The following is a 110,026-nucleotide window of genomic DNA, read 5'->3' on the forward strand; positions in this document are numbered from 1 at the left end:
ACACCGTACGGGCTCCGCCTTCGGGGGGCGGGCCCGTCCGGCCCTCTTCCCGTCACGCGCCGGTGTCGCACGGCCGGATCGCGCGGCACACACCGGCAGGGCTTCGCCCCGGACCCGTCGCGGATCCGGGGCGAAGCCCTGCCGGTGCGGGGCCGGAGTTCAGGCGGCGTCCTCGCCGGAACGGCGGCGCGAGAGGTGGTACGCCGCCCCGACCGAGCCCGCGATGAGCGCGAGGCCGAGCCCGATCTCCTTCACGTCGAATCCGGCGACGCTGCCGCCCTCGCCCGCGTGCACGCCCTTGTCGGGGTGGTGGGGTTCGGGACTCGGACGGTGGGAGCCACCGCCCGCGATGGTCAGCTTCACGGTCCCGGTCCTCCCGTCGCAGGCGAACCTCACCCGATGGACCGACCCGCGGGTGGCATCCCGGTGGACGCGGGCCGTCGCCGACGACTTGTGCCGCGGGATGGTGACCGTGTCGAACACCGGCGACGACACCGTGACGCGTCCCTGGCAGCCGTCGGAGCCGCGGCCCACCCCCAGGGTGACCTCGCCGCCCGGCGCGACGGTGGCGGGGTGGACGAGGAAGCCGAACGTCGAGCCGGAGCCGGTGGCCGCCCCGGCCGGTACGCAGGCGGAGAGGGCGGCGACGCCCAGCAGTGCGACCGAGGCGACGGGTATCGCGCGCATGGTGAATCCTCCGGGTCCCCGAGGAGCGGCGACGGACCTGTTCCGCTCGCGCCAGAAACGCACCTCGATGCCCGAAACGCTAGGAAGCCGCGCACGCCGGCGCGATCGCAGTAGCGCGAATGGGGCAAGTCCGTGGGCCGCTCAGGCGACGGTGACGGTGTGTCGCACGCCCCGGGCGCGCCCCCGGCGGGTCGTCGGTGCGGGGACCGCCCCGGCCCGGGGGCCCGCCGGGGGACGCGCGCGGGTGCCTCAGCCCTCCGCTCCCGGGAAGAGACTCAGGAACGGATCCGTCGACGCCGCCACGCCGCGACTGAACGGTGCGTCGAAGTCCCAGATCAGGAAGAGCAGGAAGGCGATCAGCGCCGAGAACAGTCCGGCCAGGACCATTTCGCGTGTCGTGCGCCTGATCTGCAGGGCGAAGATCATTCCCACGGTGATGACGCCCCCCGCGAGGAGCCCGAACCACACCACGCCCGGCATGGTCGCCCCGGTCGACTCCGACCGGGCGATGCGGGCCTGGTCCGCCGCGGTCACCTGGTCGACGAGCGGCTGGTAGGCCTGGGCCTCGAAGTCCGACCTCGGCTCGTAGTCGGTGACGTCCGCGCGGACGCGGTCGAGGAGCTCGGTGCCGCGTTCGGTCACCTCGCCGCGGTCGGCCATGACCTTCCACTCGGTGGTGACGACGTGTCCGACATAGGCGTTGACATCCTCCCGGATGCGCTCACGGACGTCGGTCGGGTAGACCCGGACGCGTTCCGAGATCTCGTGCAGCGCGACCGCCTCCGCCTGGACGTGGTCCTGCGCGGCGCTGCGCGCCTCCCAGACACCGGCGATGGCCAGGCCCAGGACGATGGCGTACACCACGCCGATCCACATCGTCATGTACTCGATGACGTCCGGGGTCTCGGTGATGTCCTCGTCGTCGGACGCCCTGCGGTGCCGTACGAGGGTGATGATGACGACCACGACGCAGGCGGCCAGCATCGCGAGGGTGAGAACAAGCCATTCCGGCACGGGGGGCTCCAGGAGATCAGCGCGCACGGAGCGCGGCGACGGCGACCACCGCGGGCACCGTGATGAGCAGGACGAAGACGAGCGGCGACGTGGCCCCGCGCGAGGGCCGCTGCTGTTGCCGGGCGGCGCGGTAACGCGGGTAGTTCACCGGGCTGAGTGACGGGCGGGGCGTGGGCGTGGCCGACGGGGCGGGCGCGGGAGCCGCGGGACGGACCGGCACCGGGGTGGGGCTGGGCGTCGGCGTCGGCGTGGGCCGGGCCGGTGCCGGCCGGGGGGCGGGCGGAGGCTCGGGTTCCGGGGTGGGCGGCGCCGGTGGCTCGGGCCTCGGCGCGGGCGGCGGGGGAGTGGGCTTCGGAGACGGAGACGGAGACGGAGGCGGTGGTGGGGGTGGGGGTGGGGGTGGAGGCGTGGGAGTAGGGGCGGGAGGCGGCGTCGGGGAGGGCTCGGGGCACGGCGGGAAGGTGGGCCAGGAGGCGCTCCCGGCGACCGCCACCGCGTCGGTGCCGCCCGGTCCGGTCGACACATACGCACAGGCGTCGGCCTGCGCCGTGCCGATCGGGACGCCGACGAGCGTGAAGGTCAGCGTCACGAGGGCCAACACCCGCCCGGCGGAGGCGGGTCGGATCGGTTCGGGTCCATGCACGACGCAGATCATCGAGCCTGGCGCACCGGATCACGCCCGATTACCGGATGATTACCCCGAAGGGGGGACAGGGGGCGACCGGCGGTTTGACCAGCGCACACCCGCCCGCGCCTCGGCTCGCACCCGCGTACGGACGGGTACCCCGCGTGGCGACGGGCGGAGCCGGGGCCCGGAAAGAAGTCCGCGCCCCGTTGAACACAACCCGCTTCCCCGCGCGTACCCAGTGTCGTGCGGCGGCGCGGCGGCCGTTCCAACACCTTCGTGACGATCGGGGATTGACGATGAAGACCTCCTGGCGGAGCGCCTCACTCGTGGCGAGCGCCGCGGTGGTGCTGGCTCTGACGACGGCGTGCGGCCAGGACGGCGGCAGCGCCCCCGGCAGCCAGAACGTGGGCGCCACGGCCGCGCCCGGGGACGTCGGCGACATCAGTACCGGCGCAGGCGCCGGACTCGGGACCGGCGCGGACGGCGCGCGGGCGACGGCGAGCCCGCTGGAGTCCGCCGGCAAGCTGTCCGTCTCCACCGACGCCGAGATCGGCGAGTTGGTGACCGACGGAGCGGGCCGCACCCTCTACCGCTTCGACGCGGACACCGCCAAGCCGCCCAGGACGACGTGCGAGAACGACTGCGCCACCGCCTGGCCCCCCGTGGCCGCCGACGACGCCCTCGCCGGTGAGGGCATCGACAAGGCACTGCTCGGCGAGGTCGCCCGGCCCGACGGCAGCAAGCAGCTGACCATCGGGGGCTGGCCGGCGTACCGCTACGCCAAGGACACCGCCGCCGGCGACGTCTTGGGCCAGGGCGTCGGGGGCAAGTGGTACGCGCTGGCCGCGGACGGCAGGAAGGCCGAGGCGAAGGAGGCGGCCGGGCTGTCCACCCGTGACGATCCGAAGCTCGGTGAGATCGTCGTCGACAAGAACGGCATGACCGTCTACCGCTTCATGAAGGACGAGGCCTGGCCGGAGCCGGTGTCGGCGTGCACCGGCGCCTGTCTGGAGAAATGGCCGGTTGTGGCGCCGGTGGAGCCCGATGACACCGAGGGCGTCGTGAAGAAGGACCTGATGACCTTCACCCGGCCCGACGGCGCCGAGCAGCAGACGGTCGACTGCTGGCCGATCTACACCTTCGCCGGCGACAAGGAGGCCGGCGACACCAACGGTCAGGGCGTCGGCGGCACCTGGTACGCCGTCTCGCCCGACGGAAAGCCGGTCGGCGCGCCGAAGAAGTAGCGACCCTCCCGCCCGCCTGCCTTCAGCGCGCGACCAGCGGACCGTCCCCTTCGCACCCAGGCGGAGGGGACGGCCCTGTTCGCGTGCTTTGGTATGCCTTGGCGTACGGCACGTGCCCCGGGCAGTGACCGGTAACGGATGGTCAATTTCCGTTTGGACTCGCTCGTTTGGCGGGCGATCAGTAGCCTCGGCTCGAACACCGGATCGCCTATGCCCCTGGAGAGCTAGATGGAGCGTCCCGCCTGGGCCCCCCGCAGCATCGACATCTCGGTGCCCAGCGTGTCCCGGATCTACGACTTCTACCTGGGCGGTTCGCACAACTTCGAGGTCGACCGGGAAGCGGCCCGCAAGGCCATGGAGTTCATGCCGGGACTCCCCAAGATCATGCAGGCCAACCGGGCGTTCATGCGCCGCGCCGTGCGTTTCGCGGCCGACGAGGGCATCGACCAGTTCCTCGACATCGGCTCCGGCATCCCCACCTTCGGCAGCGTCCACGAGGTGGCCGGACGCGGCCGCCCCGGTGCCCGCGTCGTCTACGTCGACCACGACCCGGTGGCGGTCGCGCACAGCGAGGCCGTCCTGGCGGGCGACGACGACGCGGACGTCGTGGCCGCCGACCTGCTCAAACCGCGGGAGATCCTCTCCAGCCCCCAGGTGGAGCGGCTGATCGACCTGAATCGGCCGGTGGCCCTGCTGTTGGTTGCCATACTGCACTTCGTGGAAGACGCGGACGACCCGTACACGGCGGTGGCCGAGCTGAGCGAAGCGCTCGCCCCCGGCAGCCTGCTCGTCCTCACGCACGCCTCGTACGAGGGGATCCCACTGCCCGCCGAGCGGGCCACAGGCGCGGTGGACGTGTACAAGGACATCCGCAACCCGCTGATCATGCGTTCGCGCGAGGAGATCGCGCGGTTCTTCGAGGGGTACGACATGGTGGAACCCGGACTGGTTCCGATGCCGCGCTGGCGGCCCGAAGAGGCGCCGGAGGAAGCGGACCCGTACGCGTTCTCGGGGTTCGCCGGCGTGGGGCGTACGGCGTGACGGCGGAGCCGGACGGGGCGGAGGACAGACTCCGCCGGTTCGCGACGATCTGGAGCCGGGCGGTGTTCCCGGTGACCTCCACGTCGTCGACCCGGCCGGAGTTCGAGAAGCGACTGGTGCCGCTGGCCCGCCGGCTGAGCGAGGTGCTGCGGGCGCGGAGCTTCGACGCGCCGGAGGCCAGGGCCGTCGGCGCGGCGCTCGTCGACTCGCACTGCACCGACCCCGAGGCGCTGGCCCGGACGCTGGACTGCGTCGACGCCTACCTCGTCCTCTACTGCGGTGACGGCGGCGATCCGGAGGACCTGCGAGCCCGCTCGGCGCGGCTCCAGCACGCGATGGCGGCCGGGTTCGCCGCGGCGCTGCGCGCACGGACCCTGGCCGAACAGGAGGCCATCGCGCAGGCCGCCCTGAAGGCCCAGGGTGTGGTGGCCGAGGCACTGCACGCCAGCGAGGCCCGCTTCCGCGCGGTCTTCGAGGGCGCCGCCATAGGCATCGGCATCGCCGACCTGGAGGGCAACGTGCTCCAGGTCAACGAGGCGCTGATGCGGATGTTCGGCGTCGCCGGCCCGACGCTGGGCGGCCGCAGGACGACGGAGTGGACGCACCCCGACGATGCTCCGCAGACCTGGCGGCTCTACGACGAGCTGGTGCGCGGCGAGCGCGAGCACTACCACGTCGAGAAGGCCTTCTACCGGCCCGACGGAACGGTCCTGTGGACCAACCTCACCGTCTCCCTGCTGCGTGACGCCGACGGCATCCCGCAGTATCAGCTCGCGCTGATGGAGGACACCACCGAGCGCCGGCTGCTCAATCTGCGACTGCGCTACGAGGCCACGCACGACGCGCTCACCGGCCTGCCCAACCGCAGCTTCTTCTTCGAACGCCTGGAGAAGGCCCTGAACGCGGGGCCCGGCCAGCGCTTCGGCCTGTGCTACCTCGACCTCGACGGTTTCAAGACCGTCAACGACAGCCTCGGCCACGCGGCCGGCGACCGGCTGCTCGTGGAGGTCGCCGACCGTCTGCAGGCCTGCGCCACCGCGCCCGGCGAGATGGTCGCACGCCTCGGCGGCGACGAGTTCGTCGCGCTCACCACCGGCCCCGGCACCCGGCACGAGGCCGACGAGCTGGCCGGGCGCATCATGAACGCGCTGCTCGCCCCGATCAGCATCGACGGCCGCGAACTGACCGTGCGCGGCAGCATAGGCGTCGTCGAGGGACCGGCGGGCGAGCGCAGCCCGGCGGAGGTGCTGCGCAGCGCCGACATCACCATGTACCGGGCCAAGTCGGCGGGCGGCAACCGCTTCGAGCTGGCCGACCCGGAGGCCGACGCCCGGGTGATCACCCGGCACGGCCTGACCACCGCGCTGCCCGCGGCCCTGGAACGGGGCGAGTTCTTCATCGAGTACCAGCCGTTGGTGCACCTCGGTGACGGCAGCGTGCGCGGCGCCGAGGCACTGGTGCGCTGGCTGCACCCGCAGCACGGGGTGCTCGGCCCCGACCGGTTCATCCCGCTCGCCGAACACACGGGCCTGATCGTGCCGCTGGGCCGCTGGGTACTGGAGCAGTCGGTGCGGCAGGCCCGTGCCTGGCGGGAGCGGTACGGCGAGACGACCGCCGCGGGCCCGCTGCGGATCAACGTCAACCTCTCGCCCTGCCAGCTCACCCATCCCGGCCTGGTCCAGGACACCGTCGACATCCTGGAGCGGACCGGCGTCACGCCCGACGCGCTGTGCCTGGAGGTGACGGAGTCGGCACTCATCGGAGCCGACGACGACCTGCTGAAGCCGTTGCGCCGGCTCGCCGAGATGGGCGTCGACATCGCCCTGGACGACTTCGGTACCGGCTACTCCAACCTCGCCAACCTGCGCAGGCTGCCGGTGAGCGTCCTCAAGCTGGACCGCTCCTTCACCCAGAGCATGCAGCAGTTCCCGGCGGACCCCGTCGATCTCAAGATCGTCGAGGGCATCGTCGCCCTGGCCCACAGCCTGGACCTCGCGGTCACCGTGGAGGGCGTGGAGACCGGCGCCCAGGCCGAACAGCTGCGCATACTCGGCTGCGACACGGCCCAGGGCTGGTACTACGCCCGCCCGGGCCCACCGGAGCGACTGCACGAACTGGCCCTGGTGGACGCGACGGCCTGAATCCCCGGGCGCCTTGTCACGGGCGTCGGGGGAGCGCCCGTTCAGGGGCGCGGGACTGTTCCCATGCGCGGCTCCGCCGCGTGGGCGTGAGCAGCCACGACGAGCCCGTAGCCCCGGACGGCGCCGAACGGCAACGGCGCCTCCGGGCAACCCCGCGCGGCCGAACCGTCACCGCTCGAGCAACATCCGCTGCAACTCCCGGGCCGCCCGGGGCGGAGCCACATCGCTGCGGTGGGCGAGCGCGATCGTCCGGTGCAACCCCGGCCGAGCCAGCGGAGTGACCCGCAGCCCCCGCCCCGACCGTGCCGCCACCATCCGGGGCACCACGGCCATCCCCAGCCCCGCCCGTACGAACCCCAGCACGGCGTCCATCTCCCCGCCCTCCACCGCGAAGTCCGGCTCGAACCCCTCGGCACGGCACGCGGCCACGGTCAGTTCCCGCAGGTCGTATCCGTGCCGGAACATCACCAGGCGCTCACCCTCCAGGTCGGCGACGCGCACCGCGCGCCGTCCGCCGCCCGGCCGGGGCGACTCCGGGGACGACACCACCACCAGGTCCTCCCGCAGCAGCTCCACCGTGGTCAGCGCCGGCGACGCGGTGGGCAGCGGGAGCACGACCAGCGCCAGGTCGAGGGCGCCGCGCGCCAGCTCCCGCACCAGGTCGTGCGAGCCCCCCTCCTCGATCATCAGCTGGATGCCGGGATACCGGTCGTGGAACGCGCGCAGCACGTCCGGCAGCAGTCCGGTGCACAGGCTCGGGGTGGCGCCCAGCCTGACCCGGCCCCGGCGCAGCTGCGCCAGCTCCAGCACCTCGTGGCGGGCCGTGTCCGCGTCGGCCAGGATGCGCCGGGCCAGTGGCAGCAGCGCCTCCCCGGCGTCGGTGAGCGTGATGTTGCCCCGCGCCCGCAGGAACAGGTCGGCGCCCAGCTCCCGCTCCAGCGCCTTGATCTGCTGGGACAGCGACGGCTGGGCCACGTGGACCGTCTCCGCGGCCCGGGTGAAGTGCCGGGTCTCGGCGACCGCCACGAAGTACTGGAGTTGTTGCAACTGCATACTCCGAGCATACGTCCCGGATAGGAGCAGCCTATGGAAACAAGGCGCTCCATGTCTTGGACCGATGAGGGCCCGGCCCCGTAGCGTCCTGTGCCATGGCTCTGGCAACGCGGACGGACCGACGGCCGTCCCTGGCGCGCACCGTGTGGGACTCGACCGTCGGCAAGAAGACAGTGATGGCGGTCAGTGGTCTCGTCATGCTGCTCTACCTGGTCGCCCACATGATCGGGAACCTGAAGATCTTCTTCGGGACCAGCGAGTTCAACCACTACGCCCACTGGCTGCGCACGGTCGGTGAACCGTTCATGCACTACGAGTGGACGCTGTGGCTTGTCCGCGTGGTGCTGGTCGTCGCCGTCGTCGCCCACGCCGTCTCCGCGTACCAGCTCAGCCGCCGCGACATCAAGGCGCGGCCCAGCAAGTACGTGCACAGCAAGCCGCGCTCCAGTTACGCGACGCGCACCATGCGGTGGGGCGGGATCATCCTCGCCCTGTTCATCGTCTGGCACATCCTGGACCTGACCACCGGCACCGTGCACTCCGGCGGCTTCGAGACCGGCAAGCCCTACCAGAACGTCGTGGACACCTTCTCCACCTGGTACGGCAACGTCATCTACATCGTGGCGGTCCTCGCCGTCGGCATGCACGTCCGGCACGGCTTCTGGAGCGCCGCCCAGACCCTCGGCGCCGGCAGCCGCACCCGCGACCGAGCCCTGAAGACCATCGCGAACGTCCTCGCGCTGCTGCTCACGGCCGGCTTCGTCGCCGTCCCCGTGGGCGTCATGACCGGAGTGGTGAGCTGACCATGACTTCCTACGCCGACTACACGACCGGAGAGCCGGTCGCCGACACCAAGGCCCCCGCCGGGCCGGTCAACGAGCGCTGGGACACGCGCCGTTTCGAGGCGAAGCTGGTCAACCCCGCCAACCGGCGCAAGCAGACCGTCATCGTCGTCGGCACCGGCCTCGCGGGCGGCTCCGCCGGCGCGACCCTCGCCGAACAGGGCTACCGCGTCGTCCAGTTCTGCTACCAGGACTCCCCGCGCCGGGCCCACTCCATCGCCGCGCAGGGCGGCATCAACGCCGCGAAGAACTACCGCAACGACGGCGACTCCGTCCACCGCCTGTTCTACGACACCGTCAAGGGCGGCGACTTCCGCTCCCGCGAGTCCAACGTGCACCGGCTCGCGCAGATCTCGGTCGAGATCATCGACCAGTGCGTGGCCCAGGGCGTGCCCTTCGCCCGCGAGTACGGCGGCCTGCTCGACACCCGCTCCTTCGGCGGCGTCCAGGTCTCCCGTACGTTCTACGCCCGGGGGCAGACGGGCCAGCAGCTGCTCCTCGGCGCCTACCAGGCCCTCAGCAGGCAGATCGCGGCCGGGAACATCGAGATGCACCCGCGCACCGAGATGCTCGACCTGATCGTCGTGGACGGCCGGGCGCGCGGCATCGTCGCCCGTGACCTGATCACCGGGAAGATCGACACGTACTTCGCGGACGCCGTGGTCCTGGCCAGCGGCGGCTACGGCAACGTCTTCTACCTCTCCACCAACGCCATGAACTCCAACGCGACCGCCGTGTGGCGGGCGCACCGGCGCGGTGCCTACTTCGCCAACCCCTGCTTCACGCAGATCCACCCCACCTGCATCCCGCGCACCGGCGACCACCAGTCCAAGCTGACGCTGATGAGCGAGTCGCTGCGCAACGACGGCCGGATCTGGGTGCCGAGGGCCAAGGGCGACGACCGCCCGCCGAACAAGATCCCCGAGGACGAGCGCGACTACTACCTGGAGCGCGTCTACCCGTCCTTCGGCAACCTGGTGCCCCGTGACATCGCCTCCCGCGCCGCGAAGAACGTCTGCGACGAGGGCCGGGGCGTGGGCCCGGGCGGCCAGGGCGTCTACCTGGACTTCGCCGACGCCATCAAGCGCATGGGCCGCAAGGCGGTCGAGGCCAAGTACGGCAACCTCTTCGACATGTACCAGCGGATCACCGACGAGGACCCGTACCGGGTGCCCATGCGGATCTACCCCGCCGTGCACTACACGATGGGCGGGCTGTGGGTCGACTACGACCTCCAGACCACCGTCCCCGGCCTGTTCGCCGTCGGCGAGGCCAACTTCTCCGACCACGGTGCCAACCGGCTCGGCGCCTCCGCGCTGATGCAGGGCCTGGCCGACGGCTACTTCGTCCTGCCGGCCACCATCAACGACTACCTGGCCCGCAACCCCCACAAGGACGAGGTCGACGACGGCCACCCGGTGGTGCAGGAGGTGCTGGCCGAGACCGAGGACCGGCTCAACCTGCTGCTCTCCGTGGACGGCGACCGCACCCCGGACTCCTTCCACCGCGAACTCGGCGAGCTGATGTGGGAGCTGTGCGGCATGGCCCGCACCGACACCGGCCTGCGCAAGGCCCTGGAGCGCGTTCCGCAGATCCGCGAGGAGTTCTGGCGGCGCGTCAAGGTGCCCGGCACCGGCGAGGAGTTCAACCAGTCGCTGGAGAAGGCCAACCGCGTCGTCGACTACCTGGAGCTCGCCGAGCTGATGTGCCTCGACGCGCTGCACCGGGCCGAGTCCTGCGGCGGGCACTTCCGCGAGGAGTCCCAGACCCCGGACGGCGAGGCGGCCCGCAGGGACGACGAGTTCGGGTACGCCGCCGCCTGGGAGTTCGCGGGCACCGGCGAGGCCCCCACCCTGCACAAGGAAGACCTGGTCTTCGAGTACGTCCACCCCACCCAGCGGAGCTACGCATGAAGCTCACCCTGCGCGTCTGGCGGCAGAAGAACGCCGACGCCGACGGCGCCATGTCCACGTACGAGGTGGACGGCATCTCCCGGGACATGTCCTTCCTGGAGATGCTCGACACCCTCAACGAGGAACTCATCCTCAAGGGCGAGGACCCCGTCGCCTTCGACCACGACTGCCGCGAGGGCATCTGCGGTGCCTGCTCGCTGGTCATCAACGGCGACGCCCACGGCCCCGAGCGCACCACCACCTGCCAGCTGCACATGCGGTCCTTCCAGGACGGCGACACCATCGACATCGAGCCGTGGCGGGCCTCCGCCTTCCCGGTCGTGAAGGACCTGGTCGTCGACCGTTCGGCCTTCGACCGGATCATCCAGGCCGGCGGCTACATCACCGCGCCCACGGGCGCCGCGCCGGAGGCCCACGCCGCCCCGGTGCCGAAGCCGGACGCCGACTTCGCCTTCGAGCACGCCGAGTGCATCGGCTGCGGTGCCTGCGTGGCGGCCTGCCCGAACGGGGCGGCGATGCTCTTCACCTCCGCGAAGGTCAACCACCTCGGCGTCCTGCCGCAGGGCGCGCCCGAGCGGGAGACCCGGGTGCTGGACATGGTGGCGCAGATGGACGACGAGGGCTTCGGTGGCTGCACCCTCGCCGGCGAGTGCGCGACGGCCTGCCCGAAGGGCATCCCGCTGTTCTCCATCACCAGCATGAACAAGGAGTGGCTGCGGGCCACGCGCAAGGTGGCCAAGCGCTAGCCGCTCGGAACGTTCGCCGAAAGGTGCGGACGGACGGGGCCGGGGGAGGTGCTCCTCCCGGCCCCGTCTCGCTTCTCGCCCCTGGCATTCAGCAGCCGCACATCCACTCTCCCGGCCCAGGTCACGCACCGGCCAACCGGCAGCGGAAGAACAGGTGCGGCGGACCGTACCGTCGTTCCGCCGTCCCCGCCCCGGCCCGTGACCAGGAGAGTGCCATGACCGGCGTACTGACCGCAGACCGTCCCCAAAGGCCCGCCGCACCCCGCCGCTACACCGTCGCCCTCGCCCGCGACGAGGACGACGTGCGGGCCGCGCAGCGGCTGCGGCACGATGTCTTCGCCGGGGAGATGGGCGCGCTGCCGGCGAGCCCGCGGCCCGGGTACGACGTCGACCCCTTCGACGCGTACTGCGACCACCTGCTGGTGCGGGAGGAGACGACCGGGCAGGTCGTCGGCACCTACCGGCTGCTGCCGCCGGAGCGCGCGGCGGCCGCCGGCCGGCTGTACGCGCAGAGCGAGTTCGACCTCGCGGCGCTGGACGCGATACGGCCCGGTCTGGTCGAGGTCGGCCGTTCCTGCGTGCACCCCGGCCACCGCGACGGCGCCGTCATCGGGCTCATCTGGGCCGGTATAGCCCGCTACATGACCGAACGGGGCCACGAGTGGCTGGCGGGCTGCTGCTCGATCCCGCTCACCGACGGCGGCGCCCTCGCCGCCGGCACCTGGGACCGGGTGCGGGCCAGGCACCTGGCACCCGAGGAGTACCGGGTACGGCCGCTGCTCCCGTGGATTGCGGACACGGCGGGGCCGGCGGCCCGGACCGAACTGCCGGCCCTGCTGCGCGGCTACCTGCGCCTCGGGGCCTGGGTCTGCGGGGAACCCGCGCACGACGTGGACTTCGGCGTCGCCGACCTGTACGTGCTGCTGCCGATGAGCCGGGTCGACCCGCGCTATCTGCGGCACTTCCTCTCCCTCGTCCCGGCCTGATGAGTGCCTGGCTGCCCGCCGCGCCCTGCACCCCGGGGCAGTGCGTGGAGCGGTCCCGGGCCGCGGCGGCCGTGCCACTCGCCGTGCTGCGGCTCACCGCGGTCGCGGTACTGCTGTTCGCCGGTGTCGCCGTCGTGCTGACGTCGCTCGGGCGGGGGCGCCCCCGGCGGTGGGGGACGGTCCCCGCCGTGGTGGTGCGGTGCTGGTGCCGGTGGATCGTGCGGGCCGCCGGCGTCCGGGTCCGCGTCACGGGCGCCGCCCCGCCCGGTGGCGGGCTGCTTCTCGTCGCCAACCACGTCTCCTGGCTCGACGTCCCCCTGCTCGCCGCCGTGCGCCCGGCCAGGATGCTGGCCAAGAGCGACATCAGGCGCTGGCCGGTGGCGGGCCCTATCGCCGCCCGCGGGGGCGTGCTCTTCATCGAACGGGACCGGTTGCGGGCCCTGCCGGACACGGTCGCCACGATCGCGGAGACCCTGCGCGAGGGTGCCGCGGTCGCCGTCTTCCCCGAGGGCAGCACCTGGTGCGGGCGCGCCCAGGGCCGCTTCAGCCGGGCCGTCTTCCAGGCCGCGCTGGACGCCGGGGTGCCGGTCCAGCCGGTCCGCATCCGGTACCGGAGCGGAGAGCGGGCGGTGAGCACGGTGCCCGCGTTCGTCGGCGAGGATACCCTGCTCGCCTCCTTGTGGCGGGTGGCGTCGGCGCGCGGGCTGACCGCGGAGGTGGAGGTACGGCCGGTGATCGCGCCGGACCGCCATCCCGACCGCCGTACGCTCGCCCACGCTGCCCAAGGGGAAGCACCTTCGAAAAGTATGTGCGCTTTGTGACGTATGTGCCGTTTCCGTACTGCTGATGAGGACATCCGGAAGGCAGGCACTCCGGAAGGAGGGTGATGCCAGATGATCACCCGTGAAGAGATCGCCAACGTCCTGGACCATCCGGTCTACGACGGGGACGGCAACAAGATCGGCGACGCCAAGCACGTCTTCTTCGACGACATGACCGGGCGTCCCGAGTGGGTGAGCGTCAAGACGGGCATGTTCGGCTCCAACGAGTCCTTCGTGCCCATCCGTGACGCCTCGCTGGTGCAGGACCACCTCGAGGTCCCCTACCGCAAGGACCAGGTCAAGGACGCGCCCAATGTCGACGTCGACGCGGGCGGCCATCTGTCGGAGACCGAGGAGCACCGGCTCTACGACTACTACGGCATCAACTGGGACAGCGTGCTCTCCGAGGCCGAGCGCACCGACGACGGCCGCTGGGCCGCGGGTACCGGCACCGCGGGAGCCGCGGGAGCCGCCGGCACGGCCGGCACGCCGGCCGGTACCACCGGCTACCAGGACGCCCAGGACCGCACGGGCACGCGCGACGACGCCATGACCCGCTCCGAGGAGCAGATGCACGTGGGCGTCGAACGGCGTGAGTCCGGCCGGGCCAGGCTGCGCAAGTACGTGGTCACCGAGGAGGTCCAGCAGACCGTCCCGGTGAGTCACGAGGAGGTGCGGGTGGAGCGCGAGCCGATCACGGACGCCAACCGTGACCAGGCGCTCTCCGGGCCGGAGATCAGCGAGGACGAACACGAGGTCACGCTGCACGAGGAGCGACCCGTCGTCGAGACCGAGACGGTGCCGGTGGAGCGTGTGCGGATGACCACGGAGGAGCGGACCGACGAAGAGACGGTACGCGGCCAGGTCCGCAAGGAGCGGATCGAGGCCGAGACCGAGGCCATCACCGACGACGACACCCGGCGGGGACGCCAGTAACCGCACTCCGCCGTCATCGCGGAGGCGTGGGGGGGGGGGGGGGCGGGGGCCGCCCCCCCCCCCCCCCCCCCCCACGCCCCCGTTCAGGGCCTCGGCCAGATAGGGCGCGGTGGCGCTCGCGCTCACCCGGGCCACCTCGGCCGGCGGCCCCGCGGCGACGATCCGCCCACCCGCCTCGCCGCCGCCCGGCCCCAGATCGATCACCCGGTCGGCAACCGCCACCACGGTCATGTCGTGCTCGACGACGACCACCGTGTGCCCGGCGTCGACCAGCCCGTGCAACTGACGCGTCAGCACCTCGACATCGGCCGGATGCAGCCCCGTCGTCGGCTCGTCGAGGAGGTACAGGGTGTGACCGCGGCGCCCCCGCTGCAGCTCGCTCGCCAGCTTGATGCGCTGCGCCTCCCCGCCGGACAGCTCGGTCGCCGGCTGGCCGAGCCGCAGATGGCCGAGCCCGACGTCGAGCAGCGCGGCCAGGCTGCGCGCCACCGCCGGTGTGTCCGTGTCCGCGAAGAAGTCCGCCGCCTCCTCCACGGTCAGGTCCAGCACCTCGGCGATGTTCCGCCCCCGGTACGTCACCTCGAGCGTTCCGGGGTTGTAGCGCGCCCCGGCGCACTCCGGACACGGTGCGTAGGTACTGGGCAGGAACAGCAGCTCCACGCTGACGAAACCCTCGCCCTGACAGGTCTCGCAGCGGCCCCCCGGCACGTTGAAGGAGAACCGGCCCACACCGTAACCCCTCTCCCGCGCCTGGTCAGTGGCCGCGAAGACCTTGCGCACGACGTCGAAGAGGCCCGTGTACGTGGCCAGGTTGGAGCGCGGGGTGCGCCCGATCGGCCGCTGGTCGACGGAGACCAGCCGGCCCACCCCCGGCAGGTCCTGGGTGATCTCGCCGACGAGCGTCGACTTCCCGGAGCCGGACACCCCCGTCACCGCGGTGAGCGCGCCGAGCGGGAACTCGGCGGTCACCCCGCGCAGGTTGTGCCGGGTGACCGGACCGACCGTCACCGTCCCGCGCGGGACGCGCGCCTCACGGACGGGTGCGGGGGAGCGGTCGAAGAGGTGGCGGGCGGTCGCCGACTCCCCGACACCGGCCAGCCCGGCGACCGGACCGCTGTACAGCACCCGCCCGCCGTGCTCGCCGGCCCGCGGGCCGACGTCCACGATCCAGTCGGCGCCGCGCATCACGCCGAGGTGGTGCTCCACCACGAACACCGAGTTGCCGGCCGCCTTCAGCCGCTCCAGCACCGTCAGCAGTGCCTCGGTGTCCGCCGGGTGCAGTCCCGCGGACGGCTCGTCCAGCACGTACACGACCCCGAACAGCCCGGAGCGCAGCTGCGTCGCCAGCCGCAGCCGCTGCAGCTCGCCCGCCGACAGGGTGGGTGTCGCACGGTCGAGGCTCAGATAGCCGAGCCCCAGCTCGACGACGGGCGCGATGCGGGAGACCAGGTCCCCGGTGACCACCCGGGCCGTCTCGCCTTCCGTCGGCAGCGCCTTCGCCAGTTCCGTGAGCGGCAGCGCGGCCAGCTCGGCGATGGAACGGCCGCCGACCGTCACCGCCAGGGCCTCGGGCCGCAGCCTGCCGCCGCCGCAGACCGGGCAGGGCGCGCTGGTGAGGAAGCGCTCCGCCCTCGCCCGCAGCGTGGCGCTCTTCGAGTCCGAGAACGTCTTCATCACATACCGGCGGGCGCTCATGTACGTGCCCTGGTAAGGCCGCTGGACGCGGCCCGCGTCCCGCACCGGGTGCACCGTGACCACCGGCTGCTCGTCCGTGAACAGGATCCACTCCCGCTCCCCGGCGGGCAGCTCGCGCCACGGCCGGTCGACGTCGTGACCGAGCGCGTCCAGGACGTCCCGCAGGTTCTTGCCCTGCCAGGCGCCCGGCCACGCGGCGATCGCGCCGTCCCGGATGGACAGCGACGCGTCCGGGACCAGCAGCTCCTCCGTCGTACGGTGCACCCGCCCGAGCCCGTGGCACTCCGGGCAGGCCCCCGCGGCCGTGTTCGGCGAGAAGGCGTCGGAGTCGAGCCGCGCCGCGCCCGGCGGGTAGTCGCCGGCGCGGGAGAACAGCATCCGCAGGGAGTTGGAGAGGCTGGTGACCGTGCCGACCGAGGAACGGGACGTCGGCGCCGCGCGGCGCTGCTGCAGTGACACGGCGGGCGGCAGCCCGGTGATCTCACCGACCTTCGGGGCGCCGACCTGGTGGATCAGCCTGCGGGCGTACGGCGCGACCGACTCGAAGTAGCGCCTTTGCGCCTCCGCGTAGACGGTCCCGAACGCGAGCGACGACTTCCCCGAACCGGACACACCGGTGAACACGGCCACCACGTCCCGGGGGACGTCCACGTCCACACCCCTGAGATTGTGCTCACGGGCATCGCGCACCCGGACGTACGGGTCGTGGGGGCTGTGCATGGCGGGGAACTCCGTACGGTGGAAACAGTGGGACAAACCAGGTGATTCTACGCCGGTTCGGCTCGGGTCCCCGAGCCGGTGACGCGGGCGAGCCGCCGGTAGGAGTCCAGCAGCGCCTCGCGGTCGTACGTGCTCGTGGTCACCAGGACCTCCTGCGCGCCCGTGTCCTCGAGGAGCGACTCGAGCGCGTCGGCGACCTGTTCCTCGGTGCCGGCGATGTGTCCGGTCAGTCCGGCGTCGTACAGGTCGCGCTCCTTGGCGGTCATCGTCCTCGCCTCGACCTCCTCGGCCGGGGGCAGGGGAGGGAAGGAGCCGCGGGTGCGGGCGTGGGCCATGGACCAGGCCTCGGGGAGCAGGAGCCGCCGCGCGGCCGTGAGGGTGCCGGCCACGGCGATCGTGCCCGAGACGACGACGTACGGCTCCGGGCTCCACGCGGAGGGGCGGAATCCGGCGCGGTAGCGGTCGATGCCGCGGCGCATCCGGTCGCGGTCCCGCAGGTCCCCGATGACCATCGGCAGGCCCGCCCGGGCGGCGACGGCCGCGCCCTCGCCCATGGCCAGCACGAAAGGCGGCACGGTCAGCCCCTCCGCGGGGCGGGCGTGCACGCCCGTGGGGGAGGTGCCCCGGAACCAGCCGAGCAGCTCCGCCAGTTGCGCCTCGAAGTCGTCGGCGTCGTCCTTCTCCCGGCCCAGCGCCCTGCGCACGCCGTCGGTGAAGCCCACCGATCGGCCGAGTCCCATGTCGATTCGGCCAGGGAAGAGCGACTCCAGCACGCCGAACTGCTCGGCGACGACCAGCGGCCGGTGGTTGGGCAGCATCACCCCGCCGGTGCCGACCCGGATGCTCCGTGTGGCACCGGCGACGGCCGCGGCCAGCACGGTCGGCGCCGAGCCGGCCACCCCGGGCACGCCGTGGTGCTCGGCCACCCAGAACCGGTGGTAGCCGAGCCGCTCGGCCTCCCGCGCCAGTTCCACGGTGTCGCGCAGCGCCTGTGCGCCGGTGTGGCCCTCCCGGATGCGGGAGCGGTCGAGGACGGAGAAGCGGGTGGTCGCGATCACTGAGCTCACACGGTGTTCAACGTCCGCGCGGCGCCAGGATTCCCGGCAGGGCGTTCTAGGGTGGGCGGGTGACCGACCGCAGCAGGCCCCCGCTGGCCGTGTTCGACCTGGACAACACCCTCGCCGACACCGCGCACCGGCAGCGGTTCCTGGAGCGCCGGCCCCGCGACTGGGACGCCTTCTTCGCCGCCGCTCCGCACGATCCGCCGCTCGCGGAGGGCGTCGCGCTGGTGCGGGAGAGCGCCGAGGAGTGCGGGATCGTCTATCTGACCGGGCGGCCCGAGCGCTGCCGGCGCGACACGCTCGACTGGCTCGCCGCGCACGGTCTGCCCGAGGGGCCCGTGCACATGCGGGGCAACGCCGACCGCCGGCCCGCCCGGCGCACCAAGCTGGAGATCCTTCGGCGGCTCGCCCGCACCCGCGAGATCAAGGTCCTCGTGGACGACGACGAGCTGGTGTGCGACGACGCCGAGCGGGCCGGCTTCACCGTCGTCCGGGCGCGCTGGGCGGCCCGGTCGGCCGAGCTGCGCGTGGCACAGGAGCGCGAGGGCCGCACCTGACCGGCCGGGCGGACCCGGGGGCGGGGTACGCCCGGGGCGGTCAGTCCGACTCCTCCAGGCGGAAACCGAGCTTCAGGCCGACCTGCCAGTGCGCGACCTCCCCCTCCTCGATCTGACCGCGTACCTGGGTCACCTCGAACCAGTCCAGATTGCGCAGGGTCCGCGAGGCCCGGGTGATGCCGTTGCGGACGGCCTGGTCGACGCCGTCGGGCGAGGTGCCGACGATCTCGGTGACCCGGTAGGTGTGGTTCGACATACGGGTGCTCCCTTCGCGGGGCGGCGGTGTGTCGTCCGTCACTCCACCGTGCCTCAAGCGGCGACGGAGCGCGAGGCGTCGGGGGAGTCCGGCGGGACGACCGCTCGTCCCCCTTGACCTCCGCATTGGTCCATACCAAAATCCCAGACACCCGTTCGAGCCTCGGGCTCGTCCCCCACATCGGGTCTCCCTTTGCGTGCGCCGGACACCCCTGTCCGCCTCCGCCCCTGTCCGTCAGACAGAAGGACCCCTTGTGAGACGTCGCCTACTCGCCCTTGTCTGTGTGTCCGCATCCCTGCTCAGCGGCTGCGGCCTGATGTCGCAGGACGGCGGGAGCGAGCGGCGCACCGTCACCGTGTGGCTGATGAAGGACAGCGCCTCACAGGACTTCCTGGAGCGGTTCACCGAGGAGTTCGAGCGGAAGAACCCCGGCCTCGACCTCGACCTCCGGATCCAGAAGTGGACCGGGATCGGCGACAAGGTGCAGACCGCGCTGAAGGCCGACGGCACGGACGGGCCCGATGTCATCGAGGTCGGCAACACCCAGGTCCCGCAGTACGCGGAGGGCGGCCGGCTGATGGACCTGACGCTGGAGTCGATGAGGGACTGGGGCAGCGACGACTGGCTGCCGGGCCTCGCCCAACCGGGACAGTGGCTGTCCCAGCAGTACGGCATCCCCTGGTACGCGGCCAACCGCGTGGTCATCTACCGCAAGGACCTCTTCGAGCAGGCCGGCATCACCGCGCCGCCCCGCACCCGCGAGGAATGGCTCACCGCCACCGAGACGCTCGACTCGGGCGGTGACCAGGGCATCTACCTGGCCGGACAGGACTGGTACACCCTCTCCGGCTTCATCTGGGACGAGGGCGGCGAGCTGGCCGTGGAGGCGGGCGGTGCCTGGACGGGCGCCCTGGACTCCGAGGAAGCGCTGCGCGGCATGGACTTCTACCGCGAATTGCAGGCCCTGGGCGACGGCCCGCTCGACGCCGACGAGGAACACCCGCCGCAGGCCGGCGTGTTCGCCCAGGGGCAGGTCGCGCAGATCGTCGCGGTGCCCGGACTCGCCCAGTCCATCGTGCGCGAGAACCCCGAACTCAAGGGCAAACTGGGCTTCTTCCCCGTGCCCGGCAAGAAGGCGGACAAGCCCGGTGCCGTCTTCACCGGCGGCTCCGACCTCGTCGTCCCCAAGAACACCGACGAACGCGACGGCGCCCTCGCCGTGGTCGAGGCGCTCGTGGACACCAAGTGGAACACCGACCTGGCCCGCACCATGAACTACGTCCCGAACAAGAAGGCGCTCGCCAAGGCCGTCGCGGACGAGGAGGGGGTCGCCGCCATGGCGGCCGGCGCCGCGCAGGGCCGGGCGACCCCCGGTACGCCCCGGTGGGGCGCCGTCGAGGCGGACAACCCGATCAAGGAGTACATGACGAAGGTGCTCACCGGTGGCGACGCGGAGTCGGAGGCCGGCGAGGCCTCCGACCGCATCACCGAACTGCTCGACCTCGACGCGCGCTGACGCGTCGCCGGGTCAGCGCGCCAGGCTCAGCGACAGCGCGAAACGGTCCTCGCCGTCCGTCCACCAGTGGGCCAGTTCCAGGCCGGCCGAGGCCAGTTCGGCCCGCACGCCCTCCTGCCGGAACTTCGCGGACACCTCGGTACGCAGCTCCTCCCCGTCCGCGAAGTCCACCGCCAGGTCCAGCGCCTTGATCTTGACCGTCTGCGCGGTGCGCGAGCGCAGCCGCATCTCGATCCACTCCTGTTCGGCGTTCCACAGCGCCACGTGCTCGAAGGCCGCGGGCGCGAAGTCGGCGTCCAGTTCCCGGTTGACGACGGACAGCACGTTCTTGTTGAAGGCGGCCGTCACCCCGGCCGCGTCGTCGTACGCCCGGACCAGTACCCCCTCGTCCTTGACCAGGTCGGTGCCCAGCAGCAGGGCGTCGCCCGGGGAGAGCAGCGCGCGGACGACGGACAGGAACGCGGCGCGTTCGCCGGGCAGCAGGTTGCCGAGCGTGCCGCCGAGGAACGCCACCAGCCGGGGGCCAGGTGTCCCGGGCAGCGCCAGCCCTCCCGTGAAGTCGGCGATCAGCGCGTGCACCTGGAGGTCCGGCCGCTCGGCGACGAGCGCCTCGCCGGCCTGGGTGAGGGCGCTCTCGCTGACGTCGACCGGTACGTAGCCGCGCAGACCGGTCAGCGCGTCGAGCAGGATCCGCGTCTTCTCCGAGGAACCGGAACCCAGCTCCACCAGGGTGCGCGCCCCGGTCGCCGCGGCGATCTCGCCGGCCCGGTCGACGAGGATCTCCCGCTCGGCCCGGGTCGGGTAGTACTCCGGCAGCGCGGTGATCTCCTCGAACAGCTCGCTGCCCCGCGCGTCGTAGAACCACTTGGGCGGAAGCCACTTCGGCGTGCTCGTCAGGCCCGCCAGGACGTCGGCGCGCAGGGCGGCGTCCGTGGCGTCCTCGGGCAGCGTGCGGGTGAGACGGAACGGGCTCACGTACGGGGCTCCTTCGAAGAGACGAAAGCGTCTGCGAGGGCGGTGTCGTCGCCCGGGTCCTTGAGCGGAGTGAGCAGCACCTCCGTGCGGCTCGCCGCGAGCAGGGTGCGGTCGGGGACCACCTGCCAGGCCGGGTCGTCGTCGTACGGCTCCGAGGCGACGACCGTGCCACCGCCGGGGCGGGCCAGGTACCACAGGGTGTCGCCCCAGGTGGTGGCGGTGATGGTGGCACCGTCGGTGAGCAGCAGGTTGAGCCGGGAGCCGGGGGCCGCCGCGGCGACCTCCAGCACCGTCTCGCCGAGCGCCCGGCCCGCGTCGTCCCCGGCGCGCAGCCGGGCCAGCACCAGCGCCCACACGAGCGCCGAGTCGTTGCGGGCCTCCAGTGCCAGCAGGTCCCCGGGTGGCAGCGTCCCTGCCGCCCGCGCCAGCGAGCCGGGCCAGCCCGCCACGGCACCGTTGTGGCTGAACAGCCAGGTCTCCGCGGCGAACGGCGCCGCCGCGGCCTCCGCGTCGGCGCCCGAGAGCGTCGCGTCCCGTACGGCGGCGAGCAGCGCGCCGGTCCGCACCACCCGGGCCAGATCGGCGAAGGACCGGTCCGCCCAGATCGGCCCGGCCCGGCGGTACCGCGCCGGCACCGGGTCACCGCCGGCGTACCAGCCGACCCCGAAACCGTCGGCGTTGACCGTGCCGTACCGCTGGTGCCGGGGCGCCCAGGACTGGCGGTACAGGGCGTGCGGCGGAGCCACGAGGAGCCGGCCGAGGGCCTCCTCGCGGCCCACGTAGGCGAGGTGGCGGCACATCAGGACCCCTCCGCAGTGCGGGCGGTGCGGAACCCGGAGAAGATCTGCCGCCGGACCGGATGGTCCCAGTTGCGGAACGTGCCCCGGCAGGCCACCGCGTCCACGGCGAAGGAACCGCCGCGCAGCACCTTGTACTCGGGCCCGAAGAACACCTCCGAGTACTCCTTGTACGGGAACGCCCGGAAGCCCGGGTACGGGGTGAAGTCGCTCGACGTCCACTCCCAGACGTCGCCGATCAACTGCCGTACGCCGAGCGGTGACTCGCCGGCCGGGTAGCTGCCCGCGGGCGCCGGGCGCAGATGGCGCTGGCCGAGGTTGGCATGGGCCGGGCCCGGGTCGGCGTCGCCCCACGGATAGCGGGCCGAGCGGTCGCCGGCCGGGTCGTACCGGGCCGCCTTCTCCCACTCGGCCTCGGTGGGCAGCCGCCGCCCGGCCCAGCGGGCGTACGCGTCCGCCTCGTACCAGCACACGTGCACCACCGGTTCGTCGGCCGGCACCACCTCGGTGACCCCGAAGCGGCGCCGCAGCCACTGCCCGCCGTCCCGGCGCCAGAACAGCGGGGCGGTGACGGAGTACCGGCGGATGTGGTCCCAGCCCCGGGGGGCCCACCAACGCGGGTCGTCGTAGCCGCCGTCGTCGATGAACGCCTGGTAGGCGCCGTTGGTCACCGGCGTGGTGTCGAGGTAGTACGGCGCCACCTCGCGCCGGTGTGCGGGGCGTTCGTTGTCCAGGGCCCACGGCTCGGTCGACGTGCCCATGGTGAACGGGCCGCCGGGCACCAGGACCTCGGCCGGACCGGTGAACAGCGGCGCGGGTTCCGGGTCCGGGGCGGTCAGGGCCCGCGGGCCCCTGCGGAGCTGATGGGTGATCAGCATGGTCTCGTCGTGCTGCTGCTCGTGCTGGGCGATCATCCCGAAGGCGAAGCCCGCCTGCGTCAGCCGCGTCCCGTGGAACGCGGTGCTCTCCAGCACCTCCAGCGCCCGTCCGCGCACGTCGGACGCGTACCGGCGGGCCTCGGCGGGCGACAGCAGCGGCAGCTTCGGCCGCTCGGCGCGCGGATGCTCGAAGGCGTCGTAGAGGCTGTCTATCTCGGGCCGTATCGCCTCCTGCCCGGCGACGGCGCGCAGCAGCCACTGCTCCTCCTGGTTGCCTATGTGCGCCAGGTCCCACACCAGCGGGGACATCAGCGGCGACACCTGGGCGGTCAGGTCGGGGCCCTCCACGCAACTGGTCAGCAGCGTGGTGCGGTCGCGGGCCGTGACGAGCGTGGCCAGGGCCCGCTCGCGCAGGGCCTCGGCGTCGACGGCCGCTTCGGCGCCGGTGCCGGAAGCGGTGCCGGAGTCGGTGGTGGTGACGGGGTCGGTCATGGGCGGGTCTCCCTCCCGTGCGGGCCACGGCTCGCGCCGTCCGGCGTGTCCAGCAGATCGTCCGCGGGGCAGCGGCCCCTGAGCACGTAGCGCTCCAGGTAGGCCGCGACGGCGTCCCTCACCTGGGTGGTGGCGCCGAGCCGGGGCAGGGCGGCGAGCGCCGCCGTGAAACACACGACGGCCGCCTCGCGCAGCTCCGGATCGGTGAGGGCGAGGCGGGCCGCGTCCCGGTAGAGCGGGTTGTGCGGGGCGGGCAGGCCCAGCGTGCGCTCGGCGAGGGGCTTCACGGCCCGGTAGGCGGTCTCGGTGGCCTCCGCGTCGTCGAACAGCGCCGCCGTCACGGCGAGCGGCACCATCCACCCGTCGTCCCCGGGCTGTGCGTCGATCATGCGCAGCTCCAGGTGGCCGCGCGGCCGGACCGGTGGGAACAGGGTGGTGAGGTGGTAGTCGAGGTCCTCGCGGGTCGGCGCGCCGGGCGCCCCGCTCCTGATCCACTCCCGGAAGGTCAGACCCTCGGGTACGTCCCACGGACCGTCGTCCCGGCGTACGCACATCACCGGCGCCTGAAGGACGTGCCGGGTCCAGGCGCCGCGCGGGTCGGAGTCCAGCGGGGGGCCGCCCGCCCGGCCGGTGCCGATCTGCGTCCACCGCAGCTGCCGGGTGGACCGCCAGCCGGTGGGCCGGCCGTCGGCCAGCGGGGAGTTGGCGAACGCGGCCACGAGGACCGCGCCCAGCTGATGGGCCAGCCACCAGCGGCGTACGTGACCGAGCGGGCCGGGTTCCTCGTGCCCGGCGTCCACGCACACCTGCACGGACGCCGAGGCGCGCATCATGAAACGGCCGCCGGGGCCGGTGCGGTCGAGGCAGGCCTCCATGGCGTCGTAACGCGGTTGCCGCAGGTAGCGGCGGGGCGTGTGCCAGGGGGCGTGGCCGAGACCGACGAGGGCGAGACCGTCCTGGCGCAGGACCGCCCGGACGGCGTCGAGGTCGGCGGAGACGGAACCGACGCACTCCATCAGGGAGGCGGCGGGGAGCGAGCTCAACTCCAGCTGGCCGCCGGGTTCGACGGTCAGCGCCGACCTCAGGGGCACGGCGCGCAGTGCGGCGTACATCGCGCGCAGTCGTTCGGGTGACACGGGGAGCCGGGGCGCGCGCGGCTCGTGGACGAGCCATTCCACTTCGACACCGAGGCGTGTCGGTGGACCGGTCTTGAAGCAGATGCCGTGGACCAGCGCCTCGACCTCGGCTTCGGTGACAGTGGTGCGTGGCCGGGTGCAGCCACTTACCGCATCGGACATGTCGGGATCCTCCTGAGATTCCATCCATGCCGCCGACCCTTTTGCAGTGGGCCGGGTCGGCACACTCGTCCCACCCAAGACCCTCATGCGGCTCCGCACAAGGGTGCATACCGGGACGTACCGGCTCGGTAATCTCCGCCACCCGTGTGTTTCCGGGGGCTTTCCCCGTCGTTTCCGGGCCGGGAAACTCCGTTGCACCGCCTCCCCAGCATCGCTCAGGATTCCCGCATGAGCACGACGGGGGAGGCCGCGCGGTGCGCGGTCATGGCGTCCACGGGGGTGGCGCCATGAGCGCGCGCCTGCGGGGCGTCGCACAGCAGACCGAGCAGATCGTGATGGCGGGGTCCTACCGCGCGTCCGACGGGCGCGAGGTGCCGATCGCCGCGGCGGTCGAGGAGGCACGCGAGCGCACGCGGGTGTTCGGTCCGGGGCCCGTGGAGCCGGCTCCCTGCGCTGCGGTGCGGACGGTCCGGGAGGTCACCGGCGAGAGCAGTCTGGAGGCCGCCCGCCGCCTCGGCGGGGAGGTCGCCGTGCTGAACTTCGCCTCCGCCCGCAATCCCGGCGGCGGCTATCTGAACGGCGCCCAGGCCCAGGAGGAGGCCATGTGCCGGGCCTCCGCCCTGTACACCTGCCTGCTGCGGGCGCGCGAGTTCTACGACCACCACCGGGCCCACCGCGACCCGTTCTACACGGACCGTGTCATCCACTCGCCCGGCGTGCCCGTCTTCCGTGACGACCGCGGCCGGCTGCTGGACGAGCCGTACACCGCGGGCTTCCTCACCTCCGCCGCACCCAACGCGGGCGTGGTGCTGCGTACGGCACCGGAACGCGCCGCCGAGCTGCCCGCCGCCCTGGCCGCGCGCGCCGAGCGGGTGCTGGAGACGGCCGCCGCCCACGGGTACCGTCGGCTGGTGCTCGGTGCCTGGGGCTGCGGGGTGTTCCGCAACGACCCCGCGCAGGTCGCGGGAGCCTTCCGGACGCTGCTCGGGCCCGGCGGACGGTTCGCGGCCACCTTCGAGCGGGTGACGTTCGGCATCCTGGACCGCACGCCGGGCGGCACGGTACGGGACGCCTTCGCGCGCGCCTTCCCGGAAGGCGCGGACGGCCCCGGTCGGCTCCAGCCGTAGCGCTCCCGCAGCCGCTGCAGTACGAGGCCGAACCGCATCCGGTCCGGGGCGCACGCCTCGCGGCGCGTACCGGCGTCGGGCAGCCTGAGCACCCGGTCCACGTCGGCCCACGAGTCCCGCCCGGCGCGGTCCCACGGTCCGCTCCCGATCGGAACCCGGCCCCGGTGCCCGTCATGCCGCCGGCCGGACAACCGCACGGCCAGGACCGTGCCGCCCGCCGTTCTCCTCGCAGAGCACCCACGTCCGGACGATCTCGCCGGGATCGGGGTCCCCGTCGTGCGCGGGGGAGTACCCGGTACGCACCGGGCCCGCGTCCCGGGCGTCGGCCTCGGTGGTGGCGGGGCCGTAACGGCCGGGGGCGGGGCGGTCGGTGTCGTCGGTGCGGGCGCTCACGGCCGTACCGTACGGGACAGCCACGCGCACGGGTGGCAGGCTGATCACCGGGGCCCGCGACCCCGGGTCCCGACCGTACGAGGACAGAAGGCCGACGTCATGACCGACCAGCTCACCGTGAGTGTCCTGGGCACCGGCATCATGGGTGCCGCGATGGCCCGCAACCTCGCCCGTGCCGGACACACCGTGCGGGCCTGGAACCGCAGCCGGGACAAGGCCGAGCCGCTGGCCGCCGACGGCGTGCACGTCGCCGCCCGTCCCGAGGAGGCGGTGCGGGGCGCCGATGCCGTCCTCACCATGCTGTACGACGGCCCGGCCACCCTCGACGTCATGCGGCAGGCCGCCCCGGGCCTGCGCCCCGGCACCGCGTGGGCGCAGTCGACCACCGCCGGCGTCGACGCGGTCGCCGACCTGGCCGCCTTCGCCCACGAACACGGCCTCGTCTTCTTCGACGCCCCCGTCCTCGGCACCCGCGCGCCCGCCGAGGCCGGTCAGCTCCTGGTCCTTGCCGCCGGCCCGTCCCACGCACGGGAGGCGGTGACGCCCGTGTTCGACGCCGTCGGCTCCCGTACGGTGTGGACCGGCGAGGACGGCGCGGCCGGCAGCGCCACCCGGCTGAAGCTGGTGGCCAACAGCTGGGTCCTCGCCGCCACCAACGCGGCCGGCGAGGTCCTGGCACTCGCCAAGGCGCTGGGCGTGGATCCCGACGGGTTCTTCGACGCCATCGCCGGAGGACCGCTCGACATGGGCTACCTGCGCGCCAAGGCCGGCCTGATCCGGGAGGGCGCGCTGACGCCGGCCCAGTTCGCCGTCACCACCGCCGTCAAGGACGCCCGGCTGATCGTCGAGGCCGGCGAGGCGAACGGCGTCCGGCTGGACGTGGCCGCCGCCGGCGCCGAACGCCTGGCGCGCGCCGCGGCGCAGGGTCACGGTGACGAGGACATGGCGGCGGCGTACTTCGCCAGCTTCGAAGAGAGGCTGCCCGACGAGTTGTCCGACAAGCCGTCCTGCGAGCCGTCCGACAAGGCGACGGCGAAGCTGTCCGACTGAGCTCACCCGGGGTACCGGGTGAGCGCGACGACCGCGACGACCAGAACGCCGACGCGGTCTCGGCACACATCCAGATCGAAGGAGTCCGCATGTCCAAGCCGCCACTGCCGCCCGAGGCCGTCGAACTGCTGCGCCGCCCCAATCCCTGTGTCATGGCCACCCTCCGCTCGGACGGCGCCCCCGTCTCCACGCCCACCTGGTACCTGTGGGAGGACGACGGCCGGGTCCTGATCAACTTCGACGAGGGCCGGGTACGTCTCAAGCACGTGCGCCGGGACCCCCGCGTGACCCTCACCGTCCTCGCCGGCGACGACTGGTACACGCACGTCACCCTCATCGGCCGCGTCACCGAGACCCGCGACGACGAGGGCCTCACCGGCATCGACCGCCTGTCCAGGCACTACACGGGCAACCCCTACCCGGACCGGGTCCGTGCCCGGGTCAGCGCCTGGGTCGAGGTCGAGCGCTGGCACGGCTGGGGCGCGATGAAGGACAGCGACCAGGCGTCCACCTGAGAAACGACCGTCCGGCTCACCCGTCGGAGTGAACCCGGGCGGCCGGGTGTCGCCGTCCTCGCCGGACGCGCGGCCACGGAGGAACTCAGATCTGGTTCAGACCGCCGTCGACGTACAGGCTCGAACCGGTGATGAAGCTGCTCTGTCCGGAGGCGAGGAAGGCCACGGCGGCGGCGATCTCCTCCGGGTGCCCGAGCCGGCCCGGCGGCACCTGCGTCGCCAGGTGCCGCCGGAGGCCGGCGGCCTGCTCCGGGCCGGGGGCGAGCCCGGACAGGCCGGGGGTGTCGGTCGGGCCGGGCGTGACGGTGTTGACCCGGATACCGCGTCCCTTGAGCTCGTTGGCCCAGGTACGGGCGAACGACCGGGTGGCGGCCTTGGTCGCCGCGTACACCCCGAAGGCCTCCGCGCCGGCATCCACGTTGGTGGAGCCGTTCAGGATCACCGAGGCGCCGGCGTTGAGCAGGGGCAGCGCCTTCCGAACGGTGAACAGGGTGCCGCGGGCGTTGACACCGAAGAGGGTGTCGAAGTGCTCCTCGGTGACCTGCTCGAGCGGCACGAACTCGGCGACGGAGGCGTTCGCGAACAGGACGTCCAGGCCCCGCCCCCAGGCGAACGCAGCACTTCCGCAGTGATCGATGCGGAAGGGGCAGGGCGCGGGGGTGGGAACGAAACAGAGCGCCTCCATCGGCCGGCCGCGCGGATTCGACGCCGACGAGGCCGTCGAGCGCGCCATGCTGGTCTTCTGGGAGCACGGTTACGAAGGGGCCGGTCTGACCGGACTGACCGACGCGATGGGCATCTCCACCACCAGCATGTACGCGGCCTTCGGCAACAAGGAGGCGCTGTTCCGCAAGGCCCTGGAGCGGTACACCGAAGGCCCGGGCGGCTACCTGACCCGGGCCCTCGAGGAGCCCACCGCGCACGACGTCGCCACCGCGATCCTGGCCGGCACCGTCCGGACCACCACCCGCCCGGCCCGCCCGCGGGGATGCCCGGGCGTCCAGGGCGCCCTGGCCACCAGCGACCCCGGGCGCGGTGTCCGTGGCCTTCTCGCCGCCTGGCGCAACAACGGCTGCTCCTGCGTGCGGGAACGGTTCCAGCGAGCCGTCGACGAAGGCGAACTGCCTCCCGGGACCGATCCGGGGCTACTGGCCCGATACGTCACCACCTTGGCGTTCGGCATCGCCGTGCAGGCCGCGAGCGGTCTCGCCCGCGACGAACTCCAGGAGATGGCCGACGCCGCCCTGCGCAACCGGCCGCCCGCCTGAGAGGAGACGGCCGGCTGCGAGGCGACTGTCAGACGTCCTTCCTGTCGCCCCATCAGTACCCGCGGCATCGCTCCCGCACGGTCAACGGCCCCTCGCCCAGGTTCCGGCAGGCAAATCTCCCCGGGTGTCGACACCTCGGTTCGCCTCGTCTAGGATCCACGGCGCGGCATCGCGTGCCGGTCACCGTCCGGGTGAGGCATGGAGGCGCCGCGGAGATGCCCGTGGAGGCATTCACCCGTGTCAGTCGAGTTCAACCACACCATCGTTCTCTCCCAGGACCGGGAGAAGTCCGCTCGTTTCCTCGCCGGAATCCTGGGGCTGGAGGTCGGTGAACCGGCCGGCGTCTTCCTGCCCGTGACGACCGCCAACGGCGTCACCCTCGATTTCGCCACCGTCGACATCGACATCCCGGCCCAGCACTACGCGTTCCTCGTCTCCGAGGACGAGTTCGACACGATCCTCGCCCGGCTCGTCGAGGACGGGATCCCCATCCACGCCGACCCGCACGGTCGGCACCCGCGCCGGATCAACCGCGGCGACGGCGGACGGGGCGTGTACTTCGCCGACCCGTCCGGGCACGGCATGGAGGCCTTCACCCGCCCCTACGGCAGCGATCCTGCCTCCCCGCTGAACGGCGTCACGGAGGACGTTCCAGGGGCACGCTGACCGTCGTCGGCGCACCGTTGTCAGACCCCCTCCGCATACTGGTGGCCTCAGGGAGCCGGACGTGAGGAGGGGGTCGACGGTGCGGACGGTGTACAGCGGTGAACTGCGCGTCAGCCACGGGCGGTTCTACGTGGACAGCCGAAGCCGACGGGACGGGGACGACTCGGGCCCCTCGCCGGCCTGCACCGGGCAGACCAACGGTCTGTGCGGCGCGGCCGTCCCCGGGCACCTCTTCCTCGTCACGGGCCTGCACACCGGCCGCGTCGGTCTGACCGTCGAGGTGCACGGTGCGCCGCCGCCGCTCGACGACGGCTGGGAAGACGTGGTGGAGGCGTCCTTCCGGCCGGCTTCCGCCTCGACGGTCGTCCTGCCGTGGGGCGACGGTCCCCTGTGCGCGCTGGACCTGCTCCCGGTCGACCACCGGGTGCGCTACTGCGGGCGCGGCATGGACCGGGGGCGTCGGGAGGAGCTCGCCGTGCTCGAAGGCGGCGCGCCGGTCGACCACTACCTGCTGCAGTTCTGGCCGGCCCCGCCCGCCGCGGACCTCGTCGTCCGGCAGACCTCGCACAGTGCCGACCGCCGGCACCGGCACGCCCGCGGGCTGCCGCCGCCCCCCACCTCCGAGGAGCGGGCCGCGGCCGGACGCCGCCGTCGGGAGGAGCGGCGGGCGGCGGAGCAGGCCGCACGGGAGCGTGCCGAGGCCCTGTCATGGGGCGGGCGGCTGCCCAGCCGGCGCCTGCGCGAGGCCGGCTGCAACGCCCGGGGGCTCGTGCCGCTGGACCGCGACCTGCTCGACGCCGTCGACGCGGCGTGCCCGGCGACGCAACGCGGTCTCGCCCGGTGGGCCGCCCACCGCGCCCTCACCGCGGCGGGGCTGGACGACGTCGACTGGATCACGCCCGCGCTGGCCGCGCTGGACCGCGGAGAGAGCCTGCCGGCGCCGTTCGACGACCCCCAGCGGCTCTGGGACCGGTTCTTCGCCGACGACCGCGGCCCCCACACCGTGGTGGACTCGCCGGCCGGGTGCCACGACAACCTGATGCGACAGGCGATGGCGATGCCCGCACTGCTCGCCGCGGCCGAACCGGACCCGTTGTGCGCGGCCCTCGACGCCCTCTTCGCCGCCGCGGTCACCTACGGCACCGACTATCCCACCCTGTTCGCGCAGGCCCGCCGCCAGTTCCCCGCGCTGGGACCGGACGGACCGGCTCTCTAGGAACGCCCTCCAGTGGCCCGCGCGCGGTCCTGCCGGGGCAGCGGCAGCGGGGTCGCCGGGAGGAGTACGCCCGCGATCGCGATCGCCGGCGGGGTCAGCTGGAGCCGGCGTGTGGCGAACACCGGGTCGAAGACGCCCAGGGAGGTGATCGGCGCGAACTCGACGGCCATCACGAGGGCGAGCCCAGAACCGCCGGGGCGGACGAAGGCCAGACCGTGAGGCCGGCAATCACGCGAGTGCGCGGACGGTGGGCGGGCCTCCTACCGCGTCAGCAGCTTCCGCAGCGCCCCGGCGACCTCGCCGGGCGCCTCCTCCGCCATGAAGTGGCCGCAGTCGACGGTGTCGTGCCGCAGGTCCGGGGCCCAGGCCCGCCACAGCGCCGCGGCGTCGTAGCCGAGGGCGGCGCCCCAGTCCTGCTGGAGGACGGACACCGGCATCCTCAGCCGGTTGCCGCTGTCGCGGTCGGCCCGGTCGTGGGCGACGTCGACGCCGGCCGAGGCCCGGTAGTCGGCCACGATGGACGGCACCGCCTCGCGGGACGCCTTCAGATAGGCGGCGCGGACGTCGGCGGGCAGGGCGTCCGGGTCCCGCGTCCAGATGTCGAGGAAGTGACCGAAGAACGCGTCCGGCGCGGCGCCGATCAACTGCTCCGGCAGCCCGGGCGGCTGCGCCATCAGGTACAGGTGGAAGCCCACGGCCGCCGTCGTGCCGTGCAGGACGTCCCACATGTCCAGGGTCGGCAGTACGTCCAGCGCGGCCAGGTGCGTCACCGCGTCCGGATGGTCGAGCCCGGCCCGCACCGCGACGAGCGCGCCCCGGTCGTGCCCGGCCAGCGCGAACCGCTCGTGCCCGAGCGCCCGGGCGAGGGCGACGACGTCGGCGGCCATGGTCCGCTTGGCGTAGGCGGTGCCGTCCCGGTCGGCCGGCTTGTCGCTGGCGCCGTAACCGCGCAGGTCGGGACAGATGACCGTGTGGTCGGCCGCGAGGTCGGCGGCGACGTGCCGCCACATCAGATGGGTCTGCGGGAAGCCGTGCAGCAGTACGACGGGGCTGCCGGAGCCGCCGACGGCCACGTGCAGGGCGACGCCGTCGGCGACCCTGACCCGGTCGTGGGTGAAGTCGGGGATGGTCGGTGTCATGGCGGGTCCGTACCTCTCTGCTCCACGCGGTGTCCGGTCAACGCCGTGTCCGTTCACGTCGTCTCCGTCCACATCGTGTTCCATGTCGTGCTGGTGACGCCTTCGAGCCTCCCGCGCGTGAATCAGCAACCGATCAGCACGCGTACCGTGGTGACCGGCGAGCAGCGGTGCGGATCGGAGCGGGCGGAACATGGAAGCGGTCACGTTCGGTGTGCTCGGACCGGTCACCGCCGAGCGCGACGGCGACGTGCTCGCCCTCAGAGGCCCCCGGCACCGCGCCGTGCTGGCCCGGCTGCTCCTGGCCCGGCGGCGGGTCGTGCCACTCGCCCGACTGGTCGAGGACCTGTGGGACGCGCCACCGCCGCGGGCCGTGGGCGCGGTGCGCACTTTCGTCGGCGATCTGCGCCGCGCCCTGGAACCCGACCGCCCGCCCCGCGCACCGGCCCGGCTGCTGGTCACCGAAGGCCCCGGCTACGTCCTGCGCGCGGCACCGGACGCCGTGGACGCCTGGCGCTTCGAGGCGGCCGTCGCCAAGGCCGACCGGCTGCCGGCCGTGCGGGCCCCGGAACTGCTCCGGGCGGCGCTGGGGGAGTGGCGGGGTCCCGCCTACGCCGAGTTCGACGAGGCGGACTGGGCCCGCGGCGAGCGCTCCCGGCTCACCGAACTGCGCCTGAGCGCGGTCGAACGCCGGGCGGAACTCCTCGTGGACCTGGGCCGGGCCGCCGAGGCCGTCCCCGACCTGGACGCGCACCTCACCGAGCACCCCTGGCGCGAGGAGGCCTGGCGCCTGCTCGCCCTGGCCCTCTACCGGACCGGGCGCCAGGCGGACGCCCTCGCGGTACTGCGCCGGGCCCGCGCCCTGCTGGCCGGAGACCTGGGCGTCGACCCGGGGCCCCGGCTGCGCCGGCTGGAAGCCGGCATCCTCGCCCAGGACCCGGACCTGGACCCGCCCGCCGAACCCGCGGAGGCGGCGGCCCGGCTCTGGAACCGCGCGACCGAGGCGTACGACCGCACGGTCGCCGCCGGTGCCCCCGCCCGCCTGGAGTCGACCGTCGGCCTGCTGCGCAACCTGGCGGTCACCGGCGGCGGCGGACTGGAGGCGGCCCGGGAGCACCGCATGGCCGCGGTCGCGGCGGCGGAGGAGACGGGCGACGCGGAACTGACGGCCCGGGTGATCGGCGCCTACGACGTCCCCGCCAACTGGACCCGCAGCGACGACCCCGAAGGGGCCCGGCGGATCGTCGCGGCGGCCGAACGCGCCCTCACCGCCCTGCCCGACGACACCACCGCCGACGCGGCGCGCTGCCGGCTGCTCGCCACCGTCGCCCTGGAGTCCCGGGGCGTACGGTCCCCGCGCGGACCCCGCGCGGCGGACGAGGCCGTGCGGATCGCCCGCGGTCTGGACGACCCCGCGCTGCTCGCCTTCGCCCTCAACGGCGCCTTCATGCAGTCCTGCACCACCGCCGGGCTGGCCCCGCGCCGCGACGCGATCGGCGCCGAACTCGTCGCGCTCGCCGCCCGGCACGGCCTGGTCAACCACGCGGTCGTCGGCCACCTGATCCGCGTCCAGGCACGCTCGGCCCTCGGAGACTTCACCTCCGCCGAGGAGCACGCCACCGCCGTCGACCGCCTGGCCGAACGGCACGAACGGCCGCTCGTGTCCGTCTTCACCCAGTGGTACCGGGCGCTGCGCGAGGCCGCCACCGGCGGTTCGTACGAGAGCGCCGAGACCGCCTACCGGTCCGCGGCCGCGCGGCTGGACGGCGCGGGGATGCCGGGCCTGGAACGCGGCCTGCTCCCCCTCGCCCAGCTCGGCCTGCGCCTGGCCCACGGGCGCCCGGCGGAGGTGGACCCGGGCGCGGAGTGGGGGCCGTACCGTCCCTGGGCCGAACCGTTCGCCCTCCTGGCCGACGGCCGCGACGCCGAGGCCCGGACGGCACTGCGGGCCCTCCCACAGCCGCCGCCCGACCTCCTGTACGAGGCTTTGTGCTGCGCCGAGGCCGCGCTCGCCCTCGAACTCGGCGACCGGGCCGCACTGGAGCGGACGTACGAACGGCTGCTGCCCGCGGCCGGGGAACTCGCGGGCGCGGGCAGCGGGTTGCTCACCTTCGGGCCGGTCGATGGCTGGCTCGCCGCGATCCGCCGGGCACTCGGTCCCACCGGTCCCTGAGGTCGCTCCGGTTCCTCCGGTCCGTTCAGTCCCTGAAAGGCACCGCCAGCCGCTCCCGCAGTTGCCGGTGAGCGGGTAGGCGCACGCCGGGACCAGCTTGGGCGAACCGGCGCGGGCGACAGGCTCATCATCACTTGAAGTGCCTTTCCGGCTGAAGGCCGGGAGATTCCTGCTTACCTCGCGGTAGCGGGCTTGACGCGCTGCGGACCGTGCTGGAGCGTGTCGGCCGCAGCGGCTTCGCCGTCGAGCAAGGAGCGTTCCGAGCGGGTCCTGGTGGCGGTGGGCTTCCCGGTGCGTGGCGAGGACGGCCGGGCCGTGGCGGGTCCGTCGGTGTCGATGCCGAGCGTGCGCCACGACCCGCGCGGCCTCCGCTCCCTGGTCGCGACGCTCAACGCGGCGGCCCGGGCACTGGAGGCGGACCTGGCGGCGGGACGCTGAACCCGGCGGCCGGGCATGTCCGGCGCGGTGGTTGCCCCGGCCCGCGCCGGGTACCCGACCGCGCATGAAGTGGCAACAGGTGCAGGACGGTCCGTCCGCGGTGTACGTGGTGGTCCTCGACCCCGGTGAGGACGCGCTCGCCGAACTCACCGCCTTCGCCCGTGACCGGTCGCTCGGGGCGTCCCAGGTGACCGCCGTGGGCGCCTTGTCGGAGGCGGCCGTCGGCTGGTTCGACCGGCAGGCCAGGGACTACCGGCACATCCCGGTGGAGGAGCAGTGCGAGGTGCTGTCGCTGATCGGGGACATCGCCGTCGCCGACGACGGGCCGACCCCGCACCTGCACGCCGTACTGGGCCTGTCGGACGGCTCCACCCGCGGCGGCCACCTCCTGTCCGGCCGGGTCTGGCCGACGCTGGAGGTCGTCGTCCGGGACAGCCCGGCCGAACTGGCCAAGACCCACCGCCCCGACATCGGCCTGGCCCTGATCGACCTCGGCTGACTCCGCACCCACCCCGGGAGGCGTGACCATGACACAGCGGATCCGAGACGTGATGTCACCCGCCGCGGTGGCCGTCGAGCCCATGACCACGGTCGCGCGGGCGGCCCGGCTGATGCGCGAGGAGGACATCGGCGACGTCCTGGTGACCTACGACCGGGATCTGTTCGGTGTGCTCACCGACCGTGACATCGTGCTCCGTAGTGTCGCCGACGGCCGCGACCCCGACGACACGACGGTCGGCTCGGTGTGCACACCACCGCCCGTCGTCACCCTCGGACCGGACGACACCACCGACCACGCGGCCGAGTTGATGCGACGCCATGCCGTCCGGCGGCTTCCGGTCGTCGAGCACGGCGGCGTCCCGGTCGGCGTGGTCACCCTCGGCGACCTGGCCGCCACCGACGACCCGCACTCCGCCCTGGCGGACATCAACGAGGCCCCGCCCGACCACTGACCCCCGGCCACTGACACCTTCGACCGTCACGCCCCCGACCGTCACGGAGGAACGGCATGAGCGACCGACGCCGCCCCCACGGGGCCACGGAACCCGCTTCGCGTGCGCGGTCCGGCATGATCGGCCGCCGCTCCCCGCGCACCGGGACCGAACCGGTCACCGCACAGAGCCCGCTGCGGCTGCGACTGCTGCTGTCGGCCGTCTTCCTGCCGCTCTTCGTCGCCGGGGCCGCGTTCTTCGGCGTGTGGGCCGCGGACACCGGCTCCGGTGACAGTCCCGGACGCGGCAGCCTGGTGGCCCTCGCCGCCGTGTGCGCGGCGCTCGCCCTGCTGGCGGCGGCGGACCTGGTGGTCGTGATCGGCCGGCTGCGGCGCGAACGGGGCACCGCCGTTCCGCACTGACCCGAGAACCCGAGGGGGGACGGAGGAGGAAGCGACATGGCTCCCCTGGCACGAGCACCCGCGACGGGCCCTCGGGAGGACCGCCGCGCCACCACCCGCACCGCGCGGCTGCGCAGCCGGATCCCCGAACCCGACGAGGAACCCGACCTGCTCGGCCAGTACCTGACCCAGATCGGCGCCACCCCACTGCTGACCGCCGAGGACGAGGTGCGGCTGGCCACGCGCATCGAGGCCGGTGTCCGGGCGATGGAGGAACTGGAGTCGGCCGACACCGGCGAGCCCGCCCCCACGCCCGGACGGCGCCGCGCGCTGGAGGAGGCCGTCCACGACGGCCAGGCCGCCAAGGACCACATGGTGCGGGCCAATCTGCGGCTCGTGGTGTCGATGGCCAAGCGCCACGCCCACCGCGGCCTGCCCCTCCTGGACGTCATCCAGGAGGGCAACCTCGGACTGATCCGGGCCGTGGAGAAGTTCGACCACACCAAGGGATTCAAGTTCTCCACGTACGCCACCTGGTGGATCCGCCAGGCCATCGAGCGCGGTCTGGCGACGCACGCGCGCACCGTACGGCTGCCGGTGCACGTGGTGGAGCGGTTGCAGAAGCTCGCCAAGGTCGAACGGAAGCTCCGCGGGAGCCTCGACCGCGAGCCGACCGCCGGCGAGGTGGCCGCCGAGAGCGGCATCGACGAGGAGAAGGTCGTCTGGCTGCGCCGCGTCGGACGGAACGCCGTCAGCCTGGACACCCCGGTCGACGAGACCGGCGAAACCGTCGTCGGCGACCTCATCCCCGACACCGAGGTGCTCCAGGCACCCGAGGTCGCCGAGTTCCAGGCGCTCGCGGCGGAACTGCGGGAGGCCGTCGGGACCCTCGCGCCCCGCGAGGCCCTCATCCTCAGCCTGCGCTACGGCCTGCACGACGGCCGCCCCCGCACCCTGCACCAGGTGGCACAGCACGTCGGCCTGACCCGGGAACGCGTCCGGCAGCTGGAGAAGGCGTCCCTGGAGCACCTCCGTGCCCCCGGGACCCGGGACCGGCTCCTGGACTGGGCGAGCTGACCCCGGCGCCCGTCCACCCGTCAGCGGCCGTCCATCCGCAGCCGGGCGCCCTGCCGCAGCAGCTCGCGCTGGACCAGGCGGTAGGGCAGGCCGCGCGGACCGCGTCCGTGCCGCACGGTCAGCGCCGCGCACACCCCGGCCGCCTGGCCGGTCGCCATGGCGATGGGCATGACCCGGTACGACGAGTGCGCGACGTGCGTCCCGGAGATGCAGCGCCCGGCCACCAGCAGCCGCTCGGTGTCCCGGGGCACCAGACACCGCAGCGGGATGTCGTAGAAGCTGCCCTGCGGGACTCGCTTGAGGATGGTGCCGGAGCCGCGCGGGTTGTGGATGTCGACCGGGTAGGCGCCGTGCGCGACCACGTCCGGGAAGGTGCGCGCGGCCAGGATGTCGTGGCCGGTCAGCTGGTAGTCGCCGAGTACGCGACGGCTCTCCCGTACACCGATGTGCGTGCCGCTCTGCACCACGTACGACTCCTCGAAACCGGGCACGCGGGTGCGCAGGAAACGGTCGATCTGGGAGAGCTGGCGCCGGGCCGTGTACTCGGCGCGGGTCAGGTCCCACACGTTGGTCCCGAGCACACGGTTGACCCGGGTGCTGTTGACGGCGACCTCACGCGGGTGCGGGGTGGCGAAGAAGAGGATGTCCTCGCGCGGCAGCCGGAGCTCGCCGTTGGCCCTGGCCTCCTCGATCAGGTCCCACAGGCCGTGCACACCACGCCACTGGTCGGGGTGCGCGCGTACGTAGTCGGCGAAGTCCGGCCGCGCGAAGTCCGCGACGCGGAACATCAGCGTCATGGGCTGCACCAGCCCGTCCTCGGGCCGTCCGATCTCGTACGGTGCCCCGCAGGAGGTGGCCACGTCACCGTCGCCCGTGCCGTCCACGACCACCCCGGCGTCGATCACCACCGGCCCCGACTTCGTCTCGAACACCACCCGCCAGCCGGAACCGTCGTCGAGCGGCAGCGCGCCGGACGCGAAGGAGTGGAACAGCATCCGCACCCCCGACTCGTCCATCATCTCGAGCAGCGAGAGCTTGAAGAGCTCCGGGTCGAAGGGGACCGTGTAGCCGGTCTTCGGGGAGGGCGGGAGACAGCCTCCGCGTCCCGTGAGCCGGTCGAGCAGCTGCCACAGCACGCCCGCGACCACCGGTTCGCCCTCGCCGTGGTCGGTGGGCAGCAGCCGTGAGGTGTCCCCGGCCTCGGTGAACGCGGCCTGCTTGTGCTCGTTGTGGAACGACATCAGCGGCATCACCAGCGCCACGGTCGCGTTGCCGCCGAGAAACCCGTACCGCTCCACCAGCACGACGTCGGCCCCGGCGTCGGCCGCGCCGACCGCGGCGGCGAACCCCGCGGGACCACCGCCCACCACCAGGACGTCACACCGGCCCCCGTGCCGGGCGGGCCGCGGCGGCAGGGTGACCGTGCGGGGCTCGCGGGGCTCTTCCAGGATCGGCATCGCTCTCCTCAGGGGCTCCTCGGCGGTCGGGCGTCGAGCGGTCGGACGATCAGGCGATCAGGCGGTCAGGCGTGCAACGGCCGCGGCTCGGAGACGTACGGCTCGTGTCCGGCCGCCCGCCCCCGCTCCCGCCCCCGCGTCCCGTCGCCGCTCCTGCCGGCCCCACCGTCCTCGCCGTTCTCAGCGGCCCCGCCGGCCTCACCGATCTCGTCCAGCAGCGAACCGCAGCGCACGCAGGTCTCCCGGGCCGCCACGGACAGCTCCCGCATCCGGGACCGGAGGTCCTCCCGGCGCTGCGGATACTCGTCCCACAGCCGGTCCACCTCCGCGAGCAGCAGCCCGGCCTGCTCCCGCGCCACGCCCACCAGCGCCGGGGCACCCAGCCGGCGCGCGAAGTCGAAGACCTTGCCGGAGTACGGCAGCGGCAGCACCGGCACGCCGGTGAGCGCCGCGAAGATCACGAAGTGCAGCCGCATGCCGACGGCCACGTCCAGATGGCGCATGAAGCCGAGTACCTGCCCGGGGCTGTAGTCGCCGTGCAGGATCCGGCCCTTGTCCGGCGCCGTCATGTGGGACAGCACGGCGTGCGCGTGCCGTACGTCGTGCCGCTCCATCGGCAGGAACACGACGTGCGCGTCCAGCCGCCGTACGAGGAAGTCCGCGACGTCGGCGAGCAGCGCGTGGTAGTCGCCCTCGTCGAGCTTCTCGGCGGCCCGGCCCGGTTCGCGCACCGACATCCCCACCAGCCGGGCGCCGCAGGGGATGCCCTCGTCGCGCATCATGGCCTCGGTGAAGGGCTCGGGGCCCAGCAGCAGGGCCGGGTCGGCGGTGACCGCGACCTCGCGTTCCAGACCGACCTCCTCCAGCACCAGCCGGGACTCCTCGTCCCGCACCACGACGTCGTCCATGTCGGCCAGCACGGTGCGCACCGCGTCCCGGTCCTCGGCGTCCGTCAGCGGCCCCGCCCCGACGGCGTAGGCGAAGGTGGGCACGTTCCGGGTCTGCGCGGCGCGCACCAGCCGGAGATAGCGCCGGGCCTCGCCGTCGTAGAGGATGCCGCCGCCGCCCAACACCAGGAGGTCCAGGCCGGGCAGCACGTCGAGGACGTGGTTGCGGCTGACGCCCTCCCAGGGCACCACCTCGTCCGCGTCGGGGTGATGGGCACGGGTGTGCTCCGCGTTCCGGCTCAGGACGACCAGGTGCGCGTCGGGCCGCTGGGCGCGCAGGCAGCTCAGCACACACGTCAGGATCGCCTCGTCGCCGATGTTGAAACCGCCGTAGGAACCGAGCACGCCGATGCGCGGGCCCGGCCGGGCGGGGGGCGGATGCGAGGGGGCAGTGGTCATCCGGGGCTCCCGTCACGTCGGAGTCGGCCGGCCCGCCGGCCTGGGTGCGCGGACAGCGCACGCTGCCGGGTTGCCTGCGCCGCTCCGTGGAAACACCCTGACCAAGAACTCGTACGCGGTCCCGCCCCTCCACCGCCCCCAGGAGCACCGGTGAACGTCTCCCTCAGCGTCTGGCTGCTGACCGTCGCGGGCCTGTGCCTCCTGGTCGCCGCAGACTTCTTCATCGGCCGCAAGCCGCACGACGTGTCGATCAGGGAAGCCGGGATCTGGACGGCCGTCTGGGTGGTTCTGGCCTGCCTGTTCGGTGTGGGGCTCCTGGTGTTCGCGGGCGGCGCGCCCGCCGGCGAGTTCTTCGCCGGCTACATCACCGAGAAGTCGCTCAGCGTCGACAACCTCTTCGTCTTCGTCCTGATCATGGCCAAGTTCGCGGTGCCCTCGCAGTACCAGCAGCGGGTGCTCATGGTCGGCGTCATCATCGCCCTGGTGCTGCGCGCCGGGTTCATCGCGGCCGGCGCGGCGATCATCTCCGCCTTCTCCTGGGTCTTCTACATCTTCGGCGCCTTCCTGATCTGGACCGCCTGGAAGCTCATCCAGGACGCCCGCAAGGGCGGGCACGACGAGGAGTACGAGGAGAACAAGCTGCTGAAGACGATCGAGCGCCGCTTCGGCGTAGCCGACCGGTACCACGGCACCAAGCTGTGGATCGAGGAGAACGGCAGGCGGGTCATGACCCCGATGCTGGTCGTGATGCTCGCGATCGGCTCCACCGACGTCCTGTTCGCCCTGGACTCGATCCCCGCCATCTACGGCCTGACGCAGGACCCGTACATCGTGTTCACGGCCAACGCGTTCGCGCTGATGGGCCTGCGCCAGCTGTACTTCCTCATCGGCGGTCTGCTGAGGAAGCTGGTGCACCTCTCGTACGGCCTGTCGGTGATCCTGGGCTTCATCGGCGTCAAGCTGGTGCTGCACGCCCTGCACGAGTCCGGGGTCCACGTCCCGGAGATCGGGATCCCCTTCTCCCTCGGCTTCATCGTGCTCGTCCTCGCGGTCACCACGGCGACGAGCCTGTGGGCCGCGAGGAAGCAGGAGCAGCGGCGGGAGGAGTCCCGGGACGGCTGACCCGGGGCTACTGGATGGTCCAGCCCACGCGGCCGACCCCCGAGCTGTAGAAGGCGCAGACGCCCGAGGACTCGCCGTACTGTCCGGGTGCCAGCGTCACCCACTGGCCCGAGACGTCCGGTGCCCGGCCGCAGACGATCTCGGCGCGGAAGGTGATGGTGCGACCGCTGTCGTTGCTGCAGCCGGCGATGCCGTGGTCGGGGTTGTTGTTGTGCACCCAGCCGTCGCAGTCCACACCGGCCGCTGCCGCTGCCGCTGCCGCTGCCGTTTCGGAAGGCGTGGCCTGCGCCGGAGCGGCGAAGCCGGCCGCCGTGAGGGCCAGGGCGGAGACAGTGGCGGTCAGCGCGGCCGTGACGATGTTCTTCCCGCGGTTCATCGGTACTCCCATGGAGGTCGGGCGTCTTTCGGTTGCGCGACCAGTCAAGGAGACGACGGCTCCGGCGTGAACCTCACAGGTGTGAGGGTGCCGCCGCGCCACGTTCGGTCCGCCGCCCCCTCAGCAGCCCGCCGGGGAGGGCTTGCCGCGCGAGACGACGCGGGTGCCGTGGTCGTCGACGACACGGGCCTGAAGCGAACCGCAGGCGCACCGGGTCCACAGGGTGCCGCCCGCCGCCGTGGGGTGCGCGGACAGTACCTCGTAGGGCTCGGCACCGTCGGGCCACCCGCAGTGCGGGCAGACGACACCGGTCGTGCTGGGCATGGCGACTCCTCGTGCGTCGTGGTGTGTCGGTGGTGCGCCGGAAGGCCGGCGCGTCGGAGGGCCGATGCGTGGCGCTCGATCGGACCGTCGCGACACGGACAGGGTGCGGCCACACCTGCGTGGACGTCCAGATCGACTTCTCGGACCACCCCGGCACACACGTCGGGACCGGAGCTCGGCGGAGCTCCGGTCCCGTACGCGCCGCGGTGGGGTCAGGCGGCGACGGCCTCGTCGGCGTGGCCGTGCAGCCGGGCGACGACCTCGGTCAGCTGGGCGGCGACCTCGGCGTCGTCGGCCGGGTGGGTCTCGGCGAAACGGGTGACCGAACCAGGGATGGACAGCTTGAGGTCCTCGATCACCTTGCCGCCGGCGATGCCCACGGCCTTACGGGTGTCGTCCTGCGCCCACACGCCGCCGTACTGGCCGAAGGCGGTGCCGACCACGGCGGCGGGCTTGCCGGTGAGGGCGCCCGCGCCGAACGGACGGGACAGCCAGTCGATGGCGTTCTTCAGGACGGCGGGCATGGTGCCGTTGTACTCCGGCGAGAAGAACAGGAAGGCGTCGGAGGCCTGGGCGGCCTCGCGGAGCTTCGCGGCGGCGGCCGGGACGCCGCCCTCCACGTCGATGTCCTCGTTGTAGAAGGGGATGTCGGCCAGCCCCTCGAACAGCTGCACCTCGGCGCCCTCCGGCGCGAACTTGGCGGCCGCCTCGGCGAGCTGGCGGTTGTGCGAACCGGCGCGAAGGCTGCCGACGAGCGCAAGGATGCGGACAGACATGAGTACTCCCACTGATGGAGCAGACGCTGCCGGGGCAGACGCTGCTGAAACACTGCCGTAAAGGATCCGGACCGGGGTCCGTTTAATTTCTAACATCCCAAACGGACCGCGGTCCAGTTTTCTTCCCGATGCTTTACGCTGGCTTCATGCCCGCCGCCCTGCCGCCCTTCCCGAAGCCCCAGGAGACCGCCGCCTCGCCCGAGTTGCTGCAACTCGGCACCGGGCCGGACGGCACGGGGGCGGACGTGGACGAGCCCTGCCTGCGCGCCGACGCCGCGCGCAACCGGGCCCGGCTGCTGGAGGCCGCCGCCCGGCTGGTCGCCGAGCACGGCGCGGCCGGCGTCACGATGGAGGCGGTGGCCGCGGCGGCCTCGGTGGGCAAGGGCACGGTCTTCCGCCGCTTCGGCGACCGCACCGGCCTGCTCATGGCGCTCCTCGACCACTCCGAGAAGAAGTTCCAGGCCGCGCTCCTGACCGGCCCGCCGCCTCTGGGGCCCGGGGCGCCGCCCGTCGAGCGGCTGCGCGCCTTCGGCTGCGCGATGCTGCGCCGTTCCATCGACGAACTGGAGCTGCAACTGGCCGCCGAGCCGAGCGCGGAACGCCGCTACACCTCCGCACCGCGCCGCTTCCTGCGCGGCCACGTCGCCCTGCTGCTGCGCCAGGCGGCCCCGGACGGGGACAGCGAGCTCCTCTCCCACACGCTGATGGCGTACCTCGACGCCGCCCTGGTCCACCACCTCACCGAGCAGTGCGGGGTGCCTCCGGAGCGGCTGCGGGCGGGCTGGATGGACCTGGTCGCACGCGTGACCCGCACCGAACACCCGGCCTGACCCGCGGCCACCGTGCCCACGTGCCCACAGGCCGGACTTCGTCCGGTCCGGACGGCGTCGCCCCGCCCGCCGCACCGCACCCGGCTTCTGCCAGGATGCCGTACGTCATGGTGCAGATACCGAAACCGCCCGCTCCCGCGGCCCTCGCACCGCGCTCCGTGCCCACGAGTGCCGATGTGGCCCGCCTGGCCGGCGTCTCGCGCGCGACCGTCTCCTACGTCCTCAACAACGCCGGTGCCGTCCGGATCAGCGAGCCCACCCGCCGCCGCGTCCACGAGGCCGCCAGGGAACTCGGATACGTCCCGCACGCCGCGGCCCGCTCCCTGCGCGCCGGACACAGCCGCACGGTCCTGATGCCCGCGCCGTCCTTCCCCGCCGGGCCGCTCTACCGCCGGTTCCTCGACGAACTCCACCGGGCCCTCGGCCGCCTCGACTACACCGTCGTCCAGTACGGCACCGCCGGCCTGTACGACGACGAGGCCGCCCGCGCCTGGGCCGAACTGCGCCCGGTCGCCGTCCTCGTCCCCGGAGCGGGTCTCGGCCCGTGCGGCGTGGAGGTCCTCAAACGCTCGGGCGCCCGTGCGGTCGTCACCCTCGGCCCCGAGGCCGTCGAGGGAGCGCACGCCCTGCTCATGGACCACGAGACCGTCGGCCACAGCGCCACCCGTCACCTCTACGACCGCGGGCGCCGCCGGATCGGCGTCGTGATGCCCGCGGAGGGCGGGCTGGAGGTCTTCTCCGCGCCGCGCCTGGCCGGCGCCCGACGCGCCGTGCGCGACACCGACGCCACCGTCACCGAACTGCCCCTCGCCTACGAGGAGCGGGACGCCGCCCGGCTGGCCGCCCGCTGGCGCTCGCTCGGTCTGGACGCCGTGTACGCGTACAACGACGAGTACGCGATGCTGCTGATGCGGGCCCTCCGGGACGAGGGCCTCGGCATCCCCGGCGACGCCGCCGTGATCGGCGCCGACGACCTGATGCTGGGACGCCTGCTGCGGCCCCGGCTGAGCACCGTCCACCTGGAACTGCCCTCCGGCCGCGACCTGGCCGCCCTCGTCGACCGCGCGGTCCACGACCCCGCCGCCGCGCCCGAGCGCCACAGTGTGCTGGGCGCGGCGGTGGTGCACCGCGAGTCGAGCTGACCGGCGGCCGGCTCCGCTCCGCCGCTACCGGCCGCTACCGGCCGTCCTGCCCGGCCTGGCCCTCGGCCTGCGCCTGCTGCTCGGCGACCGACTTGCGAACCTCGTCCATGTCGAGCTTCCGGGCCTGGTCGATGACGTCCGTCAGGGCCTCCTCGGGCAGCGCGCCCGGCTGGGCGAACACGGCCACCTGGTCCCGGACGATCATCAGCGTCGGAATCGACTGGATACCGAAGGCCTGCGCGAGCTCCTGCTGCGCCTCGGTGTCCACCTTGCCGAACACGAGGTCGGGGTTGGCCTCGGCCGCCTTCTCGTAGACCGGGGCGAACTGACGGCACGGACCGCACCACGACGCCCAGAAGTCGATCAGTACGAACTCGTTGTCCGTGACCGTCTGGTCGAAGTTCTCCTTGGTGAGTTCCACGGTGCTGGTCATGAGGTGATCACTCTTCCTGGTTACGGGTGCGAGGCCGTCGGCACAACACTGCCGGCCTGGTGGGTATTCCGCGCACGTACCCATGTGGCCACGTCGCACACCACCCACCAGACTGGCCCCATGACGCAATCGGATTCCATCGCGTACGACGTCGTCGTGATCGGCGCGGGCCCCGTGGGGGAGAACGTCGCCGACCGCACCCGCGCGGCCGGGCTGTCCACCGCGATCGTGGAGAGCGAACTGGTCGGCGGTGAGTGCTCCTACTGGGCGTGCATGCCCAGCAAGGCACTGCTGCGCCCGGTCCTCGCCCGCGCGGACGCCCGGCGCCTGCCCGGTCTGAGCCAGTCGGCGGGGGACCCGCTCGACGCGGCGGCGGTCCTCGCCCGCCGCGACGAGTTCACCTCCCACTGGAAGGACGACGGCCAGGTCCAGTGGGTGGAGGGCATCGAGGTCGGCCTGTACCGCGGGCAGGGACGGCTCGCCGGGCCGCGCACGGTCGAGGTGGCCGCGCCCGACGGCACCCGCCGGGTGCTGACCGCCCGGCACGCCGTCGCCGTCTGCACCGGCAGCGGCGCCGCCCTGCCCGGCCTGCCCGGACTCGCCGAGGTACGCCCCTGGACCAGTCGCGAGGCCACCAGCGCCAAGAGCGCGCCCGGCCGGCTGATCGTGGTCGGCGGCGGAGTCGTCGCCGTCGAGATGGCCACCGCCTGGCAGGCCCTCGGCTCCCGGGTGACCCTCCTGGTGCGCGGTGACGGGGGCCTGCTCACCCGTATGGAGCCGTTCGCCGGCGAACTGGTCGCCGAGGCGCTCACCGACGCCGGCGTCGACCTGCGCACCGGCACCTCCGTCGAGTCCGTGACCCGGGAGGGCGGCACGGTCGTCGCCGTCACCGACACCGGCGACCGCGTCGAGGCCGACGAGATCCTCTTCGCCACCGGCCGCGTTCCCCGTACCGACGACATCGGTCTGGACACCGTGGGACTGGAACCTGGCTCCTGGCTCACCGTCGACGACAGCCTCCGGGTCGAGGGCCACGACTGGCTCTACGCCGTCGGCGACGTCAACCACCGTGCCCTCCTCACCCACCAGGGCAAGTACCAGGCACGCGTCGCGGGCGCCGCCATCGCCGCCCGCGCCTGTGGCGTGCCGGAGCTGGACTCCGGCCCGTGGGGCGCGCACGCCGCGACCGCCGACCACGACGCCGTCCCCCAGGTGGTGTTCACCGATCCCGAGGCGGCGTCCGTCGGCCTGACCCTGGCCGAGGCCGAGCAGGCCGGCCACCGCGTCCGCGCCGTCGACGTCGACCTCGCGACGGTGGCCGGCGCGAGCCTGTACGGCGACGGTTACAAGGGGCGCGCCCGCATGGTCGTCGACCTGGAGGACGAGATCGTCCGCGGTGTCACCTTCGTCGGCCCCGGCGTCGGCGAGATGATCCACTCCGCGACCGTCGCCGTCGCCGGCCAGGTCCCGATCAGCCGCCTGTGGCACGCGGTCCCGTCGTACCCGACGATCAGCGAGGTATGGCTGCGGCTGCTGGAGGCGTACCGGGACAACTGACGGTCCACACGGCACAGTTGGTCATGCCGCTGCCGCTGCGGGCGGTCGTGTCGCAGGGGCGGCACGGGTGACCGCGGCGGCACCCCGCGACGCCGGGCTGCGCTCACGGGCCCCCGCGGCCGATCAGGCCGCCGATCCCGCCGATCCCGCCGCCCCGGCCGATCCCGGCAGCCCGAACCCCAGCGCCGCCGCCGCCCGCTCCGGCGTCGCCTGCCCCCACAACTCCACCATCGCCCGGTTCGACGCCAGCGACCGCGGCTCGGCCCGGTCCAGATACAGCATGCCGTCGAGATGATCCGTCTCGTGCTGCACGATCCGGGCCGGCCAGCCCGTGAACACCTCGTCCACCGCCCGCCCGTGCTCGTCCCGCGCCAGCAGCCGCACCTCGGCGTGCCGCGCCACCACCGCCTGCCAGCCCGGCACGCTCAGACAGCCCTCGTAGAACGCGGCGCGGGCGGTGCCGACGGGCTCGTACGACGGATTGACCAGCACGCGGAACGGCTGTGGCACCCGCCCCCGCGCCATCCGCACCTCCTCCGGTACCGGCGCCGGGTCCTCGATGACCGCGATCCTGAGCCCGATACCCACCTGCGGCGCGGCCAGTCCGACACCCGGCGCCGCGTGCATGGTGAGACGCAGCGCCTCGGTGAACCGCGCCAGCAGCGATGGCTCCAACTGCCCGTCGAAGGGCTCGGCCACGCGCCGCAGCACCGGCTCACCGGCCGCGACGATCGGCAACGGGCCGCCGACGGCGAGCAGTTCCTCGACCCGTTCGGCAAGAGGCGTGCGATCACTCGGAGTTCCCATCGCGCCAGGATGCCACGGCACACGCCACCCACCACACCGCCGCTGTGACGCACGCCACTGTGAAGGCCGGGAACCCGGCGCGCCTCCGCCCCGACCACTGGGAGCACCCGCCCCCACGACGCCCCCGGAGCGCCCACCGATGACCACCACCTCCGCAGCCCCCACGGACGGGGCCCCAGGACCGTCCACCCCGCCGCCCCCATCCCGCAGATGGTCCACGCTGCGCCCGCTCGTCCTGCGCCTGCACTTCTACGCCGGGCTGTTCGTGGCCCCCTTCCTGCTGGTCGCGGCGGCCACCGGCTTCCTCTACGCCGCCTCGTTCCAGGCAGAGAAGATGGTCTACGCCCACGAACTGACCGTTCCCGACGTGGGCGAGAGCAAGCTGCCGGTCTCCGAGCAGGTCGCGGCCGCCCGGCAGGCCCACCCCGAGGGCACGGTGTCGGCCGTACGCCCCTCGCCCGAGGCGGACGCGACCACCAGGGTGATGCTGTCCGGCGTCGAGGGCGTCGACCAGGGCCACACGCTGGCGGTCTTCGTCGACCCGTACACCGCGAAGGTGCGCGGCGCCCTCGAACAGTACGGCTCGTCCGGCGCACTGCCGCTGCGCACCTGGATCGACGAGTTCCACCGCGACCTGCACCTCGGTGACCCGGGTCGCCTGTACAGCGAGTTCGCCGCCAGCTGGCTGTGGGTGATCGCGGGCGGCGGCCTGGTGCTGTGGTTCTCCCGCCGCAGGGCGAGGCGCAAGCTGCGCGGCACCAAGGGCCGACGCCGCACCCTTGGCCTGCACGGCACGGTCGGTGCCTGGGCCGCGGCCGGATTCGTCTTCCTCTCGGCCACCGGACTGACCTGGTCCACGTACGCCGGGGCGAACATCGAGGACCTGCGCGTCTCGCTCGGCCAGACCACCCCGTCGGTGTCGGCGTCCGCGGCGGGCGGTGAGCACGCCGGTCACGGCGCGGCGGCCGGCGCCGGCGGGGACGCCGGGCACGGGGTCGGCCTCGACAAGGTCCTGTCCGCCGCGCGCGCCGAGGGCCTGGGCGACCCCGTGGAGATCGTCCCGCCCGCCGACGCGTCCTCCGCCTACGTTGTCCAGCAGGTACAGCGCAGCTGGCCCGAGAAGCAGGACTCGGTCGCCGTGGACCCGGCCACCGGCGAGGTGACCGACGTGCTCCGCTTCGCCGACTACCCGGTGCTCGCCAAGCTCAGCCGCTGGGGGATCGACCTGCACACCGGCAGCCTGTTCGGCCTGCCCAACCAGATCGCCCTGATGCTGCTGGCGGCCTCCCTGATCCTGCTCATCGTCTGGGGCTACCGCATGTGGTGGCAGCGCGGCCGGGACTCCGCCTTCGGCCGCCCGATCCCACGCGGCGCCTGGCAGCAGGTGCCGCCGGTGCTCCTCGTCCCGCTCGCGGCGGCCGTCGCCGTCCTCGGCTACTTCGTGCCGCTGCTCGGCATCCCCCTGGCCGTGTTCGTCGCGGTCGACGTCGCGCTCGGTGAGATCGCCCACCGGCGGGGCCGGCGGACGTACGCGGGCGGGACGACGGCGGGACGGTGAGTCGTACCGGCGGAGCGGTGAGTACGGCATCGCACCCACCGCTCCGCCGGACTCGCCGCTCCTTCGCATCCTTCGCACGTCGCCGGTCAGCGGTCGGCGAAGTCCCCCGCCAACGCGGCGGCGATCCGCAGCTGCGCGTCGGCCTCCTCCTGCCGCCCCTGCCGTTCGAGCGTGCGTCCCAGCATCAGCCGGGCGTACTGCTCGACGGGGTCGCGCTCGACGACGACCCGCAGCTCGGCCTCCGCACGCCGCAGTTGGGCCGAGTGGTAGTAGGCGCGCGCCAGCAGCAGCCGCGGTCCGGTCTGCTCGGGCACCTCCCCGACCAGCCCGCTCAGGACCCGAGCCGCGGCGGCGTAGTCCTTGGCGTCGAAGAACATCCGCGCGCGCTCCCAGCGCTCCGCCGGCGTTCCGTGGTCGTAGTACGTCGTGTTCACTCGTGACCTCCTTCGGCGTACTGCAACCACCCGGCATGGTTGAACATTCCACCACCTGGACTCCGCCACCGGGGGATGTTTCCGCCCGGGCCGCGGTGACGGCCGCAGGACGGTCTGACGCGGAGGGCCGACCGGCGTTAGGTTGGGCGGCATGAGCAACCTTGACCGCGACGCGGTTCCCAGCCTGTGCGGCGGCCGCGGCTTCGTGGTGGCGGAGCCGGTGCGGGAACTCCTCAGCCCTCGTCACGTCAAGCTCGGCGAGTCCACAGAGGTCCGCCGGCTGCTGCCCAACCTGGGCCGGCGCATGATCGGCGCGTGGTGCTTCGTCGACCACTACGGTCCCGACGACATCGCGGACGAGCCCGGCATGCAGGTCCCGCCGCATCCGCACATGGGCCTGCAGACGGTCAGCTGGCTGCACGAGGGCGAGGTACTGCACCGCGACTCCACCGGCAGTCTGCAGACCATCCGCCCACGCCAGCTGGGCCTGATGACCTCCGGCCACGCGATCAGCCACTCCGAGGAGAGCCCGCGCTCGCACGCCCGCCACCTGCACGGCGCGCAGCTGTGGGTCGCTCTCCCGGACGCCCACCGCCACACCGACCCGCACTTCGAGTTCCACGCCGAACCGCCTCGTGTCACGGCGCCCGGCCTGACGGCCACCCTGCTCCTCGGCACCCTCGACGGCACCACCTCGCCCGGCACGACGTACACACCCATCGTCGGAGCCGACCTGACCCTCGCGGACGGCACGGACGTACGCCTCCCGCTGGAGCGGGACTTCGAGTACGCCGTCCTGTCCATGGCCGGCGAGGCCCACGTCGACGGTGTGCCGCTGGTACCGGGTTCGATGCTCTACCTCGGCTGCGGCCGCGACGAACTCCCCCTGCGCGCCGACTCGGCCGCGAGCCTGATGCTCCTGGGCGGCGAGCCGTTCGAGGAGGAGCTGCTCATGTTCTGGAACTGGATCGGGCGCTCCCAGGAGGAGATCGTCCAGGCCCGCCAAGACTGGATGGAAGGAACACGGTTCGGGGAGGTGAAGGGGTACGACGGTGTGCCGTTGCCTGCCCCCATGCTGCCTCCTGTGCCGCTGAAGCCGCGCGGAAGGGTTCGCTGACCAGGCTGACCAGGGGGAATGGCTCACGGGCCGGTGACGGCCGGTCAGTCGGCCCTGGGACTGGTCGGGCTCGGTGTGGCGGCTTTCCCCGACGTGCCCGCCGCGCCACTGGCCGGGAAGACGGTCATCGACACGTGCAACTACGGCCCCGAGCGTGACGGGCACATCGCCGAGCTCGACAGCGAGTCGCTCACCTCGAGCGAGCTGCTGCTGCGTCACCTACCGGACGCCGTGCTCGTGAAAGCGTTCAACAACATCTTCTTCAAGCATCTGCTGTCCCTCGGCCGCCCCGCGGGGGCGGCCGACCGTTCCTGCCCGCCGATCGCCGGGGACTTCGCGCGGGCGAAGGCGGCGGTGACCGAATTCCTCGAGTCCGTCGGATACGGCGTGGTGGACGCGGGACCGCTGGCCGACAGCTGGCGGCAGGCGACGGACACGCCGGTGTGGGGGACCCCTACGGCCGACCTCGAACGAGAAGGGCCGGCCGGCCGGCGAGGATGCCATCCGCGCGGCACTCGCCACCGCGACGCGGTAACCGCCGGCTCGTGGTGCGCCGCCGCTTCGCCGCCGGCTCAGCTCCGCCGGCTCGTCGCGCCGCAGCCGCTTCGTCACCCTCGTTCACATGCCGGGCTTCTTCCGCGATCCCGGCAGTCCGTGGCAGCGCGGGTCGAACGAGAACACCAACTGCCTGCTACGGCAGTACTGAACAGCCGACCACGAAAGGCGCTCGGCCGGGAAACCCGGCCGAGCGCCTCGCTGAGCTCCTGGCCGCAGCCAGTTGGCCCACTTGTGTTGCGACGACGCCGGAACTCGTGTGCGCGTGGACCTTGTCACCAGCCGAGGGCGAGGCCCGCCTCGACGCCTTCCGATGGCTCCACCGCTACGGCATACGAACCGGCAACGGCTCGTCGGCGCCCTGCCCAGCCGCTGCCGGCAGTTCGATGACGCTTCGCCGCGATGACCGCGCTGGCGAGTCCTTCCGGTGATCCGTCAACCGATCGCGTGGACGGGAAGTTCGGTGATGCCGAGGGCGAAGTCCCAGTTCCCCACCCCGTGGTTGGCGAGGCCCACCGTGACCACGCCCGCTCCTTCCAGCCAGTGCGCCATTCTCAGGCCGCCGACGTCCAGCGGCCGCAGCCCGAGGCTCTCGATGAACGCCTCCACACTCGCCTTGGCCCGCGCGTCATCGCCGGCGACGAAGACGTCGGGCCGGCCCTTCTCCAGGACATGACGGAAGACGGTGTTGAACGCCTTCACCACGCTCGCGCCGGCCGGGGCCGCCTTGGCCACTTCCTGCGCGATCGACGTCTCCTCGCGGTGGGTCAGCCCGTCGAACGTGGAATTGAAGGGATTGCTGATGTCGACGATGACCTTGCCCGCGAGAGCGTCTCCGTACTGGGCGATCGCGGGCACGACACCGTCGTGCAACAGGGCCACGATGACGATGTCCCCGGCCGGGGCGGTACCCCATTCTCCCGTCGTGGCGCCGCCGCCGAGAGCCTTGGCCAGGTCGGCGGCCTTGGACTGGTCGCGGCCCATGACCTCGACGGTGTTGCCGCCCGCCGTCGCCCGCGCGCCGATGGTGCGGGCCATGTTCCCGGTGCCGATGATGCTGATGCCGCTCATGAGAGGTCCTGTCCTGGTCGTGTGTCGTCCGGTTCAGATGGCGGTGGTGCCGCCGTCGGTGACGAGTTCCATGCCGTTGACGTAGCTGGAGTCGTCGGAGGCGAGGAAGAGGGCGGCGGTGGCGATCTCGTCGGGGCGGCCCATCCGGCCGCGCGGGATGAGGGACTCGAACTGCCGCTTGGTGGCCTCGTCGAAGAGTTCTTCCTGCTTGGCGGTGGCGACCTGTCCGGGGGTCAGGACGTTGACGCGGATGCGGCGGTCCTTGAGCTCGTTGAGCCAGACGCGGGCCCATGCCTGCTGGACGGCCTTGCTGCCGGCGTAGACGCTCCAGCCGGGGAAGGCGCCGAGGGAGGCGTTGGAGCCGGTCATGAGGATGGAGCCGCCGTCGTTGAAGAGCGGGAGTGCCTTCTGGACGGTGAACAGGGTGCCGCGGGCGTTGAGGTGGAACGCGGCGTCGAAGTGGGCCTCGGTGATCTCGCCGAGCGGGGCGGGCTCGCCCCCTCCGGCGCTGGCCCACAGCACGTCGAGGCTGCCCTTCTCCCGCTTGACGGTGTCGTACAGGCGGTCCAGGTCGTCCAGGTCGGCGGCGTCGCCCTGGACGCCGGTGACGTTGCGGCCGATCTGCTTCACGGCCTCGTCCAGGGCGTCCTGGCGGCGGCCGGTGAGGAAGACGTGCGCTCCCTCGTCGACGAACAGCTTGGCACCGGCCAGCGCCATGCCGGTGGTGCCGCCGGTGATGACCGCGACCTTGCCGTCGAGCTTTCCCATAGTCATTCCCTTGGGTCGTGGTGCCGTGTGCACCTGGTGCGACAGCATTAAGTACACCGTTCTGTGTGCTTACCGTACGGGGCGGGTGGCCGGGGCGCAAGCTATGTACACCGGTCGTTACCTGGCTGCGGTACGATGGCCTCATGACGGAGTTGGAGAAAGGCCCCACGGGTCGCCGCCGCGGCCGGGGCGCACGTGAGCGCATCCTCGGCGCGTCCCAGCAGCTGTTCCGCGAGCAGGGCATCAACGGCACCGGCATGGACCAGCTCTGCGCGGCGGCCCAGGTGTCCAAGCGCACCGCCTACCAGCACTTCACCGGCAAGGACGAACTCGTCGCCGAGTACCTGCGCCGGTTCGACCCCGCAGTTCTGTCCGGCGTGTTCGACCGCACCGACCTCACACCCCGTGAACGGCTCCTCGCCGCCTTCGACATCCCCCCCACCACCCCCCTGTGCCCCTACATCGCCGCCGCCGTCGAACTCCACGACCCCGAGCACCCCGCATCGCAGTACGCGCGCGACTACAAGAAGGCCGTCGCCGCCCGGCTCGCCGACACCGCCCGCGAAGCCGGCGCCGCCGACCCCGAACGGCTCGGCGAGCAGCTCGCGCTGCTCATCGACGGCGCCGCGGCACGCACCCGGGTCCTCAACGCCGACGCCTTCCCCACCGCCGCCGCCATCGCCGCCGTCCTCATCGACAACGCCATCCCCGCCACGGCCGGCGATGACCGGCGACGGGAGGAAGTGCCGAGTTGACCCGGCACTGAGCGGCCGGGCTGGTGGCGCGGCCGCGCCCGCCGGTACGCCACACCAGCCGCCCGGCGGCCGGCCCGGACCGCCGGTTTCCACAGGGAAGAGAGCGGGTCCGCGTGGTGAAGTGCGGGCCGCTCCGACGACTCCGACACCAGGGAGAGCTGCTTCCGATGACCGCACAGCCCGCACGCCCGGAGCGCGGTGGTCCCGAGACCGCCTCGGTCACGGATGTCTCGCCGTTCAAGCCCTCTCTCGTCAAAGCGGTCTTCAGGGACGTGACCCCGATGCACGTCTCCCGGTCGGCCGCGTGGGCCGCCGCGTCGGTGACGCGGACAGTGCTGACGGAGATCATCGACGGCGCGAGGAGAGCGGCGGCGGAGGAGGCCCGGAGGAAGCTGGTTCCCGGGGACCTTCTCTCGGCGATCGACCGGAACGTCGAGCTGGAGGTGGGGGACAAGTGGTACGTCCACAGCCCGACGTTTCGAGGCCTGACCGGTGTCGCGTGCGACGCCGAGGGTGCCGGTGTGCCTTCTCGCAGGCGCGGCAGGTCGCGCAAACCGAGTGCCGTGGTCGGCGCCCACAGGTTCGAGGCCGGGGTCAGGAAGCTGCTGCGGAGCCAGGGGGCGACGGCCGTCCCGACGCTGGTCCGCGATCTGGACGGAATCGCGAGCGTGTTCCTGACGGACCTCGCCCGGGACGCGGCCATGGTCGTCCGAGAGGGCGGGGTCCGGCGTTTCGGTACGGTCACCCTGGTGATGCCGGGCGAACCGGCCCCGCCCCCGCCCCCGTTCCTCGAGGATTCCCTGCGGGACCCGTCCGCCCGCACGGGGGACGGGCGGACCATCGGCCGGGATGACATCCTGGCCGCCACCACGATCCAGTTGTTCGGCGGCGACCTCAGGCAGCGAGCCCTCACCGAAGCACGCGAGGCGACACGGAACACCTCGGCCGGCTGAGCGGGTGCGGCCGGCATCGCCGCCTGCGCCCTCGTCTGCCATCGCGGACTTGATCCTTGTCGCTGTCGTCGAGCACAAGCCGCTTCTCGTTCACGAGGACATCCGGGTCCGCCTGGAACGGGACTGCGTAAAGCGTGAACTCCGTCCGTCGCTGCCCGTGTGGGCCCCTGACAGCGTCACGCCCGTCACGCCCGTCACGCCCGTCATGCCCATCACCTGTCCCACGTGCGACCCGCGCACGATGGTCCGGGAGGGGCAGCGGGTGGGCGGCCGGATGCCGGTACTATCAGCGCTTTCAACGGGGGCGGGATGCGAACGGCAGGGCGGGGCGGCGTGGGGCAGAAGTGCGCGCTGACCTCGGACGGGGACGACAGCGACTTCTGGGGCTTCGCTCACGAGGCCCAGGGGTTGTTCACGCCGTCGAATGAGGAAGGCGTGCGCCGAGTACGCCTCGCGGGTTGCCTCCCGCGAGGAAGCCTGCTGAAGAGCGTGGACCACGTCGGCAGTCGTCGTGCCGTGGCGGGAAACGCCTGGTTCGAGCTCCTCGACCGTGACGGTGCCACCATGGGGTCCTACTTCGTCAACGATGTCACCGTCGTCGACGTCGAGTCCTCCGCCCACACCGCCGGCCTCCTCGACCTCACGGTGACGCTGTGGTGTGAGGACGCCCTGGCCGGAGCGGAGCAGATGTGGGACCTGATCCGTACGGGACAGCTGAACCGCACCGGCATGTGGCGCGAACTCGCACCCGGGGACAGACGAGCATGGCTGTCGGTGGCGCTGTGGTCCCAGAAGTACCGACGTCAGGGCAAGCCCGACGCTCCGACAGGCCAGGTGTTCACCTTGGACGGCCGACACATCGTTGACAGGGACACCTTCTACTGCGCGATCGGTGAGGCCGTCAACGGGCCCGGCGGATACTTCGGCTGGAACCTCGATGCTCTGGACGACTGCCTGCGCGGCGGCTGGGGCGCCACCACGCCGTTCACCGTGCACTGGCTTGCCTCGACCGGGACCAGGGCGGGACCGGTCGAGCCCGTGCACGTCGGTGACGGCGAGATCGCGCTGTTCGACCTGCTCCTGGAGATCTTCGAGGAACGGGGCGTGAGCGTCATCCTTCGGTGACGGCTCGTCGCTCGTAGGCGTCGGTCCGGGAGAAGCGTGCCGTTCAGTGGCGTTCGTGACGACTGATCGGCATCAGCTGCCCTGCCGGTCGCCGGGGCGGAAGGCGGCAGGCCGTTGAGCGGACGAGCGTTTCATGAGCGAACATCTGTGAAACGCCGCCCCGTCGGCGTTCGGCGGGCCCGTGGCGGATCAACGCCCGGGGTGCCGCATCGCCTGCTCGCGAAGGGCGTGAACGAGCGTCGTGACATGGGGCCGGTCACGGCCGCTGATGGTGGCGACGCCGATGTGCCGGACCGGCCCCGGCGACGTGACCGGGACGGTGCTCAGACCCGGGATCTCGGGTGCGAGTGCGATGGAGGGGATCAGGGAGATTCCCATGCCCGCGGCGACGAGGGAGCGGGCGAAGAAGTAGTCGGTGGTGGTCCCGCGGATCGCCGGATCGAAGCCGGCCCGCTCGGCGAAGCGGCGCAGGTACGCCTCGGTCTTCAGGCAGCCGAGCACCCACGGCTCGGCTGCCAGCTCGGTGAGGTCGAGCGCGTCGTGGTCGGCGAGCCGGTGCCCCCGCGGCAGGACGACGTGCAGGGGGTCTTCCAGGAGCGGCGTCCACTCCAGGCCGGAGCCGGCGCCCGGCCCGACGGGGAGCGGGCCGTCGAAGTGGTAGGCGAGGGCGAGGTCCACGGCGCCTTGACGGACGAGTGGAAGGGTGTCCTCGGGCTCGCCCTCCCTGACGTGGAGAACCGTGCGGGGATGGGCTGCCATGAGCTGGGCGAGAGCGGCGGGCAGCAGGAGCCTGCCGCCGCTGGTGAACGTGGCGGCGGTGAGCTGGGTGCGGCCGGTCCTGAGCTCGGCGACCCGCTGTTGTGCGTGCTCGAGCTCCGCGGCGACGGATTCGGCGGCGCCGACCATGATGCGGCCGGCCTGCGTGAGTGTGACGCCTCGGGTGCTGCGTGCGACGACCTGGGCACCGAGGCCGCGTTCCAGGGCCGCCACCTGCTGGGAGACGGCCGAGGGGGTGAGGCGGAGAGCCGAGGCCGCCCGGTTGAAGCTGCCGTGCTCCGCCACCGCCCGCAGGACGCGGAGCCGCTGCACATCGATCAACAGTTTTCCTTAATGCGTACCCAGTAGGTCAGGACTTCTGCTGTTGACGATAGGTCTCCACGATGGGGGCATGCAAAGGATCTGCGTCATCGGCGGAAGCCGGTACTTCGGAAAGCTACTGGTGCGGCGCCTGCGGGCCGCGGGACACCAGGTCACTGTGATCAACCGCGGCTCCACCCCGCCGCCCGACGGCGTCGAGCACCTCGTCGTCGACCGCGACGACGAGGCCGCCCTGACGGCCGCGCTCGGCGTCCGCACCTTCGACGTCGTGGTGGACCAGGTCTGCTACACCCCGGTACAGGCCGCTGTCGCCGCCCGCGCCTTCGCCGGCCGCACCCGGCGCTACGTCATGACCTCCACGATCGAGGTCTACGACCCCGCGACCGCCGCCCTGCCGGCCGTGCCCTCGGGGACGCCCGTGTCGGAGGAGAGCGTGGACCCGGCCACCTGGCAGGTGGCCATGGACCTGCCCTGGCACGAGGACGCCTACCTGGAGGCGCACTACGCCGAGGGCAAGCGGCAGGCCGAGGCCGTCTTCGCCCAGGCCGGCAGTTTCGCCTTCGTCACCGTGCGCAGCGCCCATGTGCTCGGCGGCGGCGCGCGGGAATTCACCGGCAGGCTGGCGCACTACGCCGGGCGCGTCGCCCGGGGCGAGGAGATCACGGTGCACGCGAAGGCGCTGCCCACGGTCTTCATCCACTACGAGGAACTGGCGGACCTGCTGTCGTGGGCGACCGCAGCCGACTTCACCGGCCCGGTCAACGCCTGCTCCGACGGCCCGCTCGACGTGCACGGCCTCGCCGACATCGTCGCCGCGCAGGCCGGCCGGGCGGCCGTCTACCGGACCGTCCCAGAGCGCGTCGCAGCGGGCGACGAGGTTTCGCCGTTCTCCTTCGACCGCCACTACGCCATGAGCAACGCCCGTGCGAAGGCACTGGGTTTCTCCTTCTCCCGCACCACCGACTGGCTGCCCGGCGCCGCAGCCGAAGCCCTCGCCGTAGCCGCCGCCCCCACCGACTGAGGAACAAGGCCACCATGGAGTACCGCACCATCGCCCGCACCGCCGTCAGCGCCATCGGCCTGGGCGCCATGCCGCTGTCCATCGAGCACCGCCCGGACGAGACGCGGGCCATCGCCACCGTCCACGCCGCCCTCGACGCCGGTGTCACCCTGGTCGACACCGCCGACAGCTACCACTGGCACGCCGACGAGGCGGGCCACAACGAGCTGTTGATCGCCCGCGCCCTGGCCCGCTACGGCGGCGACACCTCCCATGTCCTGGTGGCCACCAAGGGCGGCCGCGGCCGCCCCGGCGACGGCAGCTGGACCGTCACCGCCACCCCCGCCCACCTCAAGCAAGCCGCTGAAGCCTCCGCCAAGCGCCTGGGCGTCGACGCGATCGGCGAGTCACACGCACAGCCATGCGCAGACGTATGCCATCGACCTGAAGTACGTGCCCGGGGTGGGCGGTGGCTACGAAGAAGCCACGCCGCAGGCTCCGCCCTTCCGCTGGCTCTGGCCGGTCGCCCGGAGCCCTCGGCTCCACCCCACCCACGGGCGGCCGGTGCTCGCCCCCGCCGACGGTGTCGTGGTCGCGGTGGGACGACGACAGCGGGACCATCTCTCGCGTATGTCGTTGCCCGCCTTCCTCTTCCTCTACCCGGAGGGTTTCGTCCGCGGTCTCGGCCGGCCGAGCCACCTGTCGGGCAACCACGTCGTCCTGGACCTCGGCGACGGCGGGCCAGGAGATCGCAGAGTGCGGCAACTCCGGCAACTCGTCCGAGCCGCACCTGCACTTCCAGCTCATGGACGGCCCCGACGTGATGACGGCCCGAGGTGTGCCGTTCGCGTGGCGCTACCGCGACGACGACGGCGTCGAACACGTGGGGGTGCCCGAGGACACCAGGCACTGCGTTCCCGTCGCGCCCCTGCCGGACCGTTCCGTGCGACCGGCGCGGGTCACGCGGAACGGTGTCCGCGGCCGGCTTGCCACCGAGTCTTCGGAGCCGGCTTCACTCAGCGGCGCCGCCGCCCGAGTACGAACGCGACCGGGACGAGCACGGCGGCTACGGTGATCAGGGCGAGCGGAGCGATGTCGGTCAGGGCAGTGAGCGCGAGGCCGGCTGACGCCGCTCTGTCGCCCAGGTCGCCGGCGCTCTCGGGAGTGACCGCGAAGGTGAAGGCGGACACCGGCATGAGCGGGGTCTGGGCACCGGCCACGGAGGTGGTCGCCACGACCTTCCTGCTCACGGTCTGGTCGATGGCGATGCCGGTCCGCTGGTCGACGTAGGCGACCAGGGTGGACTGACCCAGGTAACCGAGCGGCACGGGATCGGGCAGGGCGGACAGCGCCGCGGGCGTGAAGCGGGCTTCGGCCGTGGGGTCGAGCCCGGGCACCAGGCTCGCGACGAGCTTCTTCGGCAGGGCGGACGGGAGCGGTTCGAGCGTCTCCGGGTCCTTGACGGGCGCGGAGACCTTGATCTCGTAGACGTTCACCGCACGGCCCTCCCGCTGGCCGGTCCCGGTGTAGCGGACCGGCACGATCGAACGGGTCGTCGCGTCGTAGTACGTGTAGGAGTCGTCCTGCGCGGCGTCCGGGGGGAACGCCGCGCTCAGCGCGCCCCGCGAGGGCTCCACCGGTGTCGAATCCGGTGATGACGCGCCCTTCCTGCTCTCCCGGTCGATGGCGTACGTCTTCGAGCTGGGCAGGGACTGCTCGCCGGCGTGGACCGTCATCACGTCCTCCAGCACGGCCGTGTCACCGTGTGTGGACGTGACCCGCACCCGACGGTCCACGGTGATGGGGACGCCGGACCGGAGTGCGTGCGCGGTGTCCCCCGCCTGCAGGGCCTTGCTGTCCAGCATGGTCGCCTCGCCCGCGTAGTGCACCGTCTGGTCGGTGTCACCGGGCAGCTTCGTCGCGTTCGGGGCGACGACGAGGCGAAGGACTGCCGCGGCGGTGGCCAGGAGCACGGCCACGGTGATGAGCACGATCGTCGGACGACGAGCGGACACGACGTCCTCCCCTCATGTGTCGGTCACATGTTTTCGGAGCCGGCTCTGATCGCCTCGCGGATACGGGGATAGGTGCCGCAGCGGCAGATGTTGCGGATGCCGTCCAGGTCGGCCTCGGTGATCGTGCGGCCCTCCTCCTCGACCCGGCGGACCAGGGCGACGGCGGCCATGATCTGGCCGGGCTGGCAGTAGCCGCACTGGGCCACGTCGTGGTCGAGCCACGCCTCCTGCATCGGGTGCAGGTCCGCGCCCACGGTGGCCGCGAGCCCTTCGATGGTGGTGACCTCGTCGGACGGCCGCAGGTCCTTCACCGGGATCGCGCAGGGGTTGGCCGCCCTGCCGTTGAGGTGGCTCGTACAGGCCTTGCAGACGTTGATGCCGCAGCCGTACTTGGGTCCGGTGACGCCGAGGATGTCGCGCAGGACCCACAGCAGCCGCTCGTCGTCCAGGGCGTCGACGGTGACCTGTTCGCCGTTGAGGCGGAATGTGTGCTTGGGCACGGGAACTCCCGGATGCGTCGGGGGACTTCAGCGGACGTGGTCCAGACCGTCGGTGGGGGACGCGGGGACGGGCGGGACGGTGGGTTTCGGCTCGAAGGAGAGGGTGCCGTGGTTGACGGGGAAGACCGTGGGCATGGTGCCGGTGGCGCGGCCGTACGCGCAGGCGACCGCGGCCATCGAGGCGGCGACGCCGAGTTCCCCGGCGCCGCCGGGTTCGCCGGTGGTGGGCGGCATGACGACGACCCGCAGCTCGGGCGGTGTGTTCCACTGCCGGGTGTAGAAGTAGTTGTCCCAGCTGGCTTCGAGGAAGTGTCCGTCGCGCAGGTGCAGGCTGGAGGTCAGGGTCAGGGCGATACCGTCCATCAGGCAGCCCATCATCTGTGCCTCCAGACCACGCGGGTTGACGGCCAGGCCGACGTCCACGGCGATGACGGCCTTGGTGACGCGGGGGCCGGCGACGCCGTCGCGGATGGGGCGGTCCACGGTCTCGGGGCGGCAGTCGAGTTCCACCAGCACCGCACTGGCGGAGTGGTATTCGGAGTGGAAGGCGATGCCCTGCGCCGTACCGGCGGGCATGCTCCGGCCCCAGTTTCCGGCCTCGGCGGCCTTGTCCAGCACGGCACGCGCGCGGTCGTCCCCCAGGAAGTCGTGCCGGAACCGGTAGGGGTCCTTGCCCATCCTGGCGGCGAGCCGGTCGACGAGGAGTTCCCGGGCGCAGGTGACGTCGGGGGAGTAGACGTTGCGCATGCTGCCGGTGTTGAAGCCCTTGTCGGTCTCGCTCAGGAGCCGGCTGTTCGCGCCGAAGTCGTAGGGCATCGACTGGGAGAGCTGGAAGAAGGTCTGGGAGAACCCGATGTCGCCCACCGGCAGTTTCGCGGCCAGGGCGGTGAAGATCTCCCCGAGTCCGTGGCTGAGGTCGGTGGACACGCTGGTGTGCCGCTGCTTGTAGCCGAGGACGGTGTCGCCCAGGTAGGAGATGCGCACCCGCGAGGTGGCCATGGGGTGGGCGCGTCCCTGGCGGGAGTCGTCGGCCCGGTGCCACATGAGTCTCACCGGCTTGCGGATCCGCTGGGAGACCTCGACGGCCTCCAGCGCGGCGTCGAAGAAGAGCTTGCGGCCGAAGGACCCGCCCCCTTCCGTGACACGCACGGTCACCGCCCTGAGCGGCAGGCCGAGCCTGGCGGCGATCGCCTCCTTCGCGACGATCGGAGCCTTCAGGCTCGACCAGACCTCGGCACGGTCGGAACGCACGTCGGCGATCGCGCAGTTGGGTTCCAGCGCGCTGTTGCCGCGGAAGTGGAACGTGAACCGTTCCTCCACGTTCGGTGTCACCGCCGGCAGTCCCAGGGGCAGTTCGGCCGCGCGTAGTTCCTTGAGCACGGAGTCGTCGGACTTGCCCTCGGCGCTGCCGGGCTTCCATGTCACCCGCAGGGCACGCACCGCGTCGACGCACCGGCCGAAGGTGGTCGCGCGCACCGCCACCCCGGTGGGTATCACGACGACGTCGGTGACACCGGGCAGGGAACGGACCTCGGGCAGGTTGGACACCGATCCGACCTTGCCGTTGATCGTCGGCGGACGGCAGACCATGGTCGGCAGGGCGTCCGGGACGTCGAGGTCCATCGTGAACCTCTTGCGCCCGGTGACCGCCGCGCGGGCGTCGACGCGGTTGTGCGGCTTGCCGATGACGGTGAACATGTCGCGAGGCTTGAGGCCGACCGTCACCTCCTCGGTCCGCACGCCCGCCGCCTTGCGGGAGAGCGTCCCGATGTCGGCGCTCCGGTTCCCGGGGCCGGTGACGACTCCGGCCTCCCAGTTCAGCTCGGTGACGGCGGCGTCCCATTCGGTCGCCGCCGCCCGGAGCAGCCGGTGCCGGGCGACGGCGGCGGCCACCCGGATCGGGGTGTAGGTCGAGAACGTCGTGTTCGATCCGCCGGTGAGCTGGTTGAACAGCAGCTCCGGGCGCGCGTCGGCCAGGGTGATGTGCACCCGGGTGAGGGGGATGCCGAGTTCCTCGGCGATCAGCATCGCCGTCGACGTCGTGATGCCTTGTCCCACTTCGGTCCGCGGCAGCGCGAAGGACACGGTGCCGTCCGTGTTCACCTTGACCGTGATCAGGCCGGACGTCGGCAGGGCCGCCGCCGTCATCACGTCGTTGAGGTCGATCAGTTCCGTGATCTCCGGCGAGGGGATGTCCGCCCGTGCCGCGGAGGCGGGGACGAGCTGGGCCGCGGTCATCAGCGTCGGAGCGGCCAGGACGTACCCGAGGAACCGGCGTCTGGCGAAGGGCTGCGAAGCGGCGTCCGGCCGCGACGCGTGGTCGGTTCGGTCACTGTGCGACGTAGTCATCCGTCCCCAGTCGTGTTCGTGGTCCGGGAGCCCGCCCGTCGGTACGGGGCGGCACGGTCGGCGGCACCGGGTGGGGGTACGCCGGTGAGGACGTACCCCGCGCTCCGGTGGTGTCGGACGTGGCTCAGGAGGGACGGTTGGCGTCCGGGATCTCGAGGCGGATGCCCCTGCCTTCGGAGAGGAAGAGCAGGACGAACTTGCGGAGGGCCTCCTCCACCACCCAGGCGGCCTGGGGGATCAGCGGCAGCGGAATGAGCCCTTCGCGGAAGGCCACCAGCAGCGGCCAGGCGCCGCTGATCACCGGCTGCCAGAACGGCTCCCTCTCCAACCCGATCAGGTTGCCGGTCCGGTCGCCCAGCGTGTACCGGGCGAAACCGTTGATGAGGGGCCGGGTGAGACCGGCGTCGAGTTCCGCGACGATGTCGAGGAGGACGTCGGTCAGTTCGTTGCCCTCGGGCGTGGATGCCAGGATCGGGTCGAGGACCTGCCTGGACTGGGCGTTGGCCTCGTCCCAGGTGGCGGGGATGTACTCGTCCAGTACGCCGAGCATGTGCGCGGTGACCTGCCACACGTGCAGGTAGCCGTCCGACTCGGCGGTGGTGATCGGAATCCTCCAGTCCCTTAGCTTGCTCATGACAAACGTGGCCAGGCTGTGCCAGGTGACCATGACGTCGGCCTGGCTGATGGGGATCGTCTGGCCGCCGCTGGTGCGGGACCAGCCCGGGGACTGCGGCAGCAGGTGCCGCACGGCCGCGTGCACCAGCCGGGTCTTCACGGCGGTCACGATCATTCCGCCCTGCGGCTGGTAGGCGTCCAGGTCCCCGACGTCGTACCCGAGTTGAGCCGTCTTGGCGATGCGGTCCTTCATGTCCGCGCCGCCCTTGGAGTAGTAGACGGCGCGCGCCTCCCTCGGGATGGCACAGCTCATGAGGCCGCTGCCCAGGCCGTACAGGGCCCCGGTGTAGATGCCCTTCCTCGTGGTGAACCTGGCCGCGGCCGCGAGCTTGTCCCGGTCGGCCCAGGACGGCAGTCGGCGTGCCTTCTCCATGAAGTCGCGCAGATCCGCGGGGAGACCGGCCGGCAGGGGCTGGTCGTTGCGGGTCCACTCGCGCAGCGCCGCGTTGGCTTTGGCCACGTCACCGCGTTCGATGACGGCGGCGAGTACGGGGTCGGCCTCCTCGTCCCAGACCCACTCGGGGTCGACGCCCGCTCCCTTGCCCGCCACCGAGCCGCTCGGCGCCCACGTCCACAGGGACCGTGCGTGGGCCGGCGACGCGGCCCCCAGTGTCCCGAGCGCTCCGAGCGCTCCTCCCGCGATCAGCATCTTGCGTCTGCTCAGGTCGTCCATCGCTTCGAACTCCTCCTCGAGTTCTGTGGCACCGCGGACCGGGTTGGTACGATGAAACATATTGTGCTTCGTTGTTTCACCAGGGGAGCACATGCGTGACGTGAACGCCAGAGGCTTCACAGAATCCGGGACGTGGCCGTACCCGGCGGGCAGGGCCCGCCGGGTACGGCCACGTCGGCTTCTCGTTGCCTTGTCTCCTACCGCGTCCCTTCCTTCGCCCCCTTCACCCGCAGGGCCTCGTCCAGGGACGTTTCGCGCCAACGCGCCAGGAGGTCGTGGAAGGCGACGGCTCCGTGGGGGTAGGCGTTCGGGCCGTTCGGCCGGCCGCGTCCCTCGCGGTTGTAGTAGCCGGGGGTGCACTCGGCGTGGAACCACTCGTGATCGGGTGCGCCCTTGGCCAGGGTGGCGATCCAGTCGTCCTCGGCGTCGCGGGAGGGTTCGATGACGGCGTCACGGGCTTCGGCGGCGGCGACGAGGGCGGCGGCGTGCACCGCCTGCTCGTCCAGGACGTGCGTGAAGTTGACACTGGCGGCGTTCTGCAGGGACCCCATCTGGATCAGGTTCGGGAAGCCGTTGCCGGTGAAGCCGTGCAGACTGCGCGGACCCCGCTGGGCCCACGCGTGCAGCAACTGGACGCCACCGCGGCCGTGCACGGGGAGCTTGCCGGAGAGGACGCCGGAGGTGCCGACGGAGAAGCCGGTGGCGAAGACGAGACAGTCGAGTTCGTAGGTGGTGCCGCCGACCACGACGCCGTGCGGGGTGACGCGCTCGATGCCGTGGGTGTCGGCGGTGTCGACCAGGGTGACGTTGTCACGGTTGAAGGCGGGGTAGTACTTGTCGGAGAAGGTGGGGCGCTTGCAGGCGTACCGGTACCAGGGCTTGAGCTTCTCCGCGGTGTCCGGATCGGTGACGTACTGCTCGACGCGGGTGCGCAGCTCGTTCATCTTGGCCGCGTCGGCCAGTTCGTAGGCCGCCTCGAAGGCCGCCGGGTCGCCGTGCCGGCGGAAGCTGCCCACGAGCTTCTCCAGAAGCCCCGCCGAGGAGGTCCAGCGGTCTGCCACGAGGTCCTCGTCGACCGTCTCACCCGAGACGACGCGCAGGAAGTTGTCACGGCGCCGGCGGGCCCAGCCCTCGTCGTCCGCCGCGACGTCCTGGGCGGTGGTGCGGCGGTTGCCCCGCACATCCACGCTGGAGGGGGTGCGCTGGAAGACGTAGACGTGGCCGGCGTCCTCGGCGAGCAGGGGGATGGCCTGGACACCTGTCGCTCCGGTCCCGACGACGCCGACCCGCTTGTCCGCCAGACCGGTCAGGCCGCCGTCCGGGGTGCCGCCGGTGTAGGCGTAGTCCCATCGCGACGTGTGGAAGGTGTGCCCCCGGAACGTCTCGATGCCGGGTATGCCGGGCAGTTTCGGCTCGGAGAGGGTGCCGGTGGCGGTGACCACGTAGGTGGCGCTGAAGGCGTCCCCCCGGTCGGTCGCCACGGTCCACTTGTCCGTCGCCTCGTCCCAGGTCAGTGAGGTGACCGCGGTGGAGAAGAGGGCATCCCGGTAAAGGCCGAACCTCTCGGAGATCCGCACCGCGTGGCGGCGGATCTCCTCGCCGGGCGCGTACTTCCACTCCGGTACGTAGCCGGTCTCGTCGAGCATCGGAAGGTACACGTGCGACTCGATGTCGCAGTGGATGCCCGGGTACCGGTTCCAGTACCAGGTACCGCCGAAATCGCCGCCCTTCTCGATGATCCGGACGCGCTCCACGCCCTGTTGCCGCAGCCGCGCCCCGGCGAGGATGCCGCCGAAACCGCCGCCGACGACCGCCACGTCGACGGTGTCCCGCAGCGGCTCGCGTTCGCCCACCTCTCCGGCGTAGGGGTCGGCCGCGTAGTAGCCGAACTCGGCGTCGGTGCTCTGGTACTGACCGGCTCCATCGGGCCGTACACGTCGCTCACGTTCGAACCGGTAGCGCTCCTTCAGGGCGTCGAGTTCGCGGTCGCCAATGGCTTGCGGGTTGGTCATGTGGGGGGCCTCAGTCCGAATCCTCGATCTTCACAGGGTCAACCCCCCAGCCGGGGGCCGCCATCCGCTACCGTAACAACCACCGGACAACACTGTCCGGTTAGTCGTGAGCGCATCACAGTATTCGGCTGGAAACGTTCGTTCCCGGCTGTGGAGCCGCCCGGACGAACGCCCCCACGAGAAATGGAAGAGTGACCTCCATGCGGCGACTGCCGACCCGCCCCCTCGCAGTGCTCGCCACGATCGGCGCCCTGGCCCTCACCGGATGCGGTACGCAGACGGGTGAGCCCGGCGCGCAGGCGCCCTCGAAGGGCGGGAAGCGGACCATAACCGCCCACAAGCTGATGCAGTTGACGAAGGTGCACGCGGCCACCGGGATGACCCTGCTGGAAGGGCCGGCCTTCGACGCCGACGGCAACCTGCTGGTCGTCGACGTCACCGCCCCCGAGGGGGAGCCGAAGGTGATGCGTGTCGATGTCACCGAGAAGACGGCGCGGACGCTCCACACCGACGGCCGCGGGACCTACACCTCGGCGCAGTTCAGCCCGTACGACGGCCGGCTCTACCTGACGGACTTCTCCGGCGGCGAGATCGTGAGCCTCGCGCCCGGCGGCGGAGACCTTCGGGTCTTCTTCTCCGGCCCGGTCGACGGAGCACGGATGAACCCCGACGACCTCGCCTTCGACAGGGACGGCAACCTGTACGTCAGCGACTCACGGGGGATGACCGAGCGCCGGGAGCGCGGACGCGTGGTGCGGATCGACCGGGACGGCGAGAAGGCCACCGTCCTGGCCGACAACCTCGCCGCGACGAACGGCATCTCGTTCGACCGCGACTACCGCGGGCTGTGGATCAGTGAGCTCACCCGCAACCGCATCTCCTACCTCCGCCTCGACGAAGGCGGAGCGGTGACCTCCCAGCACACGGCCATCCAGGTCGACGGCGGCATCGCCCAGACCGACTCGATCGCCGTGGACGCGGACGGCAACCTGTACCAGGGCCTGCACGGCCGCCCCGCGATGGCGGTGTACGACCAGCACGGCGAGCGGCTCGCGACGATCGAGATTCCCGGCCGTACCTCCGGGCTCGAGTCGGCGACGAACGTGGCGATCACGCCCGGCGGAACCACGGCGTACATGACGGTCAGCGGGCCCGCCGGAGGCTACCTGTACCGCTTCGACGCGCTGGCAAAGGGCGTCCGGCAGTCCAACGGCGGCTGACCGGTCACGGCCTCACTCGCCCAGCGGCCGCACCGGTCCCACCGCCACGCCCAGCAGACGCCAGGCCGCCAGGGCCCGGCGCTCCCGGTCGTGGCGGGCGGGGCCGGTGACAGCGCCCGAGACCATGGCGACGGCGAGCATGAGATCGTCCGCGCCTTCCAGCCGGTGCCCGGCTGGAAGGCGTCGCCGCAGCGCTCGCTCGACCCGTCGGGACAGCGCCAGCGCCTGCCCGTGCGTCTCGGATCGGCCGGCCGCCCCGTCGTCGTGCAGCAGCCCGATGAACGCCGCCGATTCCGTCAGGTGCCAGGTGAGTACTCCCAGGACGTCGTCGAAGGAGACGGTGTCGTCCGTGGAGGCCTGCTCGACCTGCCGCACGTTCTCTTCCAGCACCGCGGCGGATATGGCGGCGCGGTCGGGGAAGTGCCGGTACAGCACGCCCTGCCCCACGCCGGCCCGCCGTGCGATGGCGGAAAGCGGAACGTCGAGACCGTGCTCCGCGTAGACCTCACGGGCGGCGGCGACCAGCGCCGCCCGGTTGCGGGCGGCAGCCTTCGGGCCGCCGTTCGGGGGACGCCGCCCCTCGTGCGGCGTGGAAAGCTGCTTCACCCCGAAAGGGTACCGGCCCGGCGCGGGGATCCGTGGCCGCGGACGTCTGGCGCGGGGTGGGGGCTCCGGACCCGCTGTGTCAGGCAGCGACGGTCCGGGCGGTGTGGCTGATCACCGCGGCCGGTCGACAGCGCTGCCCGCTGCGCCGATGGGCCCCGCCGCTCAGTGGTGCAGCCGGAGCCGGTGCGGCCGGTGGGCGGCCGGGCGTCCCGCCGTCTCGTCCGGGGCGCTTGTGCTGCCGCCCTCGCCGCCGTCCAGACGGCCGGCCGGCTGGTCGCGCTCCGCGGCGGCGCGTCGGGCGGTCTCCCGCTCTCCGCGGCGCTTCTTGCTGCGGTGGCGCGCCAGCACCGTTCCGGCCAGCAGCATCCACATGCCCAGGCCGAAGATCAGGGTCAGGGCGATACCGCCGAGAAACGCTCCGAGCGTGCTGATCGTGAACGGTTCACTGCCCAGCAGGGTCACCGTGTAGTCCGGACCGCCGGACAGGTTGTACGCGATCAGCAGACCCGCGAAGGCGGCGGCGCCCGCCATCAGCAGGAGGCCCAGCACCAGCATGGTTCTCACCTCGTCACGAGTGGATGTACTCCGCACGAGTGACCAGGCCGAATGGGGCAAAACGTGCATTTCGCCACGCGGGTCGTTCAACCGGGACGTGCGCACCGCGCGCGAACAGCGAAACCGTCAAAAGGGCTCTACGCGATCACCGGGACTCGCGCGTGGCCGCGTCGACGACGAATCCCACCCCGACACCGAGCATCCAGGTGTCCTTCGCCAGGGCCGTGCCCTCCTGGGTCGGACGCAGGCTGCCTTCCTCACGCATGCCGGGGGTGCGCAGGTACAGACCCACCAGTCCGGCGGAGAACGCGGTCAGTGCGGCCCCCGCCACGGCCGTCGGTACGACCGGCAGGAGCAGAGCGGCACCGAGCGCCATCTCACCGGCGGACAGCAGGCGGACGAAGGTGGTCGGCCGCACTCTGCCGAGGAACGGATAGGCGTTCTTCGCCATCCCGTGCAGCATGGAGGCGGTCTGCTCGTCGGCACCGCGCTTGGCCAGGCCGGAGTTGAGGATGAATGCCCCGGTGGCCAGTCGTGGGGCGACATGCCGGGGTTCGATGGGCAGACGCATGGGAACTCCTAGCGGCGATTCCTCGAGACGCCCGCCAGCCTAGGACGGGCGAGGCCTCCTCGCAGGGTGGGCGACGGTGGCCTGCGCCGATCGGGTCGCGGCCGGCCCCCGCCCGTACGCCCGGGTCGGTACACGCGGTCACTCCCCTCGCCGGACGTCTTCGCGGCCGTCGCCCGGCAGCGTGGACGGGGTGAAACTCCCTGGCGGCGAATCCCGGCCCCCTGCCCTGCTCCGCAGGAGTCCGTTCCCTTCCCCATGCGAACGTGGGGTATCCACGGAGGAACCAGATGACCGGCACAGTCCCCGACCTGATGCGGGCGGCGTACATCGACTCCGTCGGCCCGGCCGACCGCGTCCACCACGGTGAGCTGCCCGTGCCGCCGATCGGGCCCACGGACGTGCTCGTGCGCGTCGCGGCCGTGGCCGTCAACCCCGTGGACACCTTCGTACGGTCCGGGGCGTACGCCACACCGCTGCCGTTCCCCTTCGTCGTGGGCCGTGACCTGGTGGGCGAGGTCGCCGTGGCCGGGCCCGGCGCGACGGGCTTCACCCCCGGGCAGCGGGTGTGGTGCGACAGCCTGGGCCACGCGGGCCGTCAGGGTTCCTTCGCCCAGTACGCGACGGTCGCCGCCGAACGCCTCTACACGGCGCCGCGCGACATCGACGGGGACCATCTCGTGGCAGCCGCCCACCCGGCGGCGTCGGCCTGGCTGGCGCTGTTCCGGCACGGGCGGCTGAGGCCGGGGGAGACCGTGTACATCGGGGGCGGCGCCGGAAACGTGGGCGGCGCAGCCGTGGCACTGGCCTCGCGGGCCGGGGCGCGGGTGGTCGCGACGGCGCGGGCCGAGGACGCCACGGCGGTGCGCGGGCTCGGAGCCGCCGAGGTCATCGACTACCGGTCGCCCGACCTCGGCGCCCGGGTACGCGGTGCCGCCCCCGACGGCTACGACGTGCACCTGGACACGTCAGGGCACGGGGTGCTCGCCGACGCGGTGGACCTGCTGGCGCGGGGCGGGCGCCTGGTCGCGATGGTCGGACTGGGTACAGGTCCCGCCGAGCTGCCATTGAGCCGGCTCTACACCAGGGACGCCGGCATCGTGGGTTTCGCCATCAGCAATGCCACGACCGCCGACCTCGCCGAGGCCGCCGAGGGCGTCGTAGGCGTCCTGAGGGACACACCGTGGCGTCCGCGCATCGCCGATCGCCTGCCCCTGTCGATGGCCGCGGAGGCGCACCGGAGGCTGGAGGCCGGTGAGGTGCGGGGGCGCCTGGTCCTCACACCTTCTTGACCGTCCCTCCGGCCGGTCGTCTCTCCGGCCGGTCGTCTCTCCGGCCGGTCGTCTCTCCGGCCGGTCGTCCTCACCGCTGATCGCCTCGACGGTCCGGGCGAGCGCGGTCCGTCAAGGTGAGGACTGCGGACGGACGGTGAGCATCTGCTGGGCGTGCCCGACGGGGCCGTCGCCGTCGTGCAGCACGGTGCTGGTGACGCCCTGGCCGGTGGGGCCGAAGACGACGGTGGTGTCCAGGCCGGTCCAGCGCCCGCGCGGAGCGCGATGCAGGTGCAGGGTCAGGTCGACGTTCGGGAACATCCACTCCCTGGGCGACTGACGTACGGCGATGCCGTTGGCCGTGTCGACCAGCGTGACGAAGGACGCCAGAGGGCTCGCGGCCTCCCCGGCGACCAGGTCGAGCCCGGTGGAGACCCAGGCGGTGGTGCGGCCCGGCAGGGGAGGGGCGAGCGGGCGTACGTCCAGGGAGGCGATGTACCCGCCGGGCCACTTGGACGCCAAGGGCCAGGAAGCGAGCGTCTCCGGCGAGGCGAGCCGGTCCGCCGCGCCACCGGCGACGGCGCTGGTGTCCCCGTCGGCGAGCAGCCAGGCCCTGGCCCGCACCACGGACCGGCCCGCGATGAGCACGGTCGCCTCCACCAGCTCGATCGTGCGCCCGGAGCGGACCGTCTCCACCCGTATCTCGCACTCGTCCAGGGCCGGGCGTCCCAGGATGTCGAAGCTGATCCGGCTCAGCGACATGCCGGCGCCGGCCCGTCCGGCCAGGTGCCGGTCGACGGCGTGCACGACCAGGCCGCCCAGCGGACTGAAGTGCTGCTCGTCCTCGCTCCACGCCCCGCCGGCGTGCGGGGTGGGCTTGTAGCGGTGCTCGTCGACGCGCTCGTAGTAGCTGTCCGGGGTCGCTGTACTGGTGTTCAACGGGGCCGCTCCTGGAACGACTGCGGTGACGAGTGAGGCAGTGGGCCGGGGCCGGGGCCCGGCAGCGCTCAGGATAGTTCGGCGCCGGATCCCGGAACTCGCGGCCCCGGAAGGGGGCCGGCCTCCGAGTGGTGGGACCACCGCCCACGACCCAGGCTGGTGAGGGAACGGAGCGACGGAAGGAGTACCGGGATGGCGAAGAACCGCGACGGCGCCAAGAACCGAGACGGCGGCGAGAACCTCGAAAAGGGCGACAAGGTCGCCTGGAGCAGCCACGGCAGCCGCACGGAAGGGGAGGTGGAGAAGAAGATCACCGAGCGCACCGAGGCCGCGGGCCGCACGGTGGACGCCTCGCCGGACGATCCGCAGTACCAGGTACGGAGCGACAAGTCCGGCAGGCCGGCGGTGCACAAGCCGTCCGCGCTCAAGAAGAAGTGAGTCGGTGTGGACGACGAGGAGAGCAAGGAGACCGGTGACCGGTTCCGCGAACTGGTGAACATGACGCCTGCCGAACTGGAGAAATGGCTGGCCTCCGACCAGTCGCGGGAAGCCGGACAGCACAAGGACGGGGGAGAGTCCACCGGGCACGCGTCCGGCCGCCGGATCGTGGAGATCCTGCGGACGAGGAAGGGCGACCTCTCGGACGACGACTACCAGCACATGCGCAAGGTCGTCGGCTACATCCGCCGGCATCTGGCCCAGCGGCCCTCGGGCGATGTCCGGGACACCCGGTGGCGGCACTCGCTCATGAACTGGGGCCACGATCCGCTGACGTGACCCCCCTCTCACGCTCATCGAAAGGGACCGACCACGGCATGGAAGACCCGCACCGACGCCCCGAGGGCGTCAGCGACGAGACGGTGGAAGCCCTCGGGGCCCTGTCCAAGGCACTGGAGACGACCGATCGTGCCCGTGGGCACCTGTTCGCCTTCCACCAGCTCACCGGCACCGCGGACTTCGAACTGGACCGCGCGGTCGAGCTGCTGCGCGAGGCGGGCCACCCGGAATGGGCCGAGCGCGTCCGGACCGAGATCCTGGGACGCAACGTCATCCCCGGGCACTGGACGTTCCAGATCGTCGAGGCGTACGACCGGACGTACTACCAGGCGTTCCGGGACCTGGAGCGCGAGGCGGTGGACCGGCTCGCCGAGGGCCGTGACCATCTGTACGAGGCGGAGCTGAAGGAGGCCCGCCGGACCCGTGGCCACCCCGACCACACGGCCCGTCCCGACAGCCCCGGCACCCGTACGCTGTGAACAGGCCCTTCGGCTGACGCGGGAAACCGCGTGCGGGGAGTGTCCCGGCGGTCGGTCAGTCGCGTCCGCGGGCCCGGCGGAAGCGTTCCAGGCCCTCGGCGAGGTCCACGATCGGGTCCGGGTAGGGGTCGAGGCCGGCGCGCTCGGGGCCGGGCAGCTTCCAGGGTTCGTGCACGGCCCGGCCCTCCAGGCCCGCCAGCTCGGGCACCCAGCGCCGGACGTACGCCCCGTCGGGGTCGAACCGCCTGGCCTGGGTCGTGGGATTGAGGACGCGGTGGGGGCGGGTGTCGGTCCCGGTACCCGCCGCCCACTGCCAGTTGAGCTGGTTGTTGGCGATGTCGCCGTCCACGAGCAGGTCCAGGAAGTGCCGGGCGCCGACGCGCCAGTCCACGTAGAGCGTCTTGGTGAGGAAACTCGCGGTCAGCAGGCGTCCCCGGTTGTGCATCCAGCCCTCGTGCCGCAGCTGGCGCATCGCGGCGTCGACGATCGGGTAACCCGTGCGCCCGTCCTTCCAGGCGGCGACATCTTCCTCGGCCCCGGGCCCGGAACGCCAGTGGTCGTGCCGGGTGCGGTAGTCGAGCGCGGAGGCGTGCGGCCGCGCGGACAGGACCTGGTGGTGGAAGTCGCGCCAGGCCAGCTGCCGTACGAACGCCTCGGCGCCGGGGCCGCCCCCGCGACGCGCGCGATGGACCGTTTCGGCGGGGGAGAGGGCGCCGAAGTGCAGGTAGGGGGAGAGACGGGAGGTCGCGTCGCCGGCCAGGTCGTCGTGGTGGTCCTCGTAGCCGGCGACGGGGCCGCGCAACCAGGCCGTCAGTCGCTTCCTGGCCTCGCTCTCGCCGCCGGGCGGCAGTCCCGGGGAGAGCCCCGGCAGGTCCCCGCGGGAAGGCGGCGGTTGTGAGCCGACGCCGTCCGGGACGCGGATACGGCGGGGCGCGGGCAGGACGCTCCGTACGGGCCGCTCGCACCAGCGCCGGAAGTACGGCGTGAAGACGGCGAAGTGGTCGGAGGAGGCGGGGGTGACGGACCCCGGGGCCAGCACGGTGGTCACGGCGTCGTGGACGTGCAGCCGGCAGCCCCGCGCCTCCAGAGCGGTCCGCAGGACTTCCTCGCGCCGGTGTGCGTACGCGCTGACGTCGGCCGCCATGTGCACCTCGTCGGCGTCCGCCTCGCCGACCACCGCGCACACCTCCTCGGTCAGGTCTCCCGAGCGGACGACCAGCCGTCCGCCCCGCTCGCGCAGTCCGGCGTCCAGGTCCCGCAGACAGTCGGCGAGGAAGGCGAGCCGGTTGGGTGCGGCGTAACCGGCGGCGTCGACGGCCCGGTCGCGGACGAACAGCGGTACGACGGCGCGGGCGCCCTCGAGGGCGGCGCGAAGCGGCGGGTGGTCGTGCAGCCGCAGGTCGCGGGTGAACAGGACGACCGACGTGGGCATGACTCTCCTGGGGGTTCTGGCACTCACTCTGGCTCGCACTCGCACTCGCACACGCTCTGGCTCTCGCCTGAGGGCTGAGGGCTGAGGGCTGAGGATGAAGGGGTGAGGACTGGGGCCAGGGGTGCGGGGCCGGGGCCTGGGGCCCCCGGACGCGGGCGGGGTCACTGCCCCTGCCGTGGGCCCTGCACGGCCGCCGACCGCCGGTGGTCCCGGACGGCGGCCCGGGCGATGTTGCGGGCCATGCCGCCGAAGACCACGGCGTGGAAGGGCCACACGCTCCACCAGTAGGCGTGGCCCGCCAGCCCGTGCGGATGGAACAGGGCCCGCTGGCGGTAGCGTGTACGGCCCGCGCCGTCCGTCTCGGCGTACATCTCCAGCCAGGCCAGTCCCGGCAGCCGCATCTCCGCGCGCAGCCGGAGCAGACGGCCGGGGACGATCTCCTCCACCCGCCAGAAGTCGAGCGAGTCGCCGGCCCGCAGCCGGGCGGCGTCCCGGCGGCCGCGGCGCAGGCCGACCCCGCCGACCAGCCGGTCCAGCCAGCCGCGTACCGCCCAGGCGAGCGGGAAGGAGTACCAGCCGTTGTCGCCGCCGATCCCCTCGACGACCCGCCACAGCGCGTCCGGCGGGGCGTCGACGGTCAGCGCGCGGTGGTCGGTGTAGAGACTGCCGCCGGCCCAGTCGGGGTCGGTGGGCAGCGGATCGCTGGGCGCACCGGGCACGGACGCGGACGACCAGCGGGTGGTGACCCGGGCCTCCCGCACGCGTCGCAGGGCCAGCCGGACCGCGTCGTCGAAGCCGAGCGGGTATCCCGGCGGGGCGGGGACGTACCGGACGATGTCGTTCTCGCGGCACACCACCTCGTGCCGCAGCGACTCGGTGAGCGGGCGCGCGATGGACGCGGGCACGGGGGTGACCAGACCGACCCAGTGGCTGGACAGGCCGGGTGTCAGCATCGGCACCGGAAGGATCAGGCGCCGCGGCAGCTCCGCGACCTCGGCGTACCGGACCATCATGTCCCGGTAGGTGAGGACGTCGGGTCCGCCGATGTCGAAGGCGCGAGAGACGTCGTCGGGCATCCGCGCGCTGCCGACGAGGGCACGCAGCACGTCCCGGACGGCGACCGGCTGGATGCGGGTGTGGACCCAGCTCGGCGTGACCATCACCGGCAGCCGTTCGGTCAGGTAGCGCAGCATCTCGAAGGAGGCCGACCCGGAGCCGATGACGACCGCGGCGCGCAGGACGGTCGTGGGCACACCGGAGTCCAGGAACACGCGGCCGACCTCGGTGCGCGAGCGCAGGTGCGGCGACAGCTCCCGTTCGGGCACGTCCGGTGGGGTCAGGCCGCCGAGATAGACGATGCGCCGTACACCGGCCGCCTCCGCCTGTTCGGCGAAGGTGCGCGCCGCCCGCCGGTCGGTCTCCTCGAAGTCCCCGCCGCCACCCAGCGCGTGCACCAGGTAGTAGGCGACGTCGACACCTTCCATCGCCCCGGCGACAGAGCCGGCGTCCGTGACGTCTCCCCGTACCACCTCGGCGTCCCCGGCCCAGGGGTGGTCGCGCAGCTTGTGCGGGGAGCGGGCCAGGCACCGCACCCGGTGCCCGGCGGCGAGGAGTTCCGGCACGAGCCGGCCGCCGATGTACCCCGTGGCACCGGTGACCAGGCAGCGCGGGCCGCGTGCTCCGTCGCCGTCCCCGGCGTTGCCGTCGCCGTCGCCGCTCACGCGGCCGTGTACTTCGCTCATGGGCCAGGCTCCGTCTCGCGAGGGAAGTCGTCGCGGTGATCACTTCCCACACGCGGGCCGCGGTGGATGCGCGACGGCCCAGGTTGACCCTTCTATACGCTGATCACGTGGCGACAGCGAACCAGCGCGGACAGCACGCGCACGAGCGGGAAACCGGAGCGGGGTCCGGGCGGACCACCGCGGCGGAGTCCGAACGGGGGGCCGGAGCGGGGCTTGAGGCGAGCGAACTGCACGTCCTCGCCGCGCAGCTCCGGCGGATGAACGGCGAGATCAACCGGCTCGTGCAGAGCTTCGCCGGCACACACGGACTGCACGCCACCGACGTCCAGGCACTCGCGGCGATCCTGGACGCGCAGGAGCCCATGACGCCGGGGCGGCTGCGCGAGCACCTGGGGCTCACCTCTGGCGCCGTGACGGCGTGCGTGGACCGGTTGGAGCGTGCGGGGCACGTACGCCGGGTCCGGGAGAGCGCCGACCGCCGGGTCGTCCATCTGCACTACGTGCCCGGCGCCCGGGCGGCGGCTCGGACGTACTTCCGTCCGCTGGCCGAAGCGGCCACGGCCGCGTCCTCCGGCTTGGACGAGAGTGAACTGGCGGTCGTGGTCCGCTTCCTGGCGGCGATGAACGGGGAACTGCGGCTGGTGGGGTCGGACGACGGCTGATTTTCCGCCGCGTGCCGCATCCGGCAGGTGCGGCCGGGCATAAGTGGGTGTGTCACGACGACCCCCAAGTAACTCAATCATTGAGATTGTTTATGATCGAGTCACTTCCCGTGCCACTGGAGACCAGGAGACCTGAAGACCGATGTCCATCCCCTCCCGACGAGCCCGCTGGCTCGTCCCCGTCGTCCTGCTCCTGGCCTGGCTCGGCATCGGCGGAGCACTCGGCCCGTACGCCGGAAAGCTCGGCGAGGTCGCCACCAACGACCAGGCCGCCTTCCTGCCCCGCAGCGCCGAGTCCACCCGGGTCGTCGACGCGCAGAAGGCCTTCCAGCAGAACGAGACCCTCCCCGTGATCGTCGTGTGGACCGCCGACGGCGCCGTCACCGAACACCGGGCGGCGGCGACCCGGTCGGTCGCGGGCCTCGAAGGGGAGCCCGGGATCGTCGGCCCCGCGACGCCCGCCCTCCCCTCCGACGACGGCGAAGCACTCCAAGCCGTGGTCCAGGTCGAGCCCGATCTCGGCGACCGTCTGCCCGACGTCCTGGAGCAGATCCGCGACGCCGCCGGCCAGGTCCCCGGCACCCAGGCGCAACTCGCCGGGCCGGCGGCCTCCCAGGCCGATCTCTCCGACGCCTTCGCGGGCATCGACGGGCTGCTGCTCGGCGTCGCGCTGGTCACCGTGCTGGTGATCCTGCTGCTCGTCTACCGCAGCGTCCTGCTGCCCCTGGTCATCATCCTCGGAGCCGTCTTCGCGCTGGGCCTGGCCTGCGCGATCGTCTACGCGCTCGCCGACCGCGACGTCGTACGCGTCGACGGGCAGGTCCAGGGCATCCTCTCCATCCTGGTCATCGGCGCCGCCACCGACTACGCGCTCCTGCTGACCGCCCGTTACCGCGAGGAGATCGCCCGGCACCCGGACCGCTTCGGCGCCATGCGCGCGGCGCTGCGCGCGTCCTGGGGCGCCATCGTGGCCAGCGCGGCGACCGTCGCCGCGGGCCTGCTCGCGCTGCTGCTCAGCGACCTGACCAACAACCGCGCGCTCGGACCCGTCGGCGCCATCGGCATCGTCTGCGCCGTACTGAGCACGCTCACCTTCCTGCCCGCCGTCCTGGTCCTGCTCGGCCGGGCCGCCTACTGGCCGGCCAAGCCCGTCAGGACCGGCGACCCGGAGGCCGGACACCGCCTGTGGCACCGCATCGCCGCACTGGTGGACCGGGCCCCGCGCCGCATCTGGGCGATCTCCCTCGCCGCGCTGATCGCCTGCGCGGCCTTCTCGCCCACCCTGACCTCCAAGGGCGTACCGCTGGACGAGATCTTCGTGAACGACACTCCCTCGGTCGCCGCCCAGCAGACCCTGGCGCGGCACTTCCCGGGCGGCTCCGGCAACCCCGCCGTGATCATCGCGGACGCCGGCCGGCTCGACCCCGTCCTCGCGGCGGCCCGCGACACCCGCGGGGTGGCCTCCGCCGCCGCGGTCACCGCCTCCGGCCGGCCGGGCGGCGGGGAGCCCAAGGTGGTCGACGGGCGGGTGCGGATCGACGCGACGCTGCAGGCGCCGGCGGACAGCGACGCCGCCAAGGACACGGTGGCCCGGCTCAGGTCCGCCGTCCACGACGTGTCCGGCGCGGACGCCCTGGTCGGCGGCTACACCGCCCAGCAGTACGACACCCAGCGCACCGCCGAGCACGACCGCTCGCTCATCGTGCCCGTGGTCCTCGCCATCATCCTGGCCATCCTGATCGTCCTGCTGCGCTCCCTGCTGATGCCGGTCCTGCTGGTGGCGACGGTGGCGCTGAACTTCCTGGCCACCCTGGGGGTCTCGGCCCTCGTCTTCACCCATGTGTTCGGCTTCAGCGGCACCGACGCCTCCGTCCCGCTGTACGGGTTCGTGTTCCTGGTCGCCCTCGGCGTGGACTACAACATCTTCCTCATGTCCCGCGTACGGCAGGAGTCCCTGGAGCACGGCGTACGACAGGGCATCCTGCGCGGTCTGACCGCCACCGGTGGCGTGATCACCTCGGCCGGTGTCGTCCTCGCCGCCACGTTCGCCGCCCTCGGGGTGATCCCGCTGGCCTTCCTGGTGCAGATCGCCTTCATCGTGGCCTTCGGCGTCCTGCTGGACACCCTCGTGGTGCGTTCGCTGCTGGTGCCGGCGCTGGCCCGCGACATCGGCGCCGTCGCGTGGTGGCCCGGACGCCTCGGCCGCCGGACACCGGCCGGGGCGGCGGGGGGCGCCGTCTCCCGCCCGGGGAGCGGCGACTGACCCGGTGGGCTCACCCCTCAAGGCCTCCGGGGGCGCCGCCCCCGGAGGGTGCGAGGGGACGCACCGTGCCGAGGAAGCGCCGGACGGCGATCTCGATGACGACCCGCTCCGGGTTCGCCCGGGGCTGCCGGTAGCGGGCCGCGTACCGGGTCTCCGCGTCGCGGACCGTTTCGGCGTCGTCCCGCACGGTCGCGACGCCCTCCAGGGTGGACCAGTGCCTTCCGTCCACCTGGCTCACGGCGACGACGGGGCGCTCGGCCCGCCGGACGTTGCGCGCCTTCGCGGTGGCCCCGCCGGTGATGACGCGTGCCGTACGGGTGGCGTGGTCGTACGTCACCCCGACCGGGACCAGGTGCGGGGTCCCGTCGGCGCGTTGCGTCGACAGGAAGCACAGCCGGCGCTCCTGCCAGAACCTCACGAACTCCGCGTCCGTGTCCGTGTGCGTGTCCGCGTCCGTGCCGCGCCGTTCCTCAGTGTTCATCGGTTCTCCTTGCGTGAATCGTGCGTGCTTCCCGTCCGGGACAGCATCGCCAGTGCCTCGGCCAGTTCGCGCGGCCGCAGCACTCCCGGTGGCGCCCGGTGCCCCCACCCCGGACCGGCGGCCAGGACGACGGGGCCGCGCCGGGCCCCCTTGACGCCCCACCGTGTGCCGGCGAGGTGCCGGGCGAGGGGAGAGCCGGCCGTGGACCGTGTCTGGGACCAGAGCACGACGGCGCCCGGTCCCGTGCGGCGCACGGCGGCGGTCAGCGCCCGGGCCGGGACGGCGCCGCCCAGCATCCGCGTGGCCGTGCCCCGCTCGCGCAGCGCCGCGTCCAGCGCTTCGATCGGCAGGGTGTGCTGCTCGTCGGGGACGCAGGCGAGCAGCACGGGTGCCGCCTCGGACGGTGGCCGCGGGCAGGGCCGGAGCAACGGCGCGCTGCGCAGCGCGGTGGAGACGTGCCAGGACAGCAGGTGCTCGACCTCCACGTAACGGTCGCCACTGGTCTGCCACTTGCGGCCCACCGCGTGCAGCGTCGGCATCATCACGTCCTCCCACGCGGCGACGACGCCGTGCTCCTGGACGAAGGTGTTCAGCAGCCGCTGCACCGTCGGTGAGTCCAGCCGTACCGAGGCACGGGCGATCCCGCGCGCCTCGTGGCGCACGTCGCCGAGCGGCAGACCACTCCCACCGGAACGGGCGCCGCCGGGCGCCGGCGACGGAACGGCCGGGGACGGATCACCCGGTGCCGGTGACGCGACACCGGAGCCCGGCAAGGCCTGGGAGGGGACACCGGGCACCCGTGGCGCGGAACCGGCCTTCGAGGGCCCGGCGCCCGGCGTCGACGGCGCGACCCGCGCCCGGAGCGTCCCGGCCCGTCCTCGCCCCGCCCCGTTCATCGCGGCGCGCGCGGCCTCGGCAGGCGCGACCCCGACGGCGGTCAGCCGGCACATCTCCTCCAGCACGGCGATGTCCGCCGTCCGCCAGCGCCGGTGCCGGCCGCCTTCCCGGTCGGCCGGACCCAGCCCGTAGCGCCGGTCCCACGATCTGACCGTCGTGGGCGACACACCGAGCCGCCGTGCCAGGGTGCCGGTCGTGACACCGACGTCGTCCGCCGGGTCCGGGCACGCGCCGTCCTCGCCGTCCTCGCCGTTCACTTCATCCCCTCCAGGCACCTCCCCACCATACGACGCACAATCGGTGCGAGTTGCCCGCCCCCGACCGCCCTGCCCAGGCTGGGGCGGCCGGAGGCGTCCGCGGCGGCCGGGCCGGCCGGACCCCGGCCGACTGGTGAAGGAGCAGCAGCCATCATGACCGCACAGTGGCCCCGCGGGTGGACCGTCCCCGCCCTGCCCGGCGCGCCGACGGCCGGGGAGCCGCTCGCCGACGAGGAACTGGCCGAAGGCTTCGCGCGCGGCGACGAGGCCTGTCTGGCGGCCGCCCACCACCGGTGGAGCGGCCTCGTGTTCACGCTGGCGCACCGGGCGCTGGGCGACGCGCGGGAGGCGGAGGACGTCACCCAGGTGGTGTTCCTGGCCGCATGGCGGGGCCGGCACACCTTCGTGCCCGCGCGAGGCGTACTGGCGGGCTGGCTGGTCGGCATCGCCCGCCGCAAGATCGCTGACGCGCTGACCGCCCGCACACGGCGCGCAGACCTCGTCGCGGCGGCCGGCGCCCGGCTCGCGCAGCCCCCGTACGACCCGGCCGTCCGGCCGGAAGCCGTACTCGACCGGGTGGTCCTCGGCCAGGAACTGGCGCGGCTCCCCGCACCGCAGCGCAGGGTCCTCGACCTCGCCTTCTACGACGACCTGACGCACACCCAGATCGCCCGGCTGACCGGATGGCCCCTCGGCACGGTGAAGAGCCACGCCCGCCGCGGGCTGCGCCGGCTCGGCGATCGGCTGCGGGAGGCCGGCGTCCCCGAGGCCGCCCCGTAGCGCCCGGCACGAGAGCGGTGCGAGCCATCGAGGAGACTGACGCGAATGGGCGGAATGACCTCGTCGGCGGGTGACACCGGCCCGCGACCGGGAAGCCGTGTCCCGTTGGGTCCGCGCGCACCGCCACCGACGGGACGGAGTACAGGCGATGGCCACCACGACAGGTGAGACCCGGGCGGCCGCGACGGCGCCGAACAGCATCCGGCTGCCAGGCATCGTCCTCGGGGTGGGACTCGGCGGCTTCGTCGACGGCATCCTGCTCCACCAGCTCCTGCAGTGGCACCACATGCTCACCAGCACCAACGACGACCGCATCGGCGTGAAGTACTACAGCCCGAACACCGTCTCCGGGCTGGAGATGAACACGGTGTGGGACGGCATCTTCCACGCCGTGTGCTGGGTCTCCGTCCTGCTCGGCCTGGCCCTCCTGTACTCCCGGGTCACCCACAACAGGCGGGCCGTGTGGACCTCACGGGTGCTGTGGGGCTGGATACTGGCCGGGTGGGGCCTGTTCAACCTGGTCGAAGGCGTCCTCGACCACCACATCCTGGGCATCCACCACGTCTACGCCGGCCCCCACCAGGCATGGTGGGACGCCGGATTCCTCGTCCTCGGAGCCCTGTTCCTGATCGCCGGGTACCTGCTCCAGCGCGGTGGACAGCCCTTCGACCCCGACGCCCCCCGCGGCACGGCACGGGCCGGGGGCCGGCCCTGATGGCCGGCCCGGGCGAAGGCGCACGCGAAGGGCCAGACGCAGGGTCACGTGAAGGGCCAGGCGCAGGGGCACACGAAGGGCCAGACGCAGGGGCACACGAAGGCACCCTCGACTCGCACCCCCACGGCCCCGGCGACGGCCACGGCAGTGGCAGTGGCAGCGGCAGCGGCAGTGGCGACGGTGTACTGGAGGCGGCACCGACCGTCCTGGTCCTGGCCGTCCTGCTGGCCGCGGCCGGGTGCTACCTGTTCGCCGTACGCGGGGCCCGTCGACGCAACCCCGTCCTGGGCTGGAGCGGTCGGCGGTCGGCGTCGTTCCTCGGCGGGCTGGCGGTACTGGCCGTCGCGCTGCTGCCTCCCTTGGGTCCGGCCGCGCACACCGACTTCCGGGGGCACATGGCCCAGCACATGCTCATCGGCATGTACGCCCCACTGGCCCTGGTGCTGGCCGCACCGGTCACCCTGGCGCTCCGCACCCTGCCACCGACCGGCGCCCGCCGGCTGACCGCGCTGCTGCACGGCCGCCCCGCGCGTCTGCTCACCCACCCCGCCGTGGCGCTCGCGCTCAGCACCGGCACGCTCGGACTGCTGTACTTCACCCCGCTCTACGACACGGCGATGAGCCACCCGGCCGGCCACTGGCTGATGAACGCCCACTTCCTGGCCTCCGGATGCCTCTTCGCCCACGCCGTCGCCGGCCCCGATCCGGCACCCGCACGGCCCGGCGTACCGGCCAGGCTGGTGTACCTGGGCATCGCGATCGCCGCCCACGCCCTGCTCGCCCAGGCGGTGTACGGCGGTTTCTACGTACACATCCACGCGCCCGTCGACCAGGTCCGGCAGGGCGCGGAGATCATGTACTACGCCGGTGACGTCGCCGAACTGCTGCTGGCCGCGGCCCTGGTGGCCACCTGGCGGCCCGAGCGCCGCGGCCGGCGCCCGCGGACCGGCCAGGGGGCCGTGGCGGCGGGCCGGGCCTCAGGCGGCGTCCCGGCCGGCTGACCGGTGTCCGGCCGGTCTCCGGTTCGTGTGTGGCGAGGCCGGTCCGGTTCTGCCGCCCGGAACGAGACGCAGATGCCGGCGCCGGGCGTGCCGGGCCGGGCCCGGATCGCCGAAAAGCCGGTCCTCCAGGTACGTCATGGTGAACAACAGCAGCCCCACTCCGGGCAGCAGTAGGACGGCGACAACGATAACCACGCCGCGGGTCCCCCTCCGCTGTGGACGACTCCTCACGGGTGCCCGGGCCGGGGCCGGTGATGGGCCGGACCCGAGTGAAGATGACGCAACCGTCCGACATAACGGACAGATGGGGGAAATGACGAGAGCGCCGAAGTGCACCGGGCGTCATGCTCGAGCCGTCCGTGGGTAGGCGGGCCCGACGGCGAAGACGTCATCCCCGAGGAACGGAGCACTTGAGCCGATGTCGCACACCTCCCCGCCCTCCGGTCCGGCCACCGACCCGCAGTTGGCTGCCTCGTGGTCGGACTGGATCGGCGACCACACCACGGCACTGATCGGGATACCGCTGCGCATCGCGCTCATCGTCGTCATCCTGCTGGTGGTGCGCGCGGTGGCCAAGCGGGCCATCACCCGGGTCGTCCAGCGAGTGCTGGAACCGACGGCCGGTGAGTCCGAGCGCAGCCGGCCCCGACGGCCGGGGCGAGGCGCCGCCGTACTGCACCGCGACCGGACCCGGGCGAAACAACGCCGTGAACAGCGGGCCCGCACGATCGGCTCGGTACTCAGCAGCGCCGTGACCATCGTGCTGTTCATGGTCGGTGTGGCCATGGTGCTCGACCAGGTCGGCATCGCGCTCGGCCCGTTGCTGGCCAGCGCCGGAGTGGTCGGCCTGGCGATCGGCTTCGGCGCCCAGAGCCTGGTCGCCGACTATCTGTCCGGCCTGCTCATCATGGTCGAGGACCAGTACGGCGTCGGCGACTCGGTCGACCTCGGTGAGGCCGTCGGCGAGGTGGAGCACGTCGGCCTGCGGCTGACGCACGTACGCGACCTCAACGGCGGCCTGTGGCACATCCGCAACGGTGAGATCCTGCGGGTCCGCAACGACAGCCAGGAATGGGCGCGTGCCGTCCTGGACGTCGCCGTGGCCTACGACGCGAACCTCGACACGGTCTACCGTGTGCTGGAGGACACCGGCCGCGCCCTGCGCCAGGACCCGGACTTCACGGACCTCCTGCTCGAGGACCCCGCGGTGTGGGGGGTGCAGTCCCTGGACGCCGACGGCGTCCTGGTGCGCCTCGCCGTCAAGACCGTGCCGCTCCAGCAGTGGGGTGTCACCCGCGAGCTGCGTCGCCGGGTCAAGGACGCCCTGGACGAGGCGGGCATCGACATCCCCTTCCCGCAGCGGACGGTATGGGTGCGCACGGACGCTCCCGAGCCCGGGACCGGTGCCCTGACGCGCTGACGCGTCGGGTGGGAGGACGGGCCGGTCCGACACGGACGGTGGCGAGCGTCGGGTGTGCCGGGTTTGCCGAACCCGCAAAGGGTTTTGCCGTCCGGGCTCCGACAGGTGCAGTCTGCACCCGGGGCGCGCGGTCGTCGCGCGCGCTGCCGAGCGGACGATCCGTCCATCCGTCCCGTCCCGTCCCTCTCCAGGAGGCACCATGACCGACATGCCCGCGCCGGCTCCCGCAGCGGAGTTCTGGGAAGCCCGCTACCGCGACACCGACCGGGTCTGGAGCGGCCGGCCCAACGACCTGCTGGTCCGCGAGGCGAGTGACCTCGCCCCCGGTACCGCGCTGGACCTCGGCTGCGGCGAGGGGGCCGACGCCGTGTGGCTCGCCTCGCGGGGCTGGCGGGTCACCGGCGTGGACATCTCCGGAACCGCGCTCGAACGCGCCGCCGCGCACGCCGCCGACGCCGGGGTCGGCGACCGCGTCGCCTGGGAACGCCACGAGCTGGGCCGGTCGTTTCCCGAGGGCTCGTTCGACCTGGTGAGCGCCCACTATCTGCAGTCGCCGGTCGCGCTCGACCGGCGGACCGTCCTGCGTGACGCCGTGCGGGCCGTCGCGGACGGCGGAACCCTGCTGCTCGTCCTGCACGCCGGGTGGCCGTCCTGGCAGACCGAACCGCCCTTCGACGTCGCCTTCCCCACCCTGGACGGGGTCCTCGCCGAACTCGCCCTGCCGGACGGCGAATGGGCCGTCCGGACCAAGGAGACCGTGCGCCGGTCGAGCGCCTCACCCCAGGGCGTCGAAGGCTTCCGCGAGGACAACGTGTGGCGCCTGCGGCGTCTGTGAAGCCGGCGACTGAAGGCGCGCATGTCACGATGTGTCCAATATGTTGAAAAAGTGACCTACTGAGAAATTTGAGAAGAGAGGAATGTTTTGTGACTTCCCGGACACCTGTGGTGTGAAGGCCTTTGGCTACCAGAGGGAGATGGTGAAATGCCTTCCAAGGACAAGGTGCTCGAGGAAGTCCGCACCGAGAACATCGACATCGAAGCGGCACTGGACCCCGCCGAGCCCGACGGAGTCTTCCGCGACAGCCGCGAGTGCGCCGCGCTCGCCCTCCAGGCCGGAGGCGGCAAGCTGCTGCTTTCGCCGCCGACCCCGCGCCCGAAGAAGGGCTGACGGACCGACGGGAGCATTGAGATGGAGCAGTCGAGCACGTCAGCCCTTCTCCAGGGGACGGTGCTGGACCTCGCTTCCGACGTGGTCTCCGCTCTTCGGAGCGGAGACCACGTGCGAGCGGGGGGCACCCTGACGGGAAGCGGTGCGGGCGAAGGCGTCGCCGTCGCGGCGGTACGGATCCTGGGCGCCGATGTGCTGTTGCCCACCACACTCCTGCGCCTTCCGCCCGATCCCGGACAGCTGGCCGTGTTCAAGGACGCCGTGGCGGCCCATCCGCCGCGCGCCGACGCGGCCCCCACCGTCGTATGGAGCCACTGGGCCATGACCGGTGCCCTGCGTCGGCTCGAAGAACCCCTGACCCATCCGCTCGACGACGAGCCGGGTGCCGAACCCGGCGCCGGCTGGCTCGACGACGCGAGCTGGCAGTTCCTGACCCACCAGCTCGCCGTACTCGCCCCGCTCGCGATGCCCGCCGTGGAGTGCGCGGTGACCCGTGCGGCCCGGCGCCGTCCGGTGGACGTCGCCCGCGGCTTCGTGCGAGCGGTACGCCGCCGCGACTGGCAGCAGGCCGCCGGAGCCGGGCGCTGGCTCACCCTCCTGGACGGGGTGCCCGACACCCTCGGCCTTGAGGCGGGCCTGGACTTCGTACGGCTCATGGGGGGCAGCGACCCGCGTGTCGCCCTGCAACTGGAGGCGGCGCGGCTGATGCCGGCCGGAGTGCTCCTGTGAGCGTCCGGAGCGTCGAGGAGGCCGCCCTGGCCTGGGTGTGGGACCACCGCGACCGCTTCGCGCTCGGTGAGGACGCGCTGGCGGCCGACGGCCAGGTGAACCGCACGTGGAAGCCGCTGGGCGAACTGGCGCAGGTCTGCGCGTCCGTGTCCGCGTGCGCCCCGCCGTCGGACCCGCTCCACACCCGCGCGTCCGACCTGCTGGACTTCGCCTGGCAGCAGACCCGCCGGGGCGAGCTGTTCCTGTTGATGCAGTCGTTGGAACCCTTCGCCACCTACCCGCTGGAGGTGTACGCGGCCTTCGCCTCGGCCGGTCACCGGCACACCGGGTACGAGGCGTCCGCCGCGGTGGTGGCCCGCACCCGCGGCTGGCGGCTGACCGAGCAGTACCCCACCCGGCGGCTCGGCGTCCTCGAGGCCGAGCGGCGCAGCGGCCTGAACCCGCACGGCCGCGTGGCGCAGATGCTGGGCCGCACCTGGCTCGGTGGACTGCCCGAACCCTGGACCTTCGAGCGCGCGGCCGGTTACGCGCTCACCCATGTCGTCTTCCACCTCACCGAATGGGGACGCGACCCCCAGGGGGTGCCGCCGGACCTGGCGGACTACCTGCTGCACTGGCTGCCGCCCTGGCTCGACACCTGCCTGGAGGCCGGGATGTGGGACCTGGGCTGCGAGCTGCTGGCGGTGGCGGCGAGCCTGCCGCGCCCGCCGGAACCGGCCGTCCTGGAGGACGCCTGGCAGCGCGTCGCGGCGGCACAGCACGCGTCCGGCGCGATCCCCGAGCAGGGCGCCGGGCGGGACGCCCCCGAGGCCGCCGACGGCGCGGAACCCCACCCCTTCACCGACTGCTACCACTCCACTCTGATGGCCGCGTTCGCGGCGTCCCTCACCACGGCACGGCTGAGGGACGTGGACCACGCCGGACAAGGAGTGCCGGGATGACGGACACCCGCCTGATCCACCGCGTCGGAGTCGGTGCCCTGGAGTGGCTGTGGGCCCACCGTGACGGCTTCCGGCTGGAGCCGGACGTCGACCCCGAGATCGGTTTCCTGGAACGCTTCAAGCCGGTCGGCGAACTCGCCCTCGTCTGCAAGGTGCTCTTCCGCGAGGGCGTCGCCGGGTCCCGGCAGGCGCGACTGGCCCGCCAACTGCTCGACCACACCTGGCGCGAGACCCTGGACGGGGGCCGCATGCTGGTGCGCGGGCAGCGCATCGAACCGTTCTCACCGATCCCGTTCGAGGTGTACCTGGCGTTCAAGGAGCTCGGCTACAGCCAGCCCGAGGTGGAGCGGGCCACGGTCCTCAACCACCGGCTGGCGAACTGGGCGCGGTTGCCGGTGACGCCGACCCGGCGCCTGGGCCTCGCCGCCTTCCAGCGCCGCTTCGGCCTGCCGCCCCGGCCTCCCGAGGCCGACCTGGTGGGCGCCACCTGGCTGGCCGGCACCCCCGAACCCTGGACGGTCGAGGGCCACACCGCCTACGACATCACGCACACCGTCTTCCACCTCACCGACTGGGGCGAGAACCCCGACGGCCTGCCGGCCCCGATCGCCGACTACCTCGCCGCCTGGCTCCCGGCCTGGGTCGACGACTGGCTGGACCTGGAACGCTGGGACCTGCTCGGCGAACTCCTCGTCGTCGACGCCTGTCTGCCCCGACCCGCCTTCGACGAGTCCGCCTGGCGGGGCTTCGCCGCCGCGCAGCAGCCCGACGGCGCCATGCCCGCGATACGAACGATGCCCGAGGGCGACGCCGAGGCGGTGTTCGACATCGTCTACCACCCGACGCTGGTCGCCGCCTTCGCCTCCCTGCTGGCCACCTCCCGCGCCCTCACCGAGCTAACGCACAGCGGCTCATGACAGGCCGTGCGACGACCTGGCCGGGCGATCCGGCCGCCGAGGAGGACACCAGCCCGTCGGCGTCCGGCCCTGCCGGGCCGGCCGACGAGGCGGCCCTGCGTGAACGGCTGGCCGACGCCGTCGACGTCGCCGACGCACCCGACGTCGTCTTCGCCGTCTCCCGGCACGGCCGGCGCACCCTCCACAGCGGAGGCACCGCCCCGCCCCCCACGACCCCCCGCGAGGACCTGCGCTACGAGATCGGGTCGGCCTCCAAGACGCTCACCGGACTGCTGCTGACCCGGCTGGTCCGGCGCGGTGTCCTCACCGGGGGCGAACCTGCCGCGGCCTGCCTGGACCCCGCCCGCCCGGCCGGTCCCGACCCCGTGACGCTCGCCCACCTCATGACCCACACGTCGGGACTGCCCGCCCTGCCGGCCGGCTTCGCCCCACGGGCCCTGCCCGCCTGGCGTACCAACCCCTACGCCCGCTACCCGGCCGAGCGGCTGACCGACACCTTTCTGCGCCACCCACCGAGGCACCGGCCCGGCACCCGCTGGCACTACTCCAACTACGGCGTGTCCGTGCTCGGACACGCCGTCGCCGCCGTCACCGGCACGGCCTGGGAGGACCTGCTCACCGGGCAGGTCCTGCGCCCCCTCGGCCTGAGCGGTACGGCCCTGCGCGCCCAGGACGAGAAGACCGACGCCACGGGGCACCGCAAGGACGGCCGCACCCCCGTCCCGGCCTTCGACGCGGGCGGCTTCCAGGCGGCGGGGGCCGTCCGGTCCACCCCGCACGACCTGCTGACCTTCCTCGAGGCCCACCTCGACCCGGCCGGCTCACCGGCGGCCGGCGCGCTGCGTGCCGTACGGGTCCCGGTGCTGAGGCGGGGGCTGGGGCACCGGCACGTGCACACGGTGGCGTGGTTCCGGCACCCCACCGACGGCGGGCCGATGTACTTCCACAGCGGTGCCACCCTCGGCCAGCAGGCGTTCCTGGGCTTCCGGCCCGACACCGGCACGGCGCTGGCCGCGGTGTGCAACCGGCGCTTCCGCGCCCACGACCCGTTCATGGCCACCGCGTACGCGTTCCTCGCCGGGCAATGACGAAGGCGCGGGGCCGCCGTCGGCGACGGCCCCGCGCCCGCGAGCCGCCGGGCCGGCGGCTCACCGTCCGTCAGACACGCTGCCACAGGGCCGGCGTGTCCTGGGGCGACCAGCCACCCTGCGCCTGGTGGTTCTGCAGGCACCGGTACCGCAGGCCCGCGTGGGACACCGTGGCCCCGACCTCGTAGACCCGGCCCGCAGCCCACGCGTCCGCGGCCGCGTTGTCCTGCGGCGCGGGCGTTCCCGCCGAGGCGGACGTGGTCGTCAGGGTGAGGCCGAAGTCGCTGAGCAGCGGGTTGACCGGCTGGTAGAAGGTGGTCCCGCCCCTCGTGCAGTCACCGGTGCCGCCGGACGTGGTGCCCTGCGCCTGGGTGCCCGCGACGAAGGGGCCCCCGGAGTCCCCGCCTTCGGCGCACGCCGTCGTCTCGGTCACCCCGTCGACGATGCCGTCCGGGTAGCTGACACTCGTGTCGTGCTGCCGGATCACACCGCAGCGCCATCCGGTGGTGGAGCCGGAACGGCACACGGAGGCACCCACGAGCGCCTCGACCGAGCCGGCGACCTGCACCGTCTGGCCGTCCTGCGCCCTGACGTCGGGGGTGACGGTCCAGTCGGCGTTGACACCCACCCAGGCCATGTCCTTGCCGGGGAAGGTCGAGGCCTCGAAGGCGCCCTGGTCCGCCTCGTTGAACCCGGTGGTGGTGTCGCCCGGGTCACCGCAGTGACCGGCCGTGGCGAAGCCCTGCTGATCGTCCTTGGTGACGGAGAACCCGACCGAGCAGCGGGCAACGTCGTTGATGTAGTAGGGGTCGCCGCCGATGAGGTCCTCCAGCACCCTCGGCCGGTCCTGCGAGACGCGGACGCCCACGTCCTGGCCCCCGGCCCCCGCCGCCTCGACGAAGGCCGCCGCGGCCGACCGGCTGGTGGCCTGGACCATGACCCGGTTGGTCCGCACGTCGACGTACCAGACCGGTGTCTCGGTGGTCTGCGTACGGACGGCGGCGGCGTCCAGTTTCTCCTTGACCGCGCGGAGTTCGCTCAGCCCCTTCTCGGCGACCGCCGCCTTGGCGCCCTGTGCCTCGATGGCGGCGGTGTCCGCGGCGTCGGTGGTGGCGACGGTCAGCTCGGCGGAGGCCGCGCCGCTCACCCAGGCGCCGGCGAAGCGGTCGCCCAGCGTGTTGCGCAGCATGCCCGCCCGGGTGCCCGCTTCCGCCTCGTTGACCAGCCGGGCCGTCGCCTGCCGCGGCGTCAGCTTCAGGTCGCGCTCCATCGCGCGCAGTACGTCCGCCGTCGGCTTGTCGGCGCCGAGCGTCCGGGCGGTGGCGGACTGACGTTCCTGGGCGGGCGGGGGCGCGGCCGACGCGGCCGAGGGGAGCGCGGTCAGGACCAGGGCGCCGAGCGCGGTCAGGGCGGCGCGGCGGCTGCGCGCGGCATGTCTGCCGACCATGCGATGTGCCTCCTTCGAGGGCTGTACGAGACAGCGGGGATCGGTGGATGACCGTGGATCACGGTGCGAAGCGGCGAAGTCACAGTCCTAGCCGGAAAGACGGGCGCCGACGCCGGACCCGGGCGTCTTTCGCGCTATGGGGGACGCGGTGGGTGCCAAGTGCAGTACGCGGACGCGCGTCCCGGGCCGGGTTCAGGCGGGTTTCAGTCCCGGGGCGCCCGCCTCGGTGACGAAGGACGCGGCCGTGGTGATCGGGGCGCCGGGCGTACTGACGGCGGAGACCGTCCGGAAGTCGAGGCGGGCGGCCTGGCGGTCGAGCCCGACCCGGACGTAGCCGCGCTTGCCGTTGTAGAACCTCATGTGCGGGTTGGCCCGCATGTACAGGTCCCAGTTGGCGGGCTGCTCCACGCCGTCCCGGCCGCTGGCCACCGAGGTGCAGGTGATCTCCGTGCCGACGGTGGCGGACGCGGGGTCGTCGAAGTCGTCCTTGACGTCGAGCGCGTAGCCCACGTGCACGTCGCCGGTGAGGATCAGCCAGTTGTCGACCCCGGCCGACCGCGCACCGGCGACGACCCGCTCGCGCGAGGCGCGGTAGCCGTCCCAGGCGTCCATGGAGAGCGCGGCGTCGGCGGTCACGTCGAACTTGCGCTGGGAGAAGCAGACCTGCTGGGGCATCACGTTCCACAGCGCGGCCGAGCTCTGCCAGCCGTCGAGCAGCCACTGCTCCTGCGCGGCCCCGGTGATGGTGCGCGCCGGGTCGTCCGACTCGGGTCCGGGGGCGTGCGGCCGGTCGTCGTAGGCCTGGTCGGAGCGGTACTGGCGGGTGTCGAGGATGTCGAACTGGGCGAGCGTGCCCCAGTGCAGCCGGCGGTACAGCTGCGCGTCGGGGCCCTGGGGCAGCTGGGCGGCGCGCAGTGGCTGGTTCTCCCAGTACGCGCGGTAGGCGGAGGCCCGTCGCAGCAGGAACTGGTCCGGCGGGATGTCGTTCTCCGGGACGCTGTCGGCGTAGTTGTTCTCGGTCTCGTGGTCGTCCCAGGTGACGACGAACGGATGCGCGGCGTGCGCGGCCCGCAGGTCCTCGTCGCTCTTGTAGAGCGCGTAGCGCATCCGGTAGTCCGCGAGGGTCATGGTCTCGCGGTTGAACACGTCGGGCAGCGTGACGTCCGTGTAGCGGCGCTCTCCGCCGGCCGGGTTCACCGCGTACTCGTACAGGTAGTCGCCGAGGTGGAAGACCACGTCGACGTCGTCCTCGGCGAGGTGCCGGTGCACCGTGTAGTAGCCGTCCTGGTAGGCCTGGCAGGCGACGGCCGCCAGTCTCAGCGACGAGGCCGCGCTGCCGGCCGGCGGCGCGGTGCGGGTGCGGCCCGTCGGGCTGATCCAGGTACCGGTACGGAAGCGGTAGTAGTACACCGAGCCCGGTGTCAGGCCCTGGACGTCGACGTGCACGCTGTGCGCGTACTCGGCGTGTGCCTCGGCGGTGCCCCGGAAGAGGACGACCGCGAAGTACTCGTCGAGGGCCACCTCCCACTCGACCGTGACCCGCTCCGTGCCCATCCCGCCGTCCTCCAGGAACGGCTCCGGCGCCAGCCTGGTCCACAGCAGCACCGAGTCCGGCAGGGGGTCGCCGGAGGCGACGCCCAGGGTGAACGGGTCGCTGCTGATCCGGGCCGCCCGCAGGGGCGCGGCGACCGCGCCGCGAGCCGGCAGGTTGGTGGAGAAGGCGAGCGCGGCGGCGGCCGCGGTGACGGTGAGGAAGCGCCGGCGGCCGAGGTGCCGTGCGGCGGCGCCCAGCACGGCGTCGTGCGGGGAGAAGGCGTGCTCGGCCAGTGCGCTGTGACGGCCCGTGGGCGCCATCTGCTGTCCTCTCGTACGGGGCGGGCGGTCCATGGGCGAACTGCACGGGGAACCGGGTGGGCCCCGGGCGGTCGCCCCACGCACGCCGGCACGGGGTACTCGCGGCGGGCGAGCCGGGGTGCGCCGTCCGTGCCCGGGTCCCGTCGCGCGGTGGCGCCGACCCGTGATGCGCGGACCCCGCATGCTAAGCAGACAAAACCGGCGGAACCGGCAGGACTTGCGGAGTGATCACACAGGAGGAGGTACGCGCGTGTGGGCGTCCGCACCGCGGGGCACCCGGGACGGGCGAGGCGCGGGGGCCACAGGAGCGGGAGCACGGGAGAGGAAGGCGGCGGGCGGAGCCGATGGCCAGGACACGGCGCTACGAAGTGGCGGCCTCAGGTCGCTGGTGGGACGAGGACGACGACCGCTGGCTTCCGGCCGGCGAGGTGCACGCGTGGGAACAGGGCATGAACCAGACCGTGTGCGGTCTGTCGCTCCACCGCTCGCGGCTGTCCCGGTTCGCGGGCGTGACCTGGACCGACGTGCTGCCCGAGTCCGGCGGCGCGGCCGACGCGGTCCGCCGGGTCTGTCCCCGCTGCGCCGCCGCGGCCGGCCGCCGGGGCGCGGACGCCCGCCCGGGCTGGCGGCGGACCGATCCGCGCCCGTAGGGGCCGGACGGACGGTCCGGCCCCGAGGGCGTGGCCACTGCCGCTCGGCCCGCCGTCTACGACGGCAGCGGCGAGCGGCTGACGCGGATCTTGGACTGGCCGTGCGGCCGCTTCTCCCAGTCCTCCATGAACCGCGCGTGCAGACCGTGCCTGCGGGCCAGCGCGAGCAGGGTGTCGGTGCGGTAGTAGAAGTCCTCGCGGAGCACCTGGTGTTCGGTGCCCTCGGTGCGGTCGAAGGTGAAGTCGAAGAACCCGGTGCCGGTCAGGACGCGGCCGACGTGGGCGAGGCACTCCTCGATGACGCTCAGCGGTGAGTGCGAGAAGACGCTGTGCGCGTGGATGACGTCGAAGTGGTCGTCGGGCAGGAACTCCAGCTTCAGGTCCCCGGTGATGGTCAGGTGGGGGAGCTTGGCCTGGAGCCCGCGCTCGCTCAGGGTCCTCTTGGCGGCGATCAGTATGTCCGGCGAGATGTCGATGCCGTAGTAGTGGCCGGTGTCGAGGTGGTCGATGAAGCGCCAGCCGCCGCGCAGGTTGCCGCAGCCGATGTCGAGCATGCGGTGCTCGGGGCACAGCCCGTGCTCGACCAGGTACTCGAACTGCATCTGCCCCAGTGCCAGCCAGCGGTCGTGGGTCTGGCTGCCCACCGCGGCCTCGGGGTTGCGACGGGTGTCCGAGGCCATCACGGCCCGGTAGTAGCCGACGTGGTCCGGGTGCTTGATCCGCAGCCACGCGTCCCGGCCGGCCCGGCGGACGTAGGGGCCGACGCGTTCCGGGTGGCGCAGCGCGTACCCGACCTTGTGGGTGAGCGCGGCGCGGTTGCTGCGCAGTTTCTTCGGGGACTTGGCGTCCTTGGGCATGAGCGGATCGACCTCCGAGTGAGGAGCGGGGTGGTGGGGAGGATGCCGGAGAGGGTGTCAGACCCGGCGGCGCAGCAAGAGGACCGTGGCGACGGTGAGTCCCAGGGCGAGGCCGCCGAGGAGCGCCGTGTCCGTCCACTGGAACGTCCAGTAGTCGCCGGTCGGATTCGCCTCGTAGAAGCGGGCGACGTAGCCGTACTGGGACATGCACTCCATCAGCTCGCGGCCGGAAGGGTGGGGGCAGTTCAGGGCGTCCTCGCGGCGGCCGGACGCCGTGACCATGCCGTAGTGCCCGGTGGACCACTTGTCGCCCATCGGCGGCTTGGGCTGCCACCCGTCGCTGACGTACCGGTGCGGCGGGACCAGCAGGCGGGCCCGGTGCGTCCACTGCACCAGAACCGTCACCGCCGCCGTGACCAGCAGTGTCCAGGCCATCGCGGACAGCACCCGGCGTGCCAGCAGTCCGGCGAGGGTGCCGACGGCCAGGCCGGCCAGCGCGGCGGCGACGGTGGCGGGGCCGGAGCCGGTCAGCGCTGAGGCCTCGTACCAGAAGACGCCGTAGCTGCGGTTGACGGCGGGCTCCCACCACCAGCGGAACAGCAGGGCGAGGGTCCCGGAGAGCGCCACGGTGCCCGCCGCGGCGAGTGCGAAGCGGGACGCGAACCACTGGGCCCTGCCGACGCCCTGGGACAGGATCATCCGGTGGGTGCCCAGTTCCCGGTCGCGGCCCAGCAGCGGCGCGCCCCAGAACATGCCGATCAGGGTGGGCAGGGCGATGTTGAGCGCGCCGAGCAGCCTGAGCGGCTCGACGTCCAGGAACTGGGGCAGTCCGTCCTCGGGCCGGCCGCAGTACAGCGGTCCGGGGCCGCAGTGGTCGAACAGCCCGCCGCGCAGGTCGTCGAGCATGCCGGAACGGAAGTACGCGGCGAGCGCGGCGGTGGCCAGGAGGACCACGGCGCCGCAGACGACCAGTACCCGCTGCTGGCGCCAGGCCAGCCACAGCGCGCCCTTCACGCCGCCTCCTTCGCGCTGTCGGCACCGGTGGTGCCCGGGGTGCCATCGGCACCGGACCGCAGGTGGCCGAGCAGGATCTCCTCCAGGCCGGGCCGTTCGACGTGCCAGTCCCCGCCGAGCGGGCCGCGCGACCGCACCAGGGCGGTCAGCTGCCGGCCGTGCGTACGGCGGTGCACCACGGTGTGCTCCCGCAGAGCCGGCGTCTGGTCGACGTGGCCGCTGACCAGGATGTGGCTCTCGCGGAGCGCGTCGACGTCCTCGCTCAGCCCGACCCGGCCGGCCCGCAGCAGCAGCACCCAGTCACAGGTCTGCTCCAGGTCGGGCAGGACGTGCGAGGACAGCACGATGCTCACCTCGCGCTCCGCCGCCTCGGCCATCAGCGTCGCCATGATCTCGCCGCGCACCACCGGGTCCAGGTCGGCGAGCGGCTCGTCCAGCAGCAGGAGGTCCGGCCGCTTGCCGAGGGCCAGGGCGAGCGCCACCCGAGTCCGCTGCCCGGGGGACAACTCGCCCACGCGGGCGGACGGCGCGATGCCGCCCTCCCGCACGACCCGCTCGGCTGCCGCGTGGTCCCACACGGAGTTCAGCCTGCCGCCCATGCGCAGGGTGTCGGCGACGGTGAAACGGGGGTAGAGCGGCCTGTCCTGGGTGAGCAGGGAGACCCGGCTGCGCGCCGCGGCCGTGCCCGGGGCGGTGTCCAGTACCCGGATCTCGCCGTGGGTGGGCCGCAGCAGTCCGCCCGCCAGGTGCAGCAGTGTGCTCTTGCCCGCGCCGTTGCGGCCGACCAGGGCGGTGATACGGCCGCGGGGCACCGTGAACCCGCAGTCCCGCAGGGCCCGGTCGCCGCGTGCCCGGTAGCGGAACCCGAGGTCCGTGGCGTGCAGCGCGGCGGGCTCGTCTGGCCCGGTCATGCGTCCTCCTGTTTCCGTCCCCGGTCGTCCGGGTCGTTCTCGTGTCGCTCGTGTCGCTCGTGTCGCTCGTGCGGCTCGCGCTCGTGCCCGTGTTCGTGCTGGTCCAGGGCAGCCGTGACCAGGGCGAGTACGTCGTCCCGCTCCAGTCCGGCCGACCGGGCCCGTGCGACCCACTCGGTGAGGTCCGTGCGCAGGGGCGAGTCCTCCTCCGCGCCGGGCCGCGCCAGCGACCGCGTCACGAAGGTGCCGAGCCCGCGCCGCGACCGGACCAGGCCCGCCTGCTCCATGTCGCGGTAGGCCCTGAACACGGTGTTGGGGTTGATGGCGGTGGCGGCGACGACCTCCCTGGCCGTCGGGAGCCTGTCCCCGACCCGCAGCACACCCATGCGGAGTGCCTGCTCGGTCTGCCGCACGATCTGCACGTAGGCGGGGATGCCGCTCTGCCGATCGATCCGGTACTCGACCACGTCACCTTCCATGATTTAGTTAATTCATTAGTAGAAGCATGATCAGATGAGGTGGTGATGTCAAACAGGAAGTGGGGGCGGGGTACTGCACTTGGACTGTCAGTCCAGTGATTGGACGTGTAGTCTCGACCCGGTTGTGATTCCCGTAGGGAGGCACCTGGTGAGCGAAACGGCCCTGGACGCGGAAAGGGACTCCGTCCTCGCCGCGCTGCGCCCCGTCGTCGACGGGATCGCGGCGACGTTCGGCCCGGTCTGCGAGGTGGTCCTGCACGACTACCGGCGCCCCGAGCGGTCGGTCGTGGCCGTCGCGGGCTCGGTGACCGGGCGGACGGTGGGCGGGGCGATGAGCGAGATCGGCATGCGTGTGCTGGCCCGGGGCGACGAGGCGCGGGACGAGCTGAACTACGTCACGCGGACGGGCGACGGCACCCTGCTGAAGTCCTCCACGATGGTGCTGCGCGACTCCACGGGCGCGGTGTTCGGCGCCCTGTGCGTCAACCTGGACGTCACCGCCGTCGACCGGGCCCAGGCCCTGCTCGGCGCCCTCGCCGGCGCCGCGGGCGCCCCCGCCGATCCACCGGCGACCACCTTCGGCGACGACATCGACGCGGTGGTCGACGCCATCCTGGACGCCCACCCGCTGCGGGACAGGAGCTGGGCGGCACTGGACCGCGCACAGCGCCTGGAGCTCTTCCGCGACCTGGACGGACGCGGAGTGTTCGCCGTACGCCGATCGGTCGAGCAGGTCGCCGCCCGGCTCGGCATCTCCCGGGCCTCCGCCTACAACTACCTCGCCCGGGCCCGCGCCACGACCGGCCCGGCCACCGACCCCGCTGGAGGACACGCGTGACGACCACCACCCCGCCGGTCACCCTCGACGACGTCCGTTCCGCCGCCGCCCGCCTGGCCGGCGTCGCGCACCGTACCCCGGTGCTGCGCTCACGCACCCTGGACGCCCTCGTCGGCGCCGAGGTCTTCCTCAAGTGCGAGAACCACCAGCGGGTGGGCGCCTTCAAGTTCCGCGGCGCCTACAACGCGGCCTCCCGCCTCACGCCGGAGCGGCTCTCCCGCGGCATCGCCGCCTACTCCTCCGGAAACCACGCACAGGCGGTCGCCCTCGCCGCGCGCGAACTGGGCACCACCGCGGTGATCGTCATGCCCGAGGACGCGCCGCCCTCCAAGCGGGACGCCACCGCCGGCTACGGCGCCGAGATCGTCACCTACGACCGCTACACCGGCGACCGCGTCGCCCTCGCCGAGGCCCTCGCCGCCGAACGCGGGCTGAGCCTCATCCCGCCCTACGAGCACCCGCACGTCATCGCCGGACAGGGGACGGCCGCCCTCGAACTCGTCGAGGAAACAGGACCACTGGACGCGCTGATCGCACCGGTGGGCGGCGGCGGACTGATCGCCGGGAGCGCGACGGCGGTCAAGGGCCTGCACGCCGGCACGAGGGTGATCGGCGTCGAACCCGAGGCCGGTGACGACACCCGGCGCTCCCTGGAGGCGGGCCGGCGGGTCACCGTCCCGGTCCCGCACACCATCGCCGACGGCCAGGCCCTGCCCACCCCCGGCGAGCTGACCTTCTCCCTCAACCGGCGGCTGCTCGACGTGGTCGTGCTGGTCAGCGACGACGAGATCCGGGACGCGATGCGGTTCGCCTTCGAGCGGCTGAGGACCGTCCTCGAACCGAGTGGCGCCACCCCGCTGGCCGCCCTTCTCACCGGCTGCGCCGGCCCGCTGCCCGGCCGCGTCGGCGTGATCCTCTCCGGCGGCAACGTGGACGCCGCACGCTTCGCCCGCCTGTGCGGCGCGCCGCGCTGAGACCCCACCGTCCCCCGGATGGCGGCCCCGGGTTGACAGGTGGACGATGGGGTGGTGGGGGCAGGGAAAGGAGGAGCGTCATGCTGGAGGCCAAGACGCTCGACAAGCCGGACGAGCGGCGCGATTTCCCCCGGGGACACATCGAGGCCGTGCACATGGAAGGCCTCGACTTCGCCGTCGCCACCTTCGAGCCGGGCTGGCGCTGGTCGGAGTCCGTGGCACCCATCGCGGGCACCGACAGCTGCATGATCCACCACAACTGCTACGTGGCCCAGGGACGCATGCGCGTCCACATGGACGACGGAGCCGAGAGCGAGGTGGGCCCCGGCGACGTGTTCGTCTGCTCGCCCGGGCACGACGCCTGGGTGGTGGGCGACGAACAGTGCGTGGTGTACGACTTCGCCGGAGGCATGGCCAAGGAGTACGCCAAGGCGGACTAGGACGGGTCCGGCGCGGCGGGTGAACAACCGGGAACGGCGAGCGGAGGGACGGCCGTCCCTCCGCTCGCCGTTCCCGGCTCATGCGGCCGGCGTCACCGCCCCGACCGCCGGCGTACGCAGCACCCGCCGGGCCGTCCCCAGGCTCGTTCCCAGCGTCACCGCCGCCGACACCGCCACCATCGTGAGCCACACGCCGAGGAACTGGCCGGGCAGCACCGCGTCGGAACGCACGACGGTGAACGGCAGCACCCCCGCCAGTGCGGCCACCGTGCCGAAGAACACCCCCGTCACCGTCAGGATCACGCCCTCGGCACCGACCACGCCCAGCACCTGCCCGGGCGTCGCCCCCGCCAGCCGCTGCTGCCCGAACTCACGGGAGCGGTACGTCGTCGCCGCGTACAGCGAGTTGACCAGCATCACGCAGACGAACACCGCGATGATGCCGACCACCGTGAGGTTGAGCGTCTCCAGGTTCTTGGCGTCGACCGACTTGACCAGGCCGGAGGCCTTCACCGCGTCGCTCTCCACCGCCTGCATGGTGACCGTCGCCGTCGACACCGCCGTGAACAGGATCAGCGACACCAGGATCCCGGCGAGGTGACCGGCCCGCTCGCGCAGGTTGCGCACGGCCAGCCAGCCGCTCGCGCCGTTCAGCGGCAGCCGGGCGAGCACTCCCCTCAGCAGTAGCGGCGACAGCAGCGCGAAACCCACCGACAGCAGGATCGCCCCGTAGGCCGGCGGCGCCATCAGCGCCTCGTCCGTCGCCGAGAACAGGAAGGTGGCGCAGGTTCCCGCGGCACCGGTGGCCAGCGCGGCGTACGCCGGCCACCGCTTGACCCCGGCCCGCTTCCGGCCGCCCCGCGTCAGCCGCCGCACCGCCAGGAACGCGGCGCCCGCCGACGCGACCAGGGTGATGCCCACCCCGCTCATCAGCGCGATCGGGCCGAAGGAGTACTCGACGGACCGCGCCACCTGGCCGCCGTCCTGGAACATGTCAAGGAGCGCCCGCCCACCGAGCATCGCCGGACCGATCGCCAGTCCCGCGCCGGCCACGGCCACGGCCACCGCCTCACCCACGACCATCCGCCCGATCTGGGCGGGGGTCGCGCCCGAGCAGCGGAGCAGCTCCATCTCGGCGGTGCGCTGACGGACGTTGACCGTCAGCGTGGAGGCCACCGCGAAGAAGACCAGCAGGGTCCCGTAGCCGCCCACGACCCCCGCCGCCGTGCCCAGCGTGTTCGAGCTGACCGGATCCACACCGTCCTGTCCGGCCACGTCGTGCATCGAGTTGAACATCATGGTGATCGCCGCGCCCAGGAAGGCGGACAGCAGCGTCGCGAGGAACCGTCCGGGGCGTCGCCGGATCGACCGCAGGGCCAGTACGAACATCGCTCACACCCCCGCCGGCACGTCGTCGCCCAGGTGCGCCAGCCGCTCCGCGACCGTGTCCGGGGTGGGTACGTCCATCCGCCCGGCCAGCCGTCCGTCGGCCAGGAAGACGACCGAGTCGGCGTACGAGGCGGCGACCGGGTCGTGCGTCACCATCACCACGGTCCGGCCGTGCGCCCGCACCGCCTCTCGCAGCAGCAGCATCACCTGCCGCGCGCTGCGCGTGTCGAGCGCGCCCGTGGGCTCGTCCGCGAAGATCACCCGGGGTTCGCTGACCAGGGCACGGGCGATCGCCACCCGCTGCCGCTGACCGCCGGAGAGCTGGTCGGGACGGTGACCGAGCCGGTCACCGAGACCCACCGCGGTGAGGATCTCCCGGGCCCGCTTCCGGTCGACACGGCGCCCGGCGAGCTTCAGCGGCAGCACCGTGTTCTGCGCGACCGTCAGTGTCTCCAGCAGGTTGTACTGCTGGAACACGAACCCGACCCGGCCGCGCCGGAACTTCGTCAGCTCCGCCTCGCCGCCCCCTGTCAGCTCCGTGCCGTCCACGCACACGATGCCGCTGTCCGGCCGGTCCAGACCGGCCGCGCACTGCAGCAGCGTGGACTTGCCCGAGCCCGACGGCCCCATGACGGCGGTGAACGTGCCGCGCCCCAGACTCAGCGTCACGCTGTCCAGGGCGGTCACGGCGTTCTCCGCGGTGCCGTAGGTCCTGGTCACCTTGACGAGCCGGAGGGCCTCGGGGGCGGGGCCGGGGTCGTGGTTGCCTCGTGCGCCGGAGCGGAACATCGTCATCACCTTCCGTGCGGCACGCCCTGTGCGCTGCCTCGCCGACGACGCTACGGAGCCGGCGGCCGCGCCACACTGGGCGCAGAGCCCGTATCGGGGGGTGTACCCAGTGACACCCCCGGCCCGCGTGCGCCACGATGATCGCCACGACCGACGGGACAGCCCGGCTCGCCGAACCCCGGTCCTTCGCCTTCGACGGCTACGGCGTGGTGATGTCCCGCGAACTCGCCTCCGACGAGCTGGTCTCGCACATCACCCCGGCCGTGCCCGGACCCGGGCGCGGTGCACCGCTCCTCGCTGGAGGTCCTGGAGTCCCTCTTCGAGCTCTCGCTGCCCGGGGACCTGATCGTCACGGTGACGCTGCCCGCCGACGTCCTGAGGACCGGGCGACCTCGCGGACGGACGTCCCGCTCACCCGCCCGCCAGCACCACCTCCAGGGTGCGCGGACCGTGCACCCCCTCGACCCGGTCCAGTTCGATGTCACTGGTCGCCGACGGACCGGAGATCCAGGTCAACGGGCGCGCCGGGTCCAGGCGTTCCAGGGCCTGGGACACGGCGGAGACCACCTGGTCCGGCACCCGTACGACGCAGATGTGATGGTCGGGGACGAGGGTGATGCGGCGGCGGCCCTGGTCGGGGGAGCCGTCCAGGACGATCGTCCCGGTCTCGGCGACGGCCACGGCGCAACCCGTGACCACGCTGTCCACCCGGTCGAGTTCGTGCGGGGTGCTCGCCGCCACGTCGTGCACACGGGTCGCGTCGACGGCCTCCAGCCAGTCCGGCGGCAACCCGGGCGGCATCAGCACGCTCCGCGAGCCGCGTGCGGCCAGGAGCCGCGTCAGCAGCCCGGGCAACTGCCCGTCCGCGCACCGGTGCACGATCGCCCGGTAGTCCGCCAGGTTGTCGGCGAGCAGCTCCACCGTCTCCGCGACGGTCCGCCGCCCGTGCTCGCGCGCGTAGTCCCGCGCGACGGCACGCTCGTACGGAGGGTCGTCGTGCGGCACGTCCGCGAGTGCCCGCCGTACGCGGCCGAGTACGCGTTCCCTGCCGGCCCCGCTGTTCACTTCGTCCCGTCCTTTCCACCACGCGTGCGCTGCCACCAGTCCCGGAACGGCTCCACGGGCACCTCCGGCAGGTCCCGGCTGCCGCTCCACGCGCGGCCCGGCCCCGGAAGGGTGCGTGGATGCAGGCGACGGGTGCGCGACGCCAGCCGCTGGCCGGTCCGCAGGGCGCCCGGGTGCGTGAACGCCCATTGCGCGGCCCGCATCGCCGCCCGCTCGGCGGCATGCCCCTTCGCCGGTTTCAGGACGACCCTGTTGCCCTGCCGGACGGCCGGCCCGCCCCGCACCACCCGCTCCCGCAGGTGCACCAGCACCTCGGGGATGTCGATGGCGACCGGGCACACCTCGTAGCAGGCGCCGCAGAGCGAGGACGCGAACGGCAGGGAGGCGTCGACCTCGCTTCCCGTGCCCCTGAGCTGAGGACTGAGGATGGCGCCGATGGGGCCCGGATACACCGAGCCGTAGGCGTGACCGCCCGCCCGCTCGTAGACGGGGCAGACGTTGAGGCACGCCGAGCAGCGGATGCAGCGCAGGGCCTGGCGGCCGACCTCGTCGGCGAGGGTGTCGGTGCGGCCGTTGTCCAGCAGGACCAGGTGGAAGACGCGCGGGCCGTCCCCGTCGGTGGTGCCGGTCCACATGGACGTGTACGGGTTCATGCGCTCGGCCGTCGAGGAGCGGGGGAGGGTCTGCAGGAAGACCTCCAGGTCCTGCCACCTCGGCACGACCTTCTCGATGCCGACGACGGAGATCAGGGTCTCGGGCAGGGTCAGGCACATCCGGCCGTTGCCCTCGGACTCCACGACGACGAGCGTGCCGGTCTCGGCGACCATGAAGTTGGCGCCGGAGATGCCGACCTCGGCCCGCAGGAACTTCTCCCGCAGGTGCAGCCGGGCCGCCTCGGCGAGTTCGGCGGGCGTGTCGGTCAGGCCCTCGGGGGCCGGGCGGCCCCACTCGCCCATCTCGGAGCGGAAGATGTCCCGGATCTCACCGCGGTTGCGGTGGATCGCCGGCACGAGGATGTGCGACGGCCGGTCCTTGCCCAACTGCACGATCAGCTCGGCGAGATCGGTCTCGTAGGCGTGGACGCCCTGAGCCTCCAGCGCCTCGTTGAGACCGATCTCCTGCGTCGCCATCGACTTGACCTTGACGACCTCACGCTTCTCCGTGTCACCGCCGCCGCTCTCCTTGACCAGCCGGGTGACGATCCGGTTGGCCTCCTCCGCGTCGGCGGCCCAGTGCACGGTCCCGCCCGCCGCCGTGACCGCCTCCTCCATCTGCACCAGGTACCGGTCGAGATGGCGCAGCGTGTGGTCCTTGATCTGCTTCCCGGCCTCGCGCAGCGCCGCCCAGTCGTCCAGTTCCGCGACCGCGCGGGCCCGCTTGTCCCGGATGGTGTGCGTGGCGTGGCGCAGATTCCCGCGCAGCGTCGGGTCGTGCACCGCCTCACGCGCAGCCTCCGGAAAGGCTGGGAACGCCGGCATTCCCAGATACGTCCCGCTCATACGGTCGCCGCCTCCTCCGTGCCCGCCAGGATCTCCGCGATGTGCACCGGCCGCATGCCGGTCCGCAGCCGTGTCATGGTCCCACCGATGTGCATCAGGCAGGAGTTGTCGGCCGCGCACAGCACATCGGCGCCGGTGGACTCGGCGTTGCGCACCTTGTCCACGCCCATCGCCGCCGAGACGTCGGAGTTCTTCACGGCGAAGGTGCCGCCGAAGCCGCAGCACTCCTCCGCGCCGGGCAGCTCGACCAGTTCCAGCCCCTTCACCGCCTCCAGCAGCCGCCGGGGCCGGTCACCGAGGCCCAGGCTCCGCAGCCCGTGGCACGTCGGGTGGTACGTCACGGTGTGCGGGTAGTACGCCCCCACGTCCGTCACCCCCAGGACGTCCACGAGGAACTCCGTCAGCTCGTACGTCTTCGGCACCACCGGCGCCAGGGCCGCCGCGAGCGTGTCCCCGCGTCCCTCGGCCCGCGCCCGTTCGCCCATGCGCGGATACAGCTCCCGCACCATCGCGCCGCACGAGCCCGACGGCGTCACGACCGCGTCGTAGGGTGCGAAGACGTCGGCGAAGTGCCGGGCCAGCGGCTCCGCCTCGTGCCGGTAGCCCGTGTTGTAGTGCGCCTGCCCGCAGCAGGTCTGGGCCATCGGGAAGTCGACGTCGACACCCAGCCTGGTCAGCAGTCTCACCACGGCACGACCGGTGTCCGGATAGAGCGTGTCGTTGACGCAGGTCAGGAACAGGGCGACACGCATCGCGGCTCCTTGTGGTCGGTCGGCTCGAACGGTCGGCCCGAACAACATGATCATCGGATGAAGCGCAGGGTAGTCGGCGTATCGAGGCAGGGGGAGACCACAGGCGGTGAGTGCGGCCCCGGTCGCCCGCCCCTGACGAAGGTCTTCCCACGGCGGCGCGGGTAATGTGAAGGCCTTCCGGCCGCCCCGCGTCCCTGGTGCGTTGTTTCTGGTCCGACCCTGGAGGTCCCTGCCCGATGGCCCATTCGGTGGGTATCAAGGACGTCGCACGCGCCGCCGGAGTCTCCGTGGGCACGGTGTCCAACGTCATCAACCGCCCCGACACCGTCGCGACCGAGACCCGCGCGCGCGTGCAGTCCGCGATCGACCGGCTCGGCTACGTCCGCAGCGAGTCCGCGCGCCAACTGCGCGCCGGCCGGAGCCGGATCATGGGGCTGCTCGTCCTGGACATGGGCAACCCCTTCTTCGTCGACGTCGCCCGTGGCGCCGAGCGGGCGGCGCGCGACGCCGGGCTCGGCGTGATGGTCTGCAACAGCGCGCAGGACCCCGGGGAGGAGGCCGAGTACCTTTCGCTCTTCGCCGAGCAGCGGGTCCGGGGCGTCCTGCTGACCCCGGCCGACGCCACCGGCCGCAACATCGAGGGCTTCCGGCGCCACAACATCCCCTTCGTACTGGTCGACCGGGTCGCCGACGGCACCACCGAGTGCTCGGTCTCCGTCGACGACGTCGCGGGCGGGGCCCTGGCGGTGCGTCACCTGGTGCACGCCGGACACCGTTCCATCGCCTACGTCAGCGGCCCGCCCGGCCTCAACCAGGTGAGCGACCGCCGTACCGGCGCCCTGCGGGCGCTCGCCGAGGCCGGGCTCGGCCCCGACGCGTTGCGCGAACTGCCCACCGAACGCCTCGACGTCGCCGCGGGCCGGGACGCCGGCGCCCGCCTCCTCGGCCTCGCGGACCGGCCCACCGCCGTCTTCTGCGCCAACGACCTGCTCGCCCTCGGGGTCCTGCAGGCCCTCTACGCCGCCGGGGTCGACGTCCCCGGGGATCTCGCGATCGTCGGTTACGACGACATCGAGTTCGCCTCCGCCGCGGCCGTCCCGCTGACCTCCGTGCGCCAGCCCGCGGTGACCATGGGCGCCATGGCCGCCGAGCTGCTCCTGGAGGAGACGGAGCCGCAGGGGTCGGACCGGGCCCACCCGCACCGGCGGGTCGTGCTCCAGCCCGAACTGGTGGTACGGCGCTCCAGCCTCGCCGCCCGCTGACCCGTGGGTCGGCACGATTTCGCGATCCCGGGGGTCGGCGACCGCAGAACCATGTGCTGAACTGGGACATGGCCGAAAGAAGCCGTCCGCACGACCTGTCCGTAGGACCCGTCCGTACGACCTGTCCGTGCGACCCGTTCACCCGATCCATCCGTCCCGGGAGCCCCGTTGAGTCTCAGCTACCGTCAGCCCGGCGTCGTCCTCACCGACCGCCGTTTCACCGTGCCCCTCGACCACGCGAACCCCTCCGGGGAGACGATCGAGCTGTACGCCCGGGAGGCCGTCGCGAGCGACAAGGCACACCAGGACCTGCCGTGGCTGGTCTACCTCCAGGGCGGCCCCGGCTTCGGGGCGAACCGTTTCATCGGCCGCCCCGCCTGGTTCGGCCGCGCCCTGAAGGAGTACCGCGTACTCCTCCTCGACCAGCGCGGCACCGGCGCCTCCACGCCCGCCAACCGCCAGACGCTCCCGCTGCGCGGCGGCCCCGCGGAGCAGGCCGACTACCTCACCCACTTCCGCGCCGACGCCATCGTCCGCGACTGCGAGACGATCCGCCCCCAGGTCACCGGCGGCGCCCCCTGGGCCGTCCTCGGCCAGAGCTTCGGCGGCTTCTGCACCGTCGCCTACCTGTCGCTGGCCCCCGAGGGCCTGAGCACCGCCCTGATCACCGGCGGCCTGCCCTCCCTGGACGCCCACGCCGACGACGTCTACCGGGCCGCCTACCCGCGCATCGAGCGCAAGGTCGCCGCACACTACGCCCGCTACCCGCAGGACGTCGAGCGCGCCCGCCGCATCGCCGACCACCTGCTCACCCACGACGTCGTCCTGCCGAACGGCTACCGGCTCACCACCGAGGCCTTCCAGTCCCTCGGCATCCTCCTCGGCGGCAGCGAGGGAAGCCACCGCCTGCACTTCCTCCTGGAGGACGCCTTCGTCCGCACCCCGGGCGGACACGAGCTGTCCGACGCGTTCCAGGAGCAGGCGCAGAGCCTGCTGTCGTACGCCGGCCACCCGCTCTACGCCCTCGTCCACGAGGCCATCTACGGCCAGGACGCGCGCCCGACGAACTGGTCCGCGGAGCGGGTCCGCGCCGAGTTCCCGCGCTTCGACGCCGCGAAGGCCCTCGCCGGAGACGAACCGCTGATGTTCACCGGCGAGTCCGTCCACCCCTGGATGTTCGACTGCGACCCGGCGCTGCGCCCCCTGCGCGAGACCGCCGAGCTCCTCGCCGCCCGCACCGACTGGACACCGCTGTACGACCCCGCCCGACTCGCCGCCAACGAGGTCCCGGCCGCCGCGGCCGTCTACCACGACGACATGTACGTGGACACCGGCCACGCGCTGAGCACCGCCCGCACGATCCGGGGCCTGCGCACCTGGGTCACCGACGAGTTCGAGCACGACGGCGTACGGGCCGGCGGCCCCCGCGTTCTGGACCGGCTGCTCGCGCTCGCCCGCGATGAGGCCTGAACGGCGAGGCCTGAACGACGAGTCCTGGACGACGACGCGTCGGTTCCCGGGGTGACGGCGGCGGCAGGTACTAGGGTGCGGGCATGACGGAGCCGACCCACACACGACTGGAGCCCATGCCCGGCGACTGGCGGCGCGCCCTGGCCGTCGTCGCCCACCCGGACGACCTGGAGTACGGCTGCTCGGCGGCGATCGCCTCCTGGACGGACGAGGGCCGCGAGGTCGCCTATGTCCTCGCGACCCGGGGCGAGGCGGGCATCGACACCCTGGCGCCCGCCGAGTGCGGCGCCCTGCGGGAGCGGGAGCAGCGGGCGAGCGCCGCCGTCGTCGGGGTGAGCGAGGTGGAGTTCCTCGACCACCGGGACGGCGTCATCGAGTACGGCACCGCCCTGCGCCGCGACATCGCCGCCGCGATCCGCAGGCACCGGCCCGAGCTGGTGATCACCCTCAACCACCGGGACACCTGGGGCGGCGTCGCCTGGAACACCCCGGACCACGTCGCCGTCGGCCGCGCCACGCTCGACGCGGCGGGCGACGCCGGCAACCGGTGGATCTTCCCGGAGCTGACCGAGCAGGGCCTCGAACCCTGGGACGGCGTGCGCTGGGTCGCCGTCGCGGGTTCCTCCTCGCCCACGCACGCCGTGGACGCCGCACCGGGACTGGAGCGCGCCGTCCGCTCCCTGCTCGAACACCGCACGTACATCGAGGCGCTGACCGACGACGACCCTCAGACGTACGTGCGCCGATTCCTCGTCGGCTACGCCGAGGCCGCCTCGGAGCGGTTCGGCGGGAAGCCGGCGGTGACCTTCGAGGTCTTCGGCCGGTAGCACGAGAAGCCCTGATCAGGGCCAGGGCCAGGACCTGCGGCCGGGTCCGCCGGTGCCCCGACGCGCCGGCGGTCCGTATGCTCGACCCCATGCGAGAACCCACTGCCGACCAGCGAGGACCCACCGGCGGCCAGGCGGAACTGCGAGGCGACTGCGAGCGGTGCTTCGGCCTGTGCTGCGTGGCCCTGCCCTTCGCCCGCTCGGCGGACTTCGCCATCGACAAGGACGCGGGCAAGCCCTGCCCGAACCTCCGGGACGACCACCGCTGCGGCATCCACGCGCGGCTGCGGCAGAGCGGTTTCACCGGCTGCACCGTCTACGACTGCTTCGGCGCCGGCCAGAAGGTCTCGCAGGTCACCTTCGGCGGCCAGGACTGGCGCACCGGCCCGCCGGAGCACACCCGCCGGGTCTTCGACGTGTTCCCGGTCGTCCGTCAGCTGCACGAACTGCTCTGGTATCTGACCGAGGCCCTGACCCTGCCCGCCGCCCGTCCCGTCCACGCCGACCTGCGCCGGGCCCTGACCGACACCGAGCGCCTCACCGAGGGGTCGCCCGAGGACCTGGCCGCCCTCGACGTGGCCGCGCACCGGCAGCGGGTCAACGTCCTGCTGCTGCGCACCAGCGAACTGGTGCGGGCCGGCGCGCGCGGCAAGAAGAAGAACCGCCGCAACGCCGACCTGATGGGCGCCCGTCTGCGGGGTGCCGACCTCGGCGGCGCCGACCTGCGCGGTGCCTACCTCATAGCCGCCGACCTCACCGGCGCGGATCTGCGGGGCGCCGACCTGATCGGCGCGGACCTGCGCGACGCCGACCTGACGGACGCGGACCTGACGGGCGCCTTCTTCCTCACCCAGCCGCAGCTCACCGCGGCCCGGGGCAGCGCGGGCACCCGGCTGCCGGGCTCAGTCAGCCACCCGGCGCACTGGACAGCGGGGGCCTGAGCCGCCGTCCCCGGCGGCGGACGGCCGGTCCGGTGCCGGTGCCGCGTCGTCCGGTGCCGGGTGGTCCGGTGCCGGGTGGTCCGGTGTCGCACCGGACCGGCCGGCCGTGGTCCGCCGGCCCAGGCGCAGTCGCAGTCCCTCCGGCATCAGCGTCAGCCGCTCGGTCACCCGAAGCCGGTAGTCCGGCTCGGGCAGCAGCTCGTAGCGGCGGAGCAGGAGCCCGAGGACCAGCGTCGCCTCGTGCAGCGCGAACTGCCGCCCGATGCACGCCCGCGCGCCCGTCCCGAACGGTTTGAAGGTGTGCGGGGCACGGGACCGTACGGCCTTGGCGTCGAAGCGGTCCGGGTCGAACCGCTCGGCGTCCGGCCCCCACACCCCGGGGTCGCGGTGCAGCATCCCCGTGAGCACCAGAGCCCAGGCACCGCGCCGCATCGGGTACTTCCCGCCCAGCACCGTGTCCTCGCCTGCCTCCCGCGCGAAGGCGGGCGCGGTCGGCCACAGCCGCAGCGACTCGTCCAGCACCCGGCGCACATAGCGCAGTTTGGCCACCTGTTCGTAGCCGGGCGCCTCCGTGCCGCCCCAGACGCGGTCCACCTCGGCGCGGGCCCGGGCCGCGACGTCGGGGTGCCGGGAGAGGTAGTGCAGGGCGAAGGAGAGCGCGCCCGAGGTGGTCTCGTGCCCGGCCACCAGGAAGGTGATGACCTGGCGGCGGATGTTCTCCGGCGACAGCCGCTCACCGGTCTCGGGATGAGCCGTGTCCAGCATCCGGTCGAGCAGGTCGCCGTCGCCACCCTTGCCGCCGGCGGTCCGGCGGGCGCGGACCAGGTCGTCGACCGTGCGGTCGAGGTAGGCGATGTCGGCGGTGTTGCGGCGGCTCGCACCGCGCAGCAGCCACGGGGCCAGCGGCGCGGGCACGGTGTTCAGGCGCTGCGCGTGGGTGAGCGTGCCGACCATCGCCGTGACGAAGGGATGGAGGCGGGAGCGCTCGAAGGAACCGAAGTCGTGCCCGAACCCGGTGCGCGCGATCGTCTCCAGCGTCAGCTTGGTCATGTCACTGGGTACGTCCACCGCCCGGCCGGCCGCCAGCGCCCGGTCCCAGTGGTGCGTCAGCCGCCCGGCCACGTCCAGCATCATCAGGTGGTAGCCCGCCATGGCCTCCCGGCTGAACCCGGGTGCCAGCACGTCGTGCGCGAGCTGCCAGTTGGGCTCGTGGTTGTACGCCGTGAAGAGCCCGTCCCTGACCACCGGGCGCAGGTTGGCCACGCCGAGGCCCACGTGCTTGGCGAACCGCGTCTCGTCCGCGAGGTCGGCGGCGAGTTCGGCGCCCCACACGAACACGAACTCCTTGCCGAAGGCCCGCCGCCGGAATATCGGACCCAGCTGTCGGGCGTACCGCAGCGAGTCCTGCATCGGAGTGCGCCGGCCGGCCCCGACCACATCGCCGAGCAGCGGCAGCCGGTAGGGCGGACGCGGGATGCGGTGCAGTTCGGGCCAGCCCAGCTCGGCGCTGCGGAATCCTTTCGGCAGCCCGTCCCGGGCCGTCTCGTTCGTCGTCCCCGCCATGACGCGACCTCCCTTGACGCAGCGGCGTGTGGCACGTGCCGAGGCAAGTGTGTTGTACATGGATTCAATAGCGCGCCTCAGTCTCGTCCCGTTGTTGAACCGGCGTCAAGTAAGGTGCGGGCATGGCCGCGAACGATGGTGAGCGCACCCGCCGACGGCTCAGCACCGGGGAGCGCAGGGAGCAACTGCTGTCGGCCGGCGCGCGGCTGTTCTCGGAGAGCCCCTACGACGAGGTGTGGATCGAGCGGGTCGCCGAGATCGCCGGCGTCTCCCGCGGGCTGCTGTACCACTACTTCCCGACGAAACGGGACTTCTTCGCGGCGGTCGTCGAGCGCGAGAGCGAGCGCATGCTGCGGATGACCGCGGCGGTGCCCGGGGTTCCGGTCCACGAGCAGCTCACCGCGGGCCTCGACGCCTACCTGGAGTACGTGCGCGCCCACGCGCACGGCTACCGCGCCTTCCACCGCGCCGACGCCGCCGGGGACCGGGCGGTGCGCCGGGTGTACCAGCGGGCGCTGGCCGCACAGGAGCGGCAGATCCTCGCGGCGCTGGCCGCCGACCCGGAGTTCGGCGAGGCCTT

The 110,026-nt window shown here is 72.9% G+C and carries 108 protein-coding genes and 3 pseudogenes (1 of these 111 only partly in view); 60 read left to right on the forward strand and 51 right to left on the reverse strand.

The window, feature by feature from the left end:
- Positions 1-159: 159 nt before the first annotated feature.
- The 3 genes from ACH4NX_RS00850 to ACH4NX_RS00860 form a co-directional block, all read right to left on the reverse strand.
- Complete coding sequence (locus ACH4NX_RS00850; protein WP_351394634.1) at positions 160-687, reverse strand: hypothetical protein; 528 nt, start codon at positions 685-687, stop codon at positions 160-162.
- A 249-nt stretch (positions 688-936) separates the two neighbouring features.
- Entirely contained in the window at positions 937-1,701 is a 765-nt protein-coding gene (locus ACH4NX_RS00855; RefSeq protein WP_351394636.1) for a DUF4239 domain-containing protein, read from the reverse strand.
- Between the two features lie 16 nt (positions 1,702-1,717).
- The gene (locus tag ACH4NX_RS00860) at positions 1,718-1,849 is read right to left on the reverse strand and encodes a hypothetical protein (RefSeq protein ID WP_351394639.1); all 132 of its coding nucleotides are present in this window, start codon (positions 1,847-1,849) and stop codon (positions 1,718-1,720) included.
- A 776-nt stretch (positions 1,850-2,625) separates the two neighbouring features.
- On the opposite strand from ACH4NX_RS00860, the gene ACH4NX_RS00865 reads away from it, so the two are divergent.
- From ACH4NX_RS00865 to rmdA, 3 genes are all read left to right on the forward strand, one after another.
- The gene (locus ACH4NX_RS00865; protein WP_351394950.1) at positions 2,626-3,573 is read left to right on the forward strand and encodes an SCO0930 family lipoprotein; all 948 of its coding nucleotides are present in this window, start codon (positions 2,626-2,628) and stop codon (positions 3,571-3,573) included.
- Positions 3,574-3,801: 228 nt separating this feature from the next.
- Positions 3,802-4,614 (forward strand): SAM-dependent methyltransferase, encoded by an 813-nt coding sequence (locus ACH4NX_RS00870; RefSeq protein ID WP_351394642.1) that lies wholly within the window; start codon positions 3,802-3,804, stop codon positions 4,612-4,614.
- Positions 4,611-6,755, forward strand: a complete 2,145-nt coding sequence (gene rmdA / locus ACH4NX_RS00875; RefSeq protein ID WP_398127263.1) for a cyclic Di-GMP phosphodiesterase RmdA — start codon at positions 4,611-4,613, stop codon at positions 6,753-6,755. Before ACH4NX_RS00870 ends, rmdA begins: the two co-directional genes overlap by 4 nt.
- A gap of 168 nt (positions 6,756-6,923) precedes the next feature.
- Here the strand turns inward: rmdA and ACH4NX_RS00880 are convergent, their stop codons facing one another.
- On the reverse strand, positions 6,924-7,808 hold the full coding sequence (locus ACH4NX_RS00880; protein ID WP_351394648.1) for a LysR substrate-binding domain-containing protein: 885 nt from the start codon (positions 7,806-7,808) through the stop codon (positions 6,924-6,926).
- A gap of 131 nt (positions 7,809-7,939) precedes the next feature.
- On the opposite strand from ACH4NX_RS00880, the gene ACH4NX_RS00885 reads away from it, so the two are divergent.
- The 6 genes from ACH4NX_RS00885 to ACH4NX_RS00910 all read left to right on the forward strand — a co-directional run bounded on the left by ACH4NX_RS00885 (position 7,940) and on the right by ACH4NX_RS00910 (position 14,052).
- Positions 7,940-8,611, forward strand: a complete 672-nt coding sequence (locus ACH4NX_RS00885) for a succinate dehydrogenase (RefSeq protein ID WP_351394953.1) — start codon at positions 7,940-7,942, stop codon at positions 8,609-8,611.
- Positions 8,612-8,613: 2 nt separating this feature from the next.
- A complete protein-coding gene (locus ACH4NX_RS00890) occupies positions 8,614-10,563 on the forward strand; it encodes a fumarate reductase/succinate dehydrogenase flavoprotein subunit (protein ID WP_398127264.1) in 1,950 nt (649 codons plus the stop codon).
- The gene (locus tag ACH4NX_RS00895; RefSeq protein WP_351394654.1) at positions 10,560-11,309 is read left to right on the forward strand and encodes a succinate dehydrogenase/fumarate reductase iron-sulfur subunit; all 750 of its coding nucleotides are present in this window, start codon (positions 10,560-10,562) and stop codon (positions 11,307-11,309) included. The genes ACH4NX_RS00890 and ACH4NX_RS00895 overlap by 4 nt, the downstream gene beginning before the upstream one ends.
- Before the next feature lie 215 nt (positions 11,310-11,524).
- Entirely contained in the window at positions 11,525-12,295 is a 771-nt protein-coding gene (locus tag ACH4NX_RS00900) for a GNAT family N-acetyltransferase (RefSeq protein ID WP_398127265.1), read from the forward strand.
- Complete coding sequence (locus ACH4NX_RS00905; protein ID WP_351394660.1) at positions 12,295-13,116, forward strand: lysophospholipid acyltransferase family protein; 822 nt, start codon at positions 12,295-12,297, stop codon at positions 13,114-13,116. The genes ACH4NX_RS00900 and ACH4NX_RS00905 overlap by 1 nt, the downstream gene beginning before the upstream one ends.
- Before the next feature lie 72 nt (positions 13,117-13,188).
- The gene (locus tag ACH4NX_RS00910) at positions 13,189-14,052 is read left to right on the forward strand and encodes a PRC and DUF2382 domain-containing protein (protein WP_351394663.1); all 864 of its coding nucleotides are present in this window, start codon (positions 13,189-13,191) and stop codon (positions 14,050-14,052) included.
- Positions 14,053-14,133: 81 nt separating this feature from the next.
- On the opposite strand, the pseudogene ACH4NX_RS00915 reads toward ACH4NX_RS00910, so the two are convergent.
- Both ACH4NX_RS00915 and ACH4NX_RS00920 read right to left on the reverse strand, forming a co-directional pair.
- Positions 14,134-16,467, reverse strand: a pseudogene (locus tag ACH4NX_RS00915) (ATP-binding cassette domain-containing protein); the annotation flags it as partial.
- A 47-nt stretch (positions 16,468-16,514) separates the two neighbouring features.
- Entirely contained in the window at positions 16,515-17,534 is a 1,020-nt protein-coding gene (locus ACH4NX_RS00920) for an LLM class flavin-dependent oxidoreductase (protein WP_398127266.1), read from the reverse strand.
- Between the two features lie 59 nt (positions 17,535-17,593).
- Between ACH4NX_RS00920 and ACH4NX_RS00925 the strand changes: the two genes are divergently transcribed.
- Complete coding sequence (locus ACH4NX_RS00925) at positions 17,594-18,085, forward strand: hypothetical protein (RefSeq protein ID WP_351394669.1); 492 nt, start codon at positions 17,594-17,596, stop codon at positions 18,083-18,085.
- A gap of 40 nt (positions 18,086-18,125) precedes the next feature.
- Here ACH4NX_RS00925 and ACH4NX_RS00930 read toward each other — a convergent pair whose 3' ends face one another.
- Positions 18,126-18,341, reverse strand: a complete 216-nt coding sequence (locus ACH4NX_RS00930) for a dodecin (RefSeq protein ID WP_345590100.1) — start codon at positions 18,339-18,341, stop codon at positions 18,126-18,128.
- 253 nt (positions 18,342-18,594) lie between these two features.
- Here ACH4NX_RS00930 and ACH4NX_RS00935 point away from each other — a divergent pair, with 253 nt between their 5' ends.
- On the forward strand, positions 18,595-19,857 hold the full coding sequence (locus tag ACH4NX_RS00935; RefSeq protein WP_398127267.1) for an extracellular solute-binding protein: 1,263 nt from the start codon (positions 18,595-18,597) through the stop codon (positions 19,855-19,857).
- A 12-nt stretch (positions 19,858-19,869) separates the two neighbouring features.
- Here ACH4NX_RS00935 and egtD read toward each other — a convergent pair whose 3' ends face one another.
- From egtD to egtA, 4 genes are read right to left on the reverse strand one after another with little or no spacing between them, the layout of a single operon-like run.
- Positions 19,870-20,832: an L-histidine N(alpha)-methyltransferase gene (egtD, locus tag ACH4NX_RS00940; protein ID WP_398127268.1), complete on the reverse strand. Its 963-nt coding sequence runs from the start codon at positions 20,830-20,832 to the stop codon at positions 19,870-19,872.
- Positions 20,829-21,632: an ergothioneine biosynthesis protein EgtC gene (gene egtC, locus ACH4NX_RS00945; protein ID WP_398127269.1), complete on the reverse strand. Its 804-nt coding sequence runs from the start codon at positions 21,630-21,632 to the stop codon at positions 20,829-20,831. Before egtC ends, egtD begins: the two co-directional genes overlap by 4 nt.
- A complete protein-coding gene (gene egtB, locus ACH4NX_RS00950; protein WP_351394679.1) occupies positions 21,632-22,999 on the reverse strand; it encodes an ergothioneine biosynthesis protein EgtB in 1,368 nt (455 codons plus the stop codon). The genes egtC and egtB overlap by 1 nt, the downstream gene beginning before the upstream one ends.
- Positions 22,996-24,297 carry an ergothioneine biosynthesis glutamate--cysteine ligase EgtA gene (egtA, locus tag ACH4NX_RS00955; protein ID WP_351394682.1) on the reverse strand — a complete coding sequence of 434 codons (1,302 nt, stop codon included), beginning with the start codon at positions 24,295-24,297 and terminating at the stop codon, positions 22,996-22,998. The genes egtB and egtA overlap by 4 nt, the downstream gene beginning before the upstream one ends.
- A gap of 287 nt (positions 24,298-24,584) precedes the next feature.
- Between egtA and ACH4NX_RS00960 the strand changes: the two genes are divergently transcribed.
- On the forward strand, positions 24,585-25,424 hold the full coding sequence (locus tag ACH4NX_RS00960) for a TIGR02452 family protein (protein WP_398127270.1): 840 nt from the start codon (positions 24,585-24,587) through the stop codon (positions 25,422-25,424).
- On the opposite strand, the pseudogene ACH4NX_RS00965 reads toward ACH4NX_RS00960, so the two are convergent.
- Positions 25,412-25,817 (reverse strand): annotated as a pseudogene (locus ACH4NX_RS00965) (type II toxin-antitoxin system PemK/MazF family toxin); the annotation flags it as partial. The gene ACH4NX_RS00960 and the pseudogene ACH4NX_RS00965 overlap by 13 nt on opposite strands.
- Positions 25,818-25,916: 99 nt before the next feature.
- On the opposite strand from ACH4NX_RS00965, the gene ACH4NX_RS00970 reads away from it, so the two are divergent.
- Together ACH4NX_RS00970 and ACH4NX_RS00975 are read left to right on the forward strand one after the other, a co-directional pair.
- The gene (locus ACH4NX_RS00970; RefSeq protein ID WP_351394688.1) at positions 25,917-26,867 is read left to right on the forward strand and encodes an NAD(P)-dependent oxidoreductase; all 951 of its coding nucleotides are present in this window, start codon (positions 25,917-25,919) and stop codon (positions 26,865-26,867) included.
- An 89-nt stretch (positions 26,868-26,956) separates the two neighbouring features.
- Entirely contained in the window at positions 26,957-27,382 is a 426-nt protein-coding gene (locus ACH4NX_RS00975) for a PPOX class F420-dependent oxidoreductase (RefSeq protein WP_279565610.1), read from the forward strand.
- Between the two features lie 85 nt (positions 27,383-27,467).
- Here the strand turns inward: ACH4NX_RS00975 and ACH4NX_RS00980 are convergent, their stop codons facing one another.
- On the reverse strand, positions 27,468-28,067 hold the full coding sequence (locus ACH4NX_RS00980) for an SDR family oxidoreductase (RefSeq protein ID WP_351394691.1): 600 nt from the start codon (positions 28,065-28,067) through the stop codon (positions 27,468-27,470).
- Between ACH4NX_RS00980 and ACH4NX_RS00985 the strand changes: the two genes are divergently transcribed.
- From ACH4NX_RS00985 to ACH4NX_RS00995, 3 genes are all read left to right on the forward strand, one after another.
- Positions 28,042-28,650, forward strand: a complete 609-nt coding sequence (locus ACH4NX_RS00985; protein WP_398127271.1) for a TetR/AcrR family transcriptional regulator — start codon at positions 28,042-28,044, stop codon at positions 28,648-28,650. The genes ACH4NX_RS00980 and ACH4NX_RS00985 overlap by 26 nt on opposite strands.
- Positions 28,651-28,887: 237 nt before the next feature.
- Positions 28,888-29,316, forward strand: coding sequence for a VOC family protein (locus ACH4NX_RS00990; protein WP_351394697.1), 429 nt, complete (start codon positions 28,888-28,890; stop codon positions 29,314-29,316).
- A gap of 79 nt (positions 29,317-29,395) precedes the next feature.
- The gene (locus ACH4NX_RS00995) at positions 29,396-30,532 is read left to right on the forward strand and encodes a hypothetical protein (protein ID WP_398127272.1); all 1,137 of its coding nucleotides are present in this window, start codon (positions 29,396-29,398) and stop codon (positions 30,530-30,532) included.
- On the opposite strand, the gene ACH4NX_RS01000 is transcribed toward ACH4NX_RS00995, so the two are convergent.
- On the reverse strand, positions 30,529-30,702 hold the full coding sequence (locus ACH4NX_RS01000; RefSeq protein ID WP_398127273.1) for a hypothetical protein: 174 nt from the start codon (positions 30,700-30,702) through the stop codon (positions 30,529-30,531). The genes ACH4NX_RS00995 and ACH4NX_RS01000 overlap by 4 nt on opposite strands.
- 90 nt (positions 30,703-30,792) lie before the next feature.
- Positions 30,793-31,671 carry an alpha/beta hydrolase gene (locus ACH4NX_RS01005; protein WP_351394703.1) on the reverse strand — a complete coding sequence of 293 codons (879 nt, stop codon included), beginning with the start codon at positions 31,669-31,671 and terminating at the stop codon, positions 30,793-30,795.
- A gap of 190 nt (positions 31,672-31,861) precedes the next feature.
- Here ACH4NX_RS01005 and ACH4NX_RS01010 point away from each other — a divergent pair, with 190 nt between their 5' ends.
- The 6 genes from ACH4NX_RS01010 to ACH4NX_RS01035 all read left to right on the forward strand — a co-directional run bounded on the left by ACH4NX_RS01010 (position 31,862) and on the right by ACH4NX_RS01035 (position 36,689).
- Entirely contained in the window at positions 31,862-33,841 is a 1,980-nt protein-coding gene (locus ACH4NX_RS01010) for a BTAD domain-containing putative transcriptional regulator (protein WP_398127274.1), read from the forward strand.
- 219 nt (positions 33,842-34,060) lie between these two features.
- The gene (locus tag ACH4NX_RS01015; protein ID WP_351394709.1) at positions 34,061-34,279 is read left to right on the forward strand and encodes an IclR family transcriptional regulator C-terminal domain-containing protein; all 219 of its coding nucleotides are present in this window, start codon (positions 34,061-34,063) and stop codon (positions 34,277-34,279) included.
- 64 nt (positions 34,280-34,343) lie between these two features.
- Positions 34,344-34,778, forward strand: a complete 435-nt coding sequence (locus tag ACH4NX_RS01020; RefSeq protein WP_398127275.1) for a PPC domain-containing DNA-binding protein — start codon at positions 34,344-34,346, stop codon at positions 34,776-34,778.
- 28 nt (positions 34,779-34,806) lie between these two features.
- Positions 34,807-35,232, forward strand: a complete 426-nt coding sequence (locus tag ACH4NX_RS01025) for a CBS domain-containing protein (RefSeq protein WP_351394715.1) — start codon at positions 34,807-34,809, stop codon at positions 35,230-35,232.
- A gap of 56 nt (positions 35,233-35,288) precedes the next feature.
- The gene (locus ACH4NX_RS01030) at positions 35,289-35,633 is read left to right on the forward strand and encodes a DUF6343 family protein (RefSeq protein ID WP_398127276.1); all 345 of its coding nucleotides are present in this window, start codon (positions 35,289-35,291) and stop codon (positions 35,631-35,633) included.
- A 36-nt stretch (positions 35,634-35,669) separates the two neighbouring features.
- On the forward strand, positions 35,670-36,689 hold the full coding sequence (locus tag ACH4NX_RS01035; RefSeq protein ID WP_398127277.1) for an RNA polymerase sigma factor RpoD/SigA: 1,020 nt from the start codon (positions 35,670-35,672) through the stop codon (positions 36,687-36,689).
- Between the two features lie 20 nt (positions 36,690-36,709).
- Here the strand turns inward: ACH4NX_RS01035 and ACH4NX_RS01040 are convergent, their stop codons facing one another.
- Both ACH4NX_RS01040 and ACH4NX_RS01045 read right to left on the reverse strand, forming a co-directional pair.
- Positions 36,710-38,146: an FAD-dependent oxidoreductase gene (locus ACH4NX_RS01040; RefSeq protein ID WP_351394723.1), complete on the reverse strand. Its 1,437-nt coding sequence runs from the start codon at positions 38,144-38,146 to the stop codon at positions 36,710-36,712.
- Between the two features lie 65 nt (positions 38,147-38,211).
- Positions 38,212-39,492, reverse strand: a complete 1,281-nt coding sequence (locus tag ACH4NX_RS01045; RefSeq protein ID WP_398127278.1) for a polysaccharide pyruvyl transferase family protein — start codon at positions 39,490-39,492, stop codon at positions 38,212-38,214.
- Positions 39,493-39,642: 150 nt separating this feature from the next.
- Between ACH4NX_RS01045 and ACH4NX_RS01050 the strand changes: the two genes are divergently transcribed.
- Entirely contained in the window at positions 39,643-40,614 is a 972-nt protein-coding gene (locus tag ACH4NX_RS01050; RefSeq protein ID WP_351394729.1) for a TerC family protein, read from the forward strand.
- A 7-nt stretch (positions 40,615-40,621) separates the two neighbouring features.
- Here the strand turns inward: ACH4NX_RS01050 and ACH4NX_RS01055 are convergent, their stop codons facing one another.
- From ACH4NX_RS01055 to ACH4NX_RS01065, 3 genes are all read right to left on the reverse strand, one after another.
- A complete protein-coding gene (locus tag ACH4NX_RS01055) occupies positions 40,622-40,990 on the reverse strand; it encodes a hypothetical protein (protein WP_398127279.1) in 369 nt (122 codons plus the stop codon).
- A 120-nt stretch (positions 40,991-41,110) separates the two neighbouring features.
- A complete protein-coding gene (locus ACH4NX_RS01060; protein WP_351394734.1) occupies positions 41,111-41,314 on the reverse strand; it encodes a hypothetical protein in 204 nt (67 codons plus the stop codon).
- A 212-nt stretch (positions 41,315-41,526) separates the two neighbouring features.
- The gene (locus ACH4NX_RS01065; RefSeq protein WP_351394737.1) at positions 41,527-42,090 is read right to left on the reverse strand and encodes an NAD(P)H-dependent oxidoreductase; all 564 of its coding nucleotides are present in this window, start codon (positions 42,088-42,090) and stop codon (positions 41,527-41,529) included.
- 146 nt (positions 42,091-42,236) lie between these two features.
- Here ACH4NX_RS01065 and ACH4NX_RS01070 point away from each other — a divergent pair, with 146 nt between their 5' ends.
- Together ACH4NX_RS01070 and ACH4NX_RS01075 are read left to right on the forward strand one after the other, a co-directional pair.
- Positions 42,237-42,920 (forward strand): helix-turn-helix domain-containing protein, encoded by a 684-nt coding sequence (locus ACH4NX_RS01070; RefSeq protein ID WP_351394739.1) that lies wholly within the window; start codon positions 42,237-42,239, stop codon positions 42,918-42,920.
- Between the two features lie 107 nt (positions 42,921-43,027).
- Positions 43,028-44,062, forward strand: a complete 1,035-nt coding sequence (locus ACH4NX_RS01075; RefSeq protein WP_398127280.1) for a LacI family DNA-binding transcriptional regulator — start codon at positions 43,028-43,030, stop codon at positions 44,060-44,062.
- Between the two features lie 34 nt (positions 44,063-44,096).
- On the opposite strand, the gene trxA is transcribed toward ACH4NX_RS01075, so the two are convergent.
- Positions 44,097-44,495, reverse strand: a complete 399-nt coding sequence (gene trxA, locus ACH4NX_RS01080; RefSeq protein WP_351394742.1) for a thioredoxin — start codon at positions 44,493-44,495, stop codon at positions 44,097-44,099.
- A gap of 120 nt (positions 44,496-44,615) precedes the next feature.
- Here trxA and ACH4NX_RS01085 point away from each other — a divergent pair, with 120 nt between their 5' ends.
- Positions 44,616-46,052 (forward strand): dihydrolipoyl dehydrogenase family protein, encoded by a 1,437-nt coding sequence (locus tag ACH4NX_RS01085; protein ID WP_398127281.1) that lies wholly within the window; start codon positions 44,616-44,618, stop codon positions 46,050-46,052.
- 123 nt (positions 46,053-46,175) lie between these two features.
- Here the strand turns inward: ACH4NX_RS01085 and ACH4NX_RS01090 are convergent, their stop codons facing one another.
- Entirely contained in the window at positions 46,176-46,859 is a 684-nt protein-coding gene (locus ACH4NX_RS01090) for a peptide deformylase (protein ID WP_398127282.1), read from the reverse strand.
- A 139-nt stretch (positions 46,860-46,998) separates the two neighbouring features.
- On the opposite strand from ACH4NX_RS01090, the gene ACH4NX_RS01095 reads away from it, so the two are divergent.
- Positions 46,999-48,417, forward strand: a complete 1,419-nt coding sequence (locus ACH4NX_RS01095; RefSeq protein WP_351394751.1) for a PepSY domain-containing protein — start codon at positions 46,999-47,001, stop codon at positions 48,415-48,417.
- A gap of 86 nt (positions 48,418-48,503) precedes the next feature.
- Here ACH4NX_RS01095 and ACH4NX_RS01100 read toward each other — a convergent pair whose 3' ends face one another.
- The gene (locus tag ACH4NX_RS01100) at positions 48,504-48,851 is read right to left on the reverse strand and encodes a tetratricopeptide repeat protein (protein WP_351394754.1); all 348 of its coding nucleotides are present in this window, start codon (positions 48,849-48,851) and stop codon (positions 48,504-48,506) included.
- Positions 48,852-49,002: 151 nt separating this feature from the next.
- Between ACH4NX_RS01100 and ACH4NX_RS01105 the strand changes: the two genes are divergently transcribed.
- A complete protein-coding gene (locus tag ACH4NX_RS01105; protein ID WP_398127283.1) occupies positions 49,003-49,968 on the forward strand; it encodes a pirin family protein in 966 nt (321 codons plus the stop codon).
- Between the two features lie 990 nt (positions 49,969-50,958).
- On the opposite strand, the gene ACH4NX_RS01110 is transcribed toward ACH4NX_RS01105, so the two are convergent.
- Positions 50,959-51,594, reverse strand: coding sequence for an NAD(P)-binding domain-containing protein (locus ACH4NX_RS01110; RefSeq protein ID WP_351394760.1), 636 nt, complete (start codon positions 51,592-51,594; stop codon positions 50,959-50,961).
- 33 nt (positions 51,595-51,627) lie between these two features.
- A complete protein-coding gene (locus ACH4NX_RS01115) occupies positions 51,628-52,362 on the reverse strand; it encodes an SDR family oxidoreductase (protein ID WP_351394763.1) in 735 nt (244 codons plus the stop codon).
- A 143-nt stretch (positions 52,363-52,505) separates the two neighbouring features.
- On the opposite strand from ACH4NX_RS01115, the gene ACH4NX_RS01120 reads away from it, so the two are divergent.
- The 3 genes from ACH4NX_RS01120 to ACH4NX_RS01130 all read left to right on the forward strand — a co-directional run bounded on the left by ACH4NX_RS01120 (position 52,506) and on the right by ACH4NX_RS01130 (position 55,195).
- Positions 52,506-53,117 carry a helix-turn-helix domain-containing protein gene (locus ACH4NX_RS01120; RefSeq protein WP_351394766.1) on the forward strand — a complete coding sequence of 204 codons (612 nt, stop codon included), beginning with the start codon at positions 52,506-52,508 and terminating at the stop codon, positions 53,115-53,117.
- 167 nt (positions 53,118-53,284) lie between these two features.
- The gene (locus ACH4NX_RS01125) at positions 53,285-54,070 is read left to right on the forward strand and encodes a hypothetical protein (RefSeq protein WP_398127284.1); all 786 of its coding nucleotides are present in this window, start codon (positions 53,285-53,287) and stop codon (positions 54,068-54,070) included.
- Between the two features lie 309 nt (positions 54,071-54,379).
- Positions 54,380-55,195, forward strand: coding sequence for a barstar family protein (locus ACH4NX_RS01130; RefSeq protein WP_351394772.1), 816 nt, complete (start codon positions 54,380-54,382; stop codon positions 55,193-55,195).
- Positions 55,196-55,384: 189 nt separating this feature from the next.
- Here the strand turns inward: ACH4NX_RS01130 and ACH4NX_RS01135 are convergent, their stop codons facing one another.
- Complete coding sequence (locus ACH4NX_RS01135; protein ID WP_351394775.1) at positions 55,385-56,293, reverse strand: LysR family transcriptional regulator; 909 nt, start codon at positions 56,291-56,293, stop codon at positions 55,385-55,387.
- 70 nt (positions 56,294-56,363) lie between these two features.
- Here ACH4NX_RS01135 and ACH4NX_RS01140 point away from each other — a divergent pair, with 70 nt between their 5' ends.
- Both ACH4NX_RS01140 and ACH4NX_RS01145 read left to right on the forward strand, forming a co-directional pair.
- On the forward strand, positions 56,364-57,314 hold the full coding sequence (locus tag ACH4NX_RS01140) for an NAD-dependent epimerase/dehydratase family protein (RefSeq protein WP_398127285.1): 951 nt from the start codon (positions 56,364-56,366) through the stop codon (positions 57,312-57,314).
- A 14-nt stretch (positions 57,315-57,328) separates the two neighbouring features.
- Positions 57,329-57,697: pseudogene (locus tag ACH4NX_RS01145) on the forward strand (aldo/keto reductase); the annotation flags it as partial.
- A gap of 612 nt (positions 57,698-58,309) precedes the next feature.
- Here the strand turns inward: ACH4NX_RS01145 and ACH4NX_RS01150 are convergent.
- From ACH4NX_RS01150 to ACH4NX_RS01170, 5 genes are all read right to left on the reverse strand, one after another.
- Positions 58,310-59,308, reverse strand: coding sequence for a porin PorA family protein (locus ACH4NX_RS01150; protein ID WP_351394781.1), 999 nt, complete (start codon positions 59,306-59,308; stop codon positions 58,310-58,312).
- Between the two features lie 23 nt (positions 59,309-59,331).
- The gene (locus ACH4NX_RS01155) at positions 59,332-59,808 is read right to left on the reverse strand and encodes a (2Fe-2S)-binding protein (protein ID WP_398127286.1); all 477 of its coding nucleotides are present in this window, start codon (positions 59,806-59,808) and stop codon (positions 59,332-59,334) included.
- A 27-nt stretch (positions 59,809-59,835) separates the two neighbouring features.
- Entirely contained in the window at positions 59,836-62,046 is a 2,211-nt protein-coding gene (locus tag ACH4NX_RS01160; protein WP_398127498.1) for a molybdopterin cofactor-binding domain-containing protein, read from the reverse strand.
- A gap of 235 nt (positions 62,047-62,281) precedes the next feature.
- A complete protein-coding gene (locus ACH4NX_RS01165) occupies positions 62,282-63,505 on the reverse strand; it encodes an oxygenase MpaB family protein (protein ID WP_351394963.1) in 1,224 nt (407 codons plus the stop codon).
- 197 nt (positions 63,506-63,702) lie between these two features.
- Positions 63,703-65,517: a flavin-containing monooxygenase gene (locus ACH4NX_RS01170; RefSeq protein ID WP_398127287.1), complete on the reverse strand. Its 1,815-nt coding sequence runs from the start codon at positions 65,515-65,517 to the stop codon at positions 63,703-63,705.
- A 200-nt stretch (positions 65,518-65,717) separates the two neighbouring features.
- On the opposite strand from ACH4NX_RS01170, the gene ACH4NX_RS01175 reads away from it, so the two are divergent.
- Positions 65,718-66,737: an SMP-30/gluconolactonase/LRE family protein gene (locus ACH4NX_RS01175; RefSeq protein ID WP_398127288.1), complete on the forward strand. Its 1,020-nt coding sequence runs from the start codon at positions 65,718-65,720 to the stop codon at positions 66,735-66,737.
- A 12-nt stretch (positions 66,738-66,749) separates the two neighbouring features.
- Here the strand turns inward: ACH4NX_RS01175 and ACH4NX_RS01180 are convergent, their stop codons facing one another.
- The 3 genes from ACH4NX_RS01180 to ACH4NX_RS01190 all read right to left on the reverse strand — a co-directional run bounded on the left by ACH4NX_RS01180 (position 66,750) and on the right by ACH4NX_RS01190 (position 68,469).
- Positions 66,750-67,343: a helix-turn-helix domain-containing protein gene (locus ACH4NX_RS01180; RefSeq protein WP_351394792.1), complete on the reverse strand. Its 594-nt coding sequence runs from the start codon at positions 67,341-67,343 to the stop codon at positions 66,750-66,752.
- Positions 67,344-67,505: 162 nt separating this feature from the next.
- Positions 67,506-67,898 (reverse strand): hypothetical protein, encoded by a 393-nt coding sequence (locus tag ACH4NX_RS01185; protein ID WP_351394795.1) that lies wholly within the window; start codon positions 67,896-67,898, stop codon positions 67,506-67,508.
- A gap of 145 nt (positions 67,899-68,043) precedes the next feature.
- Positions 68,044-68,469 (reverse strand): hypothetical protein, encoded by a 426-nt coding sequence (locus ACH4NX_RS01190; RefSeq protein ID WP_398127289.1) that lies wholly within the window; start codon positions 68,467-68,469, stop codon positions 68,044-68,046.
- A 287-nt stretch (positions 68,470-68,756) separates the two neighbouring features.
- On the opposite strand from ACH4NX_RS01190, the gene ACH4NX_RS01195 reads away from it, so the two are divergent.
- Positions 68,757-69,758: an NADPH:quinone reductase gene (locus ACH4NX_RS01195; protein ID WP_398127290.1), complete on the forward strand. Its 1,002-nt coding sequence runs from the start codon at positions 68,757-68,759 to the stop codon at positions 69,756-69,758.
- Between the two features lie 111 nt (positions 69,759-69,869).
- Here ACH4NX_RS01195 and ACH4NX_RS01200 read toward each other — a convergent pair whose 3' ends face one another.
- The gene (locus ACH4NX_RS01200; protein ID WP_398127291.1) at positions 69,870-70,676 is read right to left on the reverse strand and encodes a thioesterase family protein; all 807 of its coding nucleotides are present in this window, start codon (positions 70,674-70,676) and stop codon (positions 69,870-69,872) included.
- Between the two features lie 192 nt (positions 70,677-70,868).
- On the opposite strand from ACH4NX_RS01200, the gene ACH4NX_RS01205 reads away from it, so the two are divergent.
- The 3 genes from ACH4NX_RS01205 to ACH4NX_RS01215 are packed head-to-tail and all read left to right on the forward strand — an operon-like array spanning position 70,869 to position 71,932.
- Entirely contained in the window at positions 70,869-71,114 is a 246-nt protein-coding gene (locus ACH4NX_RS01205; protein WP_351394803.1) for a DUF2945 domain-containing protein, read from the forward strand.
- 6 nt (positions 71,115-71,120) lie between these two features.
- Entirely contained in the window at positions 71,121-71,453 is a 333-nt protein-coding gene (locus ACH4NX_RS01210) for a DUF3140 domain-containing protein (protein ID WP_398127292.1), read from the forward strand.
- 38 nt (positions 71,454-71,491) lie between these two features.
- Positions 71,492-71,932 (forward strand): hypothetical protein, encoded by a 441-nt coding sequence (locus tag ACH4NX_RS01215; RefSeq protein ID WP_351394808.1) that lies wholly within the window; start codon positions 71,492-71,494, stop codon positions 71,930-71,932.
- A gap of 55 nt (positions 71,933-71,987) precedes the next feature.
- On the opposite strand, the gene ACH4NX_RS01220 is transcribed toward ACH4NX_RS01215, so the two are convergent.
- A complete protein-coding gene (locus ACH4NX_RS01220) occupies positions 71,988-73,364 on the reverse strand; it encodes a cryptochrome/photolyase family protein (RefSeq protein ID WP_398127293.1) in 1,377 nt (458 codons plus the stop codon).
- 161 nt (positions 73,365-73,525) lie between these two features.
- Positions 73,526-75,106, reverse strand: coding sequence for an SDR family oxidoreductase (locus ACH4NX_RS01225; protein ID WP_351394814.1), 1,581 nt, complete (start codon positions 75,104-75,106; stop codon positions 73,526-73,528).
- 107 nt (positions 75,107-75,213) lie between these two features.
- Between ACH4NX_RS01225 and ACH4NX_RS01230 the strand changes: the two genes are divergently transcribed.
- On the forward strand, positions 75,214-75,768 hold the full coding sequence (locus ACH4NX_RS01230; RefSeq protein ID WP_351394816.1) for a MarR family winged helix-turn-helix transcriptional regulator: 555 nt from the start codon (positions 75,214-75,216) through the stop codon (positions 75,766-75,768).
- Positions 75,769-75,910: 142 nt separating this feature from the next.
- Positions 75,911-78,031, forward strand: coding sequence for an MMPL family transporter (locus tag ACH4NX_RS01235; RefSeq protein ID WP_398127294.1), 2,121 nt, complete (start codon positions 75,911-75,913; stop codon positions 78,029-78,031).
- Between the two features lie 10 nt (positions 78,032-78,041).
- On the opposite strand, the gene ACH4NX_RS01240 is transcribed toward ACH4NX_RS01235, so the two are convergent.
- Positions 78,042-78,512, reverse strand: coding sequence for a TIGR03618 family F420-dependent PPOX class oxidoreductase (locus ACH4NX_RS01240; RefSeq protein ID WP_398127295.1), 471 nt, complete (start codon positions 78,510-78,512; stop codon positions 78,042-78,044).
- Positions 78,509-79,666: a MerR family transcriptional regulator gene (locus tag ACH4NX_RS01245; protein WP_351394825.1), complete on the reverse strand. Its 1,158-nt coding sequence runs from the start codon at positions 79,664-79,666 to the stop codon at positions 78,509-78,511. The genes ACH4NX_RS01240 and ACH4NX_RS01245 overlap by 4 nt, the downstream gene beginning before the upstream one ends.
- 153 nt (positions 79,667-79,819) lie before the next feature.
- Here ACH4NX_RS01245 and ACH4NX_RS01250 point away from each other — a divergent pair, with 153 nt between their 5' ends.
- The 10 genes from ACH4NX_RS01250 (at position 79,820) to ACH4NX_RS01295 (ending at position 88,425) form a co-directional block, all read left to right on the forward strand.
- A complete protein-coding gene (locus ACH4NX_RS01250; protein ID WP_351394828.1) occupies positions 79,820-80,446 on the forward strand; it encodes a sigma-70 family RNA polymerase sigma factor in 627 nt (208 codons plus the stop codon).
- Positions 80,447-80,594: 148 nt separating this feature from the next.
- Complete coding sequence (locus tag ACH4NX_RS01255) at positions 80,595-81,161, forward strand: DUF2243 domain-containing protein (RefSeq protein ID WP_398127296.1); 567 nt, start codon at positions 80,595-80,597, stop codon at positions 81,159-81,161.
- Positions 81,161-82,162: a cytochrome c oxidase assembly protein gene (locus ACH4NX_RS01260; RefSeq protein ID WP_398127297.1), complete on the forward strand. Its 1,002-nt coding sequence runs from the start codon at positions 81,161-81,163 to the stop codon at positions 82,160-82,162. Before ACH4NX_RS01255 ends, ACH4NX_RS01260 begins: the two co-directional genes overlap by 1 nt.
- A 418-nt stretch (positions 82,163-82,580) precedes the next feature.
- Positions 82,581-83,582 (forward strand): mechanosensitive ion channel family protein, encoded by a 1,002-nt coding sequence (locus ACH4NX_RS01265; protein ID WP_398127298.1) that lies wholly within the window; start codon positions 82,581-82,583, stop codon positions 83,580-83,582.
- A gap of 199 nt (positions 83,583-83,781) precedes the next feature.
- Positions 83,782-84,417 carry a class I SAM-dependent methyltransferase gene (locus ACH4NX_RS01270; RefSeq protein WP_398127299.1) on the forward strand — a complete coding sequence of 212 codons (636 nt, stop codon included), beginning with the start codon at positions 83,782-83,784 and terminating at the stop codon, positions 84,415-84,417.
- Positions 84,418-84,564: 147 nt separating this feature from the next.
- Positions 84,565-84,750 carry a hypothetical protein gene (locus tag ACH4NX_RS01275; RefSeq protein ID WP_351394842.1) on the forward strand — a complete coding sequence of 62 codons (186 nt, stop codon included), beginning with the start codon at positions 84,565-84,567 and terminating at the stop codon, positions 84,748-84,750.
- Positions 84,751-84,771: 21 nt separating this feature from the next.
- Positions 84,772-85,479 carry a hypothetical protein gene (locus tag ACH4NX_RS01280; RefSeq protein ID WP_351394845.1) on the forward strand — a complete coding sequence of 236 codons (708 nt, stop codon included), beginning with the start codon at positions 84,772-84,774 and terminating at the stop codon, positions 85,477-85,479.
- Positions 85,476-86,420, forward strand: a complete 945-nt coding sequence (locus ACH4NX_RS01285) for a DUF6895 family protein (RefSeq protein ID WP_351394847.1) — start codon at positions 85,476-85,478, stop codon at positions 86,418-86,420. Before ACH4NX_RS01280 ends, ACH4NX_RS01285 begins: the two co-directional genes overlap by 4 nt.
- A complete protein-coding gene (locus tag ACH4NX_RS01290; protein WP_351394850.1) occupies positions 86,417-87,337 on the forward strand; it encodes a DUF6895 family protein in 921 nt (306 codons plus the stop codon). The genes ACH4NX_RS01285 and ACH4NX_RS01290 overlap by 4 nt, the downstream gene beginning before the upstream one ends.
- Complete coding sequence (locus tag ACH4NX_RS01295; protein WP_351394852.1) at positions 87,334-88,425, forward strand: serine hydrolase domain-containing protein; 1,092 nt, start codon at positions 87,334-87,336, stop codon at positions 88,423-88,425. The genes ACH4NX_RS01290 and ACH4NX_RS01295 overlap by 4 nt, the downstream gene beginning before the upstream one ends.
- Positions 88,426-88,495: 70 nt before the next feature.
- Here ACH4NX_RS01295 and ACH4NX_RS01300 read toward each other — a convergent pair whose 3' ends face one another.
- Both ACH4NX_RS01300 and ACH4NX_RS01305 read right to left on the reverse strand, forming a co-directional pair.
- Positions 88,496-89,872, reverse strand: coding sequence for a trypsin-like serine protease (locus ACH4NX_RS01300; protein WP_398127300.1), 1,377 nt, complete (start codon positions 89,870-89,872; stop codon positions 88,496-88,498).
- A 192-nt stretch (positions 89,873-90,064) separates the two neighbouring features.
- Entirely contained in the window at positions 90,065-91,726 is a 1,662-nt protein-coding gene (locus ACH4NX_RS01305) for an alkaline phosphatase D family protein (RefSeq protein WP_351394858.1), read from the reverse strand.
- Positions 91,727-92,070: 344 nt separating this feature from the next.
- Between ACH4NX_RS01305 and ACH4NX_RS01310 the strand changes: the two genes are divergently transcribed.
- Positions 92,071-92,376 (forward strand): hypothetical protein, encoded by a 306-nt coding sequence (locus ACH4NX_RS01310; protein ID WP_351394860.1) that lies wholly within the window; start codon positions 92,071-92,073, stop codon positions 92,374-92,376.
- Positions 92,377-92,432: 56 nt separating this feature from the next.
- Here ACH4NX_RS01310 and ACH4NX_RS01315 read toward each other — a convergent pair whose 3' ends face one another.
- Genes ACH4NX_RS01315 through ACH4NX_RS01330 form a run of 4 tightly spaced genes read right to left on the reverse strand, consistent with a single transcriptional unit; the run spans position 92,433 to position 95,637 of the window.
- Positions 92,433-93,233: a class I SAM-dependent methyltransferase gene (locus tag ACH4NX_RS01315; RefSeq protein WP_398127301.1), complete on the reverse strand. Its 801-nt coding sequence runs from the start codon at positions 93,231-93,233 to the stop codon at positions 92,433-92,435.
- Between the two features lie 57 nt (positions 93,234-93,290).
- On the reverse strand, positions 93,291-94,247 hold the full coding sequence (locus ACH4NX_RS01320) for a transporter (protein WP_398127302.1): 957 nt from the start codon (positions 94,245-94,247) through the stop codon (positions 93,291-93,293).
- Positions 94,244-95,158 carry an ABC transporter ATP-binding protein gene (locus ACH4NX_RS01325; RefSeq protein ID WP_351394867.1) on the reverse strand — a complete coding sequence of 305 codons (915 nt, stop codon included), beginning with the start codon at positions 95,156-95,158 and terminating at the stop codon, positions 94,244-94,246. Before ACH4NX_RS01325 ends, ACH4NX_RS01320 begins: the two co-directional genes overlap by 4 nt.
- Positions 95,155-95,637 (reverse strand): GntR family transcriptional regulator, encoded by a 483-nt coding sequence (locus ACH4NX_RS01330; protein ID WP_351394870.1) that lies wholly within the window; start codon positions 95,635-95,637, stop codon positions 95,155-95,157. The genes ACH4NX_RS01325 and ACH4NX_RS01330 overlap by 4 nt, the downstream gene beginning before the upstream one ends.
- A 148-nt stretch (positions 95,638-95,785) precedes the next feature.
- Between ACH4NX_RS01330 and ACH4NX_RS01335 the strand changes: the two genes are divergently transcribed.
- The 3 genes from ACH4NX_RS01335 (at position 95,786) to ACH4NX_RS01345 (ending at position 97,889) form a co-directional block, all read left to right on the forward strand.
- Positions 95,786-96,475, forward strand: a complete 690-nt coding sequence (locus ACH4NX_RS01335; RefSeq protein ID WP_351394872.1) for a helix-turn-helix transcriptional regulator — start codon at positions 95,786-95,788, stop codon at positions 96,473-96,475.
- Complete coding sequence (locus ACH4NX_RS01340; RefSeq protein WP_351394875.1) at positions 96,472-97,449, forward strand: pyridoxal-phosphate dependent enzyme; 978 nt, start codon at positions 96,472-96,474, stop codon at positions 97,447-97,449. Before ACH4NX_RS01335 ends, ACH4NX_RS01340 begins: the two co-directional genes overlap by 4 nt.
- 80 nt (positions 97,450-97,529) lie before the next feature.
- Positions 97,530-97,889: a cupin domain-containing protein gene (locus tag ACH4NX_RS01345; protein ID WP_279565544.1), complete on the forward strand. Its 360-nt coding sequence runs from the start codon at positions 97,530-97,532 to the stop codon at positions 97,887-97,889.
- A gap of 78 nt (positions 97,890-97,967) precedes the next feature.
- On the opposite strand, the gene ACH4NX_RS01350 is transcribed toward ACH4NX_RS01345, so the two are convergent.
- The 5 genes from ACH4NX_RS01350 to ACH4NX_RS01370 form a co-directional block, all read right to left on the reverse strand.
- Positions 97,968-99,278: an ABC transporter permease gene (locus tag ACH4NX_RS01350; protein WP_351394879.1), complete on the reverse strand. Its 1,311-nt coding sequence runs from the start codon at positions 99,276-99,278 to the stop codon at positions 97,968-97,970.
- Between the two features lie 3 nt (positions 99,279-99,281).
- On the reverse strand, positions 99,282-100,073 hold the full coding sequence (locus ACH4NX_RS01355; protein WP_398127303.1) for an ABC transporter ATP-binding protein: 792 nt from the start codon (positions 100,071-100,073) through the stop codon (positions 99,282-99,284).
- A gap of 405 nt (positions 100,074-100,478) precedes the next feature.
- Positions 100,479-101,132: a lactate utilization protein C gene (locus ACH4NX_RS01360; RefSeq protein WP_398127304.1), complete on the reverse strand. Its 654-nt coding sequence runs from the start codon at positions 101,130-101,132 to the stop codon at positions 100,479-100,481.
- Positions 101,129-102,631, reverse strand: a complete 1,503-nt coding sequence (locus ACH4NX_RS01365; RefSeq protein ID WP_398127305.1) for a lactate utilization protein B — start codon at positions 102,629-102,631, stop codon at positions 101,129-101,131. The genes ACH4NX_RS01360 and ACH4NX_RS01365 overlap by 4 nt, the downstream gene beginning before the upstream one ends.
- Entirely contained in the window at positions 102,628-103,383 is a 756-nt protein-coding gene (locus tag ACH4NX_RS01370) for a (Fe-S)-binding protein (protein WP_398127306.1), read from the reverse strand. Before ACH4NX_RS01370 ends, ACH4NX_RS01365 begins: the two co-directional genes overlap by 4 nt.
- 236 nt (positions 103,384-103,619) lie before the next feature.
- Between ACH4NX_RS01370 and ACH4NX_RS01375 the strand changes: the two genes are divergently transcribed.
- The 4 genes from ACH4NX_RS01375 (at position 103,620) to ACH4NX_RS01390 (ending at position 107,883) form a co-directional block, all read left to right on the forward strand.
- The gene (locus ACH4NX_RS01375; protein ID WP_351394887.1) at positions 103,620-104,645 is read left to right on the forward strand and encodes a LacI family DNA-binding transcriptional regulator; all 1,026 of its coding nucleotides are present in this window, start codon (positions 103,620-103,622) and stop codon (positions 104,643-104,645) included.
- A 168-nt stretch (positions 104,646-104,813) separates the two neighbouring features.
- Complete coding sequence (locus tag ACH4NX_RS01380) at positions 104,814-106,115, forward strand: alpha/beta fold hydrolase (RefSeq protein ID WP_351394890.1); 1,302 nt, start codon at positions 104,814-104,816, stop codon at positions 106,113-106,115.
- A gap of 83 nt (positions 106,116-106,198) precedes the next feature.
- Positions 106,199-106,942, forward strand: a complete 744-nt coding sequence (locus tag ACH4NX_RS01385; RefSeq protein WP_351394893.1) for a PIG-L deacetylase family protein — start codon at positions 106,199-106,201, stop codon at positions 106,940-106,942.
- 89 nt (positions 106,943-107,031) lie between these two features.
- A complete protein-coding gene (locus ACH4NX_RS01390) occupies positions 107,032-107,883 on the forward strand; it encodes a pentapeptide repeat-containing protein (protein WP_351394896.1) in 852 nt (283 codons plus the stop codon).
- On the opposite strand, the gene ACH4NX_RS01395 is transcribed toward ACH4NX_RS01390, so the two are convergent.
- The gene (locus tag ACH4NX_RS01395; protein ID WP_351394899.1) at positions 107,845-109,446 is read right to left on the reverse strand and encodes a cytochrome P450; all 1,602 of its coding nucleotides are present in this window, start codon (positions 109,444-109,446) and stop codon (positions 107,845-107,847) included. The genes ACH4NX_RS01390 and ACH4NX_RS01395 overlap by 39 nt on opposite strands.
- A 122-nt stretch (positions 109,447-109,568) precedes the next feature.
- On the opposite strand from ACH4NX_RS01395, the gene ACH4NX_RS01400 reads away from it, so the two are divergent.
- Positions 109,569-110,026, forward strand: partial view of a helix-turn-helix domain-containing protein gene (locus ACH4NX_RS01400; protein WP_351394901.1) — the 5' portion only. 151 nt of this gene lie beyond the right edge of the window; only the first 458 of its 609 coding nucleotides appear in the window; it begins with the start codon at positions 109,569-109,571; the stop codon falls past the right edge of the window.

Source organism: Streptomyces sp. NPDC017225 (genome assembly GCF_044331465.1).
Classification (GTDB): Bacteria; Actinomycetota; Actinomycetes; order Streptomycetales; family Streptomycetaceae; genus Streptomyces.

Bases quoted from the DNA above. Each gene is read 5' to 3' on its own strand.
- egtB (WP_351394679.1), bottom strand. From the start codon at position 22,999: ATGACCGACCCCGTCACCACCACCGACTCCGGCACCGCTTCCGGCACC.
- ACH4NX_RS01085 (WP_398127281.1), top strand. From the start codon at position 44,616: ATGACGCAATCGGATTCCATCGCGTACGACGTCGTCGTGATCGGCGCG.
- ACH4NX_RS01030 (WP_398127276.1), top strand. From the start codon at position 35,289: ATGAGCGACCGACGCCGCCCCCACGGGGCCACGGAACCCGCTTCGCGT.
- ACH4NX_RS01160 (WP_398127498.1), bottom strand. From the start codon at position 62,046: ATGACCGCGGCCCAGCTCGTCCCCGCCTCCGCGGCACGGGCGGACATC.
- ACH4NX_RS01035 (WP_398127277.1), top strand. From the start codon at position 35,670: ATGGCTCCCCTGGCACGAGCACCCGCGACGGGCCCTCGGGAGGACCGC.
- ACH4NX_RS01055 (WP_398127279.1), bottom strand. From the start codon at position 40,990: ATGAACCGCGGGAAGAACATCGTCACGGCCGCGCTGACCGCCACTGTC.
- trxA (WP_351394742.1), bottom strand. From the start codon at position 44,495: ATGACCAGCACCGTGGAACTCACCAAGGAGAACTTCGACCAGACGGTC.
- ACH4NX_RS01255 (WP_398127296.1), top strand. From the start codon at position 80,595: ATGGCCACCACGACAGGTGAGACCCGGGCGGCCGCGACGGCGCCGAAC.
- ACH4NX_RS01315 (WP_398127301.1), bottom strand. From the start codon at position 93,233: ATGCCCAAGGACGCCAAGTCCCCGAAGAAACTGCGCAGCAACCGCGCC.
- ACH4NX_RS01390 (WP_351394896.1), top strand. From the start codon at position 107,032: ATGCGAGAACCCACTGCCGACCAGCGAGGACCCACCGGCGGCCAGGCG.
- ACH4NX_RS01105 (WP_398127283.1), top strand. From the start codon at position 49,003: ATGAGCAACCTTGACCGCGACGCGGTTCCCAGCCTGTGCGGCGGCCGC.
- ACH4NX_RS01300 (WP_398127300.1), bottom strand. From the start codon at position 89,872: ATGGTCGGCAGACATGCCGCGCGCAGCCGCCGCGCCGCCCTGACCGCG.
- ACH4NX_RS00970 (WP_351394688.1), top strand. From the start codon at position 25,917: ATGACCGACCAGCTCACCGTGAGTGTCCTGGGCACCGGCATCATGGGT.
- ACH4NX_RS00910 (WP_351394663.1), top strand. From the start codon at position 13,189: ATGATCACCCGTGAAGAGATCGCCAACGTCCTGGACCATCCGGTCTAC.
- ACH4NX_RS01005 (WP_351394703.1), bottom strand. From the start codon at position 31,671: ATGACACCGACCATCCCCGACTTCACCCACGACCGGGTCAGGGTCGCC.
- ACH4NX_RS01170 (WP_398127287.1), bottom strand. From the start codon at position 65,517: ATGACCAACCCGCAAGCCATTGGCGACCGCGAACTCGACGCCCTGAAG.
- ACH4NX_RS01125 (WP_398127284.1), top strand. From the start codon at position 53,285: ATGACCGCACAGCCCGCACGCCCGGAGCGCGGTGGTCCCGAGACCGCC.
- ACH4NX_RS01060 (WP_351394734.1), bottom strand. From the start codon at position 41,314: ATGCCCAGCACGACCGGTGTCGTCTGCCCGCACTGCGGGTGGCCCGAC.
- ACH4NX_RS00870 (WP_351394642.1), top strand. From the start codon at position 3,802: ATGGAGCGTCCCGCCTGGGCCCCCCGCAGCATCGACATCTCGGTGCCC.
- ACH4NX_RS01130 (WP_351394772.1), top strand. From the start codon at position 54,380: ATGCGAACGGCAGGGCGGGGCGGCGTGGGGCAGAAGTGCGCGCTGACC.
- ACH4NX_RS01325 (WP_351394867.1), bottom strand. From the start codon at position 95,158: ATGACCGGGCCAGACGAGCCCGCCGCGCTGCACGCCACGGACCTCGGG.
- ACH4NX_RS00900 (WP_398127265.1), top strand. From the start codon at position 11,525: ATGACCGGCGTACTGACCGCAGACCGTCCCCAAAGGCCCGCCGCACCC.
- ACH4NX_RS01215 (WP_351394808.1), top strand. From the start codon at position 71,492: ATGGAAGACCCGCACCGACGCCCCGAGGGCGTCAGCGACGAGACGGTG.
- ACH4NX_RS01185 (WP_351394795.1), bottom strand. From the start codon at position 67,898: ATGCTGGTGCTGGGCCTCCTGCTGATGGCGGGCGCCGCCGCCTTCGCG.
- ACH4NX_RS01345 (WP_279565544.1), top strand. From the start codon at position 97,530: ATGCTGGAGGCCAAGACGCTCGACAAGCCGGACGAGCGGCGCGATTTC.
- egtC (WP_398127269.1), bottom strand. From the start codon at position 21,632: ATGTGCCGCCACCTCGCCTACGTGGGCCGCGAGGAGGCCCTCGGCCGG.
- ACH4NX_RS00890 (WP_398127264.1), top strand. From the start codon at position 8,614: ATGACTTCCTACGCCGACTACACGACCGGAGAGCCGGTCGCCGACACC.
- ACH4NX_RS01220 (WP_398127293.1), bottom strand. From the start codon at position 73,364: ATGCCCACGTCGGTCGTCCTGTTCACCCGCGACCTGCGGCTGCACGAC.
- ACH4NX_RS01040 (WP_351394723.1), bottom strand. From the start codon at position 38,146: ATGCCGATCCTGGAAGAGCCCCGCGAGCCCCGCACGGTCACCCTGCCG.
- ACH4NX_RS01280 (WP_351394845.1), top strand. From the start codon at position 84,772: ATGGAGCAGTCGAGCACGTCAGCCCTTCTCCAGGGGACGGTGCTGGAC.
- ACH4NX_RS01375 (WP_351394887.1), top strand. From the start codon at position 103,620: ATGGCCCATTCGGTGGGTATCAAGGACGTCGCACGCGCCGCCGGAGTC.
- ACH4NX_RS01075 (WP_398127280.1), top strand. From the start codon at position 43,028: ATGGTGCAGATACCGAAACCGCCCGCTCCCGCGGCCCTCGCACCGCGC.
- ACH4NX_RS01000 (WP_398127273.1), bottom strand. From the start codon at position 30,702: ATGGCCGTCGAGTTCGCGCCGATCACCTCCCTGGGCGTCTTCGACCCG.
- ACH4NX_RS01270 (WP_398127299.1), top strand. From the start codon at position 83,782: ATGACCGACATGCCCGCGCCGGCTCCCGCAGCGGAGTTCTGGGAAGCC.
- ACH4NX_RS01395 (WP_351394899.1), bottom strand. From the start codon at position 109,446: ATGGCGGGGACGACGAACGAGACGGCCCGGGACGGGCTGCCGAAAGGA.
- egtA (WP_351394682.1), bottom strand. From the start codon at position 24,297: ATGTCCGATGCGGTAAGTGGCTGCACCCGGCCACGCACCACTGTCACC.
- ACH4NX_RS00975 (WP_279565610.1), top strand. From the start codon at position 26,957: ATGTCCAAGCCGCCACTGCCGCCCGAGGCCGTCGAACTGCTGCGCCGC.
- ACH4NX_RS01355 (WP_398127303.1), bottom strand. From the start codon at position 100,073: ATGACGATGTTCCGCTCCGGCGCACGAGGCAACCACGACCCCGGCCCC.
- ACH4NX_RS00930 (WP_345590100.1), bottom strand. From the start codon at position 18,341: ATGTCGAACCACACCTACCGGGTCACCGAGATCGTCGGCACCTCGCCC.
- ACH4NX_RS01305 (WP_351394858.1), bottom strand. From the start codon at position 91,726: ATGGCGCCCACGGGCCGTCACAGCGCACTGGCCGAGCACGCCTTCTCC.
- ACH4NX_RS00895 (WP_351394654.1), top strand. From the start codon at position 10,560: ATGAAGCTCACCCTGCGCGTCTGGCGGCAGAAGAACGCCGACGCCGAC.
- ACH4NX_RS00850 (WP_351394634.1), bottom strand. From the start codon at position 687: ATGCGCGCGATACCCGTCGCCTCGGTCGCACTGCTGGGCGTCGCCGCC.
- ACH4NX_RS01065 (WP_351394737.1), bottom strand. From the start codon at position 42,090: ATGTCTGTCCGCATCCTTGCGCTCGTCGGCAGCCTTCGCGCCGGTTCG.
- ACH4NX_RS01165 (WP_351394963.1), bottom strand. From the start codon at position 63,505: ATGGACGACCTGAGCAGACGCAAGATGCTGATCGCGGGAGGAGCGCTC.
- ACH4NX_RS01350 (WP_351394879.1), bottom strand. From the start codon at position 99,278: ATGTTCGTACTGGCCCTGCGGTCGATCCGGCGACGCCCCGGACGGTTC.
- ACH4NX_RS01370 (WP_398127306.1), bottom strand. From the start codon at position 103,383: ATGCGTGTCGCCCTGTTCCTGACCTGCGTCAACGACACGCTCTATCCG.
- ACH4NX_RS01110 (WP_351394760.1), bottom strand. From the start codon at position 51,594: ATGAGCGGCATCAGCATCATCGGCACCGGGAACATGGCCCGCACCATC.
- ACH4NX_RS01295 (WP_351394852.1), top strand. From the start codon at position 87,334: ATGACAGGCCGTGCGACGACCTGGCCGGGCGATCCGGCCGCCGAGGAG.
- ACH4NX_RS01120 (WP_351394766.1), top strand. From the start codon at position 52,506: ATGACGGAGTTGGAGAAAGGCCCCACGGGTCGCCGCCGCGGCCGGGGC.
- ACH4NX_RS01195 (WP_398127290.1), top strand. From the start codon at position 68,757: ATGACCGGCACAGTCCCCGACCTGATGCGGGCGGCGTACATCGACTCC.
- ACH4NX_RS00905 (WP_351394660.1), top strand. From the start codon at position 12,295: ATGAGTGCCTGGCTGCCCGCCGCGCCCTGCACCCCGGGGCAGTGCGTG.
- ACH4NX_RS01265 (WP_398127298.1), top strand. From the start codon at position 82,581: ATGTCGCACACCTCCCCGCCCTCCGGTCCGGCCACCGACCCGCAGTTG.
- ACH4NX_RS01095 (WP_351394751.1), top strand. From the start codon at position 46,999: ATGACCACCACCTCCGCAGCCCCCACGGACGGGGCCCCAGGACCGTCC.
- ACH4NX_RS01140 (WP_398127285.1), top strand. From the start codon at position 56,364: ATGCAAAGGATCTGCGTCATCGGCGGAAGCCGGTACTTCGGAAAGCTA.
- ACH4NX_RS01275 (WP_351394842.1), top strand. From the start codon at position 84,565: ATGCCTTCCAAGGACAAGGTGCTCGAGGAAGTCCGCACCGAGAACATC.
- ACH4NX_RS01025 (WP_351394715.1), top strand. From the start codon at position 34,807: ATGACACAGCGGATCCGAGACGTGATGTCACCCGCCGCGGTGGCCGTC.
- ACH4NX_RS00980 (WP_351394691.1), bottom strand. From the start codon at position 28,067: ATGGAGGCGCTCTGTTTCGTTCCCACCCCCGCGCCCTGCCCCTTCCGC.
- ACH4NX_RS01115 (WP_351394763.1), bottom strand. From the start codon at position 52,362: ATGGGAAAGCTCGACGGCAAGGTCGCGGTCATCACCGGCGGCACCACC.
- ACH4NX_RS00865 (WP_351394950.1), top strand. From the start codon at position 2,626: ATGAAGACCTCCTGGCGGAGCGCCTCACTCGTGGCGAGCGCCGCGGTG.
- ACH4NX_RS00880 (WP_351394648.1), bottom strand. From the start codon at position 7,808: ATGCAGTTGCAACAACTCCAGTACTTCGTGGCGGTCGCCGAGACCCGG.
- ACH4NX_RS01365 (WP_398127305.1), bottom strand. From the start codon at position 102,631: ATGAGCGGGACGTATCTGGGAATGCCGGCGTTCCCAGCCTTTCCGGAG.
- ACH4NX_RS01045 (WP_398127278.1), bottom strand. From the start codon at position 39,492: ATGACCACTGCCCCCTCGCATCCGCCCCCCGCCCGGCCGGGCCCGCGC.
- ACH4NX_RS01070 (WP_351394739.1), top strand. From the start codon at position 42,237: ATGCCCGCCGCCCTGCCGCCCTTCCCGAAGCCCCAGGAGACCGCCGCC.
- ACH4NX_RS01020 (WP_398127275.1), top strand. From the start codon at position 34,344: ATGAAGTGGCAACAGGTGCAGGACGGTCCGTCCGCGGTGTACGTGGTG.
- ACH4NX_RS01385 (WP_351394893.1), top strand. From the start codon at position 106,199: ATGACGGAGCCGACCCACACACGACTGGAGCCCATGCCCGGCGACTGG.
- ACH4NX_RS01235 (WP_398127294.1), top strand. From the start codon at position 75,911: ATGTCCATCCCCTCCCGACGAGCCCGCTGGCTCGTCCCCGTCGTCCTG.
- ACH4NX_RS01190 (WP_398127289.1), bottom strand. From the start codon at position 68,469: ATGCGTCTGCCCATCGAACCCCGGCATGTCGCCCCACGACTGGCCACC.
- ACH4NX_RS01260 (WP_398127297.1), top strand. From the start codon at position 81,161: ATGGCCGGCCCGGGCGAAGGCGCACGCGAAGGGCCAGACGCAGGGTCA.
- ACH4NX_RS01225 (WP_351394814.1), bottom strand. From the start codon at position 75,106: ATGAGCGAAGTACACGGCCGCGTGAGCGGCGACGGCGACGGCAACGCC.
- ACH4NX_RS01175 (WP_398127288.1), top strand. From the start codon at position 65,718: ATGCGGCGACTGCCGACCCGCCCCCTCGCAGTGCTCGCCACGATCGGC.
- ACH4NX_RS01205 (WP_351394803.1), top strand. From the start codon at position 70,869: ATGGCGAAGAACCGCGACGGCGCCAAGAACCGAGACGGCGGCGAGAAC.
- ACH4NX_RS01330 (WP_351394870.1), bottom strand. From the start codon at position 95,637: ATGGAAGGTGACGTGGTCGAGTACCGGATCGATCGGCAGAGCGGCATC.
- ACH4NX_RS01250 (WP_351394828.1), top strand. From the start codon at position 79,820: ATGACCGCACAGTGGCCCCGCGGGTGGACCGTCCCCGCCCTGCCCGGC.
- ACH4NX_RS01290 (WP_351394850.1), top strand. From the start codon at position 86,417: ATGACGGACACCCGCCTGATCCACCGCGTCGGAGTCGGTGCCCTGGAG.
- ACH4NX_RS01090 (WP_398127282.1), bottom strand. From the start codon at position 46,859: ATGGGAACTCCGAGTGATCGCACGCCTCTTGCCGAACGGGTCGAGGAA.
- ACH4NX_RS00960 (WP_398127270.1), top strand. From the start codon at position 24,585: ATGAGCGCGCGCCTGCGGGGCGTCGCACAGCAGACCGAGCAGATCGTG.
- ACH4NX_RS01240 (WP_398127295.1), bottom strand. From the start codon at position 78,512: ATGAACACTGAGGAACGGCGCGGCACGGACGCGGACACGCACACGGAC.
- ACH4NX_RS01010 (WP_398127274.1), top strand. From the start codon at position 31,862: ATGGAAGCGGTCACGTTCGGTGTGCTCGGACCGGTCACCGCCGAGCGC.
- ACH4NX_RS01310 (WP_351394860.1), top strand. From the start codon at position 92,071: ATGGCCAGGACACGGCGCTACGAAGTGGCGGCCTCAGGTCGCTGGTGG.